Origin of the sequence: Mycobacterium simiae, from assembly GCF_010727605.1 — a bacterium.
GTDB classification, from domain to species: Bacteria; Actinomycetota; Actinomycetes; order Mycobacteriales; family Mycobacteriaceae; genus Mycobacterium; species Mycobacterium simiae.
Genome location: NZ_AP022568.1, coordinates 2,296,182 through 2,408,842, shown reverse-complemented (window position 1 = coordinate 2,408,842; position 112,661 = coordinate 2,296,182). Strand labels below are relative to the sequence as shown.

Here is a 112,661-nt window from a genome sequence, read left to right as displayed (position 1 = left end):
TGATCCCGCGGGGGTACGGCTCGCCGCCGCCGGTTCCGCAGATATTCGAGTCCGGCGGTACCACCGGCGCACCCAAACGCACTGTGCAGCTTCCCGATTGGGTCGCCCAGATCGTCGAATGGCAAACGGAGGATTTCGTTGCCGGCGGCTTTCGGCGCGGCCAGGGCTTCCTGTGTCTGATGCCGAGCGGTCCACACGGCGTCGGCTACTTCTCGCGCCTGGTCGCCGAACGCCTGGGCTCGGCGTTTCATGCGATCGACATCGATCCGCGGTGGGTGAAGAAGATGGCGGCGCGAAATGTCGCGGGTGACGTCGCCCGCTACGTCGATCACCTGCTCGAGCAGGCGACACACGTGCTCCACACGCAGAGCGTTGCCAACTTGCATGCCACGCCACCGCTGCTGGAAGCCATTGCCCGCGATGACGGTTTGGTGGACCTGGTGAATGCCAAGATTCGCTACCTGTTGCTCAGCGGCGCGCATGTCGACGCCGACACGCTGGACCTGCTGCGGGGGATCTTCCCGGACACGACGATCACGATGGCCTTTGGCAGCACGATGATTCTCTCGCAGGCGGTCACCCGAATCGACGGGGAGGACTTCGTTTTCGACCCGCGGACACCGTACGTGGTGTTCTGGGTCATCGACCCCGACACCGGCGAGCGGGTGCCCTACGGCCAACTCGGTCAGGTCGTGATGAACCACATCAGCAAAGGGATGTTCCTGCCGAACAACTTGGAGCGCGACATGGCAATCCGGATGCCCGGTCCGGCAGGCCGGCTCAGCGATTCGGTCAGCGCGGTGCGGCCCGTCCACACCTTCGAGGGTGCGGCCGTGATCGAGGGCGTGTACTGACGTGAGCGGCGAAACCCGAAGCGTTACCGCCGAATTGGCGGCTATTGACGCGCTCGGAGCCGACGGCGAGTATCGGACCCGCACCCGGGAGGTCATCGCCACCACGGCGGGCACGCCGGTTGCCGAATTGAGCGTGGTGCCGCCGCTGTATGTGGCACGCACCATCAACGCCCAGCGCAAGGCGGTCCCATTGCCCGTTGGGCGGCGCGAAAGCGCACTGGCCAAGGCGGCCCAGATCTTCCTTACCGGCGTCATCGGGGGCATGGACTTCGCCGGGTATGTCGCACTGACCAGCCGGATTTCGGGTGCGCCGATCGCGGTCACCCGTGCCGCCGCACACGGTGTTGCTGATGCGGTGGCTCATGCCGTCGATGCGGTGCGGCCCGCACAACCGGTCGGCGCGGCCGGTGACTGGCGCGAGGAACGCACCCGCGCCGGCGCCGCGGTGTGGACACGCCGCGGCGAGGTCTTTGCCGTGCACGCTGCCGGAAACGGCGCGGGGGTGCACGGCACCTGGCCGCAAGCGCTCGCCCTGGGTTACCGCGTCGCGGTGCGCCCCTCCCGACGCGAACCACTGACCGGGTACCGACTGGTTAATGCGTTCCGACAGGCGGGCTTTCGGAACGAAGATGTGACCTTTCTGCCGACCGACCACCGCGGGGCCGACGAGGTCATCCGGGCCGCCGACCTCGCCCTGGTGTACGGCGGTCAAGACGTCGTGGACAAATACGCCGGTGATTCGACGGTGTTGGTCAACGGGCCCGGCCGCGCGAAGATACTGATCACGGCGAGCCAGGATTGGCGCGACCACCTCGACATGGTTGTCGAGTCGATCGGGAGCCTGGGCGGGATGGCCTGCGTCAACACCACCGCGGTGTTGTACGAGGGCGACCCCGCCCCACTCGCCGCGGCCGTCGCTGAACGGCTGTCGGCGATCGAGCCGATGCCGACCGACGATGAGCGCGCCGTCCTGCCCACTCAGCCCGTCGCAAAGGCGCAGGCGACCGCGGACTACCTGGCGGTCAAGGCCGCCGGCGCGACTGCGTTGCGCGGCGCCGATCAGGTGGTCGCCGTCCTGGGCGACGGCTGCGCCGCCCTGCGTCCGGCCGTGCATCTGCTGACCGAACCAGATGTCGACAAGCTCAACGTCGAACTACCGTTCCCCTGCGTGTGGATCTCGCCGTGGTCACGGGGCGATGGCCTGGAGCCGCTACGAAAATCGTTGGTGATCACCGTGATTACCGATGACGACAGCCTGATCGACGGTTTACTGGGTGAACCGACGGTGCGCAACGTCTATCGGGGAAACCACCCGACGCACTACAGCGCACCCAGCATTCCGCACGACGGATTTCTGGCGGACTTCTTGATGTGCAACAAGGGATTCGTTCGGGACTAACCTCGGGTGGTCGCGGGATAGGGCAACAGCGCCACCTCGCGCGCGTTCTTGATGGCGGTCGCGACCTGTCGTTGCTGCCGGACTGTCAGACCGGTGACGCGCCGCGACCGAATCTTGCCCCGGTCGGAGATGAACACCCGTAATGTGTTGGTGTCCTTGTAATCGATGGTCGCCAGACCGAGGCTGGCAAGTAGGTTCTTCCGGTTCTCCGCCGACACCGGCTTATTTGGGCGCCTCGATTTGCCCGCCATTCACCAACTCGCTTTCCGGATGCCGGGCAGTTCCCCGCGATGGGCCAGTTCGCGCACCCGCACGCGAGACAACCCGAACTTGCGCAGGTGCCCCCGCGGCCGGCCATCGATCGAGTCCCGGTTGCGGATCCGCACCCCGCTGGCGTCGCGTGGCTGGCGGGCCAGTGCTTGCTGCGCGGCCAGCCGTTCTGCTGGTGTGCTGCGCGGCGATCGAATGATCTCCTTGAGGCTCGCGCGCCGCTGCGCGTAGCGCGCGACCAGTGCGCGGCGCTGGTCGTTCTTGACTATCTTGGATTTCTTGGCCATCAGCGCTCTTCCCGGAACTCGACGTGGCGGCGCACGACTGGGTCATACTTGCGCAGCGTGAGCCGGTCGGGATCGTTGCGCCGGTTCTTGCGGGTGATGTAGGTGTAGCCAGTGCCGGCGGTGGAACGCAGCTTGACCAGGGGACGAATTTCGTTGCGCGCCATCAGATGCGCTGTCCTTCTCGGCGCAATCGGGCGACGACGGCCTCGATGCCGTCGCGATCGACGACCTTGATGCCCTTAGCGCTCACACGCAACGTGATGCGCCGGCCCTCCGAGGGCAGAAAGTAGGTCTTGGTCTGGATATTGGGGGACCACCGCCGTCGGGTTCGTCGATGCGAATGCGACACCGAATTACCGAACCCGACCGTGCGACCGGTCACCTGACACCGCATGGGCATGACGACGGCTCCTTTCCAGGACCACCCCAGTTATTGAAAATCATTTTCGACAAGGCCCCGCCCCGCACTGTACCGTGGCAACGGCGTTAATGAAAATCGTTTGCAATAAGGAGTCGGGATGCGGGCGCCGGTGGTTTTGGTAGCGGGGCAGGGCGACACGGACGCGGTGACAGGCGGGCTGCTGTGCCGGTCCGGAACCGTGGTCGTCGAGCACCAATTCGACGGCCACGTCGTGCGACGGACGACGAGCATGCTGCGGCGCGGCGAACTGAGCACCGCCGAGGACGCCTTGGAATTGGCGCACGGGTGCGTGTCGTGCACCGTACGCAACGACCTCTTGGTGCTGCTGCGCAAGCTAGCTCATCGCGACGGGGTCGAGCGCATTGTCGTGCATCTGGCCCCGTGGCTCGAGCCGGAACCCATCTGCGTCGCGATCAACCACGTCCGGGTGAACGTCGGCCTCGGCTACCCGGAGGGCCCGGCCGCCCTGGACGTGGCGATCGCGGGCGTGGTGACATGCATCGATACCCGCACCTGGCTTCATCGTGCGCTCGGGGACGCGGTGCTGTCGGACGGCCGCACAATGGCCCAGGTCGTCGTCGGCCAGGCGGAGTTCGCCGATCTGCTGGTGCTGACCCGGCCCGATCCGGTGACGCTGGCCGTGCTGCGTCGGCTCGCCCCGCGGTCACGGATCACCGTGGGGCAGGAGCGGGTCGACGTGGCCCTGGCCAACCTCGACGACAACTCCCGGCGCGGTCGCAGCGACCACCCGCATGGCTGGCTGCTGGCCGGACTGCCGCCGCTTGCCGCGGATGGGCCGGTACGCATCGTCGAGTTCAATGCTCGCCGCCCGTTCCACCCGGAACGCTTGCATGCCGCGGTCGATCTGCTGCTGAGCGGTGTGGTGCGCAGCCGTGGGCGGCTCTGGCTGGCCAGCCGGCCCGACCAGGTCATGTGGCTGGAATCGGCCGGCGGCGGTCTGCGGGTTTCCAGCGCGGGAAAGTGGCTGGCCGCCATGACCGCTCGGGAAGTGGCCAATGTCGACCCGGAACGCAGCCTGTTCGCCGAGTTGCAGTGGGAATACCAGTTCGGCGACCGGCACACGGCGATGACGGTGCTGGTCTGCGGCGCCGAGTCGCCGGACATCCTCGACGCCCTACATGGGGCACTGCTCACCGACGCGGAAATGGCGGCACCGCAGGACTGGCGCGGATATCGCGATCCCTTCGGTGACTGGCACCAGGATCCGTGCGACGAAATCAGCAGCGCCCCAGAAGAAGCCGCACCCGACGCGGAGCGCCGCGAATCCTGACCGAGCGCCGCTACACCGGGTGGCCCCGACCGGTGGTTCCGGCGGTGCGTGCCGTCTGGTAGCTGTAGGTTACGAGTCACGGGCGTTAAGACAACAGCGTTACACCACGACTCGACCCGCCAGCTCGGTGAAGCGGTGTGAAGGTGAACTTGATAGGTCAGGCGTTGACAAGGGCGACCGACCGATTGGCCAATCCGCCACGGCTGTCGGACCCCGATCAGCTGCGTGCGGTCGTCTCCGGCAAGACGGTGCTGGTCACCGGCGCGTCCTACGGAATCGGCGAGGCGACGGCCCGCCGATTCGCCGCGGCCGGGGCCACGGTCCTGGTGGTCGCCCGGTCGGCGGAACGGCTCGACGACCTCGCCGCGGCCATCAATGCCGGCGGCGGCCAGGCCAGCGCATACCCGACCGACCTCAGCGACGAGGCCGCCGTCCACGTGCTGACCAAGCAGATCACCGAGACCCACGGACCGCTCGACATCGTGGTCAGCAACGCCGGTAAATCGCTGCGCCGCTCACTGCATCAGCAGTACGACCGCCCGCACGACTTCCAGCGCACCATCGACATCAACTATCTGGGCCCGATCTGGCTGCTGCTGGGATTGCTACCGGCCATGCGGGAAAACGGCGGCGGCCAGATCGTGAACGTGTCCAGCGTCGGCGTGCGGGTGGTGCCCGGTCCGCAGTGGGGCGCCTATCAGGCGTCCAAGGGCGCGTTCGACCGCTGGCTGCGCAGCGTGGCCCCCGAACTGCACGCCGACGCCGTGCAGGTCACCTCGATCTACTTCGCACTGGTTCGGACCCGGATGATCACCCCGACGCCGGTGTTGGGCCGGCTGCCCGGGCTGTCCGCCGAGGAGGCCGCCGACGTCATCGGCAAGGCGGTCATCGAACGCCCGCGGACGCTGGAACCGCCGTGGGTGTTTCCGGCCGAGGTGGTCTCCGTGCTATTGGCCGGACCGGCCGAACGGGCCGCCCGGCTGTGGTACCGCCGGTTCCTGGCGGACTCGGCCACGCGCCAGGAAGACCGATGAGCGGCACTGTGGCCGGCACCGCCGCCCGCGCGCTGGTGTCGTCGAGGCTGCTGAGGATTCCCGCACCGCTGCAGGCGCTACGGCTGGTGCGCGAGGTGTATCGCGCTGGCACAAACCTTTACACGCTGCTGGCGGTCGCGGCGGCGCGCTGGCCGCAACGCACGGCAATCATCGACGACGACGGGGCGCTGAACTATCGCGAGCTGCAGGCCGAAACCGAATCGCTGGCCCGCCAGCTCGTCGACACCGGCGCCGGACCGGGCAAGGCGGTCGGCGTCATGTGCCGAAACGGTCGTGATTTCGTGTCGGCCGTGTTCGCCACCGCGCTGGTCGGAGCGGATGTGGTGCTAGTGAACACCGAGTTTCGCAGCGATGCTCTGGCCGGTGCGCTCGGCACACACCAGGTGGCAACGATGTTGTGCGACAACGAGTTTGCCGGTCACATTCGTGACGCCCTGCCGTCGATTCAGGTGCTCGACCCGGCCGAGGCTCCGCCGGCTGCGGGCAGGTCACGTCCCAAGGTCGCACCGTCGGGTCGCATTGTGTTACTCACGTCGGGCACCACCGGTATTCCCAAAGGCGCGCCGCGCACTCCCCGGATCAGCACCGGGCTGGGAGCCGGAGTGACGATTCTGGAACGCACCCACCTACGCGCAGGTGCACGGATTGCCCTGGCAACGCCAATGTTTCACGGCCTCGGGTTCGGCATCATGACACTCGCGGTCAGCCTGGGCGCCACCATGCTGACCCGTCGCCGCTTCGACGCCGAACAAACGCTCGCTCAGGCGTCCCTGCACCGCGCCGACGCGATGAGCGTCGTGCCGATCATGCTGGCACGCATCCTGGATCTGCCCCAGCGCGTGCGGATGCGAAACCCGCTGGCATCGCTGAAAGTCGTGATCTGCAGCGGAGACCGACTCGACCCGACCCTGGCGCGCCGCTTCATGGACGAGTACGGCGACGTCCTTTACAACCTGTATGGCTCGACGGAAGTCGGAATCGGTTCGCTGGCGACTCCGGCTGAGCTGCGGGCCGCGCCGGAGACGGTGGGCAGGCCGGTCGCGGGCTGCCCGGTGCGCATCTACGACCGCAGCGGCCGGCCCGTCGGACCCCGGGTGACCGGCCGCATCTTCGTCGGAGGTGAACTGAGCTCAGACGGCTACACCGGCGGTGGTGGCAAGCACGTCATCGACGGCCACACCAGCACCGGCGACATGGGCTACCTCGACAATGCGGGCCGGCTCTACATCGTCGGCCGCGAGGACGACATGATTGTGTCCGGCGGTGAGAACGTTTATCCGCGGGCGCTGGAGAACGCGCTCGCCGAACATCCCGACGTTGCCGAGACGGCGGTCGTCGGAGTGGACGACGAGCAGTTCGGGCGACGACTGGCCGCGTTCGTGGTACCGCGCGACGGGCGTGAAGTCGATGTGACGGCGCTACGAGAGTTCCTCAAGGGCAAGGTTTCTCGTTTCGAACAACCACGCGACATCCACCTGGTCGACAGCATTCCGCGCAATCCCGCCGGCAAGGTCATCCGCAGGGCACTGACGTCCTAGGCGTCCGGCTCGTCCTCGGACTCGTCGATCGGCTGCAATACCCCGATCGTCTTGTTCAGCCAGTTCGGTGCCAGCCAGGAGATCGCGGTGGCGCCGGCCGTCGCTCCGACCACGCCGGACCAGGCGACCGGGCCCAACGGTGTGCAGCCGAAGAACTGGCTGACCACCGGTGTTTGAATAATGCCGACCAGCACGCCCGCACTGCCCAGCGCGGTCGCCACCACCAGCGGGCTGTGCTGGCGTGTCAGCAGCGTCTGCGCCAGCTGCGTTGTCACCAGCGCGGCCAATCCCATTGTCGCCGTGCGACGTTCGCTGCCCGGCGTGTAACGCCCGATGCCCCAAGCTGCTGTCGCGCCCGCGGCGGTGACGACACCCCGGGTGATGATTTGGCGCATCAAGGGTGCGTCGAGTGACGGCCGCGGTCCGGTCAGCACGGCGAGACGGTGTGCAGCCCGCGCATTTTCGGCCGCCTCCTGCGTGTCGTACTCCGCTTCCTCGGGCTCGGCGTATTGCGATGTGACGGCGACCGCCAGCGCCGGGAACATGTCGGTGAGTAAGTTCACCAGCAGCAGCTGCCGGGTCCCTACCGGCGCGCGGCCCTGACCGAACGCGGTCCCGATGATGGTGAACAGCACCTCGCCCACGTTGCCGCCGACCAGGATCGTCACGGCATCGCGAACCCCTGCCCACATGCTCCGGCCCTCGACCAGCGCGTCGAGCAGGACACTCAAATCCCGGTCGGTCAAGACGATATCGGCCGCGCCGCGGGCGGCCGACGACCCGCGGCCACTGACGCCGATACCCACGTCGGCCATCCGGATCGCGGCGGCGTCGTTGGCGCCGTCGCCGACCATCGCCGTCACCCGGCCACAGCGCTGCAGCGCCGCGACGATCTGTACCTTCTGCTCCGGGCTGACGCGGGCGAACACCTGGACATCGGCGACCATCTTGGCGCAGGCGTCCTCATCGAGGCCGGCCAGCTCCGCCCCGGTGACCACCCGTGCATCCGCCGGCAGTCCCAGCTGACGTGCGATCGCCCGCGCGGTGATCGGGTGGTCACCGGTGATCAGTACGACGTCACGACCGGCCGCCTCCAACGCTTCGATCAGCGGACGCGACGAGGCTCGCGCGGTATCCGCCAGGCCGACATAGCCCAGCAGCTCCAGATCGTGGGCGGTGGCATCGACGGCGTCGACGTCGGTGTCCTCGTCGTGGGTGGTTCCGTTCGGCCAAGGGCGGCGCGCCACCGCCAGTACCCGCAAGCCCCGTTCGGCGAGCCCGCGTACCACGGATTCGGCGTGCGCGCGGTCGGCCGCCGGGTCGGTGAACCGGCAGCGGGGCAGCACGATCTCCGGGGCGCCCTTGAGCATCAGCACCGGCGCGTCCGGGTCCGAGCCGAGGGTGCCGATCGAGGCGGCATACCCACGGCTGGATTCGAAGGGCACTTCAGCGAGCAGCTGCCAGCCCGAATTGTTCTTGGTCAGCAGGAAACTCGCGGCGGTGATGATGGCCTCGTCGGTGGCATGGGCGTGGCCTTGCCCGTTTTGGGGCTGGGAGGAGGCCCACGCGGCTGCCCGCAGCACGGCCGCCGACCGCGGATCCTCGGCCTCCGGGAAGGCATCGCCCGGGCGGGCGTCGTGCGGCACCGCACAAAGCACCCGCAACCGGTTCTCGGTGAGCGTGCCGGTCTTGTCGAAACACACAGTGTCGACGCGCCCCAGCGCCTCGATAGTGCGCGGCGAGCGGACCAGCACACCGCGCGCCGTCAAGCGCTGCGCGGCGGCCAACTGGGACAACGTGGCCACCAGCGGCAGGCCCTCCGGCACCGCGGCGACCGCGATCGCGACGCCGTCGGCGACCGCTTGACGCAGCGACGCGCGGCGCAGCAACGCCAACGCGGTCACCGCCGCGCCCCCGGTCAGGGTCAGCGGCAACACCTTGCTGGTGAGCTCGCGCAACCGCGCTTGGACACCGGCCGACGTCTCGACGTCGGCGACGGCCGAAATTGCCCGGTGCGCAGCGGTATTCACCCCGGTGGCCACGACGATCGCCCGCGCGTGCCCCGCGACAATGGTGCTGCCTTCGAACAGCATGCTGGCCCGTTCCGGGTCGTTGACCGCGACCGGCTCCACCTGCTTGTCCACCGGAAGCGACTCGCCGGTCAACAGCGACTCGTCGACCTCGAGATCTTCGGCTATCAGCAGACGCGCGTCGGCTGGTACCACTTCCGGGGCGGCCAGATCGATGACGTCGCCCGGCCGTAGCGACTTGGCGGACACCGTGGCCGTGCGGGTCGCGTGCCGGGCCGCCTCCAGGCGGCGCCGGGTGGTGGCCACCGCAGGCACCACGACGCGACGGACCAGTTGGTCTTGTTCGGCGAACAACTCGGCGGCCGCTGCCTCGGCCCGCAGCCGTTGCGCCCCACCGGTTATCGCGTTAACCGTCATCACGCCAGCGACCAGCAGTGCATCGATGTTGCTGCCGACGATCGCCGAGGCGGCCGCCCCGACGGCCAGAATCGGGGTCAGCGGGTCGGCGAGTTCGACCCGGGTGGCCGCGGCCAACCGCGCCACGCTGTGCAGCGGTCCACGCAGGCCCGCGAACGGGGGGCTGTAGGAGAGGTCGTCGAGGCGGCGACGCCACGACGGGGTCAGGCTCTGCACCGCCATTGGCCGCGCACCGCCGGCGAGTCGCGAATAGACGATTTCCGGATCCAGCGCGTGCCAGGCGGTCAGTGGTTGTGGGGTCGGGTCCGGCAGCCGCAACACCCTGCTCGCCGAGAAGGTGCCGGCCACCAGCGCCGTGGCCGCGGCGGCGTTGACCGGGTTGAGCCAGCGCCGAAAGCTCACCGGGTTTTTGTTCTGGTTCTGATCGGTCCCGGTGACCAATAGCAACCCGGCCAGCGTCGTGCCGCCCTGAGCCAGGTGCACCGCCGATTCGCTGGTCGAACGTGCGACCGGAATCGCGGACAGCATACGAACCGCGGCGGCCAGGTCGGTGCCAGTGATGATGTCAGCCGTCCATGGCGTGGCCGCACGCGGATCATCAAGTGCCACACCAACATCAGCGATCGCCAGCGCAGCCAGGGTGTCCGTCGATGCGAAATCGCGGTGCACCGCGGTGATCAGCAGCACCGGTCCGCGGTCGGCCCGCAGCTCCCGGACCACACTGAGCAACGGCGTACCCGGCGGGTGCGTCGCCGCGACGCTCGCCGTCAGATCCTCGGTGCCGGCGACGTGTCGCAGTACCACGCGGGCCCCGGTCCGGTTGGCGGTCTGCAGCAACGGGATCGCATAGGGATCCACTTCCCAGCCGACCTCGACCTTGCCCACCCGTTCGCCGTCCACCACCAGGTCGGCGGTCTCCAGGCCCTGGGCAGGCATCGCCGAAGGACCTTGTGCCGGAACCCATCTCAGCTGTGCTCCGGTGGCAGGTAGTTCGTCCTGGTCGGGTTCGGGGGCCTCCTCGCCGTGCAGCAGCGCGTCGGCGACCTCGTAGACCCGGTCATCGTCCCAGCCCGGCGCCTCCCCGATCGATCGCAGCACGGCGCGGTGATCACCGCGCAGCGCGGCTCCGTCGATCACGACCACCTTCACCCGGTCCAGCCGGCGCAACGCGCCCGGATCGAGGACCAGCTGGCCGTCGTTGGCGAGGCCGCGACCCAGGGTCGCCGCGAACGCCTGTCGGCCGACGTGCGCGGCGCGCGGCACGCCGGCCTCGATCGCCGCGGCGGCATCTTCGGTACCGCCGCCGGCCACCAGGGCACTGGCCGCGGCGATCAGCGAGCCGTTGGCCGCCGAATCGACGTAACTTTCCACCGGCCCGGCCATCGAGCCCTTTTCTTTGTCCATCGCCGCGTCGATGGTGCCGCCGACCACGACGTGTGATGCCTCGCCCGCCGCCGCGGCCCCCCAGCTGTGCCGGGGCATTTGCGACTTCACGCCGGCCGAGGAGATGACCGGGACCACCGGCGCCTGCGGACGATCCGGCGAGGCCAGATGCGGCTCCCGGTCCCGCCACACCCGGCGGTGCGCCGCCGCCTCGGCGATCTGCAAGGTCCGCTGCGTCATGTCGAGTAGCGGTGTGCCGAATGAATGGGTCAGCCCGTGTGCCGCCGCGGTCGCGGCCGCCAGCATGACATCGGTACCCACCCGGCCCAGCCTCGACTCCAAAATCGAGACCATGCGCGGTTGATGGTTGATCAGCGCCGCCGCGGCCCGAGTGGTCTGCGGTGCCGCGGGCAGGCGGGCCACCCAGCCGGTCAGGGCCGCCGTCACTGCGACCATATCCAGGGCAGCCGCGGTGAACGGCACCAGAATCGCCAACGGATTGCCGGGGTCGGCGAAGGGCGCCGAGGCCGGCAGGTCGGACTTGCTGGACGCCAGATCGGCGGCGATGTCGGCCACCGTCGATCGCACTTCCTCCACGACAGCATCGTTGTCGGCGCCGCGAGCAAGCTCGACCACCAACCGGCCCAGCGCGCCCTCGACATGGGCGTGGGCCACCCCCGGAATCCGGCGAACCGGCTCCTCGACGACCGCCGAATACTCATACCAGCGGGCAAACGGCAACAGCGGGTCCAAATCGAGGTGCACCCGCTGACCGCTACGCCACCGCACCGGAGGCCTGATGCGTTCCGGGGAACCGTCGGCCGACATGTTCATCCCGAGCGCCCGGCCGGTGGAGGTGGCCACCGACTGCACCACCGGACCCGCCAGTTCGACGACCGGGCTGGCCAGTAGCTGCACCGCACCGGCAGCGCCCGCCGCCGTGGAAACGCCGGCCTTGACTAGCTGAGCCGCTCCGCCGGTGACACCAGCAACCACGCCGGATACACCCGGAATCTTCATTCAGTCATCCTTCGCAGACGTCTACCGCGCTAATAATCCTGGGGTGCCCGTGACCTGTCTACATGTGCGCCTGAAGGCAGGCCGGGCGATGACACCACGGCTCTGGTGGCTGGGTATTCGCTGTGTGACCGGCGGGTGTAATCGCGTCCCTTCGGCAGTTTACCGATCGGGCGGCAAATCAAACCTTGCGAACAACGCCGGATCGAGGAAAACGATGACCCGGGCGATGCCCGTGGCACCCGGGGTGAGCACGTGAATCGAATGCGCCCGCAGGACGCCGTCCGCGGCGCGACGGTACTCGGCAACGGCGGGTTGACCATTCGCCGCAGTCGCCACCATCGAGACGTCACCGGGTCTGCTAAACGCCCGTGCGGCAAGGAATTCCATCACGGTGGCGCGGCCGGTGAACCACACGCGCAGCGGTGGCATTTCGAGTCTCACGTCGGTCTGCAACAACGCGGTGAGTGCGGCCATGTCGGCGTTTTCGAATGCCGTGCAGTAACGGTCGAGCAACTGGCGGCGCGCCGCGCTGTCCGGTTCGACGGCGTCGTCTTCGGTGGGCGAGATCTCGGCCAGCCGGGCCCGCGCCCGCTGTAGCGAACTGTTGACCGCGGCGGGCGTGGTTTCGAGAAGTTCGGCTACCTCGGCGGCGCTGAACTGTGCGACGTCACGCAGAATCAGCGCGGCGCGCTGGCGGGCGGGCAGCTCCTGCAGCGCGGTCATCACGGCCAGCCGCACACTGAGCCGCGCGGTGACGGTCTCTTCCGGAGTCGCGAACAGGTGGGTGTCCGGGATGGGTTCGAGCCATTGATGGGCGCCCAAGGTGGTGTCGAGGTCGGCGTGCGGGTCGAGCGAACTGTCGCCCAGTCCGGCCGGCAACACCCGCCGGGCGCGCTGTTCCAGCGCACGCAGGCATGCCGTGGTGGCGATCCGGTACAGCCAGGTGCGCAGCGTCGCGCGCTCTTCGAACGCCTGATATCCCCGCCAGCCGCGCAGATACGTCTCCTGCACCAGGTCTTCGGCGTCGTGCACCGAGCCGAGCATCCGGTAACAGTGCGCGATCAGCTCGGCGCGGAACGGGGCCGCCTGCTCGATGAACTCTTCCTGAGCCGGCACGGTCGTCCTCCCATCTCGGACGTGGGACCGGTTGGCCCGGAACCCTACTGCAGGTACTGAGTCGGCGAGACGGCCAAATTCATCGGTCGCAAGCGATGAATCGCGTCGATTCGCCGTATCTGAATTGGCGGAGGAGTTCACTGAGAAAGCGAGTACGACATGACCCAGCCCCAGACCCAGACCCACGTCGACGGCCTCGTCGGCACCACCGCGATCGTGACCGGGGCGAGCCGCGGATTCGGCCGCGCCATTGCGACCGCGTTGACGGCGGCCGGCGCCGAGGTAGTCGGCGTTGCACGCAGCGCCGCCCGGCTCGACGAGTCCCGAGCCGAGCTGGGCGACGCGTTCATCCCCGTGGTGGCCGACGCCGCCGACCCGGCCACCGCCGCCGAGCTCATCGACAAGTACGCACCGCGCACGCTGGTGCTGTGCGCGGGTGCGGCCCCGCAGCTGAGCGCGGTGCAGGAGCACAGCTGGGAGAGCTTTAGCGCCAACTGGAACGTCGATGTCGCCCAGGCGTTGCACTGGACCCGCAGCGCGTTGCGGCGTCCGCTGCCACCGGGTAGCGCGGTGATCCTGATGTCCAGCGGCGCCGCCGTCAACGGGTCACCACTGTCCGGTGGTTACGCCGGCGCCAAGGCGACCATCAGGTTCATCGGCAGCTACGCCGCCGACGAGTCGAATCGCGCCGGACTCGGCATCGCGTTCACCTCGCTGCTGCCGGTGCTGACGCCGGTCACCGACCTGGGCGCGAAGGCGGTTGCGGCCTACGCGGCGCGGCAACGCCTCGACGTCGACACCTTCGTCGAATCGACCGGCCCCGTGCTCACCGCCGAACACGTCGGCGTTTCGGTGGTCGCGATCGCAACCGGCGGCGTGCGGGGACACGGTGCGTACCTGCTCGCCGCGTCGGGTTTGACGCCGTTGGCCTGAAGCGAGCCGCGAAAGTCGAGAAGGGAAGGCAGACAACACCATGAACACACCCCCGATCGTGTCGGCACCGGAATGGGAGGCCGAACATCGGCGAATGCTGGTGAAAGAGAAGGAGTTGACCCGGGCCCGCGATGCCCTGGCCGCGCTGCGACGGCGGATGCCGTGGCAGGCCGTGGACCAGCGTTACGAATTCGACGGTCCCGATGGCAGGGTGGACCTACTCGATCTGTTCGAGGGGCGCCGGCAGTTGATCGTCTACCGCGCGTTTTTCGGGCCCGACATTCACGGCTGGCCAGACCACGCCTGTCGCGGCTGTTCGATGATCGCCGACCACATCGGCCATCTCGCGCATCTCAATGCCCGTGACACCACGCTGGTGTTCGCCTCGCGGGCGCCGCAGGCCGACATCGAGCGGCTGAAGGCGCGGATGGGTTGGCGCATGCCCTGGTACACCATCACCGACAGCCTCGGTGCTCGTTTTGACGTTGACTTCGGTGTGCACGAATGGCACGGCACCAACGCGTTCATCCACCACGGCGATCGCATCTTTCGGACCTACTTCATCAACAACCGGGGCGACGAGGCGCTGGGCACCACCTGGAGCTTCCTGGACATGACGGCATTGGGCCGACAGGAGTCCTGGGAGGATTCGCCGCCGGAGTACCCGCAGACCGCGCCGTACGAATGGTGGGACTGGCATGACTCATACGGTGAGCACGAGCCGTCGCGATGGTTCGGCGAACCTGACCCGAACGACCCCGACGACATTCGGCCACCGCGCGTCGATTGAGCACCGGTCGGCGAGAACATTCGGCCTCAAACACGAAAGCGCGGTAGCCGTCGGACGGCTACTCGCGCACTATTGGGACCGGGCAGAATTCGCTACAGAATTCGGTGGTTCGCCCGATCGACCTGATATCCGGCCGGAAATGACTTCTCGATGACCTGCAGCTGGTGGTCCACCCGGGACTCCAACTCCAGCACTACACAGCTATCGCCGAGAGATTTCGACTCGAGAACTATGTATCGCTGACCACAATCGGTGATCGGGTCGCCCGAGTGCAATTTCTCGACCGGCACCGATTCCGGAGTTGCCTCTGCCTCCATCCATGACACGTTAGGTCAGATCCGCTGGTGAGGGAATAGACCACTATGCGGTGGCGGGTTCGTTGCTGCATTCCGGCCCCACACGCCGCCTCCGTCGCGATCGAGCTAGCTTCGGACTATCACGAGTTAGCTTCTTCCTATGGGATGGTGGACCGTGCACGCCGACCGGGCACTAAGCGAGCTGGTGCCCGCACCGCCGGAGGCGGTACGCGACTACTACGTGGACCTCGACAACATCAAGCACGTACACCCGCTGATCGTGTCGGTGGAGACGCTGTCCCGCGTCGAGACTCCAGGCGGATACCAGCAGACCTACCGGGTGGTCGACCGAATCCGACTGGGCCCGTTGACGTTACGGACCACTTATCGGGCTCGGCTGAGCGTGCCCGCCAGCGGCGACGTGCTGACCGAGGCCGATCAGTCACCCGGGGTACGGTTGCGGGGCCGAGTGAGTTTCGACGCGGTGGGCGGTGGCACGCGGGTCACCGAGCGGATCGGAATCACTGCCCCGCGGCTGCTGGCTGGGGTGACCATTCGCGAGGGGGTCAAGGCCCACGTCGAGATGCTGGCCGGCATCCGCAGTCACTTCGAGGCCGGCGGGTCGCGATGATCAACGAGGCATTCGGAGCTCTGCGAAAGCGTCGCAACATTGCCGGCGTCATTGATTTCGCCGGCGGGTGACCCGCCGGGCTCACGGCGCCAGGCGGGCGCGCAGCTCGCGCTTGAGTACCTTGCCGTAGCTGTTTTTCGGTAGCTCGTCGACGAATTCATAACGCTTCGGCCGTTTGAACCGCGCGATGCGCCGCAACAGGTGCGCATCTAACACCGCGGGCTCGACCGCGCCGACGATGAACGCCACCACCACCTCGCCCCACTGGGTGTCGGGGGTGCCGACCACGCAGGCCTCCGCGACGGCCGGGTGCTCGAGCAGCGCCTCCTCCACCTCCCGGGGATAAATGTTGCTCCCGCCGCTGATGACCACATCCTTTGACCGGTCCCGCAGGGTGAGAAAACCGCGGGCGTCGATCGAACCCAGATCGCCGGTATAGAGCCAGCCGTCTTTGAGAGTGGCGGCGGTCGCGTCCGGATGCTGCCAATACCCCGACATAACCGCGTCTCCGCGGCACACGATTTCGCCGATTTCACCGACGGGCGCCATGTCGCCATCGGCGCGCAGCACCGCAACCTCCATTCCCGACCGGGCATAGCCGACCGAACCCAAAATCGCGTCGTCGTCGGTTTCGTGGTCGACGCGGCGCAGTCCGGTGATGGTCATCGGCGACTCGCCCTGGCCATAGATCTGGGCGAAGATCGGCCCGAATGCCGCGACCGCCTTGCGCAGGCTCTCGACGTACATCGGGCCGCCGCCGTAGACGATCGTCCGGAGATTGGCGGGGCGGCTCCGGCCCGTGGCCACCAGCCGTTGCACCATCGTCGGGGCTAAAAATGCGCCGGCACCCGGGTGATGCTCGCACAGATCCAGGAATTCGTCGGGATCGAAGCCGCCCGATTCGGGTACCACCTGGCGTGCGCCGCGCAGCACGTACGGCAGCACGTACAGGCCGGAGCCGTGCGACATCGGCGCGGTGTGCACCAGGCTGCAGTGCTCGTCCGCAGCGTCGATGTCGGCCAGGTGCGCCACGGTCATCGCCGTGAGGTTGCGGTGCGACAACATCGCGCCCTTCGACTTGCCGGTGGTTCCGCTGGTGTAGAAAAGCCAGGCCAGCGTGTTCGGATCGGTGTGCGTCGGCGCCGCCGGCGCGGTACCAAGTCGACGCGAATAACCTTCGGAATCAATGGTTTCCACCGGCGCCGCGGTCATCGAGGCGAGCTGGGCGCCGAGGGACGCCGAGGCGAACACCTCCGCTGCGCCCGCGTCGTCGAGGATTTGCACCATCTCGCGCGGATGCAGCTTGTAATTGATTGGGACGACCACGCACTCGGCGGCCCAGATCGCGAACATCAACTCGACAATCTCGGGGCGGTTATGCGTGGCGATCGCGATGCGGGCACCCGCACCGTGCTGCTGCCGGATCGCCGCGGCCAGCCGTAAGGCACGATCGCGCAACTGAACCCAGGTGCATACCCGGTGCGGCCCGCGATACAACGCGCCGCGGTCGGGAAATCGGCTCGCGGCTTGATCGAGCATCGCGAACAGGTTCATCGCTCGATCCACTGTGCCGCCAAGGCGGATTCCGACAGATACTTGGTCGAACTCCAGCCGCCGTCGACGACGATCGTTTGGCCGTTGATGAAACTTCCACCGGGGGAGCACAGGAAGGCGATCGTGCTGGCGATGTCGTCGATCCGGCCCAGCCGCTGGTGTGGCGTCATCTCGGTGTTGATCTTGCGGAATCGCTCGTCCTGCAGCCGCCGCTCGACCATCGGCGTCACCGTCACACCGGGAGCCACTGCGTTGCAGCGGATTCCGGATGCACCGTACTGGCAGGCGATGTGCGTGGTGAGCGCGGTGAGCCCGCCCTTAGCCGCGGAGTAGGCGCCGCCGCGCAGGCCGCCCACGACGGCGAAGGTCGACGTGACGTTGATGATGGCCGATCCCGGCGCCATGTGCGGTAGCACCTCACGCGCCAGCCGAAACGGAGCCCGCAACATCAAACCCAGGAAGTAGTCCAGGGTTTCGTCGTCTGTTTCATGCAGCGGTTTGGGATTGCCCACCCCGGCGTTGTTGATCAGGAAGTCGATGTGGCCCCACCGGTCGACCGCGAGGTCCACGATGCGGCCCGGCGCGTCGTCGTCGGTCAGATCGACGGCCAGGGTCGCGATCCGATCCGGCTCGCCGACCGCCTGCTCCAGACCGGCCAGCCGGTCTCGGTCGCGACCCGCGCCCACAATGGCCATGCCCATCTCGGCGAGCTTGGCGGCGCATCCCCAGCCGATGCCGCTGCTTGCTCCGGTGACGATTGCGACTTGCCTCTTAGCCATCCTTTGCCTCCGCCTGAGTCAACGACGCTCGGATCCGATGCTTGAGCACCTTGCCCGCATCGTTTTTCGGTAGGGCATCCCAGACCACGACCTGTTCCGGCGCCTTGAACTTGGCGACGCCCTTGCGCACCAGCAATTCCAGCAGGCTCGCGACGTCCGGTCGGGCGGTACCCGAGGGCACGATCACGGCGCAAGCCCGCTCCCCGGTCCGGTCATCAGGCAGCCCAACGACGGCGATCTCGGCGATGCCGGGATGGTCGGCCAGCAGGTCCTCGACTTCCTTGGCCGAGATGTTTTCACCGCTGCGGATGATCACGTCCTTGGCCCGGCCGGTCACGATCAGGTACTGTCCGTCCACCCAGCGCCCAAGGTCGCCGGTGCGGAAAAAGCCTGCGGCGTCGAAAGACTCGGCGGTGTCCTCGGGATGGTGGTAGCCCGCGAACAGCTGCGGGCCGCGGACACAGATCTCCGCGTCACCCGCGGGTGCGGCGTCGTGAGTGACGAGCTTGATCTCGGCGATGCCGGGCCGCCCATCGGTGTCGGCGGCGCGGTCGGCTTCGTCGGGCCGTGGTGCGCCGACGGTGGTGACGGGCACTTCGGTGCAGCCGTACACCCGGGTGACGACCGCCCGATCGAAATAACATGCGGCCCGGCGAATCAGGGACGGTGGTACGGATGCGCCGCCGCAGATGAACATTTTCAGGTGAGGCAGCCGGGTGCCGGCGCGTTCGGCGGCGGCCAACAGTTGCTGCAGAAAAACAGTGGCGCCGGCCATGTGGGTGCAGCGTTCGGTGTCCATCAGGGCGACCGCCTCGGCCGCATCCCATCGGTCCATCAGCACCGCGGTGGAGCCCAGCAGTAGCGGACATTCGAACGCGTAGATCGAGCCGCCGATATGGGCGATGGGCGACGGCACCAGGAAGGTATCACCGCGGGTCACCATCCAGTGGTCGCGGATCTGACAGATCAGCGCATGGATCGAATTATGGGTGTGCAACACCCCTTTGGGCCGGCTAGTGGTGCCGGAGGTGTACAGGATCATCCGCACCGTGTCGGGATCCAGCACCGGCAGGGCCGCGACGTCCGGTGGCTGTTCGAGCAGCTGCCGGTATGGCAGGTGCCGACCGGCGTCGCCGCGTAGCACCACCACGGGAGGTGCCGGATTCATGGTGGCCGTCACGCGGTCGAGCATTGCCGCATAGGCATGCCCGCCGTAACTGTGCGGGACGAAGATGAGGGCAGTCGCGGCATCTTCGAGGATGAAACGCAGGTCGTGGTCGCGCAGCGACGGCAGGATGGGGTTGACCACCATGCCGGCCAGGGTGGCCGCCAGGTAGATCACGGCGGCTTCGTGCCAGTTCGGCAGCATGAACGACACCACGCTGGCTGGCGGCAGCCGCGACAGCAAGGCGGTGGCCAGTGCGGTGGCCTGGGTGTGCAGGGTCGCGCAGTCGAGCCGAATATCCCCGTCCACCAAGGCGATTCGGCTGGGCAACAGTTCCGCGGCGGTGCGCAGCGAATCGGCCAGCGTGGTGTGCACCCACCATCCGCGGCGGTACGCTTCCGCCGCGCGCACTTGGTCCCGCGGGGGCTGAGCGCTCACGTCGACCTCATCTTGGGTGGCCTTACCCGGTCACGCGACGCATCGTCATGGCGTAGCGGAACCTCGACGACAGGTGGGTGTTGATCGTCACCTGGGCCACCTCCCCATCGGAGGTGGTGTAGGTGCGACGCATCTGCAGGGCCGCGGTTCCGGCCGCCGCGCCGAGCCTGTCGGCCAGTTCGGGGGAGAGCACGACGGCGGCGATTTCCTGGTGCAGCGCAGCGATGCTCACGCCGAACAGATCCTCGATCAACGGAAAAATGGGCCCGGCGTGGCGTTGCAGCAGCCGGCCGACCGCGGCGAAGCTGCGGCTGATGTAGTACTCGGTTCGGCAGATCGGCACCGTCGCCCCGTCGGCCTGCCGGTAGCCGCGCACCGAGAGCCATTGGCTGCCGGCCTCGAGCCCGATCCGGGCGGCCAGCTCGTCGTCGATAGTCACCATCGCGTTCGATTCGATAGTCAGCTGTGCGCCGGCCGCGAACGCGAGCAGATCGTCGATCGACATCGCGTCCTGGGCATAGGAACTCGACGCAGGCCGAGGCACCACCCGGGTGCCCGCACGCGGCCGAGACGCGATCAGGTTGTCCTCGCGCAGCCGCCGCAGCGCTTCGCGAATGGTGTAGCGGCTCACCGCGAATCGCTCGCACAGCTGGTGTTCGGTCGGTAGCTGCGAGCCGACCGGATACACGCCGTCCACGATCTCTTTACGCAGCGTGCGCGCGATCTGAAGGTAGCGGTGGTCGCCCGCGATGGCCTGGGCCATCAGTCGGACCGGGTCCGGCGCAGTGCCAGCACGCTGCCGTCGCCGTCGGCCGACACATAGAGCGTCCCGTCGGACGCGGCCGCGATGCCGGCGAACGGGCCCTGTGGTCCGGAGAACGGAGGCATGCCGCGCAGCGGTTTGGGCGTCACACCGGGTGGGGCACCGACTGGTAGTCCCGACGCGATCGATTGGCGCGTGCGACCAGCCAGATCGACGGCGACCACCTCCTTGGCGCCCGCGTCGACGACGTAGAGGACACCATCGCGAACTAGAACGCCCTGTGGCCGTTGCAGGTCGTCGACCACGGTATCGACGGTGCCGCCATTCACCCGGACCACTCGGCCGGCTCCGGACTCCGCGACCAGGCACGACCCGTCGGTGTCGATCGCGACGCCGACCGGCTCCCGCAGCTCGGCGGCCAGCACCGTGACGGCCCCCGACCGCAGCGCCAGCACCCGGCCGGTGCCCAGCTCCGCAACGACCACACCGGCGGGGCTGAGCGCAACACCGTAGAGCTGATCGAAACCGTCTGCCAGGAACTCGGTTTCGTTCGCCGCCGGCCGGTAGCGACCGACCTGGCCCCCGGAGGTGGTGACGATAAACTCACCGGGACCGCTGGCCGCGACGCCGCGCAAAAACCCGGGATAGCCGGGGCTGAACAGCATTCCCGCGGTGTGCACGGACCCGTCGGGCAGTGCCGCATAGAAATAGGTGCCGTCGGCGATGTAGAGCAGTCCGTCGTCGCCGACGGCCAGATCCAGCGGCCAGTTGAGTCCACCCGCCAATACCGGCTGTGCGGTGCCGTCCGGTGATATCTCGGTGATCTCACCGGTGAAATTGGAGACAAACAGCCGATCTCCGACGAAGGTGCAGTTGTCCAGTCCCGGATTCAGCTGGGCGAGCAGACGTTGTTCGCCGGTGCGTGGATCGATGCGCAGCACCTGCCCGCTGGCCACCTGTGTCGAGACAATGTACCCGTCAGCGTCGAATTTGACCGCATCCGGGACGCCGAGATCTCTTGCTACACAGTGCGGTTCACCCCCGTCGGGGTCGATGCGCCAGATCTCGTTGGCGGTCATCACCGGGAAGTACAGCAAGCCGTCCGGGCCCACCTCCATCGCATTGGGCGAGGGCACGTTCTCCAACAGCACCCGGGGTGGCCCGCCGGTCAGGTCGAATTCCAGCAGTCGTCCGCCGTCTCGGCATTCACCGATGAACAGCCGGTCCTGGTGGAAGGTGATGCCGTTGGCGCACGGCACGTCGTCGCGCAATACCCGCGTGTTCCCGTTGCTGTCGCGGGCACTGACCCGGCCGTCCATCACCTCGGTGGCGTACAGGTTGCCGTGCGCGTCGAAGGCGACGTCGTCGGGCGCGACGATGTCGCCACCCTGGGGGCTGGTGGTTACCAGTTCGCCGGTGCGGTGATCCAGCGCGCTGATCTGGCTGCCGGTCACCTGCGCGATGTAGATGCGACCGTCCGGGCCGGTGCGCAGACCATTGGCACCGAACAATCGGCTCGGCGCGGTGACCCGATGCAACTCCCACCCCGCGGCGACGTCGAGGGGCGCTGCCGCGGAGTCGGCGGGCGCATAGCGCGAAGGCGGCCGCGAAGACTGGATTGAGAGCGCCATTACTCGCCGGGATCCTTCCGTCAGCCGTTGGGCTGGACGTTATCAAGTCCTCCTAGTCCAGACAATAGCCGCGAAAGCGTCCCTGCCCGACCTTGACAGGCGAGTCCGGCGATCGGAATAGTGTTCTCCATAGCGCAGAACGTTATATTTTGTCCGGACAATATCGCGGGCTTAGATAGGTGAACGGGAGGGCATGGACGGTCACCAGGATCTCGGCGATCTGCTCGGGCTGCGCGGCCGGGTGGTCGTGGTTTCCGGCGCCGGCGGCGGCGGCATCGGTACGACCATCACCGCGATGACCGCCCGGGCGGGCGCCACGGTGATCGCGGTGAGCCGGTCGAAGGAAAACCTCGACCAACACATCGCCCCACTGGCCCAACAGGGTCTGGCCGTGGTGCCCGTGGCTGCCGACGTAGCCAGCGACGAGGGCATCGCCGCGGTCATCGATCGGGCGTGCCGCGCCGATGGCAATCTGTACGGGTTGGTCAATGTCGCCGGCGGCGCCGAGCCGTCGACGTGGATGCCGTGCACCCGGGTGACGCGCCCCGACTGGCGCAAGATTTTCGCCGACAACCTCGAAACGGCGTTCTTCATGAGCCAAGCCGTGGCGAGCGAGCTCGTCGCGCAGCGGCACCCTGGTTCGATCGTGTCGATCTCGTCGATCAGCGGCATGAATACCGCGCCGTTTCACATCGCCTACGGGACAGCCAAAGCCGCCATCACGGCGATGACCCGCACCATGGCGCTCGAGTTGGCGGTGGCGGAAATTCGGGTCAACGCCGTGGCACCCGGCGTCACCGAGACGGCGGCGTCACGCACCTACGTCGACGAGGACCCCGCGCGCGACCGGCAGGCGATCGCGATGGGTCGACGTGGGCGTCCCGAAGAGCAGGCCGGCGCGATCCTGTTTTTGCTCTCGGACATGTCCAGCTACATCACCGGCCAGACGCTGCTCGTCGACGGCGGCCTGGACCTGAAGTGGAGCCATCTCGGCGGCGACAACACGTCACTGTTCCTCAAGGACGAGTCCTTCCGCGCGGCGATCAGGAGGATGTGATGACCGACCTAGCCAAAGGCGTGAATTCTCAAGCAGCCGAGGAACTGTCACGACCGATGACGATCGGGGCCGAGGCATACCTTTCCGAGGAGTACGCCCGTGCCGAACGGGACAAGCTGTGGCGCAAGGTCTGGCAGCAGGTCGGCCGCGTCGAGGAGGTGCCCGAGGTGGGCAGCTACCTGACCTACGACATTCTGGACGACTCGATCATCGTGGTCCGCACGGGCCGGAACGAATTTCACGCCCACCACAACGTGTGCATGCACCGCGGCCGCCGGCTCATCGACACCCCTCAGGGCGCCAAGAATGCGTGCGGGCGCGCCCGAAAATCGTTCGTCTGCGGTTTTCACGGCTGGACCTACGGACTCGACGGCTCCTGCACCCACATCCGCGAACAGCAGGATTGGCAGGGCGCGATCACGCCGGACAACACCCACCTTCGACCAGTCCGGGTCGACACCTGGGGCGGTTGGTTGTGGATCAACATGGACCCCGACTGCGAGCCGCTGGCCGACTACCTGTTTCCCGCCGCGAAGATCTTGGACCCGTTCGGCCTGGAAAACATGCGCTACAAGTGGCGCAAATGGCTGTTCTTCGACTGCAATTGGAAGGTCGCGCTAGAGGCCTTCAACGAGACCTACCACGTCTACACCACCCATCCCGAGTTCAACAAGTTCGGCGAATTCAAGGGCTGGGCCAAAGCCCAAGGCCGACACAGCAATATCGGCTACGACGCACCCGAGGACCTGGAGGCGACCAAGTCCAAGATCCGCCTGGGCACCGGCGCCGACCCGCGGGTGTCGACCGCCCAGATGCAGGTGTACACGATGGAGGAAACCAACGCCACCACCACCCAGACGCTGGTCAATGCCGCCAAGCGCCTGGTGGACGAATTACCCGAGGGCACTCCGGCCGACCAGGTTCTCGAACACTGGCTGGCGTCGGCACGCCGCGACGACGAAGCCCGCGGCGTGATCTGGCCGACGATTCCCGCCGACATTCTGGGACAGGCCGGCACCGCGTGGCAGATCTTCCCCAACTTCCAGATCGGGCAAGGCCTGACCAGCGCCCTATGCTACGGCGCGCGGCCGCATCCCAGCTACAACCCGGACAAGTGCATCTTCGAAGTATCGGTCTTCGAGCTTTACCCCAAAGGCGAAGAGCCGCAAACGGAATGGGAATACACACCGGTCGGCGACCCCAGGTGGCGATCGGTGCTTCCCCAGGACTTCTCGAACATGGCCGCCGTGCAGCAGGGCATGAAGTCCCTAGGCTTCGGCGGCACCAAGCCCAACCCGTACCGCGAGCGCAGCACCGTCAACCTGCACTACCAGTTATCCCGGTACATGGGCGCCGGTGAACCCCACGAACTGTCAGACAAGGAGTCTGGGCCGGCATGAGTTCCGAGAGCAACGGAAACCAGAACGGTTGCGGGCCGACCCAGACGCCCGAGGACTTCGACATCGACGCGCTGCGCGCAAAATATCGGCAGGAGCGCGAAAAGCGGCTCCGCAGCGAAGGATCCAAGCAGTACGTCGAACTCGAGGACGACTTCGCCGGCTACTACGAGGTCGATCCCTACACCCCGGTCACACCCCGGGAACCGATCAACGAGGACATCGACGTCGCCGTCCTCGGTGGCGGATTCGCCGGCCTGCTCTCGGCCGCCCACCTGAAAAAGGCGGGTGTCGACGATGTCCGGATCATCGAGCTCGGCGGCGACTTCGGCGGCGTCTGGTATTGGAACCGCTACCCCGGGATTCAATGCGATAACGAATCGTATTGCTATATACCGCTGCTTGAAGAACTCGACTTCATGCCGTCGAAGAAGTTCGCCGACGGCGCCGAGATCTATCAGCACTGCCGCAACATCGGCAAGCATTTCGGTCTGTACGACTCGGCGATCTTCTCCACCCAGGTGCGCGAACTGCATTGGGATGAACAGATCAAGCGCTGGAGAATCAGCACCAACCGCGACGACGATATCCGCGCCCGGTTCGTCGTGCTGGCGTCGGGCCCGTTCCACCGACCGAAACTCCCCGGCATCCCCGACATCAAAGCCTTTCGCGGACACAGCTTTCACTCGTCACGGTGGGACTACGACTACACCGGAGGCGATGTCACCGGGGGCCTGCACAAGTTGGCCGATAAGCGCGTCGCGGTGGTCGGTACCGGCGCTACCGGAATCCAGATCGTTCCCTTCCTGGCCCGCGACGCCAAACATCTGTACGTGTTTCAGCGCACGCCGTCGACCGTCGATCAGCGCAACAACACCGCGACCGATCCGGAATGGGTCAAGACGCTGCGCCCGGGCTGGCAACGGGAACGTCAGCGCAACTTTCACTCCTGGACGTTCGAGGGGATGGCGCCGGGCCAACCGGATTTGGTGTGTGACTTCTGGACGGAGTTGGGGCGCAACACCGCCGCCCGGGTGCTCGCCCTAGACGATCCCGCGTCGATGACACCTGAGCAGTTCATCGCGATCCGGGAGGAAGAGGACTACAAGCTCATGGAGCGGCTGCGCCGCCGCATCGACACCCTGATCGACGACCCGCAGACCGCCGAGGCTCTCAAGCCCTACTACCGATTCCTGTGCAAGCGGCCTTGTTCCAACGACGACTACCTGCCCAGCTTCAACCGTCCGAACGTCACGCTGGTCGACGTGTCGGCGACCAAGGGCGTCGAGCGGGCCACCGAAAAGGGCTTGCTGGCCAACGGGGTGGAATACCAGGTGGACTGCATCATCTACGCCAGCGGGTTCGAGATCACTACCGAGATCAGCCGGCGCTATTCCATCGAGACGATCCGTGGACGCGACGGGCTGTCGCTATTCGACTACTGGCGCGACGGCTACCAGACACTACACGGGATGACCAGCCGCGGCTTCCCGAATCAGTTCTACACCGGCTTCACCCAGGTCGGCATCTCGGCCAACATCGCCGCGAATTACGAACTGCAGGGCGAACACATCGCCTACGTCATCGCCGCAGCGTTGCAGCGCGGCGCCACCACGGTGGAGCCCAGCCTCGCGGCACAGGAGCAGTGGTGCGCAACGATCCGTGAGACCGCCGTGGACAATTCGGCGTTCGACGCCGAGTGCACGCCGGGCTATTACAACAACGAAGGCGGCGGCATGGGCGCCGCGGCCGGAGAGGGCATCCGCTCGCACCTGGGCGAGCCCTACGGCCCGGGCTTCTATGCCTTCGAGGACCTGCTGCGGGTGTGGCGCGACAAGGGCGACCTGGAAGGGCTGGTGCTCGGCAGTTGAGCGAAATCGTGGCACGGCAACTGCGATTCGACAATCGCGTTGCCGTGGTGACTGGAGCCGGTCGCGGATTGGGTCGTGCGTATGCCCAACTGCTCGCCGCCCGCGGGGCCAATGTGGTCGTCAACGACGTCGGCGGCGGACTCGACGGCACCGGCGTCGACACCGCCCCGGCCCAGCAGGTGGTCGGCGAGATCACCGCGGCCGGGGGCACCGCCGTCGCGTGCACCGCGACGGTGACGACCCGCGACGGCGCACACGCCATCGTGCAGACCGCGCTCGAGCACTTCGGCGGAATCGACATTCTGATCCACAACGCCGGCAATGTACGCCGCGCCTCGCTGAAGGAGATGAGCGACGAGGACTTCGACGCCGTGCTGGACGTGCATCTGCGGGGCGCCTTCAACGTGGTGCGGCAGGCATTCCCGTCGATGTGCGCGGCGGGTTACGGCCGCATTGTGCTGACGTCGTCGATCGGCGGCCTCTACGGGAACCACAACGTGGCCAACTATGCGGCGGCCAAGGCCGGTGTGATCGGACTGGCCAATGTCGCGGCCCTGGAAGGCGCGGCCGAGGGGGTGCGGTGCAACGTGATCGTGCCCGCGGCCGTGACCCGCATGGCCGAGGGCATCGACACCTCGTCTTATCCGCCGATGGGCCCGGAACTCGTGGCGCCTGTGGTGGGGTGGCTCGCTCATGAATCCTGCTCGGTCACCGGCGAATTGTTCGTCGCCCTGGCGGGCCGGGTGGCCCGGGCCGTCATCGCCGAGAGTCCCGGCGTGTGCCGGCCAGCATGGACCATCGAGGACGTCGGCAGCCATCTCGACGCCATCCGGTACGTCGAAGCGCCACTGATCTTTCCGGCCGTCCCGAACGGACACAACGAGCACATCCGATACAGCTTCGAACTGGCGCACCGCTCGACCGATCAAGGAGCGCTCAATGGCTAGCGTCCTGACTCAGCCGCGCCGAGCGTGGGGCGTATGTACACGATGGGCCCACATTTCGTACATATCCCGCACGTTCGGCGCGAGAAGGCCGCAAGGAGCGCTGGATGCCTAACCCGACGGGGCCGCTGGCCGGCGTGCGCGTGATCGACCTCACCGCAATGGTGATGGGCCCCTACTGCACCCAGATCATGGCCGACATGGGCGCGGATGTGATCAAAGTCGAACCGCCCCAAGGTGATAACACCCGCTACATCTCGGTGGGCCCAGCGCCGGGTATGAGTGGAGTATTCGTCAACGTCAACCGGGGCAAGCGCAGCATCGTGCTGGACCTGCAAACCGAGGCGGGCGCCCGGGCGTTACGCGCGCTGCTGGAAACCGCGGACGTGTTCATCCACTCGATGCGCGCCAAAGCGATCGCCAAGCTCGGCTTTGGCTACGACGCGGTCGCCGCGATCAACCCCACGATTGTGTACACGAACTGCTACGGGTACGGGCGCCGCGGCCCCGATCGTGACCGGCCCGCCTACGACGACACCATCCAGGCGGAGTGCGGCCTGCCGGCCGTGCAACAGCAACTGACTGGCGAGGCCGGCTACGTCGGCACCATCATGGCCGACAAGATCGCCGGCCTGACGGCGTTGTACGCCACGACGATGGCGTTGTTCCATCGCGAGCGCAGTCGCGAGGGACAAGAGGTCGAGGTCGCCATGTTCGAAACCATGGCCTCCTTCATGCTCGTCGAACACGCCAACGGTGCACTGTTTCAACCGCCTCTGGGCCCGGCGGTGTATCCGCGCACCGTGGCACCGAACCGCCGGCCGTACCGCACCAGCGATGGCTATATCGCGGCGTTGATCTACAACGACAAGCATTGGCAGGCTTTCATGCAGGCCGTGCGGCCACCGTGGGCGAGCGAACTGTATTCGACGCTGGCACAACGTGCCCGCCACATCGATACCGTGTACGGATTGGTGGCCGAGACGATGAAGGAGCGCACCACCGCGCAGTGGTTGACCCTGCTACGCGAACTCGAGATACCGGCCGCCCCGCTGAACACGCCGGACGCGCTGTTCGACGACCCGCATCTGCGCGCCGTCGGCATGTTCGAGACGGTGGACACCCCGCACGGACCGGTGCGCTTCCCCGGTGTACCAACCTGGTTTTCCCGGACACCGGGCCGCGTCGCCGGACCCGCGCCCGAACTCGGCGCGCACACCGAGCAGATACTCGACACGCTTGAGTTGCAGGTCGAATCATGAATTACCACAGCCTGTTTCGCCGTAATCCCGGCGAGGACATCGCGGCCTTCCGGCCACTCACGGCGATCTATCCCGAAGGAGTCTCCCACCATGGCCGTGCCCGTGTACAAGCGCATTCTCGACCTGTTCGAGGCCGAGGGGGTCAATACCCTGTTCGGCATCCCGGACCCGAACTTCGTGCACATGTTCGCCGAGGCCGACGCCCGCGGGTGGTCGGTGGTCGCACCGCACCACGAACTGAGCGCCGGATTCATGGCCGAGGCGGCATCGCGCATGACGGGTAAGCCCGGCCTATGCATCGGCACGCTCGGCCCGGGCATGGCCAACATGGCGGGCGCGATCCAGTGCGCCAAGGTGGAGAACTCGCCGGTGATCTTCCTCGGCGGCCAGCGCGCCCGCATCACCGAGCGCCGGGTCCGGCGTGGCCGCATCCAATTTGTCCGGCAGGAACCGTTATTCGCGGCGTCGGTAAAGTACAGCGCCTCCATCGAGTACGCCGAGCAGACCGACGAGATCATCCACGAGGCGTTCCGCCGGGCGATGTCCGGCACCCCCGGCCCGGCCTACATCGAGTACCCGTCGCACGTAATTCTCGAGGAGCTCGACGTACCGGATCCGCTGCCGCCCCACCGGTATCGGCTCGTCAACCAGACTGCGGGCGAACGCGAGGTGAGAGAAGCGGCGGAGTTGATCCGTGCGGCCGAAAGCCCGATCCTGTTGGTCGGGCACGGAGTCCACACCTCGCGCACCGGTGCGGCGGTCAAGCAGCTCGCCGAGCTGATGCAATGCCCGGTAATCCAGACCTCCGGTGGCACCTCGTTCATCGAAGGGCTCGAGGATCGCACCTTCGCCTACGGGTTCTCCCCGGCCGCCGTCGAGGCGGTGGTGACATCCGACCTGTGCGTCGCCCTCGGCACGGAGCTCGGCGAACCGAGCCACTACGGCAGAACCCGGCACTGGGCTCCGAACGACGCCAAGCGTAAATGGGTTCTGGTCGAACAGGATCCGCTCGCCATCGGCGTCAACCGTCCCATCGACCTGCCGCTGGTCGGTGACCTTCGCGGCGTGGTGCCCCAGTTGGTGGACGCGCTGCGCGACACTCCGCGAACGCCGTCCGTAGACCTGCAGCGCTGGATTGCCCAGGACGCCGCGGAGCTGGCGCAACTGGCCGAGACCGCACCGACCGGGCGGACGCCGATCCATCCGGCACGGTTCATCGTCGAGGCCACCCGGGCGTTTCCAGCAAATGGCATCATGGTGCGCGACGGCGGTGCCACCGTCATCTTCGGCTGGACCTACGCGCAGGCCAAACCGCACGACGTCATCTGGAACCAGAACTTCGGCCATCTCGGCACCGGTTTGCCGTATGCGATCGGGGCGTCGGTCGCCGAGGGTGGCAACCGCCCGGTGCTGCTGCTGACCAGCGACTCGGCGTTCCTCTTCCACATTGCCGAGTTGGAAACAGCTGCGCGGCAAGACCTTCCGCTGGTCTGCGTGGTGGGCGTCGACCACCAGTGGGGCCTGGAAGTGGGCGTCTACAAGCGCACCTTCCCGCAGCCGTCGCCGCAGCCGGGTGTGCACTGGAGCAAAGACGTCCGTCTGGACAAGGTTGCCGAGGGCTTCGGCTGCCACGGCGAGTACGTCGAGAAGGAGGACGAGATCGGTCCGGCGATCGCGCGGTCCTACGCGAGCGGCAAGACCGCCGTCGTCCACGTCTGCATCGATCCGAAGGCCAACTCCGAGGAGATGCCCAAATACGACGAATTCCGCACCTGGTACGCCGAGGGCACTCAGTAGATCACCCAGCGAGAAAGGGACCGTCCGATGCGCGACTACCTCAAGTTCTATATCGACGGACAATGGGTCGACCCGGTGCGTCCCAACACTTTCGACGTCGACAATCCCGCAACCGAACAGGTGTCCGGCAGGATTTCGCTGGGTTCGGCGGCCGATGTGGACAGGGCGGTCAACGCCGCCCGGCGGGCCTTCGCCGACTGGTCGCACAGTACCCGTCAGCAGCGCCTGGACCTTCTGCAGACAATCCTGGCCGAGTACCAAAAGCGGGCGGACGACCTGGCCGAGGCCGTCACCGAAGAGATCGGTGCACCGCCATCGCTGGCGGCCGGACCACAGGTCTTCCTCGGAATCGGCCATCTGACCACGGCTATCGACGCGCTGAAAAACTTCCCGTTCGAGGAGCAACACGGCGCGACACTGATCGCCCGGGAGCCCATCGGTGTCTGTGGCCTGATCACGCCGTGGAACTGGCCGATCAATCAGGTCGCGGTCAAGGTGTACCCGGCCTTGGCGTGCGGGTGCACCGTCATCCTGAAACCCTCTGAGGTGGCGCCCTATTCGCCCTACATCTTCACCGAGATTCTCGACGCCGCAGGCGTACCGCCCGGGGTGTTCAACCTGGTCAACGGCGACGGCGCCGGCGTCGGTGTGGCTTTGGCGAGCCACCCCGACATCGACATGGTGTCGTTCACCGGCTCGACCCGCGCTGGCGTCGAGGTGGCCCAAAAGGCCGCCCCGACGGTCAAGCGAGTGACCCAAGAACTCGGCGGGAAAAGCCCCAACATCGTCCTCGACGACAGCGGTTTCGCCGCGAGCGTCAGCGCCGGTGTGGCCAACATGATGCCCAATTCGGGGCAGAGTTGTAACGCACCGTCACGCATGCTGGTCCCGAATTCGCGGATGGGCGACGCCATCACCATCGCCCGAGCGGTTGCCGAGAAAGTCGTGGTGGGCGACCCCGACGACGGGCGAGCGATCGGGCCGGTGGCCTCCAAGACGCAGTTCGAGAAGGTGCAGCGGCTGATACAGCAGGGCATCGACGAGGGCGCGACCCTGGTCGCGGGAGGTCCGGGCCGGCCGGCGGGGCTGGACAAGGGGTACTACGTCAAGCCGACCGTCTTCGCGGATGTCACCAACGACATGACGATCGCGCGCGAAGAGATCTTCGGGCCGGTACTGTGCATCCTCGGCTACGACGACATCGATCACGCCATCGAGATCGCCAACGACACCGACTACGGTCTGGCCGGATTCGTCTCGGGGACCGACCTCGACAAGGCACGCGAGGTCGCCCGCCGGATCCGCGCCGGATGGGTGACGATCAACCACGCCTTCGATCTGAACGCGCCGTTCGGCGGGTACAAGCGCAGCGGCAACGGACGAGAGTGGAGCGACTTCGGCTTCCACGAGTATCTGGAGGTCAAAAGCACACTGGGTTACGCCCCCGACGAGGGCTGAATCGCGAACCTCAAATCCGAAGACACCACAGCTGAAACCGCTGCGTGTCCTCCACCTGATCGTGCGCGGCCGCCTCTAAGCTTGCTGACGTCACGAGGAGGGGCGACGACGTATCGGCAGCAACTACCGCGCTGGGCGGCAGAGTGGTCCGACCGCGCTGAAAGCGAGAACTGAGCCGGACGGGCAGCATCCCGCTCCGGAGCGCCCTGCTGGGCCGCGTCGTTGGGTGGCCCCGGTGCGCCGCTCCGGGCGGCTCGCGATTTGGGACAAACCCGAGCGGCGCAGCGGCATCCCCGCGCTGGACGGGCTGCGCGCCGTCGCCGTTGCCTTGGTCTTGGCCGACCACGGCGGCATCCCAGGCGTCACCGGCGGATTCCTGGGCGTCGACGTCTTCTTCGTCCTCAGCGGCTTCCTGATCACCTCGCTGCTGCTGGACGAGCTCGGTCGCACCGGCCGTATCGACTTGACCGGCTTCTGGATTCGGCGAGCCCGCCGACTGCTGCCGGCGCTGGTGCTGATGGTGCTCGCCGTGGGCGCCGGACGGGCGCTGCTGCCCGCCCAGGCGCTCAGCGGCTTGCGCGACGACGCGATCGCCGCGTTTCTGTGGGTGGCCAATTGGCGGTTCGTCGCGCAAAAGACCGACTACTTCACCCAAGGCACGTCGTCACCGCTGCAGCATGCCTGGTCGCTCGGAGTCGAGGAGCAGTACTACTTCCTCTGGCCGGTGCTGCTGATCGTGGTGACGTTGCTGTTGGCGGCGCGAGCCAGGCGTTACTTCATGCGGGCAACCGTCGGCGGGGTGCGGTTTGCCACGTTCGTGATCGCCACCCTGGGGGCGCTGGCTTCCGCGGCGGCGGCCATCGTCTTCGTCTCCGACACCACCCGGGATCGCATCTACTTCGGCACCGATACCCGCGTACAGGCGCTGCTGGTCGGCTCGGCGGCAGCCGCTCTGCTAGTACGGGATTGGCCGTCGCTGAACCGCGGCTGGTGCATGATCCGGACTCGCTGGGGCCGGCGGGTCGCCCGCGTGCTCCCAGTGGTCGGCCTGGCCGGCCTGGCAGCGGCGGTCCACTTCGCCACCGGCAACGTCGGCGATTTCCGGCACGGCCTGCTGATTGGGGTGGCCGTCGCGGCCGTCTTCGTGGTGGCCCCGGTGGCCATGGAGCAGCGCGGGTTGATCGCCCGCCTGCTGGCGATGCCGCCGCTGGTGTGGTTGGGAACCATCTCCTACGGCGTCTACCTATGGCATTGGCCAATCTTCATGGCGCTCAACGGTGAACGCACGGGCTGGACGGGCTGGCCGCTGTTCGCGGCTCGGTGCGGTGCGACGCTGGCGGTCGCCGCCGCTTCCTACTGGCTGATTGAGCAGCCCGTCCGCCGCTGGCGACCGGCCCGGGTGGCGTTGCTGCCCCTGGCGGCCGCCACCGTGGCCAGCGCCGCGGCGATCACGCTGCTGGTGATTCCCGTTGGAACCGGGCCCGGCTTGCGCGAGGGCCTGCCGCCCGGCGTCGCCGCGGTCGCCGCGGTGTCACCGGCGCAGCCCGGGGGAAGTCGCCCGGTGGGACCGCGAAACCCCAATCGGCCGTTCACCGTTTCGGTCTTCGGTGATTCCATCGGCTGGACGTGGATGCACTTCCTGCCGCCGACGCCCGGGTTCGCCTTCCTGGACCACACGGTCATCGGTTGCAGCCTGGTTCGCGGCACACCGTATCGGTACCTCGGCCAGACGCTAGAGCAACGACCGGAATGCGACACGTGGCCGAGCAGGTGGGCGGCGCAGGTCAGCCAGGACCAGCCCGATGTTGCGCTGCTGATCATCGGCCGCTGGGAGACGGTGGATCGGGTCAACGAAGGACAGTGGACCCACATCGGCGATCCGACCTTCGACGCCTACCTCAACGGTGAGCTGGAGCGCGCCCTGAACATCGTCAGCGCCAGCGGAGTTCGAGTGGTGGTAGCCACCGTTCCCTACAGCCGGGGCGGGGAGAAGCCGGATGGCCGCCTGTACCCTGAAGATCAGCCGAATCGGGTCAATCAATGGAACACCATGCTGCGCAAGACGGTTGCCCAGCACCCGAATGTGCAAATCCTGGACCTGAACAAAAAGCTCTGCCCGGACGGCGTTTACACCGCCAAGGTGGACGGCATCAAGGTGCGCAGCGACGGCGTTCACCTCACCCCGGAAGGGGTGCAGTGGTTGACGCCGTGGCTCGAAGAGTCGCTGCGATAGCTAATCGCCGGTGCGGCAGCTGATTTCCATGCTGTCATTTTCCCGGACGAGCAAGTTGAAGCTGGTGTACCCGTTGGCAGGGGTGCGCACCCGCTCCAGGTAGGGTGCCATGTCGGCGGCGCTGGCATTGTCGGCGATGACCAAAGCGCCTGTGCTGAGCCTTGGTTCGAGCAACTTGATCAGCGGAAGATAGAGATCCTTCCAACCGTCGAGTAAGACGAATTCGACCGGCCCGTCCAGGCCCTGCAGGGTGGTCAGGGCATCGCCCTCCAGGATGGTGATCAGGTCGTCCAACCCGGTCTGGGCGAACGTCTGCGTCGCGGCGGCGACCTTGCTCGCGCTGAGCTCGGTGGTGATCACCCGGCCGACGCCGTTGTCGCGGACGGCGGCCGCGAGATGAATGGCCGAGATGCCGAACGACATTCCGAATTCGACGATCGTGCTCGGTCGGGTCGCCCGCACCAGCGCGTACAACAGCTGGCCGGCGTCCGGGCTCACCGGAATATAGAACTCGCGCATCGCCTCGCTGCGTTGCGCCGCGGTCATCGGTCGATTGAACTCGTGCATACGTTCGCGCAGCAGCGACATCTGGTTCTTAGTCTCGGTGTACATCCGGTCGAGGACCGCCTCGACGCGAGGGTCTAGCAAACTGTTGCCCATGCCGTCGAGGGTAGGCCTGGGTGGCCTCGGCGCGGCTGGCGTCTGCGCACCTTCGGCTGTGAGCCAGGACACCACCGGCCCGGGCTGTTTGACGAGCGGCGCTCTCGGTGCCAGCATGGACGGGCAAGCACCTCGGTAGGTGAGGCGTCTGCACGGATACAGGCCACTGACCCCGAACGTCGAGAGACGCCCCGGGTCAGGACAGCTCTTCCCGGACCCAAGGGTTGAGCCCAAGTGGCTTCTGACTAGTTCGGATACGCCGTGCAGTGCCGAAGCTCCGACGAGAGGGGTGCGGCACGGTGATCTTTGCGGACCCGCATGGTTGGCCGTTCCTGCCCCTCCGCGTGTGAAGTAACGACACCCTCGTGTGTCATGGCCGTGAGGAGGTGAGGGCGAGATGAGTCCCGGCGATAGTTGCCATCCACAATCCATCTTGTTCCGATCCGGTTCCGGCATTTCCTACTGCTGACCCAGCTCTGAATCCGCCTGTCCCGCAACCGCAGTAGCGGTCTGCGGGTCGTGCGCCCTGCTGTGCTGGACCCAGCGCGCTGATGAGCCGACCGGACTTACGGCTAGGGGAAGATCATGACTTTTGTTGTTGCACAACGGGTTCCCGGCGTCGGGGGCCGAAGTGGCCGCTCCATGCTGCGTGCCGGCCGACTGCTGGCCAACAAGTGGCGTGCCTTGCGCATCCCGAGCCACGACGAGCGGCCGTACCTGTATGCATCGCGGACGCCGGTCGCCGTGATTTCGTGCAGCCCGGTTGGACTGACACCGCCCGACCCCGGACGGCCACCGGTGACCCGTTCCGCCTCGTCCACTCGAGTTCAGACAGCGAGGACCCGATGACTTCGGTGACCGATCGGCAGACCACGCTGGATTCCGCACACCTGGGCGACATTGTCGGAGCGTTCGGCCGCATTGGCCACGATGATTCGGGCGCCTTCACCGGCTGGTGGCGCCGCCTGCGGACCTTGATGGTCATCACCGGACCCGGCTTGATCGTGATGGTCGGTGACAACGACGCCGGCGGGGTGGCGACTTATGCCCAGGCGGGCCAGAACTACGGCATGGGCCTGTTGTGGACGCTGGCCCTGCTGATCCCGGTGCTCTACGTCAACCAGGAGATGGTGTTGCGGTTGGGCGCGGTCACCCGGGTGGGGCATGCTCGGTTGATCTTCGAGCGTTTCGGAAAGTTCTGGGGCGCTTTCAGTGTCGGTGATCTGCTCGTCCTGAATGCGTTGACCATTGTCACCGAATTCATCGGCGTGGCGTTGGCACTGGGTTTCCTTGGCTGCCCGAAGGTTGTCGCGATCCCAGCCGCCGCGGTGCTGTTGTTCGTCGTGGTCGCGGGAGGTTCGTTTCGGCGCTGGGAAGCGCTGATGTTCCTGCTGATCGCGGTGAACGTGGTGATCGTCCCGCTGGTCTGGCTGGTACATCCGGACGTCAAAGTTGCCGCCGCGGGGCTGATACCGCGCTTCCCGGGGGGCCTGGACGCCACCGTTCTGTTATTGATCATCGCGATCGTGGGCACCACGGTAGCGCCCTGGCAGCTGTTTTTCCAGCAGTCCAATGTGGTGGACAAGCGCATCACTTCGCGTTGGATACCTTACGCGCGAGCCGATTTGGTCATCGGAATCGTCGTGGTCATCGTCGGCGCCACGGCGCTGATGGCGGTGACGGCGTTTGGGTTGGCCGGCTCCCGTGCCGGTGCGTTTACCGATGCGGGCGCGGTCGCCACCGGGCTAGGGGAGCACCTGGGTAAGACGGTGGGGACCTTGTTCGCCATCGTGTTGCTGGACGGCTCCCTGATCGGGGCCAACGCGATAGGGCTGGCCACCACCTACGCGATCGGCGATTCGATGGGCAAGCGGCACTCGTTGCACTGGAAAATCACTGAGGCGCCATGGTTTTACGGCGGTTACGCGGTGCTGCTCGCCGTGTCGGCCGCGGTCGCATTCAGCCCTGACCACATCCTCGGCCTGGTCACCCAGGGTGTGCAGGCGCTGGCCGGCATTCTGTTGCCCTCCGCCACTGTGTTCCTGGTCTTGTTGTGCAATGACCGGGACCTGCTGGGACCGTGGGTGAACACGTTGCGGCAGAACATCGTTGCCTGGTCCATCGTGTGGGCGCTGGTGTTGCTGTCGCTGGCGTTGACGGCTGCAACCTTCTTTCCGAGCCTGTCGACCGCCACGCTCGAGGACGGGCTGCTGGCCGGCGTCGCGATCGGAGTGATCGGCGGCATCGTCGCGGCGGTCGGTGGCGCTCGCGCTCGTGGCCGCCTCGAGCCGGAACTGGTCGCACCGCTCACCCGCGCGCAGCGCCGAGCTTTCCGGCACCAGGACCGCCTGGACTGGCAAACCCAGGATTTGAGCTCGCTGCGCCGGCCGTGCATGTCGCCGGCTCGGCGGGCCGGTCTGCTGATCCTGCGCGGCTACCTTGTCCTGGCCGTCGTCTTCGTGGTCATCAAGGTCGTTCAGGCCGGAATAGGCTGACCGCTGCGGCGAACCGTTCGGCAACACCCGCCGTCGTGGGGCGGGCGCGTATGTTCATATGCGCTGGCCTTGTTCCCGCTGGAAGGACGTGCCGATGGGACGTGCCCGAAGGACGGTCACCGGTTGCGCGGTGGCCACTGCCGTCGTCGGTGTCGTGCTCACCGGCTGCGGCGACGAGCACAAGACCGCGTCGTCGCACCCCTCGGGCGCCGCGAGTTCGGCCTCGACGCCGTCGCCGGCACCGCCCCAGGATTACAGCGCCTTGCTGATCGCCCCCGCCGACATCGGCGGGGGCTTCACCGCACCGCAACCGCCGGTGCTGAACTTCAACAACACCTCCGGCGCCGCACAACTGTTCGTCAACTCGGACAACGGCCGCCGGATCGGCGATACCGTCCTGGTGGTCGACAATCCCGCCGTCGCGGCGACCAGTCTGGACAACACCAAGACGAACTATGTGCAAAAGGTGACCGGCGGAACCTGGCAGCCGGTCGACGTCGGTACCAACGGTGCGATGATCTCTGGTGTGTCACAGGACAATTCGCAGGCCATCACCGTGCTGCTGTTCACCGAGGGCAGGGCGCTGGTCAACCTAGAATTCGACAGTGCGCCCGGCGACCCCACCGACCCGGGGTTCGCCACCGAGGTCGGCCGTAAGCAAGCCACCGCGGTCAAGAATGGTCTGCCCGACTAGCGGGCCAGGTCAGAGCAGCCCGAGCAGCCGCAGGTCCGAGACGTACTTTGCGATCAGGGCTGCCGATAGGTGCGGAATGTCTTTGCCGGCGCCTAGTTCGGCGGCCCGCACCGCACCACGGAACACATCGGTCGGGGCGGGCGCACCCCGCAGCGGCATCTCGGGTTTGCGGTAGGCGTCGAGCAACGGGAGCACCGAATGCGCACGCTGCTTGTCGGGCAGGGCCCGTAGTGCCGTCTCGAAGCGTCCGAACCACTCGTCGTGGTCGTCGATGCGCCGGATATCGTGGCCGGCCGCGATCAACCAGTCGACGAACACGTCCAACGAGATGCCGTCGTCGTGCGGATTCATGACGTCGAAGGATTGGTACTCGCCACCCGTCGCGGCGATCTGGGTGCCCAGGGTGGTGACCGCCTCAGCTACGAAATCCGCGGGCAGACCGTCGTAGTGCGCGACGGCTCGGTGGCCGTGCGCGTCGGTCTGATAGAAGGAGCCCGGCGCAATGCCGGTCACCAACAGGCTGAAAATCAAGCGGGTGAACGCATCCGGCACGTTCAGCTGTCCGGCGTACCGGCTGTGGGCGAGGATCATGTCGGACCGGAACACCGCGACCGGCAATTCGCACAGGTCGTGCGCTTCGCGCAGCAACACCTCGCCACCCCACTTGCTGTTCGCGTAACCGTTGGCGTAGCTGTCGTCGACCGGGCGTACCGGGCTGATGGTGCGGATGTCGCCGTCCTCGGCGAATTCGGCCGGATTGACCTGCATGGCCACCGCGACAGTCGACAGATAGGTCACCGGTTTGATCCGAGTCGTGATCGCCAGACGGATGAGCTCGGCCGTGCCCACCACGTTGGGGCCGAACAACTGATCGTAGGGCAACAGGTGGTTGACCAGCGCTGCCGGGTGGACGATCAGATCCACCCGTTGCGCGAGGTCACCCCAAGTCTGCTGATCCAGGCCAAGATTCGGCTCACCGATATCTCCGACGACGACCTCCAGGTGTTGCGCGGCCAAGGCGCGGAAGCGCTCCGACAACTGCGCATCGCCGCTGTCGAAGGCCTCCTCAAGCCGCTGCGCGGCGGCTTCGGCATCGGTACCGCGGATGATCGCGATGAGTTTTCCACCGGTTACGGCCAGCCGTTCGAGCCACTCCAACGTCAAAAACCGGCCGAGGTAGCCGTTGGCGCCGGTGAGGAGCACCGTGTGCGGCGTGCCGGTGGCGCGGGGCAGCGACGGGGCTTGGGCCAGCGTCGCAGTGTCGATGAACTTGTCCAGGGTGAGATCGGCCGCGCGGACCACTGTGGCGCCACGACCGTGCACGGTCGAGAATGTCGGCCGGGTGGACCCCGATTCACGTTCCGACTCAACATATTCCGCGAGCTGACCGAGATCCAACGCCGGGTTGATGATCTGTCCCACCGGAACCTCGACACCGAAAATGTCTTGTAGCAGGTTGGAAAAGGACAAGGCGGACAGCGAGTCGCCGCCGAGGTCCAGGAAGCGGTTGTCCGGCGCCGGTGGCCCGTCGGGCAAGCCGAGCAACGCCTCGGCCGCGCCCACCACCGTATCGATCACCGCGCGTTCCGCGGCCCCCTCGCGCAGTGCGCGCAGCTCGGCGGTACGAGTGGCGGCCAGCTCGGCGTAGAGCCCCTCGAGCTGCTCTCCGTAGCGCTCCTTCAGCTTGGGCCGCAACAACTTGCCGACACCCGAGAGCAGGCCGTTGTCTTCGCTGAACGGCTCGGATTCGACCACGAAGTCGGCGGGTACTTCGTAGGATTGCAGCTCGGCGAGTTTCGCGGTGCGGCGCAGGGATTCAGCCAACGCGGTCTTGAGCCCGTCGGGATCGCCGGCGAACCGTTGCTGCGCGTCGACCGTCGGGACCACGACGGCCAATAGGTAAGGCCGTTCACTGTTGCCGTAAACGAAGATCTGCCGGACCAGCGCGGCGCTGCTGAAGACCGCTTCCAAACGGGCGACCGCGACGAATTCGCCCTGCGCCAGCTTCAACACGTTGTTGCGCCGGTCGACGTAGACAAGACGATCGGGGGCGATCTCGGCCATCACGTCGCCGGTGCGGTAGTAGCCGTCCTGGTCGAACGCGTTCGCGGTGACGTCGGGCCGCTTGAAGTATCCGCGAAATGCGGTGAGGGATTTGACGAGCAGCTCGCCGCGCGGATAGGGCTTGTCGGTGTGGAAGTACCCCAGCTCGGGGACGTCGATGAGTTTGTAATCCAGCACCGGCGGCCGGGTCACCACACCGTCCTTGAACACCATGCCGACTTCGGTGAGTCCGTATCCGTCGAGCACATGTACGTCCAGGCACGACTCGATGAAGCTCTTCATCTCGGCCGCCAAGGGCGCCGTGGTGGAGAAGCTCGTGATCACACGTCCGCCCAAAAGCTCTTCGCGCAATTCGGCTTTCGCTTGGATGTCGGCGGCCTCGAGTTCGGCGCCCGCGCCGACGAGACGCTCCACCGCGCTCTGATAGCGCTGGTAGAGCATCTCGACCACCCGGGGCACCATGCCCATCTCGGTGGGCCGCACCAGGTTCCAGTCGTCGAACAGCGTCGACAGATCGCTTTCCGGGACGAAGTAACTGGTGCCGCCTGCCTGGAAGGAGGAGGACAACGGTATCCGGCCACCGACGTGATTGAGCGGCATGAAGTTGACGTTGAAAATCGGTACGTCCGCGAATTCGGGGTAAAGCTCGTTCGTCCACAGTTTGGCGACCATACGCTCGGTGTACATGGCGCCCTTGGGTAATCCGGTGCTGCCCGAGGTGTACATGATCATTGCCAGTCGTTCGTCGGTCTCGCCGGTGTAGATGGGCTCCGGCGGCAACGCACGACCACGCTCAACCAAGCCGTCGAACGTCTCGATGCGCACCGTCATGCCGGCCTCGGTCAACTTCGTCCGTGCGCGCTCCAGGTTCTCCCGCTGATCGTCGATCTCCGGCTGGTAATCGAAGACCACAAGCCGGCGCAGGGAGGTGGCCGAGGTGGCCCCCAGCACCGCGTCGACGGCGAGGTCGAGAAATCCGGCCCCGGTGGCCAGTACCTGCGGCTCGACCTCGGCGATGATCGGCTGCAGTCGCGAGGCCGTCGCGTTGTGTTGGAGCGGGACGGCGACCAGGCCCAGGTACCCGGTGACCAGGTCCAACGTCAGATACTCCGGGCTCGCGAAACCCAGCGTGGCGACAACGTCACCGGGGGCCACCGGAATGCTCTCGTCGCGTCGCCAGGCCGCGGCGACGGCACGGACGTTGTCCCACAGCTGCCGATAGCTGAGAGTGTCGAAGCGGTACAGCAGACGGGAACTCGTGCGGCCCGTCGCGGCGTCGGTGACCAGCTCGCGCGCCCGCCAGCCCAGCGCCGGCCGGTCCGCGTAGCCATCGGCGAACATCTGCAGGATCTGTGGGAGGCGAAGGCCGGGTTCGCGCGCCGCGGCCTGCAGCGCGGAGTCGGGCTTGGCGTCGCGGTATTGGTCGTCGGTGGCTTCCAGGCGATGGATTCGATCGGCGACTCGCGTTCGTGGGCCGACCGCGGCCGCAGCAAAAGTGTCGTTCGCGGATTTCGCTGCTGCAGTCACGCCCACACCTCTCGTTCGGATGACTCTTAAGCGCAAACTCTCCGCCGGTTGCGAGTCTTCCACCGATCGGTGTGACCATGGCCACTGGCTTGCCACTGGACCAAGCTGTGCGGCCGCTCAGTTCTGCGGAGTAGCGGCGCGACCGGAAGCGCTAGGCGACGACCTGGATGGGGTCGCCCACATTGACGTTGTTGAAGTACCACGCGGCGTTATCCGGGCTCAGGTTGATGCAACCGTGACTGACGTTGGAATGTCCCTGCGAATCGACCGACCAGGGGGCGGAGTGGACGTAAACACCGCTCCAGGTCACCCGGACCGCATACTGAGCGGTGATTTTGTACCCCTCGGGCGAACTCAACGGGATTCCGATCGTCCGCGAATCCATCACCACGCTGCGCTGCTTCTCCAGTGCGGTGAAGTTTCCCACCGGCGTCGGACGGCTGGGCTTGCCCATCGAGGCCGGCATGGTGCGCAGGATCTCCCCGTTGCGGCTGACCGTGAAGGTGTGCCCGGAGATGCTGGCGACACCGAGGAATGCGTCACCGGTGTCGAAACCGGTCGTCAGCTCCTGCACACCCACCGAGACATGGCTGTGTGAAGGCCAGTACTGGTCCGGAACCCATTGCACCACATTGTTCTCGGGCCACTCGAAGTGCCCGGAGATGTTGCCGGGAGAACTCACGTGGATGGACCGCTCGACGGCGGTGCGATCGAACACCGGAGCGGTGAATTTCACGACTACCGGGTGCGCAATTCCCACCGTCGCACCGTCGGCTGGCAAAATCGACGCAATCGCGGGCGCCGGCTGGGGGACCGGGACCGCGGCGGCTGCGCGTGCCCCCGATGCCACGGTGCCTAGTGCCGTGATCGCGACCATAACAAATAGATAACGAACCCCACGGCCCATGGCGTCCACCCTCCGAGACGGTGCGATCAACACGACCATATTCTACTGGTTGTTTGGCTGGTGCCGCTTTTAGCAAACTCTCGATCGATCCCCGACGCTTCGTGGTGTGACACGGTGATGAGCCGGTCTGGGTTCAATTCCGTGCGGTGGTACCGCGCCCGTGCCGATCGTGGGGTCGGGCGCGGCTTCCGGGCGCGCCTGGCCGAGTCGGCAGCCAAAGTCGTTGGGCCGGGCCAGGAGTTGATATCGGCGGCGGTGACCGGAAGAGCCGGGAAGAACCGGGGACGAACGAGTTATGGCCCCCAACGACCCTGGAGCGGGTAGGTAGTTGTGTCAAGGGTTGCGTCAATGGTGGTGTGAACGGTTCCGTGAAAGCGGCAGCGGGAGTGCGGTCTTCGCCGCCGGCCGGCGGGCTGCCGCTGGGGCGCACGCGCAGGACTGGCTGGTGGGCCAGGCACGGGTTAACCTCAGCAAAAATCAGTGCCCGGCGGCCGAGGAGGTCCGGTTGCTTTTTCGTCAGCTGGAGTATTTCGTCGCGGTCGCTCAGGAACGCCACTTCGCCCGGGCCGCCGAGAAGTGCTACGTGTCCCAGCCGGCGCTGTCCGCGTCGATCGCCAAACTGGAGCGCGAGCTGAACGTCACGTTGATCAACCGGGGACATAGCTTCGAAGGCCTGACGCCCGAGGGCGAACGACTGGTCGTGTGGGCCAAGCGGATTCTGGCCGAGCATGACGCGTTCAAGGCCGAGGTGGATGCGGTGCGGTCCGGGATCACCGGAACGCTTCGGCTCGGGACCGTGCCCACCGCCTCTACGACCGCGTCGCTGGTGCTTTCCGCCTTCTGTTCGGCACATCCGTTAGCGAAGGTGCAGATCCATTCACGACTGGCCGCCACCGAACTGTACCGGCGTTTGCGTGAATTCGAACTCGACGCCGCGATCGTGCACGCCGCACACGACGACGCCAACGACGTGGACCTGGTCCCGCTGTATGCCGAACATTACGTGCTGCTGTCGTCGGCGGACATGGTTCCCTCCGGGGTGTCGGCCCTGTCGTGGCGGGATGCCGCACAGTTACCGTTGGCATTGCTCACCGCCGATATGCACGACCGCCAGATCATCGACGAGACGTTCGCCGGCCACGGCATCACCGTCGCACCGCAAGTCGAGACCGACTCCGTGGCTTCGTTGCTGGCTCAGGTGGCCAGCGGTAACTGGGCGTGCATCGTGCCGCACACCTGGCTGTGGACGTCACCGCTGGGCGGTGAGATACGCGCTGTCGAAATGATCGACCCGGTGGTGACCGCCGAGATTGCGCTGGCCACCAATGCCAGCGGTCCGGGATCACCGGTCGCGCGGGCACTCATCGCCGCGGCACATCAGCTTTCGCTGAACGAGTTCTTCGACACCCAGCTGCTGGGCGTCACCCGGCGGCGCTGACCCGGCTGGCGGCGCTGGTCGGATTGAGGCTGCCCAGGTGGCCGCTCTCCACCCCCGCGGCCGGGTCGAGTGCACAGTCGATGACCGACGGTCCGTTCGAGGCCAGCGACTCCGTCAGCGCGGCCCGCAACTCCTCCGGCGTGGTGACGTGATATCCCTTGCCTCCGAACGCTTCTGCGATCAGCTCGTGACGTGCAGCGGCGTTGAGCACGGTCGGCGCTGGACGATCCCCGGTGGGCTTCTCGTCGCCGCGGTAGACGCCGCCGTTGTTGAGGATCACCACGGTTACCGGCAGCCGATAGCGGCAGATTGTCTCGACTTCCATGCCGCTGAAGCCGAAGGCGCTGTCGCCCTCGATCGCGACGACCGGCTGGCCCGTTTCGACCGCCGCGGCAATCGCATACCCCATGCCGATGCCCATCACGCCCCACGTCCCCGTGTCGAGGCGGTGTCGGGGCAACTCCATGTCTATCACGTTGCGCGCCAAGTCAAGTGCGTTGGCCCCCTCGTTGACCAGGTAGACGTTCGGATTCGCTTGCAACACCGAACGGATCGCACCCAAGGCGTTGTAAAAGCGCATCGGATAAGGGTTTTCGGCAAGGCGGTCCCGCATCTTGGCGTCGTTGGACGCTCGGCGGCTGGCCAGCTCGTCGATCCATTCCCGCGGCACGTCGACGGGACGGGCGGCCAAGCCGTCGCGCAGCGCCGAAACCACCGACGCGATATCACCGGCCAATGGTGCCGCGATGGGTTGGTTGCTGTCGAACTCCGATGCGGCGATGTCGACCTGCAGGAACTTGGCATCGGCAGACCACTGCGGCGATTCCCCGTGCCCGAGGAGCCAATTCAGTCGCGCACCGACCAGCAGCACCGCGTCCGCGCGGGCGATGGCCAGCGAGCGGGCGGCCGCGACGGACTGCGGGTGCGAATCCGGCAGCAGCCCCTTGGCCATCGACATCGGCAGAAACGGAATTCCACTGGCCTGCACGAACTCCCGAATGTCGTGGTCGGCGCGGGCGTATGCGGCACCCTTACCGAGCACGATAAGCGGCCGGCGCGCCTGTCCAAGCATCTGGAGCGCACGATCGATCGCCTCGGGCGCCGGCAGCTGCCGGGGCGCGGGGTCGACGACCCGCCATACGCTGTGGGCCGCTGCCGCCACATCCATCGCCTGGCCCAGTACCGCGCCCGGAATGTCGAGATACACCCCGCCCGGTCGGCCGGAGACCGCGGTGCGGATCGCGCGGGCCACGGCGCGCCCAATGTCCTCGACCCGGTCGACCCGCAAGGCCGCCTTCGCGAACGGCCGGGCGGCATTGAGCTGGTCGAGTTCTTGGTAATCGCCGCGCTGCAAATCGACCAACGCTCGATTGCTCGAACCCGAGATCTGGATCATCGGGAAGCAGTTCGTGGTCGCGTTCGCCAGCGCGGGCAGACCGTTGAGGAAGCCGGGGCCGGAGGTCGTCAAGCAGACTCCGGGCCGGCCGGTGAGAAATCCGGCCGCGGCGGCGGCATTACCGGCGGACGTCTCCTGCCGGAAGCCGATATAGCGCATCCCGGCCGCCTGCGCGACGCGCGCGAGGTCGGTGATCGGGATGCCGACGATGCCGTAGATGGTGTGAATGTCGTTGGTTTGTAGGGCGTCGACGACGATGTGAAAGCCGTCGGTCAGGCCGGCGCTGGTGGTCATGTCCCGCTCCTCCTCGGCGATGCCCGCTGGTCACCACGCGCCGCTCGGTGGCATGGCGTAGGTTCGATAGCTGGTTCAATAGCTGCCGATTATCAATCGTCAGATGAACAGTATTGGACGCAGCGGATGGTTTGCCGGCATCGTTGCAGTCAGGTTGCAATCGGGTGTTGTCACCGGGATGAGGAGGCGGAAGGATCACGGCGATGTTTGACTCGATGACCCAGCTCTCAGCAGCGGAATTGGCCGGCGAGGCGCCAAGCGTGGCCGACTTGGTCGCCGCCGTGGCCGGTCGCTCCACAGAACTGACCGCACTCGTTGTCACTTCCGAGCGCATCTCGGTGAGCTACGGCGCGCTGACCAGGCTGGTCGACGACCTGGCGAAACAGCTGACAGCCGCCGGTCTGCAGCCCGGGGACCGGGTGGCGCTGCGGTGCGCAAGCAACGCCGAATTCGTCGTCGGCCTGCTGGCCGCCTCGCGCGCGGAACTGATCGCGGTTCCGTTGGACCCGGCCTTGCCGGTCGCTGATCAACGGGCCCGGACCGAGGTTGCGGGGGCGAGCGTGGTGCTCGTTGACGGCGGGCGCCCGAGCGAGGACGAAGAGGCCGGGGTGGTTTGGTGGCCCTGCACCGTGACGGTGGACCGCGACGGCGCCGCGTCGGTGCAGCTGGACGCCGCAACGCCGCCGAGCCGCGCGGTGTCCAGGCCCGAGGGGCTCCGCCACGACGACGCGATGATCATGTTCACCGGGGGCACCACCGGCACCCCGAAAATGGTGCCCTGGACGCACACGAACATCGCCAGCTCGGTCCGGGCCATCGTCGCCGCCTATCAGCTGGGCCCGCAGGACGCGACGGTTGCGGTGATGCCCCTTTACCACGGCCACGGCCTGGTGGCCGCGCTGCTGTCGACGCTGGCATCCGGCGGCAGGCTGGCGTTGCCCGCGCGCGGAAAGTTCTCGGCGCACACCTTCTGGGACGACATCGACGCCGTCAAGGCCACCTGGTACACCGCCGTCCCCACCATTCACCAGATCCTGTTGGAGCGGGCCAAGAGCGAACACAGCGGCCCCGAACACGCGTCGTTGCGCTTCATCCGCAGCTGCAGCGCGCCGCTGACCCCGGAAACGGCCCGCGCGTTGCAGGACACGTTCGGCGCGACGGTGGTGTGCGCGTTCGGAATGACCGAGGGCACCCACCAGGTTACCACCACCGGACTCGATCAAATCGAAAACCCTGCCGAGACAACAGGTCTCGTCGGAAAGTCGACCAGCCCTGAGATTCGCATTGTCAATCCGGACGGGCAGCCACTGGCTGCCGAAACCACCGGTGAAGTGTGGCTGCGCGGCCCGACCGTGGTGCGCGGCTACCTGGGTGACCCGGCGATCACCGCCGCCAACTTCACCGACGGCTGGCTGCGCACCGGCGATCTCGGCTCCCTGTCGGCCGCGGGAGACCTGCGGATCCGCGGGCGCATCAAGGAACTCATCAACCGCGGCGGGGAGAAGATTTCACCGGAGCGCGTGGAGGGCGTGTTGGCGAGCCATCCCGATGTGCTGGAAGTCGCCGTGTTCGGGCGGCCGGACAAGATGTACGGCGAAGCGGTGGCCGCGGCGATCGTCGCTCGGGATTCGACGTCGCTGGACCCCGAGCAACTGACCGAGTTCTGCCGCGAACGACTAGCGCCCTACGAGGTGCCCGCAACGTTCGTGCAGACCAGCGCGCTGCCCCACACCGCGAAGGGATCGCTGGACCGGCGCGCGGTGAGCGAGCAGTTCGCCCGCTAATACCGCTCGCGAGACATGCTGCACGGCAAGCGATTACGGCGCCGACGAGGTCACATTGCCCCACGCGGCCCGGGCGCCGGAATCGCCGATGCGGTAGGTCTGCACCAGGGTAGCCACCGCCGCCGCCACCACCAGCACGCCGACCAGGATGTGCAGCGGCACTTTCACGGTGTCGCCGCGCTCCTGGCGAACATGGATCACCGCCAATACCGCCACGGTGGCGGCCAACGCGGCGACGATGTAGACCAGCGTTTCGCCAAGCTGCTCATGCCGGGTCAGGATCGGGGCGGTGCCCACCCGCGCGGCCAACCAAGCGCCTGAGTTCTCGGTCAGCGGGGTCAGGACCAGGGTGCCGATTGCCAGCGCCACCACCACCCAGATCAGCCGGCGGCGTACCGTCGGCCACAACGCGCACAGGATCGCCAGGACCGCTGTCAGCGGACCCAACACTACGACGAAATGATTCAGCAGGATATGTGCAGGCAGTCCGTTGAACGTCGACATGATCGAATTCGCCGATCCCAATCTAGCTGGTTCGCAGGTGCTTTCAAACAACCTCAAACACTAGCCTTCATCTTGGCCGCCGCGGACTCGGGCATCGGCTCGTAACGGACGAACGATCGGGTAAACGATGCGGCCCCATGCGCGAGTGAGCGCAGATCGACCGCGTACCGCGTCAGCTCGACCTGAGGCACCTCCGCCCGCACCACCGTGCGGTCCTGGCCCGCCGTGTCGGTGCCCAGCACGCGGCCGCGACGGCCGGACAGATCACCCATCACCGCGCCCACGAAATCGTCGGGCACCAGCACCGAAATCTCGTCGATCGGCTCGAGCAGGGTGACCTTGGTTGCGGCCGCGGCCTCACGCAACGCCAGGGCACCGGCCATCTGAAACGCGAAGTCCGACGAGTCCACACTGTGAGCCTTGCCGTCCAGCAGGGTGACCCGGATATCGACCACGGGATAGCCGGCGTGCACGCCCTTCTCCATCTGCGCTCGGACGCCCTTCTCCACGCTCGGAATGAATTGACGCGGTACCGCGCCGCCGACCACCTTGTCGACGAACTCGAACCCGGTGCCCTCGGGTAGCGGCTCGACCTCGATGTCACACACCGCGTACTGGCCGTGCCCGCCCGACTGCTTGACGTGGCGGCCGTGGCCTTTGGCCTTGCCGCCGAACGTCTCCCGCAGCGGGACGCGTAATTCGACGGTGTCCACGGTCACGCCGTACCGGTTGGCCAGTGCATCCAGGACCACGCCGGCGTGGGCCTCACCCATGCACCACAGCACGATCTGGTGTGTTTCCTGATTCTGCTCGATTCGCAGCGTCGGGTCCTCGGCGGCCAGCCGGGCCAACCCGACCGAGAGCTTGTCTTCATCGGTCTTGGCATGCGCCGCAATGGCAATCGGCAACAACGGCTCCGGCATGGCCCACGGCTTGAGCACCAGCGGTTCGGCCTTGTCCGAGAGTGTGTCGCCGGTCTCGGCGCGGCTCAGCTTGCCGATGGCGCAGATGTCGCCGGCGACGACTTCCGGTGCGGGCCGTTGCTGTTTGCCCAGCGGGAACGACAACACCCCGATCCGCTCGTCCTCGTCGTGATCGGGATGAGTGTTGGCGCTCCCCGGGGTCCGGTCGCCGAAGAAGGACGAAAAATGGCCCGACACATGCACCGTCGTGTCGGGCCTGATGGTCCCGGAGAACACCCGGACCAGGCTCACCCTGCCGACGTAGGGGTCCGACGTCGTCTTCACCACCTCCGCCAGCAGGGGTGCTTCGGCATCGCAGGCCAGCTCCGCGTGCGGGGCGCCGTGCGGGGTGAACACCTCCGGGAGTGGGTGTTCCATCGGCGACGGGAAACCGCGGGTGGCGACCTCGAGCAATTCCAGGGTGCCGACACCGGTGCCACTGCACACCGGGATCACCGGGAAGAACGATCCGCGGGCCACGGCCCGCTCCAGATCTTCGATCAGCACCGATTCGTCGATCGACTCGCCGCCGAGATACCGCTCCATCAGCGATTCGTCCTCGGATTCTTCGATGATCCCCTCGATCAGCGCGCCGCGGGCCTGCGCGATCCGGTCGGCATCGGCGGCATCGGGCGGCTCGACGGTGCGCTGGCCGTCGGAATACCGGTAGCGCTGCTGCGATAGCAGGCCGATCAGCCCGGTGCAGTTGTTTTCAGAGCTCGGCAGGTAGAGCGGTAAAACCTTGTCGCCGAACGCGTCCTGCGCGGCTTCCAGAGCTTGCAGATAGTCCGCCCGGGCGTGGTCGAGCTTGGTGATCACCACAGCGCGGGGCATCCCGACCTGGCTGCATTCCTGCCACAGCGACTTGGTCGGTTCGTCAATACCGTCGCAGCCCTCGTTGGCCGCGATCACGAATAGCGCGCAGTCCGCCGCGCGCAGACCGGCCCGCAGCTCGCCGACGAAGTCGGCATACCCGGGCGTGTCGATCAGATTGACCTTGATGCCACCGTGCGCCAGCGAGGCGATTGCGACACCCACCGACCGCTGCTGGCGGATTTCGGCGTCGTCGTAGTCGCAGATGGTGCTGCCGTCGGTGACCGAGCCCGGTCTGGTCAGCACCCCGGCGGCCACCAGCAGGGTTTCCACCAGCGTTGTCTTGCCGCCGCCGGAGGGGCCCACCAGGACGATGTTGCGGACATCGCCGGGGCGGTTCGCGGTGGGGGCGACTCCGACGCCCTGGGAAGTGTTTGCCTTGTCCGCCATGACCTTCCTCCACGTTCATTTGGCCGACCGATGTGTCTTGGCTCACAGCATGTACAGGCAACCTTTCTCCCACCGGCCGCCCAACACAAGGCCGCAACCGCGGCGCCGGTGGTTGCCGGTCAGGCGTGCCAGCTGGACCAACGGTGCACGGTGATCGCGACGACCGGCCCGTTCAGCGAAACCTCTTGGTACTGAGGGTATTTCGCGCGAAGCAGTCGATACCCGGTCTGCATCGGGTCGCCCGAGTGATGAATGGCCGCCACACCGTCGACCCGCACCCACCACAGCTGTGTCCAGTCGTCGGCGTAGTGGTCGACCAGCAGGCTGACCCGAGCGTTGCTCGCGATGTTCGCCAGTCGACGTAGCTGCAGCGTGCTTTTCGGCTTTGCGTCGATGGCGGTGTACACCACCTCGCGCCCCGCGCCGGCGTCGTCGGCCAGCGCGAACACGATCGGCACCAGGTGCGGTCTGCCGTCCGGCGTGCTGCTGGCCAGCCGGGCCACCGGGGCCCGGGTGAAGCTGGCTTTGGGGTGGAATTCGCCCACCGTGCCAGCTTAGGGGCGCAATAGTGGGCCGCCATTTTGTAGGGCCGGAACCGGCTAGCTGCATTACGGTGAGGTACACAACGCTGTGCGGCCCAGATATCAAGGCTGGGCCGCTTATGATTCGGACCCCGATTCAGGGAGGTACGGGATGGGCAAATGGCACCACCGCTCGGTCTGGTGGTCACGGTTGGCCGGTTTGCTGGCTGTGCTCGGACTGGGCCTGGGCCTGTCCCTGAGCCTGACCGGGGTTCCGGCCGCCGCCGCGCCGCCGCACCTGGCACTGGACCGCTACGCGGACAGGCCGATGTTCCCGCTCGACCCCGCCGCGATCGCCGCCCAGGTAGGACCGCAGCTCGTCAACATCAACACCAGATTCGGCTACAACAGTGCGGTCGGGGCCGGAACCGGCATCGTCATCGATCCGGGCGGTGTCGTGTTGACCAACAATCACGTGATCTCGGCCGCCACCGACATCAGCGCGTTCGACGTCGGCAACGGCCAGACCTACGCCGTTGACGTGATCGGCTACTCACGCAGCGCCGACATAGCGGTGCTGCAGCTACGCGGGGCCGGTGGTCTGCCCGCCGCCACGATCGGGGGCGGGGTGGCCATCGGCGAGCCGGTCGTCGCCCTCGGCAACACACACGGCCAGGGCGGCGCGCCCAGCGTCATACCCGGCCGCGTCGTCGCCCTCAACCAGACCGTATCGGCCAACGACACCCTCACCGGCGCCGACGAGACGCTGGGCGGATTGATTCAAGCCGACACCGCGATCAAGCCCGGCGACTCCGGAGGGCCACTGGTCAACATGGCCGGACAGGTGGTCGGGGTGGACACGGCCGCGACCGACAGCTACAAGATGTCCGGTGGTCAGGGCTTCGCCATTCCCATCGGCCGCGCGATGGGCGTCGCCAACCAGATCCGCTCCGGCGCCGCCTCCAACACCGTGCACATCGGCCCCACCGCGTTCCTCGGCCTCGGCGTGGCCGAGAACGGCGGCAACGGGGCGCGGGTGCAGCGCGTGGTCGACGGTGGTCCCGCCGCGGGCAGCGGAATCGGGCCGGGGGACGTCGTCACCGGGGTCGACAATGTAGCGATCAATGGCCCCACCGCAATGACCGACGTGATGGTCCCGCATCACCCCGGTGACGTCATCACGCTGCGCTGGCAATCGGCGCAAGGCGGCGAGCGCAGTGCCCCCGTGACACTGGGCGACGGGCCGCCGGCCTGATCGGCGCCGACGCGGTCTGCCTGGCCGGCGGTCAATTCGGTTGCCGCCGGGGCGGATTAGCGGCGTGATTCCCTGCTGCCCGGCTCGGGTACACGTGGCATCGTGGAATTGATGAACGACGCAACCCCTGACCACGGAGCCGTTGAACACGATCCCGCGGAGGGCAGTCACGTCGAAGGCGGTGTGGTCGAGCACCCCAACGCGGAGGATTTCGAGAACGCCGCCGCGCTGCCCGCGGACCCGACCTGGTTCAAACACGCCGTCTTCTATGAGGTGCTGGTGCGGGCGTTCCTGGACGGCAACGCCGACGGATCCGGTGACCTGCGCGGGCTGCTGCAACGACTCGACTACCTGCAGTGGCTCGGCATCGACTGCATCTGGCTGCCACCCTTCTACGACTCGCCGCTGCGCGACGGCGGATACGACATCCGGGATTTCTACAAGGTGCTGCCCGAGTTCGGCACCGTGGAAGATTTCGTCGCGCTCCTCGACGCCGCCCACGAACGAGGAATCCGCGTCATCACCGACCTGGTGATGAATCACACCTCGGAGTCGCATCCGTGGTTTCAGGAGTCCCGCCACGACCCCGATGGGCCCTACGGCGACTTTTACGTGTGGAGCGACACCAGCGAGAAATACAGCGACGCCCGCATCATCTTCATCGACACCGAGGAGTCGAACTGGACCTTCGACTCGGTGCGCAAGCAGTTCTACTGGCACCGCTTCTTCTCGCATCAGCCGGACCTGAACTACGACAATCCCGCCGTGCAGGAGGCGATGATCGACGTCCTGCGGTTCTGGCTGGACCTCGGGATCGACGGGTTCCGACTGGACGCGGTGCCCTACCTGTTCGAGCGTGAGGGCACCAACTGCGAGAACCTGCCCGAGACGCACGCCTTCCTCAAGCGGGTCCGCAAGGTGGTCGACGACGAGTACCCGGGCCGGGTGCTGCTGGCCGAGGCCAACCAGTGGCCCGCCGACGTCGTCGAGTATTTCGGCGAGCCCAGCACTGGCGGCGACGAATGCCACATGGCGTTTCACTTCCCGCTGATGCCGCGCATCTTCATGGCCGTCCGGCGCGAGTCGCGCTTTCCGATCTCGGAGATCCTGGCGCAGACCCCGGAAATCCCGGAGATGGCGCAGTGGGGCATCTTCCTGCGTAACCACGACGAGCTGACGCTGGAAATGGTCACCGACGAAGAGCGCGACTACATGTACGCCGAGTACGCCAAGGACCCGCGGATGAAGGCCAACGTCGGCATCCGCCGTCGGCTGGCCCCGCTGCTCGACAACGACCGCAACCAGATCGAGCTGTTCACCGCGTTGCTCCTGTCGCTACCCGGCTCGCCGGTGCTGTACTACGGCGACGAGATCGGGATGGGCGACGTCATCTGGCTCGGTGACCGCGACGGAGTACGCACCCCGATGCAATGGACACCGGACCGCAACGCGGGCTTCTCCAAGGCCAATCCCGGTCGGCTGTATCTGCCGCCGAGCCAGGACTCGGTGTACGGATACCAAGCCGTCAACGTCGAAGCGCAGCGGGACACCTCGACGTCGCTGCTCAATTTCACCCGGGTAATGCTGTCGGTGCGCCGCCGACACGAGGCGTTCGCCATCGGTTCGTTCGAGGAACTCGGCGGGTCGAATCCGTCGGTGTTGGCGTTCCTGCGGGAAGCGCCGGGCGGCGGCGACATCGTGCTGTGCGTCAACAATCTGTCCCGATTCCCGCAGCCGATCGAGTTGAGCCTGCAGCATTGGAGCGGCTACACACCGATCGAGCTCACCGGGCAAGTGGAGTTTCCGCGGATCGGACACCTGCCCTATCTGCTGACACTGCCGGGACATGGCTTCTATTGGTTCCAGCTGTGCGCGTCGGAGGAGAATGCATGACGACCCGCGCCCACGACGATGCAAAGCGAAGCGATGAGGAGGGGTGGCGCAGATGACCCAGTCAGCCAAGCTGCCGTGGATCGATTGGCTGCCGCAGCAGCGTTGGTACGCCGGGCGTAACCGCGAGCTGGTCGGCGCCGAACCCGCGCTCGTTGTTCCGCTGCACGACAACCTGGAGCTCGTCCTGGTCGAGGCCGATTACGTCAGCGGTCCATCCGAGCGCTATCAGGTCCTGGTCGGATGGGACGCGGAGCCGGTCACCGAGTACAACACGGTCGCCACCATCGGCGCCGCCGACGATCGGACCGGCTACGACGCGCTCTACGGCATCGATGGCCCGCGATTCTTGCTGTCGCTGATCGACGAGTCGGCCGACCGCGCGGCCGCCGACACGCGCGTGATGTTCCGCAAGGAGCCGGACGTCGCGCTGCCGCTGGACGCGGAGCCGCGCGTCGCCGACGCTGAGCAGTCGAACACCAGCGTGATCTTCGATCGATCGGCCATCTTCAAGGTGTTCCGTCGGGTCAGCAGCGGGATCAACCCCGACATCGAGTTGAACCGGGTCCTCGGGCGCGCCGGCAACCCGAACGTGGCCCGACTGCTGGGCACCTACGAGATCGCCGGGGCCGACGGCTCCGAAGAGACTGCGTGGCCGTTGGGCATGGTCACCGAATTCGCGGCCACCGCCGCCGAAGGGTGGGCCATGGCCACGGCCAGCGTGCGCGACCTGTTCGCCGAGGGCGACCTGTACGCCCATGAGGTCGGCGGCGATTTCGCCGGCGAGTCCTATCGGCTCGGTGAGGCGGTCGCGTCGGTGCACGCGACTCTCGCCGAGGTCCTGGGCACGGCGAGAGTCGCGTTTCCGGTGGACACCATGCTGGCGCGGGTGGCCTCCGCCGTGTCGCAGGTTCCCGAGCTGGCCGAGCATGCCGCGACGATCGAGGAGCGTTTCCAGAAGTTGTCGGGCGAGACGATCACGGTCCAGCGGGTGCACGGAGACCTGCATTTGGGGCAGGTGCTGCGCACCCCGGAGAGCTGGTTGCTCATCGACTTCGAAGGCGAGCCCGGCCAGCCGCTGCAGGAGCGACGGGCACCCGATTCACCGCTGCGTGACGTGGCCGGTGTGTTGCGGTCGTTCGAGTACGCCGCGTACGGGCCGTTGGTCGACCACGAGGGGGACAAGCAGCTGGCGGCCCGCGCACGGGAATGGGTCGAGCGCAATCGAACCTCCTTCTGCGACGGCTACGCGGCCGCGGCGGAAACCGATCCCCGCGATTCGGCATTGCTGTTGGCCGCCTATGAGCTCGACAAGGCCGTCTACGAAGCCGGATACGAGGCGCGGCACCGGCCGAGTTGGCTGCCGATTCCGCTGCGGTCGATCACCCGGCTCATCGCGGTCGACTGAGTCGCTGCGTCCGCGGCGGGCAGGCCCCAACGTATGCGTCTGCTATGCGATCCCAGCACGGCTCAACGAGTTCTGCTTGCATGGTTGCCGTGGCGAATGAAATCTTCAACAGCGAAACTCGGCTGTCGTGGGTGTTGGGCGCGCTGGCGGGTGTGCTGGGTGCGATCTCCTTTCTTCATTCCGCCGGGTATTTGGTGACCTTCATGACGGGCAACGCCCAACGGGCTCCGCTCGGGTTCTTCCGCGGCGAGGTGTGGCCGTCCGTGGCTGCGATGCTGCTGATCCTGTGCTTCGTTGCCGGGGTGGTGGTCGCGTCGGCATGCCGGCGGCATTTCTGGGTGGCGCACCCGCACGGACCGACCGTGCTGACCACTTTCAGTCTGATCGCGGCCACCGTGCTCGACGTAGTCGATGAGGGATGGAGCGAAAGTGATGTCGATTTCCCGCCGATCGCGCTGATGGCCTTCGGCATCGGCGCATTGAACACATCCTTCGTCAAGAACGGCGAGGTGTCGGTGCCCTTGAGCTACGTGACCGGCACGCTAGTCAAGATGGGCCAGGGCATCGAACGTCACATCGCCGGTGGGCGGGCTGCCGACTGGCTGGGTTACCTACTGCTGTTCTCCAGCATCGTCCTGGGCGCCACGCTGGGCGGCTTCATCGGCTCGGTCGTCAACGGCACCGCGATGCTGGTGGCCGCCACCTCCGTGTGCGCTCTGACGACCGTCTACACCTACTTCCACCAGGACCGCCAAGACCAGCTGAGGAAAAAGGACGCCAACGAATAAAGAAGCATCGGCAGCAGCGCTTGACCGGTGCGCTGCTGCCGATGCTCGTTCTGCGTGTCAGGCCGCGGGCGCGGCGCCTGTATTCAGCACCTGCAGCATGTCCGGCTTCATCGCCATCAGCTGCTGGTTCCAGTACGGCCACGAGTGCGTCCCATTGGTCGGGAAGTTGAACACGCCGTTGCGTCCACCCGAGGCGATGTAGGTGTTCTGGAACTGTTGGTTGGTGCGCAACGTCAGGCCTTCGAGGAACTTCGCCGGCATGTTGTCGCCGCCGAGGTCGCTCGGGGTGCCGTTCCCGCAGTAGACCCAGACGCGGGTGTTGTTGGCGACCAGTCGCGGAATCTGCAGCATCGGGTCGTTGCGCTTCCAGGCGGGGTCGGTCGACGGACCCCACATGCTGTTGGCGCTGTAGCCACCGGAGTCGCTCATCGCCAGGCCGATCAGCGTCGGCCACCAGCCCTCGGACGGGTTGAGGAAACCGGACAGCGACGCGGCGTAGGGGAACTGCTGCGGGTAGTAGGCCGCCAGGATCAGCGCAGAGCCACCCGACATCGACAGGCCGACCGCGGCGTTGCCCAGCGGCGAAACCTGCTTGTTGGCCTGCAACCACAGCGGCATCTCCTGGGTCAGGAAGGTCTCCCATTTGTAGGTGTAGGTCTGGCCGTTGCTCGCCGAGGGTTGGTACCAGTTGCTGTAGAAGCTGGACTGGCCGCCCACGGGCATCACCACCGACAGCCCCGACTGGTAGAACTCCTCGAAGGCCGGGGTGTTGATGTCCCAGCCGTTGAAGTCATCCTGCGCCCGCAGACCGTCGAGCAAGTAGACGGCGTGCGGGCCGCCACCCTGGAATTGCACCTTGATGTTGCGACCCATCGACGGTGATGGAATCTGCAGGGTCTCCACTGGAAGACCCGGCTTGGAGAACGCCCCCGCAGTCGCCGAGCCGCCCACAACAGCGACCAGACCGGACAACAGGGCAGCGCCTACAACCGCGATAGCCAGCCGGCGCGGCATGGTTGACGCAGCGCCACGCAACTTCTCAACGAATGTCATAGCTCTTACCCATCCCAACTTTCATCTGCCGCGAGATGCGGTGGAATCTGTTCTCCCGGAGTCAAACACGGCGGGCGGGTTGGATTGGGTCGTCGTGGCCGGGGCGGTAGGTCGCGGTTGGCTAACGATTGAGAGTCAGCCAGCAATCGTCACAATCGGGTCACGATCGGCGCTCAAACCGTGCGGGGGATCTTGCGCCGCGACCGGGTATCCGCTACTGCCGGGTGCAGATGTCACGCGACCAGGCGACGCAAAAGCGTTGAAGCCGTGGCGATTCCGATCACCGCGGCCACCAGCAACACGACGATGTCGAGCGGATTCATCGGGGTGCCGATCAACAGCGCGCGCAGCGCATTGACCTCGTAGCTCAGCGGGTTGACGGTGTTCAGCGCGCGCAGCCAGGCGGGCATCACGTCGACCGGATACAGCGCGTTCGACGCGAAGAACAACGGCATCGTGATCGCCTGCCCGATACCCATCAGCCGGTCGCGATTGCGAACCAGCCCGGCCAGCGTCATCGACAGGCACGCAAAGAACGCCGCGCCGAGCATCACGATGACCATCGCCGCCAGGATGCGAAGCGGATTGACGGTGAGGCCGACACGCATCAGGTATGCCAGCGCCATGACGCCGACGACCTGGGCGACCGAGCGCACCCCGGCGGCGAACGCCTTCCCGGCGATCAGCGCCGACGCCGGCGCCGGCGTCACCATCAGTTTGGCCAGCACCCCGGCGTCGCGATCCCAGATGATCTGGATGCCATAGAAGATCGAGATGAACAATGCCGACTGGGCGATGATGCCCGGTGCCAGGAAGGCGAGGTACGACACCGGTCCGGTGTCGATGACGTGCAGCTTGCTGAAGGTGGTCCCGAAGATCGCCAGCCACAGCGCGGGTTGCACCATGCGGGTGATCAGCTCGGTTCGGTCGTGCTGCAGCTTCTGTAGCTCGACGATCGCGAACGCGCCGATGCGGCCGAACATGGCGATGACGCGTTGCCGTCCGCGCGGCGCACGCACCAGGGTGGCGGCCGGGATCGCGTAGCTTTGATCAACCGGCATGGCTGGCAGCCTTTCTGCTGGAACGGATTTGGCGAAATTCGGCCTGCTCCGGCGGTGCCGACGGGTCGCCGTGCAGGTCCGAGGATGCGTAGTGGCGGAACACGTCCTCGAGCGAGGCGGCCGGCGACACCTTCGACTTCAGGTCGGCCGGGGTGCCAACGGCGCGCAACACGCCGCGATGCATCAGCGCGACCCGATCGCACAAGGCGTCGGCTTCCTCCATGTAGTGCGTGGTCAGCAGCACGGTCATGCCGAACTGCGCCTGCATGCTCCGCACCTGATTCCAGACGCCGTCGCGCGCGATCGGATCTAATCCGACGGTCGGTTCGTCGAGCACCAGCAGCGACGGCCGATTGACCAGCGCCTGGGCCACTTCCAGCCGGCGCACCATGCCGCCGGAGTAGGTCCCCGCCGTCCGGTCGGCCACGTCGAGGAGCTCCATGGCCGCCAGCGCCCGCTCAACCCGGTCGGATCGCTCGATGCGCGCAACCCCGTATAGCCGGGCGAACCACGTCACATTCTGTCGGCCGGTCAACGCCGGCTCCACCGAAAGTTGTTGTGGGACATAGCCAATATTGCTTCGGATGTCGGTGGTCTGGCGCCGCGAGTCCAGGCCGAAGATGTGCAACTGGCCCTTCTGGATCGGCGTCAACGTGGTGAGCATCCGCACCAGGGTGGTCTTGCCGGCGCCGTTGGGACCGAGGAGGCCCATCGTCTCACCCGGTCGTACCTGCAGCGTCACGTCGTCCACGGCAGTGAACTGGCCGTAGCGAAAACCCAGGTGTCGGGCGTCGACCGCCATCGGTAATTTCGTCATCATCTCTCCTGCAGTCGGCGGGCCACCGTGTCGAGGACAGCCAACCCTGTTGTCAAAGCTTCGATTTGGTCATCGTCGAGCTCATCGAGCACCTGCGACAGCAACGCGCGCCGAGCGGCGCGCGATGCGTCGACGGCCTGCTGGGCGGGCCCGGCGAGTCGTAGTTGGCACGCACGACGGTCGGTCCCGTCGACGGTCCGGATCAGCGATCCGCCGGCCACCAGCATGGACACCATGGTCGACGTGGTGTTGGGAGCGAGTCCGAATTCGCTGGCCGCCGCGCGCACCGAGACGCCCGGTCGCCGCCCCACCAGCCAGAGTAGCTCCGATTGGGCTTCGGTAAACCGTGCCGAGCCGTTCGCCCAGGCGCCGCCGGTGCCCGCAGATCCGCGCAGTTGGCGGCCGAACCGGCCGACGACACCAAACAGGTCGGCACCCGGATTGGTGCGTGACGTCAGGGCGCACATAGATAACTCTGTTTACGAGCTCTCTATGTGCGCAGGCTGTGTAGAGCCTTTAGCTAGGCCCGGAATGCCGCTATGCCTGCAGCCGATGCAGCATGACGTTGGTCACGGCGCCGCGCTCGACGGCGGCCATCATGTAGGTGCAGGTCGGTTGGCGCCGCCGGTCCGTCGGCGATCCGGGATTGAGCAACCGCAGCCCCGTCTCGGTGGTGGTGTCCCACGGGATGTGGCTGTGCCCGAAGACCAGCACGTCGCTGTCCGGGTAGAGCCGCGACATCCGGGCTTCGCGCCCGCTGGCCGCGCCGGTTTCGTGGACGACGGTGAATCGGACCCCCGCGAGTGTGGCGTCCGCGCGCTCCGGTAGCCGCGCGCGCAGCTCAGGACCGTCGTTGTTGCCCCAGCAGGCGACCAGCCGCGCGGCCCGTGCCTCCAGTTCGTCGAGCAGCTCGAGGGCTATCCAGTCACCGGCATGAATGACGACGTCCGCCGCGGCGACTTCTTCCCAGACCCGGGCGGGCAAATCACGGGCCCGCTTGGGAACGTGGGTATCGGCAATCAACAGCAGCCTCACGAGTTCTATGCTTACCCGCGAACAGAGGAGAAAGCATGCGCACCTTCGAGTCAGTCACCGATCTTGCCGCCGCCGCGGGTGAAACCATCGGCACCAGCGACTGGGTGACGATCACGCAGGAAGACGTCAACCTGTTCGCCGACGCGACCGGGGATCACCAGTGGATCCACGTTGACCCCGAGCGCGCGGCCGCCGGCCCGTTCGGCAAGACCATCGCGCACGGCTTCATGACGCTGGCGCTGCTGCCCCGGCTGCAACACGAGATGTACACCGTCAAGGGCATTAAGCTGGCAATCAACTACGGGCTCAACAAGGTTCGGTTTCCCGCACCGGTGCCGGTGGGTTCCCGGGTGCGCGCCCAGAGCTCGCTGGTTGGCGTCGAGGACCTGGGCAACGGCACCGTGCAGGCAACGGTGTCGACCACGGTCGAGGTCGAAGGATCGCCGAAGCCGGCCTGCGTGGCCGAAAGCATCGTCCGCTACGTCTCCTGACCCTAGGAAAGCGCCCTTTCGCGCCGTTTCGCGCTCCCGAGAGCCGCGCCGTCAGAACTCGGCGATGGCGTGCTCGAGTCGTTCGGCCAGCCGGGCCTGCGCTTCGGCGCGCCGCGTCGGCAGGTGCGCCGAGGGGAAAGGCGTTGTCACGGGCTGATATTCGCGCAGCGTGCGGCGGGCGACCGTCATTTTGTGCAGCTCGGTGGCGCCGTCGGCGATACCCAGCGATTCGGCGGCCACCAACATTTTCACGAAGGGCATCTCGTCGGAGACCCCGAGCGCTCCGTGCAGGTGCAGCGCCCGCTGCGCGACGTCGTGTAATACCTGGGGCATCGCGACTTTCACGGCGGCGATATCGCGGCGCACCTTCTGGTAGTCGTGATGCTTGTCGATCAGCCATGCGGTGCGCAGCACCAGCAGCCGGAACTGCTCGATCTGGATCCAGCTGTCGGCGATCTTCTCCTGGGTCATCTGGAAGTCGGACAGCCGACCATGTCGGGTCTTGCGGGACACCGCCCGTTCACACATCATGTCAAAGGCGCTGCGCGCCAACGCGATTGTGCGCATGGCGTGATGGATGCGACCGCCGCCCAGTCGGGTTTGAGCGATCAGGAAGGCTTGGCCTTCACCGCCCAGCACATGATCGGCCGGCACCCGGACGTCGGTGTAGCGCACGTAGCCGTGGCTGGCGCGCTTGGAAGATTCCGCGCCGACGCCGACGTTGCGGATAATTTCGATGCCGGGCGTCTCGGCCGGGACGATGAACAGCGACATCTTTTCGTAGGTGCGGGCTTCGGGGTTGGTGACGGCCATGACGATGAAGAACGACGCGTGCTTGGCGTTGGTGGAGAACCACTTCTCCCCGTTGATGACCCAGTCCCCGGATGCTGAGCCGTCGCGGGTGGCTGCCGTGACGAAGGCCCCCGGGTCCGAACCGCCCTGCGGCTCGGTCATCGAATAGCACGAGGTGATCTCGCCGTCGAGCAGCGGCTGCAGGTAGCGGGCCTTCTGCTGCTCGGTGCCGAACATCGCCAAAATCTCGGCGTTGCCGGAGTCGGGCGCCTGGCAACCGAATACTGACGGGGCCCAGCGGGAACGTCCGAGGATCTCGTTCAGCAGCGCCAGCTTGACCTGCCCGAACCCTTGCCCACCGAGCTCGGGCCGCAGGTGCGCGGCCCACAACCCCTGGTCCTTCACCTGCTGCTGCAACGGGCGCAGGATGCCCATCATCTCGGCGTTCTGCTTGTCGTATGGATCAAGAGGGACCAGGTCGAGTGGTTCTAGCTCGTCGACCATGAACTTTTCGACCCAGTCCAGCTTCGCCTGGTATTCCGGGTCCGTTTCGAAATCCCACACCGTGGCCGACCAATCCCCAGTGCATCGTCGCACCGGCATCGTTGATGGAGTTCCCTCATCGTAATCGCGGGGCCACGCAACGCGGTCCGTCGGCAACTTTTTAGTGCAGCTTGGGCAGCACGTAGTCGCGGTAGAAGTTGATGGCGGCGATCGGGTCGCCCTGCGGGAAGTGCAGGAAGGGCACCGCGCCGCCGTCGAGCACCCATTGCACGGCCGTGACGTGCGTGCCCGGATCGGTGCCGACGGTCCAGTTGGCGAGCACCTTGTCGATGGGGTTGGCTTGGGCGGCGCGCTGAATCTCCACGGGATTGGGTTGGTCGACCGCGCCGGCGGTGAAGCGCCACAATTCCGCCGCGCGAGCGGCTTCGTCGGGCTCGCCGACGAAGGCGAATAGTTCGGCGCGCTTGCCCAGGGTCGACGGGTCGCGTCCGGCGGCGTGCGCGCCGTCGTTGAGTGCGCCCAGCAGCTTGAGGTTGGTGAGGTTGCGGGCCTGGGTGATCCATCCGTCGCCGTACTGTCCGGCCAGCCGCGCGCTTTTGGCGCCGGCCGCGGCCACGAAGATCGGCGGCGGCGTCGACGGCAGGTCATACAGTTTCACCGAATTGGTCTGAAAATACCGTCCCGCGAACGAGATTCGATCTCCGCTCCATAGCTGACGGATCAGGGAGATCGCCTCGACGAGTCGATCGTGGCGTTCGGCGTACTTGCCGTACATATTGGTGGCGGCCTGTTCGTTGAGTCGTTCGCCGGTGCCGAGCCCCAAAAACACCCGCCCTGGGTTCAGGATCGCCAATGACGCGAAAGCTTGCGCCACCGTTGTCGGGTGATAGCGGTAGGTCGGACAGGTGACGCCGGTGCCGAAGGAGATGTGGCTGGTGCTATTGCCCACCAGGGCGAGGGTCAGCCACGGGAACATGGAGTGGCCTTCGTTGTCCTGCCACGGTTGCAGGTGATCGGATGCCCAAACGTATTGGAACCCGGCCCGTTCGGCCGCTTGGGCTTGTTCCACTAGCTGATCGGTCCGAAATTGCTCGTGGGACAAGACAATTCCCACGCCTTTGGTGATCGGCGGCGGACTGGCCGGCGCACCGCGACGCTCGTCCACCCGGTCGCACCCGGCCGCCCCGCCGACACCCAGCAGGCCCGCGCCGGCCGCCAGTTGACCGAATGTCCGACGTGAGAGACGCGCCACGCAACCAAGGTACCCGCCGCCACCTGCGGCACGCCCGACGCGTTTTCGTGTTCATTCCAGGCGACAGCCGTTAGCCTGACGTCATGGCTGTCCGGGCACGTCCGGCGCGCAAAGCCGACCTGCGCGAGCTGTCGGCCACGCTGAGCCGGGCCTTCTTCGACGATCCGGTGATGATGTGGATCTTTCCCGACAGTAAAACGCGCGCCGGGCACCTGACCCGAATGTTCGCGGCGATGACGCGCCACCATCATCTGCCCCGCGGTGGCGTCGAGGTGGCCGGTCCCGGAACCGACACGAGTACCGGCCCCGGTCCTGGCGTGGGCGCGGCCGCCCTATGGGACCCGCCGAATCAGTGGCAGGAATCGCGCTGGGCGGAGTTCGCGATGATGCCGGCTTTTTTGCGGGTGTTCGGCCTGCGCTCCGGGACGGCGCGGACCATCCAGGAAACGATGAAGCGCAAACATCCCGAAGAGCCGCACTGGTATCTGGCCGCGATCGGCAGCGATCCGGCGGTGCGCGGCCAAGGCTACGGGCAGGCGTTGATGCGATCACGGCTGGACCGCTGCGACGCCGAGTACTGCCCGGCCTATCTGGAGTCGAGCAAGCCCGAGAATGTGCCTTATTACCAGCGTTTTGGCTTCAGGGTGATGGAGGAGATCCCGCTGCCGGGCGGTGGGCCCCCGCTGTGGGCGATGTGGCGGGACCCGCGCTAGCCGGTCAGGGCATGCTCTGCCACCCGGCGATCCCGACGGCGATCATGCGCAGCTGTTTGACGGCCAGCCGCCGGATATCCTCGATCGCCTCGGCGGTCTGGGTGTCCTCGATGGCTTCGGCGATGACGATCATCGCGTTGACGAACAGCGTCGCCAGCACGTTGAGGTCTTCGGTGCTCCACTCGTGCAGCCGCGGGAAGCGGGCCAGGTCGGTGGCCAGCTCGGAGGTGATCAGTCGGATCTCGGTGCGGATCGCGTAACGCAGCACGCTCAGCCCGCTGTTGCGTTCGCGGCCGATCAGCCGCCAGTGTTCTCGCCGGTCCGCGACGCTGGCGATCAGGATTTCGACGGACGATTCGATGACCCGGTTGGGGTCCAGTTTGCCGGCCCGCGCGTCGCGCAGTGTGTCGCGCAGGCTGCGAAACGACTCGTCGATCAGGACCAGGCCCAGGGCCTCCATCGACTCGAAGTGCCGGTAGAACGCCGCGGGCACGATCCCGACCTCGCGCGTGACTTCCCGCAGGCTCAGCGCCGAAAAGCTGCGGTCCTGCAGCAGCTTGAGCGCGGCGGCGATGATGGCCCGCCGGGTGGCTTCCTTGCGCTCTTCGCGTGACGGGCTTTCCCGGGTGCGTTCCCGACCAGACCGGTGTGACCGTGAGCTAGGAGTACGACCGTTCACTATGTGAAGCCTACCACAGAGCTGCAGAAACTCTTGACTAGCTGCACCATCTGGCCGCACGGTGTACATATGTTCACTCAAAGAAGTCAGACTTCGCGTCGGAGCTTCGCCAAGACTTTCCGGGACCGCATACTCGGTTCCGACCTGGTTGACTTGCTCACCGGCCCCCATGGTGTGGACCGCTACACCGAGCTGGTGGACCGAACCTGGACCCAGGGCGACGCCCGCGCCAAGGTCGTCGACGTGCGCCGCAGCACACCCCGCAGCGTCACACTCATCCTCACCCCCAACAAGAGCTTCACCGCGAAGCATGCCGTCAAGGCCGGCCAGTTTGTCAACGTCGCCGTCGAAATCGACGGCCGCTGGCACACCCGGTGCTACTCCCCGGCCAATGTCGAAGGCAGTGCGGACCTCGAGCTGACCATCGGCCGCCACGGGACGGGTTCGGAAGCCGGGCTGGTCTCCAACTACCTCTACGAGCAGGCCCGCCCCGGCATGGTGGTCGGTCTGGCCGGGGTGGGCGGCGACTTCGTGCTGCCCGATCTCGAGGACTCGGCAAGCCCGCGACGCATCCTCTTCGTCTCCGGCGGCAGCGGGATCACACCCGTCCTGGCGATGCTGCGCACCCTGGTCGCCCAGGGACACACCCGCAACGGCGGTGAGATCGCGTTCATCCACTACGCTCGCACGCCCGCGGAGGCCTGCTATCGCGACGAGTTGCACGCGATGCCCGGCGTACGGGTGCTGCACGGCTACACCCGCTCAGGCCGCGGCGACCTCAAGGGCCGCTTCGGGCCCCGACACCTGGCCGCCGCGATGGAATCGCCGGACGCCGTATTCGTCTGCGGTCCGAACACACTGATCGAGGCGGTGCGCGAACACTGCCAGAACGTGTACGCCGAGAGTTTCGTGCCACCGACCGTTTCCGCGCCATCGAATCCATCCGGCGGTCGAATTACCTTCGCGGACAGCGGAGTCGACGTCACCGACGACGGAAGATCGTTGCTGGAGCAGGCCGAATCGGCGGGCCTGACCCCGGAGAACGGATGCCGGATGGGCATCTGTCACACCTGCACACGCCGGAAGGTCTCCGGCACGGTGCGCAGCCTGACCACCGGCGCGGTCTCGACCGCACCCGACGAGGACATCCAGATCTGCGTGTCGGTACCCGTCGGCGACGTCGACCTATCCCTTTGAGACTCCAACCGACATGGGAGGAATTGCCATGCAAGACAACAAGATCACCTTGACCCCCGAGCAGGCCGACGCGTTGGGCCGGGAACTCGATGCCATCCGAGACCGGGTGATGGCCGACCTCGGCGAGGTTGATGCCGAATACATTCGCCGCGTCATCAAAACCCAGCGGGCCCTCGAAGTGGGAGGCCGCGCACTGCTATTCCTGCCGCCCGCCTGGCTGCTGGGCACGGCGATGCTGGGCGTGTCGAAAATTCTGGACAACATGGAAATCGGTCACAACATCATGCACGGCCAGTACGACTGGATGCGCGACCCCACCATCTGCGGCCGCGAATTCGAGTGGGACACGGCCTGCCCGGCCGACCAGTGGCGGCACTCGCACAACTACATGCACCACACCCACACCAATATCGTGGGCATGGACCGCGACATCGGTTACGGCATCCTGCGGATGAGCACGGACCAAAAATGGCACCCCTACTATCTGGGCAACCCGGTGTACGCCTTCCTATTGATGGTGCTGTTCCAATACGGCGTCGCGCTGCACGAACTGGAGAGTGAAAAGATTCGCTCCGGTGAGATCAGACTGCGGGACAAGCGTGACGTGCTGCGCGCAATCTGGAAGAAGACCCGGCGCCAGACCCTCAAGGACTACCTGGCGTTCCCGCTGTTGGCCGGACCGTTTGCGCCATTCGTGTTCACCGGCAACCTCACTGCCAACCTGATGCGCAACGTGTGGTCGTACATGATCATCTTCTGCGGGCACTTTCCCGACGGCACCCAGGAATTCACGGTCGAACAGACCCGGGATGAGACGCGGGGTCAGTGGTACTTCCGGCAGGTGCTGGGTTCGGCAAACCTGACCGGAGGCAAGATCTTTCACCTGCTCTCCGGCAACCTGTCACACCAGATCGAGCACCACCTGTTCCCGGACATGCCGGCGCGCCGCTACGCGGAGATCGCACCCGAGGTGCAGGAGATCTGCGAGCGCTACGGCATCCCGTACAACAGCGGCCCGCTGCTGCAGCAGTTCGGCACCGTGGTGCGCAAGATCGTGAAGCTGACCTTCCCCGACCGCGGGGCGTTGGTGTCGCTGCTGCCGAAGATCAAGACCGGCGCGTCTCCTGATCGGCAGCCCGTCGCGGCCTGAACCCACTCCCGGGTAGGGAACAATGGAGCCCGTGGAATGGACCGGTGCACGTTACGCGGACAAGCCGACGGTAGAAGCCTCGACGTGGATTGACGCCGATCCGGCCAGGGTCTGGAATCTGATCTCCGACATCAAACTCATGCCGACCTTCAGTAACGAGTTGCAGGCCGTGGAGTGGGCCGGCGGCGTCGACCGCCCGAAGCTCGGGGCGCGCTTCGTCGGACACAACCAGCACGACGCATTCGGCGAATGGAGCACCACCTCGCACATCGTGGCCTGCGAGCAGCGGAAGGAATTTGCTTGGGCGGTCGGCGATGTCGAGCACCCGTCGTCGATCTGGCGGTTCCGGCTGACGCCCCGGGACGGGGGCACCAGCCTGAACTATTGGATGCAGATGGGTCCGGGCCGTTCGGGCCTGTCCGTGGCGATCGACTCGATGCCGGACAAAGAGGAAAAGATCGTCTTCGTCCGCATGCGCGAGTTCGAAACCGCGATCGGCAAGACGTTAGCGGCGATTAAGAGGCTGGCCGAGCAAGGGGTGCGCTGATGCGTACCGCGACGACGGTCGAGTTCTCCGGTGGCAGCGAGAAAGTCGCCGAGGTTGTGACCCTGGCCGTCGAGGCCGAGAAGCTCGGCCTCGATGTGTGCTGGGTCGCCGAGGCGTGGGGTGCCGACGCACCCTCGGCGTTGGGCTACCTCGCCGCGCGCACCTCGACGATGCTGCTCGGCTCGGGCATCCTGCAGGTCGGCACGCGATCACCGGTGCTCGTCGCACAGACCGCGATGACGCTGTCCAATCTGTCGAACGGGCGTTTCTTGTTGGGCCTGGGTGCCTCGGGACCGCAGGTGATCGAGGGCCTACACGGGGTGTCGTTTCGGCGGCCGCTGGCCCGCACCGCCGAGACCGTCGACATCGTGCGGCAAGTGTTCGCGGGCGGCAAGATCTCGTATTCCGGCAAAGAGTTTCAGATTCCCCGCCCCGGCCAGGCCGTGCCGATGCGCGTGTCCAACGTTGCCCAGCACGCCATTCCGATCTATCTGGCGACATTGTCCCCGGCGATGCTGCGGCTGACCGGCGAGATCGCCGACGGATGGCTGGGCACCAGCTTCGTCCCGGAGGGCGCCGACGAAGCGTACTTCGCGCACCTCGATGCGGGACTGGCCGCGGCCGGACGCCCCCGCGCGGACCTCGACATCTGCCAGGGCGCCGAGGTCGCGTTCGCCGCCGACGAGGACGCGTTGCGTGGCATGGTCGCCGCCCGCAAGAAGGAGCTCGCGTTCAGTCTGGGGGGCATGGGCTCCTCCAGCACCAACTTCTACAACCAGGCCTACAGCCGGCAGGGCTGGGCCGATGTGGCGGCCGCGGTGCGCGAGCGGTGGCAGGGCGGTGACCGCGACGGCGCCGCCCAACTGGTAACCGACGACATGGTGCTCGGCACCACCCTGATCGGGACTGAAGAGATGGTCCGCGCCCGCCTCGCGGTGTGGCGCGAGGCGGGGGTCACCACCGTGCGGCTCTATCCCGCCGGCGACACGCTAGCGGCCAAGTTGGAGACGCTGGGCCGAGCCATCGAGATGGTCCGCGACAGCTAGCTCGGCCCGGTGGGCGCGTCGACGACCTTGACCAGCTTCACCTCCGGCCGCTGCGGTACTTCTTCGGACAAGAACCAGCGGAACGCCAGGTTGCCGCGCGGATAGCCCAGCGTCGTCAACGAATTCGGATGAGCAGTGATCTCGCCGGACAGCACAACGGTGACCGACCCGTCGCTGTTGGGCACCGCGCTGTGGTTGTTCAGCGACGACCGGGTGGCGGGGCTTTCCGGATCGCCGTAGGTGGCCATGAACTGGTTCCAGACCACCAGGTTCCAGAACCGGCACGGCGGCGGCCGATGCGTGATCACCAGCGCTTCGTCGTCGTCCAGCACGAAACTGCCGTAGGCGTAGCAGGCGTCGCGAGCCGACCAACCGAAGTTCGCGTCGGGCACTTGATAAGGATCGGCGAATTCGTTTGCGGCGCGCACGGTTTCGTGCCCCAGGCCGTGTTCGTCGTCGACCCGCGCGCCCACCGCCAACGGCACGATGGCGGACATCGTCCGCAACCAGGCCGCTACGGCACGCAGGCGCGCCGCGGTCTCCGCGTCGCCGTGCCGGATCGGTTCCGGCTCGTCGAGCGCCTCGATGTGCCACTCGACCGGGCGGCCGGTCAGCGGGTGTGCCTGATAGTCGCGGGTCATCAGTGTCGCCGCATCGGGCGTCGCGGGAAACTCGAAGGAGAAGTTGCCGTCGGCATCGATGTCCAGATCGGTGTCCCGCACAATGGCGACGACGCGGTCCGACCAGGCCCCTGGTGCTGGCTGGTTGTAGGCGGTCACCGAGAAGTAGACGCTGTCGCCCTTGTTGCCGCTGATGCGGTAGCGGCGTTTCGGATCGATCGGACAGACGAAGTAATACGCGTCGGTGTTGTCGCCGCCCCACCGGCGGTCGCGCCGGAACGGGGTGTTCACCGCCGCGAAGCGCGGTCGGCCCGGTTCGGGGAAGAGCTGGGTGTCGAAGGCCACGCCCAGCGTGGTGGCCAGCATGCGGTAACCGTCGGCGACGTGGCGGTCGTCGGTGACCGCACGCTCACCGTCGAGGAAGACGCGATCGAGATCCCCCAGGGTGGCCAGTAATTCCCGCCACGCGGCGGTTGATTCGTGCGTCATGTGCTGATTCCTTTCAGGAGTAACGTCGTGGTGCGGTCTATCCAGGTGGTCCCGTGTGCGGCGCCGAGTTGATCGGGTCGGGTGAGCAGGCTGACCAGCGTGATACCGGCGAGCGCCTCCGCCAATTCGTCGGCCGTCACCTCGGGGCGCACCGTACCGCGGGCCGCGGCGGCGTCGAGCCACGCGGCGAGCCCGCCGCCGATGATGCCGGTGAACCGCTCCAACAGCGCCGCGTGCAGGGTGGGGTCGGCTGCCATCTCGCCGATCAGCCCGGGCAATGCCGCACGGGCCGCCGGCGTCGTCAGGGATTTCGCTGTGCGACAGACCATCTCGCGCACATCGCCGGCCAGCGACCCGGTGTCGGGGACCTCGGTCGCAGCGCCGATCGGGAACACCGCCTCGTGGACCAGATGCGCCTTGCTGGGCCAGCGCCGATAGATGGCGGGCTTGCTGGTGCCGGCCCGCTCGGCGATGGCGGAAACCAGCAGCCCGGGATAGCCGGTCTCGGCGAGCAGCTCGACGGTGGCGCGCAGCACGGCGGCGTCGATACGTGGGTCACGGGGGCGGCCAAAATCCACAACCATTACGAAACTCACAGTAACATAAGTCGCCGTGACCAATGCCGCTCACTCAGTTCGTCTCGACGACCTCGCCCAGCCGCAGTTCAGCGCGCAGGGCCAACAAATTCTCAACATGATGGCCATGATGGCCGCCCAGTGCCCGCTGCGGGCCGACGCGCTGCACGCACAGGCCAGCGCTGACACCGGGTTGCACGACTTTGGGCCGGACGATTACCGGGAACGTCTCGAGGTATACCTGGCCGCGCTGCGCGAGATCGACGGCCTGCACGACGCGGGTCGGGTGAACTTCTACAACCAACTGCTACAGGTGCTCAAGAACCGGCTGCTGTTGGTCGACCTGCTCAAGCGGCACCCCGAGATCAACGGCATCGCACTGCACGCACCCGTGGTGATCGCCGGCCTGCCCCGCACCGGCACGACACATCTGCACAACCTGCTGGCGGCGCCGCCGACGTTTCGGACCATGCCGTACTGGGAGAGCGTCGAGCCGTTTCCGACGCCGAATGAGGTTGGTATCGAACCCGATCCGCGACGCACCCGAATGGATGTCGCGGTCAGCGTGCTGGACGCGGTGATGCCGCATTTCGCGCTGATGCATGAGATCACCACCGATCACGTGCACGAGGAGATCCAGCTGCTGGCCAACGACGTGTCGACGATGCTGCTGGAAACCCTGGCCGACGTGCCGCGCTGGCGTGACTACTACCAGTCCCACGACCAGACGCCGCACTACGAATATCTCGCCACGCAACTCAGGGCGATGCAGTACCTGCGTGGCGGACGGCGCTGGTTGCTCAAGTCGCCTCAACATCTCGAGCAGGTGCGGGTGCTGAACCGGGTGTTCCCGGACAGCATCGTCGTGTTCACTCACCGTGATCCGGTGCCCGTGGCCCTGTCGATGATCGCGATGATCACCTACTCCGCCCGCATGCACCGCACGCCGGTGCCGGTGCGGCAGATCGCCGCTTCCTGGATCGACCGGCTCGATCAGATGCTGACCGCGCTGGTCCGCGATCGCGACGCCATCGGCCCGGACCGCTCCATCGACATCCGTTTCGACGACTTCATGGCCGACGAAATCGGCGTCGCCCGGCGGGTTTACGCGCTGGCCGGCGAACCGTTCACCGACGAGACGGAAAAGGCGGCCACCGACTACCTGGCCAGCCACCGGCGTGGCCGGCTGGGCAGTGTGGAAACGTCGTTCGACATGTTCGGGCTGGACGAGGCGACGATCCGCGAGCGCTTCGCGCCGTACGCCCAGCGATTTCTGGCCTAGCGCAAATCGTTCGATTCGTGCGGCGGTAAGTGGGAACCCTACAACTCGCCACGGCTCAGACGCCGCCTCCTCGGGGTGGTCGAGGTCACCAACGGATAACCCGCTGAGGTCGTGGAAAAGCTGGATTTGTACCCACGGAACCCGGATGTCCGGGCGAAGGAGATCTCATGGCTGACCAAGGTAAGTCCGGCCAGGCGCGCAAAGGACTGCTCGATTCGCTGAAGGGCAAGGTGAAAGAAGTCGTCGGCGCCGTGAGCGGCAACGATTCGCTGACCGCCGAAGGGCAACTCGAACAAACTCAAGCACAGCAACGCCGCGAAGCCAACGCGATCGATGCGGTCGCCGAGCAGCAGGCCCAACGGGCGCGGACACAAGAAGCCGAAACCAAAGTCGAAGCCGCCCAACAACGGCTGGCCGCCAATGCACAGGCAGCGGCGGTCGAGGGTTCGATCGAAGCCCAACAGGCGGCCCAAAAGCGTGCCGCCGACCAGGCCGCCGCGCAGAGCGCCGCGGTGCAACAGACTCAGGCCAAGGTCGACGCCGAGCGCCAGGTAGAGCAGGCCAAAGCCGAAGAGCGCGCGGAAAAGCATGCTGCAGCAGTCGAAGCCACCGACGCCGCCGCGGAGCACCACAGCGAGGTGCAGGTGGCTGCGAACGAGAAGCTCGCGGCCGAACGCCTGCGCCGCGAAGCCGAATCCGACAGCTGAAACCGAAGCCAGACAGAGGAGCACTCGATGAAATTGACCGACGTCCCGTTCGCAGTTCTGCGCTGCCAATATCAGCTCGCCCGGTTCCCGCTGCAGTTGATCGAGGATCGGGTTTTCGCGCGGATCAGCACCGAAGCCCCGGCCCGGCTGGTCTACGAACGGTCCCTCGGCACGTTGGATGCGGCCGTGGGCAATGTGCTGCGGGATTCCGATCTTGCCGATCGTGGTGCGGCGCTGGCCCGGCGTTCCGAGACGCTGGGCAAGGCCGCCGCGCTCGATGCGAAGGCGTCCAGCCGGATCGAGAAGGCCGACACGAAGCTCAAGGCGGCTCACGACACCGCGGTGGAAGAGCGCCAGGAGGCCGAGGCGGCCGCCGAGCAGGAGATCGAGCAGGCACGCGCAGCGGAGCAGGACCGCAAGCGCGCGGCGGTCGATGGTGCCCAGAAGCAAAGTGCCGCCGCCAAGCGCCAGGTCGATCAGGTTGCCGCGGACCGCAAGAAGGCGGCCGAATCGGCCCGGCGCCAAGTGGAAACGAGGACTCGGGCCACCGAGAAGGCTGCGTCGAAGGTGGCCGACGCACAGCTCGGGGAGGCCCGGGAGAGGCGCAGCGAGGCTGCGGAGAAGCGGTCCGAGGCGAATCAGCTCGAAGAGTTGGCGAACGCCGAGAAGGAAAAGCGCCAAGCCGAGCGCGCCAACGACTGACCGTCGGGAACGGCTCTTGTTGCGCGAGTGGATTGGCGGCTACCTTCTCGAGGCATGGTCACTATGCCCACGCTGCCTGGCTCGGTCACCGTCGAGCACCGTTTCGTAGCACTCGGTGACGGCGTCACCATCCACGTCGCCGACGCCGGCCCGGCCGACGGTCCGGCCGTCATGTTGGTGCACGGCTTCCCTGAGAACTGGTGGGAGTGGCACGAGCTGATCGGTCCGTTGGCCGATGACGGCTACCGCGTGTTGTGTCCGGACCTGCGGGGTGCCGGTTGGAGCTCGGCGCCCCGTTCGCGGTATCTCAAATCGGAGATGGCCGAAGATCTCGCCGGTGTGCTCGATCACCTGGGTGTCGGCTCGGTGAAGCTGGTCGCGCATGACTGGGGTGGGCCCGCCGCGTTCATCATGATGCTGCGGCACCCCGAGAAGGTCTCCGGCTTTTTCGGACTCAACACCGTGGCGCCGTGGGCGAAGTTGGATCTGGCGGCGGTGCGCGACCTGTGGCGGTTCTGGTACCAGGTTCCGATGCTGCTGCCGGTGATCGGACCACGGGTGATCAGCCGTCCGAACTCGCGGTTTCTGCGAGTGCTGGGGTCGTGGGTCGGTGGTGGTTTCGCGTTGCCCGAGGACAGCATCCGGCTGTACAGCGAGTGCATGCGCGAGCCCGGACACGCGGAAGCCGGCTCGCGCTGGTATCGCAGCTTTCAGACCACGGAGATGCGCAGTTGGCTGCGTGGCGAGTACAACGACTACCGCGTCGACGTGCCGGTCCGTTGGCTCAGTGGCACCGAGGATCCGGTGATCACACCACGGCTGCTGGACGGATACGCCGACCGCATCAGCGATTTCCAGGTGGAACTCGTCGACGGGGTCGGGCATTGGATCGTGGCGCAACGGCCCGAGTTGGTGCTGGATCGGCTGCGGGCGTTTCTCAGGGCTTGACCAGGATCCGGATCGGGTTGCCGTCCGCGTGCTCGAGCATCTCGATCCCGGCCTCGACGTCTTCCAGCGAGACGACGTTGCTGATTGAGCGGGAAAGGTCAAGGCGGCCAAGCGAAACCAATTTGGCCAGGGTCTCGATGTCGGCGTTCTGGTACCCGAGGTGGCCGAGCACTTGCTTGCGCGCCAGTCCGAACATGGCCGTGGGCCCGATGGTGGGAGATTCCGCGCTCATTCCCACGCTCACCAGCCGGCCGCCGGGCCGCAAGCAATCCAGGGCCTGCTCGAAGGTAGCCTTCAATCCGACGGCGTCGAAGGCCACATCCAGCTTGTGTCCGCCATTGACCTCGCGGATTTGGTCGCGTAGGTCGCCGTCGCGGGAGTCGAGGGCGTAATCCGCGCCGAGTTCGACGGCACGCTCGCGCACGGCCGGATTGATGTCGAGCGCGATCACCGGTGCCGCACCGATCAATCGCGCGAGCTGCACGATGTGGGTGCCGACGCCGCCGACGCCCCAGACGCCGACCGATTCCCCGACCGCTACCTTGCCGGTCCGCACCACCGCCCCGTATGGGGTGGACACCGCGTCGGCCAGGATGGCGGCCTGCTCGAGCGAGACGTTGCCGGGGACGCGGGTCAGTCCGGCGGCCTGGGCCACGGTGTATTCGGCCCAGGCGCCGTCATAGGCGAACGCCATCAACTGAATCCGCAGGCAGTTGACGGCGTCGCCGCGGCGGCAGTTCGCGCATCTCTGGCAGGGCCGGCCGGCGGCGACGACCACCCGGTCGCCCTCGGCCCAGCCGGTCACGTCCGGACCCAATGTCGCGATCGTGCCGGAGGCTTCGTGGCCCTGCGTGACCACCGGCACCTGGGCGGGGAAGGTCCCGTTGATCAGGCTCAAATCCGAGTGGCAGATCCCGCAGAACGCCACCTTGACCAGAACTTCGCCCGGGCCCGGCACGGGGATCGGAATGTCTTCCAGGGCAATGGCTTTGGTGTCAGCGTAAAAGCGCTCGGCGCGCATGGTCGGCGGCATGCCGTGGTGCTACTCGACCCCGATGGTGACTTCGGTGGACTTGATGAACACCGTCGCGGGCTGCCCGACTTCCAGACCGAGATCCTGGGCCGCATCCTTGGTGATCGAGGAAGTGATGACCTGGTCGCCACCGTCGAGCCGGATCTTGACGACCGCCATCACGGTGCCGAGGTCGACCTCGGTGATGATCCCTTTGAGCTGGTTTCGGGTGGATAGCCGCATTGCAGTCCTTCCGGGTGGGGCTTTGCGATGAGCCTAGACGCCGCCTCGATGAGCCTCTAGCGGCGTGGCCCCAGCAGCGCGACGCAGGCATCCACTGCCGGCTCGACGATCTCGCGGGCCGGCCGGCCGTCCTCGACGGTGATCGCCGTCAGCTCGCGCAGGCCGCCGATCACGATCACGGCCAGCGGTGCGGTCAACGGGGGAAGGTTGGCGCGCTGGAATCCGGCATCCGAGCTCAACGCGATCAGCAGGTCCGACAGCAACTGAAAGCCGCGGCGCTGGACCGGCCGGGCAACGGCTCCCAGTCCGGGCAACTCTCGGATCCAGCTCAAGGTGATGGCCGGGCGGCCTTCGATATGGGCGACGTAGGCTTCAACCGCTTGACGGATTTGGTGATGCCAGTCCGCCTCGGGATCGACGACGGCGGCAATGCGGGCCCCGAGTGTCTCGAGGTCGTTTTCCAGCAACTCGAGGAAGCAGGCCTCTTTGCTGGCGAAGTGGCCGTAAAACGTGCGCTTGGATGTGCGGGCATGACGCACGATGTCGGCGACCGTGCTGGCGCGGTAGCCGCGTTCGTTGATCGCGGTGGCCAGGCCGTCCAGCAGCCGCATCCGGAAGGGGTCCTGGCGGTCCCCGTTGCCGTCCGGGACAGCATCCACGACAACCGCTGTGGCCGTAGGAGCGGATGGCATGATCGGCGGCCCCTTCGCGCATATGCTGCCCTTGTCAGGCTCGGTACTACAGAGTACCGTACGGTACAGATCCGTGGTACATCGCAGTACCGACCCTCATTTCGGGGCGGACGTTGGGAGCAATGACGCCATGAGCGAACTAGTCACCACCGAGGCACCGGTCCCCGCGGTCAAGTTGCCGCCCGCCGTCCCGGCACCGCGGCTGGTGCAGGGCCTCGGCTTTGCGCTGGCGCGGCGAATGATGATTCGACGGCTGTCGCGGCGGTACGGCAGTGTTTTCGCGCTGCGGCTGCCGATGTTCGGGCGCGTCATCGCGGTCAGCGACCCGCAGCTGGCCAAGCAGATCTTCACCACCAGCCCGGATGAACTCGGCAACATCCAGCCCAATCTGAGCAGGTTGTTCGGCTACGGCTCGGTATTTGCGCTGGAGGGCGACGAGCACCGCAGCCGGCGCCGGCTGCTGGCCCCGCCCTTCCACGGCAAGAGCATCAAGAATTACGAGACCATCTTCGAAGAGGAGACGCTGCGCGAAACTGCCGACTGGCCCGAAGGGCAGTCGTTCGCCACCCTCACGCCGATGATGCGGATAACGCTCAACGCGATCCTGCGGGCCGTATTCGGGGCCGACGGCGCCGAACTCGACGAATTGCGCCGGCTGATCCCGCCCTGGGTCACCCTGGGATCGCGGCTGGCAGCGCTGCCCAAGCCGAAGCGAAACTACGGGCGATTCAGTCCGTGGCATCGGCTGGACGAGTGGCGCGACCAGTACGACAACGTCATCGAAAAACTGATCGCGGCCGAGCAGGCGGATCCCCACTTCGCCGACCGCAACGACGTGCTGGGGCTGCTGCTGCGCAGCAACTACGACGACGGGTCGGCGATGTCGCACAAAGACATTGGCGACGAGCTGCTGGCCCTCCTGGCCGCGGGGCACGAGACCACCGCGTCGACACTGGCGTGGGCGTTCGAGCGGATCAGCCGGCATCCGGAGCTGCTGGCCGCGCTGGTCGAGGAGGCCGACGGCGACAACAACGAACTCCGCCAGGCGACCATCCTGGAAGTGCAACGAGCCAGAACCGTCATCGATTTCGCCGGCCGGCACGTCTACCCGCAGACCTACCGACTCGGCGAGTGGGTGATTCCGCGCGGCTGCTCGATCATTGTCGGCATCGCGGAACTGCACAACAACCCCGACCTGTTTCCCGATCCGGAACGCTTCGACCCGTGGCGGTTCATCGACACGAAGCCAGCGGCCCTGTCCTGGGTTCCATTCGGTGGTGGCACCCGACGCTGTGTGGGAGCCGCGTTCGCCAATCTGGAAATGGACGTGGTACTCCGAACGGTGTTACGCCACTTTGCCATTCAAGCCACCGGCGCGTCCGACGAGCCTTGGCACTGTCGCGGTGTCGCGTTTGTGCCGAAGCGCGGCGGTCGAATTACCGTGCGGCGTCGCTAAATTCGGCTACTGGCTGGCCGACGCGCGGCGCGGCAGCTTCCAGCCGGGGCGGATGAAGTGGCAGGTGTATCCGTTGGGGTAGCGCTCCAAGTAGTCCTGGTGCTCGGGCTCGGCTTCCCAGAAGTCGCCGGCGGGACTGACCTCGGTGACGACCTGGCCGGGCCACAGCCCGGACGCGTCGACGTCGGCGATGGTGTCCAGCGCGATGCGCTTCTGCTCATCGTCGACGTAGAAGATCGCTGACCGGTAGCTGGTGCCGCGGTCGTTGCCCTGCCGGTTTTTCGTTGTCGGATCATGGATCTGGAAGAAGAACTCCAGCAGGGCGCGATAATCGGTGACCGACGGGTCATAGATGATCTCGATGGCTTCGGCGTGCGTGCCGTGGTTGCGGTAGGTCGCGTTGGGCACATCGCCGCCGGTATAGCCGACGCGGGTCGCGATGACGCCGGGTTGTTTGCGAATCAAGTCCTGCATGCCCCAGAAACAGCCGCCGGCAAGAATCGCCTTGTGGGTCTCCGCCATCTCGTGTCCTCCGAATCCGGGCAGGGCTCGGGCATCACCCGGGCACAAACCGGGCATGCACCGGGCACAGTCAAGGCCAGGTTACACTCCGCCGATGAGCTGCAACGGCGCCGCAAAAGTGAAACCGCAGGCCGCGCTATGAGCGCCGGGCCGTTCTCGCGCAGCGAACTCGCTGACGCTTTCCAGAAATTCGAACAGACCGTTGCCCGGGCCGCCGAATCCAAGGACTGGGACGCCTGGGTCGAGCACTACACCCCCGACGTCTTGTACATCGAACACGCCGCCGGCACCATGCACGGCCGCGACGAGGTCCGCGAATGGATCCGGCGGACGATGAGCACCTATCCGGGCAGCCACATGGTCGCGTTTCCCTCGCTGTGGTCGGTCATCGACGAGCCCACCGGGCGCGTCATCATGGAACTCGACAACCCGATGCGCGATCCCGGCGACGGCAGCGTCGTCGCCGCGACCAACATCTCGATCATCACCTACGCCGGCGACGGTCTGTGGCGTCGGCAAGAAGACATCTACAACCCGCTGCGCTTCGTGCAGGCCTCGTTGAAGTGGTGCCGTAAGGCCGAGCAACTGGGCACCCTCGATGAGGACGCCGCGCGCTTCCTGCAGCAGTACGGACAGGCTCAGTGAGCACCAACCCCGAACTCCGCCCCAAGCTTGTCATCGGCGCCAACGGCTTTCTGGGTTCGCACGTCACCCGACAGCTCGTCGCCGACGGTGCGCAGGTACGGGCGATGGTGCGCCGAAACGCCAACACCCGCTCCATCGATGACCTCGACGCGACGCGCTGCTCGCGTTTTTATGGCGACGTCTTCGACACCGCCACGGTGCGCGCCGCGATGGACGGTGTCGACGATGTGTACTACTGCGTCGTCGATACCCGCGCCTGGCTGCGCGACCCCTCGCCGCTGTTTCACACCAACGTGGCGGGACTGCGCAACGTCCTCGATGTCGCCGTCAACCAGCCGGACCTGCGCAAGTTCATCTTCACCAGCACCTACGCGACCGTGGGCCGGCGGCACGGGCACGTCGCAACCGAAGACGACGTGATCGATTCCCGCGGGCAGACCCCGTACGTCAAATCGCGCGTCCAGGCCGAGAACTTGGTGATGCGCTACGTCGCGGAGGCGAGCCTGCCCGCCGTCGCGCTGTGTGTGTCGACCACCTACGGCGACGGCGACTGGGGCGGCACGCCGCATGGCGCGTTCATCGCGGGCGCGGTGTTCGGCAAGTTGCCCTTTCTGATGAACGGCATCCAGCTCGAAGTCGTCGGAGTCGACGACGCGGCGCGGGCGATGATCCTGGCCGCCGAACGCGGCCGCGTCGGGGAGCGCTACCTGATCTCGGAGAAGATGATGGCGCTCAACGATGCGATCCGGATCGCCGCCGACGAGGCCGGCGTGCCGCCGCCGCAACGGGCGATCTCGGTCCCCATGCTCTACGCGCTGGCCGCGGCCGGCACGCTCAAGGCGAAGCTCACCGGCACCGACGCCCAACTCAGCCTGGCGTCGGTGCGGATGATGCGCGCCGAGGCTCCCGTCGACTGCGGCAAGGCGCGACGCGAGCTCGGTTGGCAGCCGCGGCCGGTCGAGGAGTCGATCCGCGAAGCCGCCCGGTTCTGGGCCGCCATGCGCACTCCCCGAACGGCGGCCTGAGCGGCCTAGGCTCGGCAATATGCACCGCAAGCGCGTCGACCTCGACGGGCCCCCGCAGACGATGCTGGCGACGCTGTACGCCAAGGCCCTGGACGCCGACGCCCCACGCTCGATCCTGCACGACCGGTATGCCAAGGCTGCCGTCGAACGTATCGAATATGATTGGGCCGCAACGACTATCGATGCGCGGCGGGCTCCATCGGTCGCCGTTCGCTCCGCGCACTTCGACAACTGGACCGGCCAGTTTCTGGCCGTGCACGACGACGCCGTCGTATTGCATGCGGGGTGCGGGCTGGACGCTCGGGTGTACCGCCTGGATCCGGGCGCGGGGGTGCGTTGGTTCGACGTCGACTACCCCGAGGTGATCAGACTGCGCGAACGCGTCTATCCGGCGCGGGACAACTACCGAATGCTGCCCGCCTCGGTGACCGACCCGTCCTGGTTGGCCGACATCCCCGACGACCGACCGGTGCTGTTCCTGGCGGAAGGCCTGACGATGTACTTGACCAAAGACGACGGGCTGGCGCTGCTGCGCCGCGTCGTCGACCGGTTCAGCTCGGGTGAGTTGCAATTCGATGCCTTCAACACCTTTGGCATCCGCTCGCAGTGGATCAACAGCGTCGTGCGCCGCTCCGGTTCGAAGCTGCACTGGGGCATCGACGAGCCGAGCGACATCGTCGATGCCGTCCCCGGCGTGCGGGTGCTGGTCTGGGAATCCGTCTTCGACAGCGATACGTTCGAAATGGTTTCGCCGGCGGTGCGCTGGCTGGGCCGGGCGATGGCGAAGGTGCAGGCGTTGCGCAACATGTCCCAATACCACCGCTACGCGTTCGGGCCCCCGCAAGTCGGGAAGCCATGAGCGCGTAGCGGCGTTGCAACCAAACGTCTGAGCCCAGACGCCGAAGGAGGTCGCCGCATGAGCCACAAGGAAGTCCTGGAACCCAATGCCGGGCACCCGATCACCATCACCCCCGCCCAGGAACGCGTTCAGGTTCGTGTCAACGGCGATCTCATCGCGGACACCGCCGCCGCACTGGAATTGCGGGAAGCCACCATCCCCGTCGTGTACTACATCCCGCTGGCCGACGTGGCACAGGACCGGCTCACCCGCACCGAGACGGTCAGCTACTGCCCATTCAAGGGTGACGCCAGCTACTACGCCGTGACTACTTCCGCCGGTGACACCGTCGAGGATGCGGTGTGGACCTACGAGCAGCCGTACCCCGCGGTCGCCGAGATCGCCGGGCACGTCGCGTTCTACCCGAACAAGGCCGATATCAGCGTCGGCGCCTAAGCGCTGTGAGTGAGCCGGGCGCGATCACTCGGCGAAAAGCTTGGCCTGCGCCCGGGTGTCGCCGTACTCGCGCATCGACACGATGACCCCGTCGCGGGTTTCGAAGATGCACACGAACGGGGTGTCGTAACGCACGCCGTCGGCGGTGGTGGCATGGGCTTCGATGACGACCGTGTCGCCTTCGTTGATGCAGCGCAACAGGTCGATCGTGAGGTCGAGCCCCTGCTTGCGGCGCTCGACGGCACGCCGCAGCGCTTGTTTGTCATACGTGGTGCGGGTGAACAGGCTCCAGCAGGTGAAGTCGTCGCTCAGTAGCGCGAAACCCTCGTCGAGATCGCCGCCTGCGGTCAGACTCTGGATGAACATCCAGACCAGCTCGGCATTGGGAGCGTCGAAGGGTGTCATCACATCGCAATAGTGTCGTGGCAGACAGTGGCCGGTCAATCGCGGTCATTCGGGGTCAAGCGGGTCAGGCGAGGCAGGGAACCAGAGTTTGGTGGTGTACGGGACACGCACGGTGACCTTCCCCGGGGCCGTCAGCTTCGGGCATACCTTGGCGCCGCTGCGTCGCGGCGTCGGTGACCCGTGTTTTCGCGCCTGGTCTGACGGCACCATCTGGCGGACCAGCCTGCTACCCAGCGGTCCCGTCACGGCGCAGCTGCGCCGCGCGGCCCCTGACGCGGTGCATTGCCAGGCGTGGGGTGATGGGGCCGAGGAATTCCTGGCGGGCCTGCCCGCGCTCCTCGGCGCGTACGACGACGCCACGGACTTCACGCCGACCCATCCGACGGTGGCGGCCGCGTACCGGCGGGTTCCCCATCTGCGGCTAGGCCGCACGGGGCAGGTTATGGAGGCCCTGATTCCAGCGATCATCGAGCAGCGGGTGCCCGGCGCCGACGCGTTCAAGTCGTGGCGGGTACTGGTGTCCAAGTACGGCAGCCCGGCGCCCGGGCCGGCCCCGGCCGGCATGCGGGTGCCGCCGCCGCCCGACGTATGGCGCCACATCCCGTCGTGGGAATTTCATCGCGCCAACGTCGATCCGCGGCGAGCCCAGACGGTGGTGGCCTGCGCGCGGCGCGCGGGGGCGCTGCAGCGGTTGCTGTCGCGGCCCGCGGAGCAGGCCCGCGCGGCGTTGACGTCGCTACCGGGGGTGGGGGAGTGGACGGCCGCCGAGACGGCGCAGCGGGCCTTCGGCGATGCCGACGCGCTGTCGGTCGGCGACTACCACATCCCGAAGATGATCGGGTGGACGTTGGCGGGACGTGCAGGCGATGACGACTTGATGCTCGAGTTGCTCGAACCGATGCGCCCGCACCGTCATCGGGTGGTGCGTTTGTTGGAAGCCAGCGGCCTGGCCTACGAGCCGCGCCGGGGTGCGCGGCTGCCGGTTCAGCAAATCCACGCGCTGTGACCAGTGGGTGTTTTCCAGTTCGGCCATCGGGTATTCGTCGAGAACTGACGCCTACTCACACGCATACGAAACGCAGGAGCGATCGATGACGCAGTTCACCATTCCGGGGTTGAGTGACAAGCAGGCCGCGCGACTCACCGAGTTGCTACAAAAGCAGCTGAGCACCTACAACGATCTCCATCTGACGCTCAAGCACATTCACTGGAATGTCGTGGGCCCCAATTTCATCGGCGTGCACGAAATGATCGATCCGCAGGTCGAAGCGGTGCGCGGCTTTGCCGACGATGTGGCCGAACGCATTGCGGCCCTTGGTGCTTCGCCCGAAGGGACGCCGGGGGCCATCATTCGGGACCGCTCCTGGGATGACTACTCGGTGGGGCGCGACACCGTCCAGGCCCACCTGGCCGCGCTGGACCTGGTGTACACCGGGGTAATCGAGGACATCCGGCAAGCCATCGACGAGACCGACGAACTTGACCAGGTTACCCAGGATCTGTTGATCGGACAGGCCGGTCCGCTGGAGAAGTTCCAGTGGTTCGTCCGCGCGCACTTGGAGAGTGCCGGCGGGCAGCTGCAGCACCAGGGCAAGAAGACCGAGAAGGGCGCCGCTGATACCGCGCGCAAGGGGTAGTGCTCAGTCCGCCGAAGCCGACTGTGCGCGTTCGGCTTCGGCGGTTTCGCGGTTGAGTCGCTGCGCCTCGTAGATCGTGACGTTGGTGCGCGACAGCAGCAGGGCGGCGATGCCGACCGCGATGATCGCGCCGGGCACCACGGAGAACGAGCCGGTCATTTCCGCAACCATGATCATGATGGCCAGGGGGGCGCGGGCGACGCAGCCGAAGCACGCCATCATGCCCACCACGACGAAGATGCCCGGGCCATCCGGCACGCCGGGCAGCCCGGTCGCCTCGCTGAGCCGCCAGATGGCCGCCCCGCAGAACGCACCGATGACGATGCCGGGACCGAACAGGCCGCCGGAGCCGCCGGTGCCGATCGACAGCGACGTCGCGATGATCTTGGCGAACGGCAGCACGACGACGATCCAGAGCGGGATGTCCAGCAGCGCCGCTCGGTCCGCGGCCAGTTGCGCCCAGCCGTAGCCGGTGCCGAGGATCTGGGGTATCAGCAGGGCCAGCAGTCCGACGAGTAACCCGCCGGCCGCGGGCTTGAGCAGCGGACCGCCGGGCAGCCGCCGGGTCAGCCGGATCGCGACGTGGAAGGTCCGGGCATACAGGTAACCGACCGCCGCGGCGGCCAGACCGAGCACCACGAACCACAGCAACGGCCACGGCTTTTCGAAGCGGTACTCGGCGTCGATGTAGCCGAACAGCGGAGCGAAGCCCAGAAACGCGCCGAGCACCGCGTAGGCGGTCCCGGAGGTGATGAATCCCGGCAACAGGCAGCGATAGTCGAAATCGTCTCGATAGGTGATCGACGCCCCCAGCACCGCGCCGCCGAGGGGCGCGGCGAAGATCGCGCCGATACCCGCCCCGATACCGAGCGCCACCGCAAGCCGGCCGTCCTCGTCGGATAGGCCCAGCCGCCGCGTCAACAGCGAGCAGAACCCAGCCGATATCTGCGCCGTCGGGCCCTCGCGGCCCCCGGAGCCGCCCGAGCCGATGGTCAGCGCGCTGGCCACCATCTTCACTCCGACGGCCCGGAACCGGATGGCGCGCGGATCGGTGTGCACCGCCTCGATGGCCGCGTCGGTGCCGTGCCCGGTGGCCTCCGGTGCCAGCTTGGCCACCAGCAGCGCCGAGACCAGCGCGCCGGCGGTCGTCACCAGCGGGATCGCCCAGGGCCGGGTGAAACCGGCGGACCCGTGACTGCCGCCCTCGGCCGCCGGGGTGGGGATGTGGTAGGCCGCCAGATACCCGAGCAGGAAATCTCCGGTGTATTTCAGGGCGAGGTAGAACACGACCGCGCCGAGGCCCGAGATGACGCCGATCGTGATGCCCAGGAGTAACCACTTGCGTAGATAACCCGAGTTTCGGATGGACGCCCCGAACCGTCCGCCCGCGGCGGCCGGCGAGGCGAAATTGGCCGAAAGTGCGGGTTCAGGCTGGTCCTCGGTCGGGTCCACCGGCCCATCCTAAGGCAGCCTGGAATAAACGGACTACAGTCCGGTTACACCCGGTAGCTCTCAACAAAGGAGGTCGATATGCCTGCCATCACCGCAGACACCTTGACGTTGGCCCGGGTGCGTGCAGCCGGTCCGGAAGAAACCGAGCGCCCCGTTCGCGCGATCACCACCGGCCCGCGCGGGTACGAGGGCGAGGGATTCCCGGTCGTCCGGGCATTCGCCGGGGTCAGCGCCGCGGCGCTGGATCCGTTTGTGCACATGGATCAGATGGGCGCGGTCAACTACGAGCCGGGCGAGCCGCGGGGCACCGATTGGCATCCGCACCGCGGCTTCGAGACGGTGACGTACATGATTGACGGCAAGTTCGCGCACCAGGATTCCCACGGTGGGGGCGGACTGATCACCGACGGCGCAACGCAGTGGATGACGGCCGGCTCGGGCATTTTGCATATCGAGACCCCGCCGGCCGAATTGGTCGAAAGCGGTGGTGTCTTCCATGGCATCCAGCTGTGGGTGAATTTGCCCAAGAAAGACAAGTTCGCCGCGCCGCGGTACCAGGCCATCGAGGGCGAAGACTCGGCGCTGTTGGCATCCCAGGACGGTGGGGCGTTGCTGCGCATCATCGCCGGAGAGGTCGACGGACACCGTGGCCCGGGCCGGACACACTCGCCAATCACGTTGGTGCACAGCACTATTCACGGGGGTGCGCGGCTGAACATACCATGGCGGCGGGACTTCAATGCGTTGGTGTACGTGCTGTCCGGGAGTGGAAACGTGGGCCCGATAGCTCACCCAATTCACCAGGGACAGTTGGCAGTGCTGGGGCCGGGCGACCGAATCACGGTGTCCGCCGAGCAGACTCAGCGATCCTCGGACCTGGACGTACTGCTGCTGGGTGGACAACCGATCCGCGAGCCCGTTTTCCATTACGGGCCGTTTGTGATGAACTCGCGCGCGGAATTGATCCAAGCGTTGGAGGATTACCAAGCGGGGAAGTTTGGCCACATTCCACCAAACGCTTTAATGCCGCATCGTGCGGGTGGCACACTCTAACGGTGCCAGCAACGGCGAGGCGCCGGCCGGGCCGTCCGCCCGCCGCGAAGGCCGACGAGACGCGCAAGAGGATCTTGCGTGCTAGTCGGTTGGTGTTCAGCGAACGCGGTTACGAGGGAGCAACCTTCCAAGCCATCGCGGTGCGCGCCGATCTCACCCGCCCGGCCATCAACCACTACTTCTCCAGCAAACGGGTGCTGTATCGGGAAGTGTTGAGTCAGACCGCCGACCAGTTGTTTGCCGCCGGCATCGCCCAGGCCGACCGGGAGACGACGTTGCTGGCGCGGCTCACCGGGTTTATCTCGGGGGCCGTGGCGGTGAACTCCGAACAACCCGCGGCGTCGGCGTTTCTGATCAGTTCAGTTCTGGAGTCACAGCGCCATCCGGAATTGAGCCAAGCCGAGAACGACGCGATCCGGATCTGCCGTGAGTTCCTGACCCGGGTGGTCAACGACGCCATCGAGCAGGGCGAGTTCGCCACCGCCGTCGATGCGCACGCACTGATCGAGACGCTGTTGGTGGTGCTCTGCGGCGCCGGCTTCTACGCCGGCTACGTCCAGAGCTATCAGGAGATGCAAGCCGTTACGGGCATGCTGGGCCAGCTGCTGGAAGGTGCGCTGTTCAAGGGTGGCGGCGCGGGCGGCTGATCCGTCGCGAGGCGCAGTGAGATCGCCCACAAAGCGTATAGGCTAACTAACTTATCCGGGTAGCATGGCCCGAAATGACCGATCTCGACGATTCCTCGTTGCAGCCACCGCCTCCAGCCTCGCGACGCACAGCGGGTGACTCGTGGGCCATCACCGAACTCGTCGGCGCCACCGCGCTCGGCGTGGCGGCCGCCCGTGCCGCGGAGACCGGCGGACCGGACCCGCTGATCCGCGACGACTTCGCCGTCAAGTTGGTGTCAGCGGCCGGCGCGGCCTGGGCGCGACTGGCCGACCCCGACCTGAACTGGCTGGACGGCGATGAGCAGGGACAGCGAGCGCATCGTCTCGGCATCGACTACCAGGCCGTCCGGACCCACTTCTTCGACAGGTACTTCGGCGAGGCCGTCGGGGCCGGCCTGCGGCAGGTGGTGATCCTGGCCGCCGGCCTGGACTCCCGCGCTTACCGGCTGAACTGGCCGGCCGGGACCACGGTCTATGAGGTCGACCAGCCCAAGGTGCTGGAATACAAGACCGGCATTCTCGAGTCGCACGGCGCCGTACCGTCCGCCACCCGCCGCACGGTCGCGGTGGACCTACGCGACGACTGGCCGGCGGCGCTCACCGCGGCCGGCTTCGACCGCAGCCAACCGACGGCATGGCTGGCTGAGGGCCTGCTGCCGTATCTGCCCAGCGACGCCCAGGACCGGCTCTTCGAGAAGTTCACCGCGCTCAGCGCGCCGGGCAGCCGGGTCGCCATCGAGGTGTTCGGGGCGAACTCCAGCAGCAACACCAACCGCTGGCAACGGATGCGGGACCGGCTCGGCCTCGACGTCAACGTGCAGGCGCTGACTTTCCACGAGCCCGACCGATCGGATGCCGCCGAGTGGCTGGCCGACCACGGCTGGCAGGTGACGCTGGTCGACAACCGCGAGGAGATGGCCCGGCTCGGCCGCCCCGTTCCCGACGACCTGACCGACGACGCGGTGCGCACCATCCTGCTGCGCGCCCGCCTCGGCGATTGACCGAACACACCCCCCAACACCGGAGACCCGATGAGTTCACTGCGCACCCATGACGACACCTGGGACATCAAGACGAGCGTCGGCAGCACCGCGGTCATGGTCGCCGCCGCCCGCGCCGTCGAAACCGAGCAGCCCGACCCGCTGATCCGCGACCCCTACGCCCGGCTGCTGGTCCACAACGCCGGCGCCGAGGTGTTGTGGGAGGCCATGCTCGAACCCGAGATGGTGGCCAAGATCGAGGCCATCGACAAGGAGTCCGCCGCTCGCATCCAGCACATCCGCGGCTACCAGGCGGTGCGCACCCACTTCTTCGACGCCTACTTCGCGGACGCCGTCGCCGCCGGTATCCGGCAGGTGGTGATCCTCGCCTCGGGCCTGGACTCGCGGGCCTACCGGCTGGACTGGCCGGCCGGCACCGTGGTCTACGAAATCGACCAGCCGCAGGTGCTGGAGTACAAATCCTCGACCCTGGCTGCCAGCGGTGCGACGCCGTCCGCCGATCGGCGTGAGGTGGCGATCGACCTGCGGGACGACTGGCCGACCGCCCTGCGCGCCGCCGGCTTCGACGCCACGCAGCGCACCGCCTGGCTGGCCGAGGGCCTCCTGATGTACCTGCCCGCCGAGGCGCAGGACAAGTTGTTCACCCTGATCGGCGAGCTGAGCCCGGTCGGCAGCCGCGTTTCAGCGGAGACCGCACCCACGCACTCCGACGAGCGTCGCGAGCAGATGCGGGAACGATTCAAGAAGGTAGCCGAGGAGATCGGCTTCGAACAGCATGTCGACGTCGGCGAGCTGATGTACCGCGACGAGCACCGGGCGGAACTCGTCGACTGGCTCAACGACCACGGTTGGCGTGCCACGTCGCAGAACTCGATCGACGAAATGGAACGCATGGGCCGCCGGGTGGGCAGCGTCGAACTGGACGACGACAAGGATGCCTTCTCCGACTTCGTCATCGGCGAGCGGCTATAAATGGCCCGCACCGCGAACGACTCCTGGGACATCGCCACCAGCGTCGGGGCGACCGCGGTGATGGTCGCGCTGGCCCGCGCGGTCGAAACCGCCAGTGACACCCCGCTGATCCGTGACGAGTTCGCCGAGCTGCTGGTGTCCACGCCCGAGCTCGCGGGCGTGCGCGAGCAAGTGTCGGCGTGGTGGGCGGGCGACCCGGACGACGACCCCGCCGACGGGTCGCCGGACGCCAACCACATGGTCGACTACCAGGCGGTACGCACCCACTTCTTCGACGCGTACTTCACCGAGGCCGCCGCCTCCGGGATCCGGCAGGTCGTCCTGCTGGCGGCGGGGCTGGATTCGCGCGCCTACCGGCTGGACTGGCCGGCCGGCGTGACCGTCTACGAGATCGATCTGCCCAAGGTGCTCGAATACAAGACCGAGACCCTGGCCAGTCACGGGGCAACGCCGACCGCCGACCGGCGTCCGGTGCCCGTCGATCTGCGCGATGACTGGCCACAAGCGTTGCGCGACAATGGTTTTGACGCAGGTGAGCCGACCGCGTGGCTGGCCGAGGGCCTGTTGCCGTTTCTGCCGGCGGCGGCCCAGGAGGCCATGTTCGCCTCGATCGACGCGTTGAGCGGGCCGGGCAGCCGGGTGGCCGTCGAGAATTTCGGCGTCGACGGGGACAAGCGGCGCGAAGCCGAGCAGCGATGGCAGGAGCTGCGGGCCAAGCGCGCGGCGCGCGGCCTGGACACCTCGTTCAGCCCGTTCGACCTCTGGTTCGACGACGACGGCCGGCCCGACTGCGCGGACTGGTTCGCCGCGCACGGCTGGACCGTCCGCACGGTGAACGCCCGCGACGAGGCGGCCCGGCTGGGTCGCGAGGCGCACGCCGAGGATCGGCCGTTCGCCAACAGCTTCGTGACGGCAATCAAGGGCTGACCAGGTCGCCTGCCGACCTCGGCGACCGCCTGAAGCCGCGTCCTTGCCGCGATTGGCCTCGCCTGCCGGATCTTGCTTGGCTGCCCAACCGACTGGATGGTTAGGATCGCGGTTATCGCCTGTGACTGTCCACACAGAGTCGTGGGCACTCCAGAAGGTGCGAGAGGGGAAGACAACGATGACTACCGAATCGGTTGCACCAAAGACGTCCGAGTCCACTAACGGGGCCGCGGCGGCGGCCGCCGAACGATCCGCGGACATCCCCGCGACGGTGGCCCGGCTTCGCCAGACCTTCGCCACCGGGCGCACCCGCGACATCGAATGGCGCCGACGGCAGCTGCTGCAGCTGGTCAAGCTGATGGAGGAAAACGAGGACGCAATCGTTGCGGCCCTGGCCAAGGATCTCGACCGCGGCCCGTTCGAGGCCTTCATTGCCGACATCGCCACCACCGCCGGCGAAGCGAAGTACGCGGCCAAGAAGATCCGCAAATGGACCAAACGCAGGTATCAGCTCCTCGAGGTGCCGCAGCTGCCCGGCCGCGGCTGGATCGAGTACGAGCCCTACGGCACCGTGCTGATCATCGGCGCCTGGAACTACCCCTTCTACCTGACGCTGGGTCCTGCGGTCGGGGCGATCGCGGCCGGCAATACCGTGGTGCTCAAGCCCTCCGAGATCGCCGAGGCGTCCGCGCACGTGATGGCCGACCTGGTGCCGCGTTACCTCGACAGCGACGCGATCGCCGTGGTCGAGGGCGACGGTGCGGTGAGCCAGGAGCTGATCGCGCAGGGCTTCGACCGGCTGCTGTTCACCGGCGGCACCGAGATCGGCCGCAAGGTGTATGAAGGCGCGGCGCCATACCTGACCCCGTGCACGCTGGAGCTCGGCGGTAAGAGCCCGGTGATCGTCGCGGCCGACGCCGACGTGGACGTGGCGGCCAAGCGGATCGCCTGGATGAAACTGCTGAACGCCGGGCAGACCTGCGTTGCCCCCGATTACGTTCTCGCCGATGCCAGCATTCGCGACGAGCTGGTGAGCAAGATCGGCGCCGCCGTCACGAAGTTCACCTCCGACCGGCCGGAGGGATTGCGGATTGTCAACCAGCGTCAGTTCGACCGGATCAGCGGCTACCTCGCCGACACCGACGGCAAGGTTGTCGTCGGCGGTAAATGCGATCCGTCCAGCCTGCGCATCCAACCCGCCGTCGTGCTCGACCCCGATCCGAACGGGCCGCTGATGCAGAACGAAATCTTTGGCCCCGTGCTGCCCATCATCACCGTCCAAAACCTCGATGAGGCAATACGATTCGTCAACTCGCGGCCCAAGCCGCTGTCGGCGTACCTGTTCACCAAGACGCGCGAAACCCGCGAACGGGTGATCAAGGAGGTGCCCGCCGGCGGCATGCTGGTCAACCACCTCGCCTTCCAGGTGTCCACCGCCAAGCTGCCGTTCGGCGGTGTGGGCGCATCGGGTATGGGTGCCTATCACGGCAAATTCGGGTTCGAGGAGTTCAGCCACCGCAAGTCGGTGCTGACCAAGCCCACCCGGCCCGACCTGTCCAGCTTCATCTACCCGCCGTACACGGCTCGGGCCTTCAAGATGGCCCGCCGGATGTTCTGACACACTGACGCGGCGAACTTTTCGATTCTCAACGCAGAGAGGAACCCGATGCCCGGAGTGCAGGATCGCGTCATCGTTGTCACAGGAGCCGGTGGGGGACTGGGGCGCGAATACGCGCTGAGCCTCGCCAGGGAAGGCGCCAGCGTCGTCGTCAACGACCTCGGTGGAGCCCGCGACGGCACCGGTGCCGGCCACAACATGGCCGACCAGGTGGTCCAGGAGATCAAGGACGGCGGCGGCCGGGCGGCCGCCAACTATGACAGCGTCGCCGAGCCCGAGGGCGCCGAGAACATCATCAAGACCGCGCTCGACGAGTTCGGTGCGATCCACGGCGTGGTGAGCAACGCCGGGATCCTGCGTGACGGCACCTTTCACAAGATGTCGTACGAGAACTGGGACGCCGTCCTCAAGGTGCACCTTTACGGCGGCTACAACGTAATCCGCGCGGCATGGCCGCACTTCCGGGAGCAGACCTACGGCCGGGTGGTGGTTGCCACCTCGACGAGCGGGCTGTTCGGCAACTTCGGCCAGACCAATTACGGCGCTGCCAAGCTCGGCCTGGTCGGCCTGATCAACAGCCTCGCCCTCGAGGGCGCCAAGTACAACATCCACGCCAACGCGGTGGCCCCAATCGCGGCCACCCGAATGACCGAGGACATCCTGCCCAAGGAAGTGCTGGACAAGCTCACCCCCGAGTACGTCGCGCCGGTGGTCACCTACCTGTGCACCGAGGAAAATCCCAACAGCGCTTCCGTTTTCGTGGTCGGCGGCGGCAAGGTGCAGCGCGTGGCACTGTTCCAGACCGACGGCGTCACCTTCGACACGCCACCAACCGTGGACGACGTGGCCGCGCACTGGGACGAGATCACGGATCTATCCGCGGCGAAGAAAGCCGATTTCAAGCTGGGGTGATACCTCAGCGCGTCAGCCGAGCAGCTCGTCGCGCAGGCGGTCCACATCCGCCTGCGCGATACCTGCGCTGCGCAGGTAGGCCTGCAGTGAGCCGAACTCTTCGTCGATGGTGCGACGCGCGGCGTCCAGGTACTCGGGGCGCACGCCGAGAACACCGTCGGACAACCGCGCCGCGGTGAACGTCTCCACCTCGGGGGTGAGCTCGACGTCGGGCCGGTGCTGGATCATGTCGTAGATGTGCTCGCGCAGCTGCGGTACGGCGGCATTGCTGCGCAGATAGTCGGCGATGATGGTGTCACGGTCGATGCCGATGGTCTCCAGCACGGTGGCGATGACGAAGCCGGTGCGATCCTTGCCCGCAAAGCAGTGCGTGAGCACCGGGCGTCCGGCCGCCAGCAGGGTGATGACCCGGTGCACCGCTTGCCGGGCTCCGTTGCGGATGGGGAATTCCGCGTACTCGTCGATCATGTAGCGAACAGCCGTCGCGTTGATGGCGTCGTCGGATTCGCCGGGCTCGCCCTCGAACAACCGTCGGAACGCGGTTTCGTGTGGCGCCGATTCGTTGGGGTCATCGCTCGGCACGTCATCGCCCAGGTCGGGGAAGGGCAGCAAGTGGATCTCGACACCCTCGGGAACCAGTCCCGGCCCGCGGCGGGCAACCTCGCGGCTGGCCCGCAGGTCGGCGATGTCGGTGATGCCCAACTCGCGCAGCGTCGCGCGCCCATGGTCGTCGAGCCGGCTCAGCTCACCGGACCGGAACAGCCGGCCGGGCCGAATCGCGGGCGTGCCGTCGGCGACGTCGCGAAAGTTCCACGCGCCGGACAGTTCCCGCACCGCCTCGGTCATCTTCCGGTGACCGCCGCGGCGAGGGCTGAGGGCTCGCGACCGATCTCGGTGCGCGCGATGGTGCGCATGTGCACCTCGTCCGGGCCGTCGAAGATCCGCATGGCGCGGTGCCAGCTGTACATGCGGGCCAGCACCGTGTCGTCGCTGACGCCGGCGGCGCCGTGCACCTGGATAGCGCGGTCGATGACGTCGCAGGCGACCTGCGGCGCCACCGCCTTGATCTGCGAGACCAACAGGTGCGCGGCCTTGTTGCCGTGCTGGTCGATGGTCCACGCCGCCTTTTCACAAAGCAGTCTGGCCTGATCGATTTCATTGCGGGACTTCGCAATCGACTGCTGGACCAGACCCTGGTCGGCCAGCGGGCGGCCGAAGGCGATCCGGTTGTTCGCCCGGTGCACCATCAGCGCCAGGGCGCGTTCGGCCGCGCCGAGCGCGCGCATGCAATGGTGGATGCGGCCGGGACCAAGCCGGGCCTGGGCGATGGCGAAGCCGCCGCCCTCTTCGCCGAGCAGGTTGGTGACCGGTACCCGGACGTTGTCGTAGTTGATCTCGCAATGCCCGGGCTGGTCCTGGTAGCCGAACACCGTGGTGGAGCGCAGCACCGTCACGCCCGGGGTGTCGATCGGCACCAGCACCATCGACTGCTGTTGGTGGCTGGCCGCTTCCGGGTTGGTGCGGCCCATCACGATCAGGATCTTGCAGCGCGGGTCCGACGCACCGGATGTCCACCACTTACGGCCGTTGATCACGTAGTCGGAGCCGTCGCGCACGATGGACGTTTGGATGTTGCGGGCATCGCTACTGGCCACCGCCGGCTCGGTCATCGAGAACGCGCTACGAATCTCGCCGGCCAGCAACGGCTCCAGCCACTGCTTGCGCTGCTCCTCCGTGGCGAATAGGTGCAGAGTCTCCATGTTGCCGGTGTCGGGTGCCGCACAGTTGACCGCTTCCGGCGCGAGCTCCAGGCTCCAGCCGGTCAGCTCCGCAAGCGGCGCGTAGTCCAGGTTGGTCAGCCCCGACTCGGACGGCAGGAATAGGTTCCACAGGCCGCGTTCTTTGGCCTTGGTCTTGAGCTCCTCGATGACGGGAGGAACGGTGTGGTCGTTGGGGCCGGCCTCGTCGCGATAGTTGTCGTAGGCGGCCTCAGCCGGAAAGACAAACTCGGTCATGAAGTCGGACAACCGCTTGTGGTAGTCGGTGGCCTTGGCCGACATCGCGAAGTCCATCCCGTCACGATAGGACACCCGCCGCGGTGCCCGGTTTCAGGCCGTCGCTGCGGCTGCTGAACCATGGGTGAACACCCGCCCGCCCGACGTGTGCGCGGCAGCAGTGATCGAGCAGGATGAACGCATGACCGACGATGTCGAAGCCCGTCCCCCCTTCCCGCCGTTCACCTACGAAACGGCGCTGCAGAAGGTCCAAGCCGCCGAAGATGCGTGGAACACTTGCGATCCGGAGAAGGTCAGCCTGGCGTATACGCCGGACTCGCAGTGGCGTAATCGCCACGAACACGTGGTCGGTCGGGCCGAGATCGTCGCATTTTTGACCCGCAAGTGGCAGCGCGAGCTCGATTACTCGCTGCGCAAGTCGCTGTGGGATTTCCACGACAACCGGATCGCCGTGCGGTTCCAGTACGAATGCCACGACGCGGCCGGGCAGTGGTATCGCAGCTACGGAAACGAACTGTGGGAGTTCGCGCCCAACGGGTTGATGGCTCGCCGCGAGGCCAGCATCAACGACGTGCCGATCGACGAATCCGAACGGCGCTACTTCGGCCCCCGCCCGGCCGCCGAACACGGGCAGGAGATCCCGCTTTGGTGACGGCCGCTATGGTGTTCAACTCAATGTGGTTCCGCCACGGCAGCTGAGCAAGGAAAGTGGATGTACGCGCCATGACAGATGCGCAGACAGAGCTCGTCAAGATCGGCGTGGTCGCCGAGTCCGGCACCGATGAGCGGCGTGTCGCGCTGGTACCGAAGGCGGTTGCGTCGCTGGTCAACAGTGGGCTGGCCGTGGTAGTCGAGTCCGGGGCCGGCGAGCGGGCGCTGCTGCCCGACCACCTCTACACCGAAGCCGGCGCCACCATCGGGGACGCCTGGTCCGCCGACGTCGTCGTCAAGGTTGCGCCGCCCACCGCCGACGAGGTCGGCAAGCTGCGCAGCGGCCAGACGCTGATCGGTTTCCTGGCCCCCCGCAATGCCGACAACGTGATCGGCGCGCTGCGGGCGGCTGGTGTGCAGGCGTTCGCGCTGGAGGCCATTCCGCGCATCTCGCGCGCCCAGGCGATGGACGCATTGTCCTCGCAGGGCAACGTGGCCGGCTACAAAGCCGTGCTGGTGGCGGCCTCGGAGGCGACCCGGTTCTTTCCGATGCTGACGACGGCGGCCGGGACGGTGAAGCCGGCCACGGTGCTGGTTCTCGGCGTGGGTGTGGCCGGGCTGCAGGCGCTGGCGACGGCGAAACGCTTGGGTGCGCGCACCACCGGGTATGACGTCCGGCCCGAGGTGGCCGACCAGGTGCGCTCGGTCGGTGCGCAATGGCTTGATCTGGGCATCACGGCGTCGGGTGAGGGCGGCTACGCCCGCGAGCTCACCGACGCCGAACGCGCGCAGCAGCAGGAGGCGCTGGAAAAGGCCATCGGTGGTTTCGATGTGGTGATCACCACCGCCCTCGTCCCCGGCCGGCCGGCGCCGCGCCTGGTGACCGCCGCGGCGGTGGAGGCGATGAAGCCGGGCAGCGTGGTGGTCGATCTGGCCGGCGAGACCGGCGGCAACTGCGAGCTCACCGAGCCCGGGCGCACGGTCGTCAAACACGACGTCACGATCGCCTCGCCGCTGAACCTGCCGGCGACGATGCCCGAGCACGCCAGCGAGCTCTACAGCAAGAACATCACCGCACTGTTGGACCTGTTGATCACCGACGGAAAGCTGGCCCCGGACTTCGACGACGAAGTCATCGCGGAGTCATGCGTGACCCGCGGCGGCGACGATGCAGAGCGCGGCGATGCGGAGGAGCGTCGCAAATGATCCCTCGGAAGGACTCTTAGGTGTACGACGAACTTTTTGCGAACCTCGCGATTCTGGTGCTGTCCGGATTCGTGGGCTTCGCGGTGATCTCGAAGGTGCCCAACACGCTGCACACGCCGCTGATGTCGGGCACCAACGCGATTCACGGCATCGTGGTGCTGGGTGCCCTGGTGGTGTTCGGTGAGGTCGAGCACCCATCGCTGGCGGTGCAGATCATTCTGTTCGTCGCGGTGGTGTTCGGCACCCTGAACGTCATCGGCGGATTCATCGTCACCGACCGGATGCTGGGCATGTTCAAGGGCAAGAAGGCCGCCCCGCAGGCGAAGGCCGAAAAAGAAGAAGCGCCGGTCGCCAAATGAACTATCTGGTTATCGGCCTCTACATCATCTCTTTCGCGCTCTTCATCTACGGACTGATGGGGCTGACCGGCCCGAAGACCGCGGTGCGCGGAAACCTGATCGCCGCGGTGGGTATGGCCCTGGCGGTGACGGCGACGCTGATCAAGATCCGGCATAACGAGTCCTGGGTGTTGATCGTCGCCGGCCTGGTGGTCGGCGTCGTTCTGGGTGTTCCGCCCGCCCGGCTGACCAAGATGACCGCCATGCCGCAGCTGGTGGCGTTCTTCAACGGTGTGGGCGGTGGCACGGTCGCGCTGATCGCCCTGGCGGAATTCCTTGAGACCAAAGGCTTTTCGGCCTTCCAGCACGGCGAATCCCCAACCGTGCACATCGTGGTGGCGTCGTTGTTCGCCGCGATCATCGGTTCGATCTCGTTCTGGGGATCGATCATCGCGTTCGGCAAGCTGCAGGAGATCATCTCCGGGCGGCCAATCGGTTTCGGCAGGGCCCAACAACCGATCAACCTGCTCCTGCTGGCCGGGGCGGTCGGGTCCGCGGTCGTGGTGGGGGTGCACGCCCATCCCGGTACCGGCGGGGCCTCGCTGTGGTGGATGATCGGTCTGCTCGCCGCGGCCGGCGTGCTGGGCCTGATGGTCGTGCTGCCCATCGGCGGGGCCGACATGCCGGTGGTCATCTCGCTGCTCAACGCGATGACCGGGTTGTCAGCGGCCGCGGCGGGGCTGGCGCTGAACAACACCGCGATGATCGTGGCCGGCATGATCGTCGGCGCGTCCGGGTCGATCCTGACCAACCTGATGGCCAAGGCGATGAACCGGTCCATCCCGGCGATCGTCGCGGGCGGGTTCGGCGGCGGCGGCGTAGCGCCCAGCGGCGGTGACACCGGCGACAAGACCGTCAAGGCCACCTCAGCCGCCGACGCGGCGATCCAGATGGCCTACGCCAACCAGGTGATCGTGGTGCCCGGCTACGGGCTGGCCGTCGCGCAGGCGCAGCATGCGGTCAAGGACATGGCGTCGCTGCTGGAGGACAAGGGCGTGACGGTGAAGTACGCGATTCACCCGGTGGCGGGCCGGATGCCCGGGCACATGAACGTGCTGCTGGCCGAGGCCGAGGTGGACTACGACGCGATGAAGGACATGGACGACATCAACGACGAGTTCGCCCGCACCGACGTCGCCATCGTCATCGGGGCTAACGACGTCACCAACCCGGCCGCCCGCAACGACGCGTCCAGTCCGATCTACGGCATGCCGATCCTCAACGTGGACAAGGCCAAGTCGGTGATCGTGCTCAAGCGATCGATGAATTCCGGGTTCGCCGGCATCGACAACCCGTTGTTCTACGGCGAGGGCACCAGCATGCTGTTCGGCGACGCGAAGAAGTCGGTGACCGAGGTCGCCGAGGAGCTCAAGGCGCTCTAGCTGCGGCGGGGTAGCGCCGCGACGACCGGGCCGATCCAGACGGCGAGCAGCCGGCGCAACTCCGTCCCATCGCCCGTCGGCGGGGACAGAATGAACGACTGCAGGGTGCGCAGGACGATCTGCAGGATGTCGTCGACCGCGGCGGGAGTGTAGGCCGACCAGTCGACGTCGAGGCGATCCAAGATCCACCGTCCCAGCACGCGCGCGGTCTCGTTGGTGACGGTGACCTGTTCGGCGAACGCGCCGGTGCGCGACACCCGGAGCAGCAAGCCGATGTAGGGGTCCTTGGGCAAGCGTTCCAAGGTCAGGCCGATGCCCTCGATGAGGGCTGCCGCCGGGTCGGTCATGCCGTGCAGCGACGTCGCCAGCTGATCCATGAAACCGGCGGTCGCCTCCAGTGCGGTTGCCTGCAGCAGCTCGTCAGTCGAGGCGAAGTAGTGGTAGATGGTCTGCCGCGTCACGTTCAGCGTGCGCGCGACATCGGCCAGCGTGATTTGGTCGCCACGCTCGTCGATGGCCTGGCGGGTGGCCGCCAGGATGCGGGCTACCGCGTCCTCGTCGCTGGCGGGAACACTGCCGCCCCATCCACGGGTCCGCACACCGCGACGATAGTCGACGCGTCCCGCGACACAGGTCATACGTCTTGCGATCATCTGTATGATCTTTGTGATGAGCACAACGACGTGTCCGTTCGGCGAGAACTTCGATTTCACCGACCCTGACGTACTGCTGGCCGGGCTCCCGGTGACCCAATTCGCCGAGCTGCGCCGCACCGCGCCGGTCTGGTGGAACGCGCAGCCCGACTCCATCTTCGACGACGGCGGCTACTGGGTGATCAGCCGCCACGAGGACGTCAAGGCCGTCTCACGAGACAGCCATCTGTGGTCGACGAACCGTAAGGGCGCGGTCATGCGCCTGCCCGAAGGGGTCACCGCCGAGCAGCTCGAGCTGACCAAGGCGCTGCTGATCAACCACGACGCGCCCGAGCACACCCGGCTGCGCAAGCTGGTGTCGCGGCTGTTCACCCCGCGCGCGATTGGCCAGCTCGAAGACAAGCTCGCCGGGGCGGCGCGCGACATCGTGCGCGACGCCGCGCGCAACGAGGACGGCAACTTCGTCGACGACATCGCGATGAAACTGCCGCTGCTGGCGATCGCCGACCTGATCGGTGTCCCGGAAGCCGACCGCGCGAAGTTGTTCGACTGGACCAACGCCATCATGAACACCGACGATCCGGACTTCTCCAGCGACCCGACCGTGGCCAACGCCGAGCTGATGGCCTACGCGTACAACATGGCCGACCAGCGACGCCGATGCCCGGCCGACGACATCGTCACCCGACTGATCGAGGCCGATATCGACGGCGACGCGCTGGGTGACGTGGAATTCGCGTTCTTCGTCATCCTGCTGGCCGTGGCCGGAAACGAAACCACCCGCAACGCGATGTCGCACGGCATGAACGCGTTCTTGGACAACCCGGATCAGTGGGAACTGTACAAACGGGACCGACCCGACACCGCGGTCGACGAGATCATCCGGTGGGCCAGTCCGGTGCATTGTTTTCAGCGCACCGCGCTGGCCGATGTCGAAGTGGGTGGCGTCACCGTCCGGGAAGGCCAGCGCGTCGGCCTGTTCTACAGCTCGGCAAACTTCGACGAGGAAGTCTTCGACGATCCTTTTCGGTTCGACATCTCCCGCAATCCCAACCCGCACCTGAGCTTCGGCGGCAATGGGGCGCACTACTGCATCGGCGCCAATTTGGCCCGCCTGGAGGTCAAGTTGATCTTCGATGAGCTCGCCGCACAACTACCCGACATCGCCAAGCTCGCCGAGCCGCAGCGGTTGCGCTCCGGCTGGATTAACGGCGTCAAACGCCTCGACGTGGCATACCGCGGCTAGGTGGGCGGATAGGCCGGCGGGGGATACCCCTGGCCGTTCTCCACCCCGCGCAGGCCCCAGCTCAGGTACCGCATGAAAAACTCGATCTCGTCGCTGGCGTCGTAGTCCGGACTGGGGTCCATGCCGTCGACGCTAGGGTCGGCGACGCGACTGCGCACTACGAACGGGGCGTGGCTCAACCGGCAGGTAGGGCCAAGAAGGCGCTTTGGCCGCGCGCCCGGCTCGGGGCGAATATTTCTGCGGCGCAAAGAGATACGTGAAATGTAGGCGGGCGCCGAATCGCCGGGCGATCGGCGCCGGCGTAATTTGCGCGGGACGCGAAAAAGTCGGCCCGGGCAGCGTTTAGACCGGCGGGTAGGCGGGCGGCGGGTAGCCGTTGCCGTCCTGGACGCCGCGCAGACCCCAGGTGAGGTAGCGCATGAAAAATTCGATCTCGTCGCTGCCGTCGTAATCCGGACTCGGATCCATCGCCCCACCTCTGCACTTGCGTGTACTTGCGACCGGTCAGTCATCAGGGTCAATTATCGAAGTCTAGTCCCATCCGTGCCGGCGCGACAGACACCCGAAACCGGCCGAGCCCTTACACTGTCCAACCAGTTGATTGGTATTTTGCCTACACCGGGGACGGTTGTCAGCCCACCGGGCCCGCTGGCAGCGACGATAGTGAGTACACGATGTCATCCGACAGCATCACCCGCAACGGGTTAACGCGCCGCGAGGAGCTGCTAGCCGTGGCCACCAAGCTGTTCGCCGCCCGTGGCTACCACGGCACCCGGATGGACGACGTCGCCGACGTCATCGGCCTGAACAAGGCAACGGTCTACCACTACTACGCCAGCAAGTCGCTCATCCTCTTCGACATCTACCGTCAGGCCGCCGAGGGCACGCTGGCCGCTGTCCACGACGACCCGTCCTGGACGGCCCGCGAGGCGCTCTACCAGTACACCATCCGGCTGCTAACCGGCATCGCCAGCGACCCCGAGCGGGCCGCCGTCTATTTCCAGGAGCAGCCCTACATCACCGAATGGTTCACCAGCGAGCAGGTCGCCGAGGTCCGTGAGAAGGAAGCCCAGGTCTACCAGCACGTGCACGGGCTGATCGACCGTGGCATCGCCAGCGGCGAGTTCTACGAGTGCGACTCACACGTGGTGGCGCTGGGCTACATCGGAATGACGCTGGGCAGCTACCGCTGGCTGCGACCGAGCGGCCGTCGCACGGCCAAGGAAATCGCCGCCGAGTTCAGCACCGCGCTGCTGCGCGGGCTGATCCGGGACGAAAAGGTGCGCACCGAATCACCGCTGGGGCCCTAGCCCGCCCGCGATTTGAGTAGTACTACTCACTCCTGACGCGTAGTTCTGCGCGGGTGCTCCCGCCGCTGGTCAGCGAGGCTTTCGCCATGACCACTGCACTGGGAATTCCGAGCCCCGCCGAGCTGGCGGCACGCACGCCGGCCGACCGCGACCGCGCCCTGGACGTCATCCGCATCGTCTCGCTGGTCGGCGTGGTGGCCGGCCACACGATGATGGCGATCAGCATCATCGCCAACCATGTCCTCATCTGGGACAACCTGCTCACCACCTCGCCTGTGTTTCAAGCCCTGACGTGGATCTTCCAGATCATGCCGCTGTTCTTCTTCGCGGGTGCCGCGGCGTGCCTGTCCTCGTGGCGTCCAGGCACCAACTGGGGCGGCTGGCTGATGACGCGCTGCACCCGGCTGTTCCGGCCGGTGTTCTACTACCTCGGGTTCTGGGCAGTCGCGCTGACCGTGCTGTATCCCGTTCTGCCCCAACACGTTTACCAGCCGGTAGCCGGCGTGAGTATTCAACTGCTGTGGTTTTTGGGCGCCTATGTGCTGGTGCTGGCCGCGATGCCGGCGTTCAACCAGATCACCACGCGGGGGCGCCTGGCCGCTGGTGTGACATTGGTGTACGCGGGCATCGCCGGCGTCGACGTGATCCGGCTGCACTGGCCGGCCGCGTCGGCCCTGGGCTACCTGAACCTGGCGGTCTGGCTCATCCCCGCGATGTTCGGCGTCGCTTACCGGCGCGGACTGCTCACCCGTCCCGTCGCGCTGGCCACGGCCGCCACCGCGATGGCCGTCGACTTGGCCCTGGTGTGGTGGGGCCCGTATCAGATCAGCATGGTCGGCACCGGGGACCACCAATTGTCCAACACCAGCCCGCCCTCGCTGCTGCTCGCCGGTCACGCCATCGTCTTGAGCGCGCTGGCGATCGTGGCGGCACCGGCGATCGCCCGCTGGGCGCAGCGGCCGCGCGTGTGGTGGTGGACCGCGCTCGGAAACTCCGGGGCGATGACCCTGTACCTGTGGCACATGCCGGCACTGCTTGGCATGCACCTGCTCTTCGACTACGTCGGCCATCCGCGCTACCCGGGCCAGCCGGATTTCCTCGTCGTCAGCGTCATGCAGGTGCTCCTGATGGTTGCCGCGGTGGCGGTGCTGTTCCTGCTGTTGCGACCGCTGGAGAACAACCCGCTACCCGGTTGGGACGGCGCACCGAACATCACCTCGGTCGGACGGGGGGTGGCGGTCGGACTGTCACTGTGTGGGGCCGGGGTGGCGACGCTGGCCGCGATCAAGTGGGGCCTCAAGGGTGACGGGCTGGTCTGCGTCGCGACGATGCTGGTCGGGCTGGTGACCGCGCGGGTGCTCGCCGCGTCCAAGCGGGAGGCGGCGTGAAAGCCCGACTGCGACCCCTGCCCGCCGCGGGGGCCGGGCTACTGAGCGTCCTGGGTTCCGCGGTGCACGGCTGGGGCTTTTTGGCCACTGACCTCCAGTTCGCGCGACTGGCGAACGGCCTGGGATTTCTCACGCCGCTGCTGATGGTGGGACCGTTGGGTCTCGGCCTGCTCGCGGTGGGTTTGCTCGAGGCCGCCGCGGCGGCGGGAATGTTCGCTGGCGCGATCATGCTGCTAGCGCGCCGCCGCACCGGCATCTGGGTGACGATGGTCGCGTGCGCGCCGGCGCTATTGGCCGGCCTGCTGCTGGTGAGCGGGATCGTTCCCGCCCCGCTGGTATTCGGCAAAACGATGGCCGGGCTGCCCACCGTGGCGTTCGCGTGGACCATCTTCGCGTCCGCCCTCATCACCGCGACAGGCACTGTGGCGCTGGCGGTTTCACGTCCAGCCCGGGTGCGCTAGGGCTCGCCGTCCAGGCCGTGCTCGATGGCGTAGCGGGTCAACTCCACGCGATTGGCGACCTGCAACTTACGAAAGGTCGCCTGGATGTGATTTTCGACAGTGCGATGGCTCAACGAGAGCCGTTCGGCGATCTGCTTGGCGGACAACCCTTTTGCCACATGGCGCAGTACCTCGGTCTCCCGTTCGGTCAGGCTGGGGCCGGCCGGTTCGGAATCCTGGTTCTGCGCGATGCGGCGATATTCGCCAAGCACCAGCCCGGCCAGACTCGGGGTGAACACGGCGCGCCCGGCGGCGGTGGCCGCCACCGCCTCGGCGAGTTCGGCTCGTGAGGCGCTTTTCACCAGGTATCCCGTCGCCCCGGCCTTGACCGCGTCCAGCACGTCGTCGCGCTCGTCGGAGGCCGACAGCACCAGGATCCGTGAGGCCGGTGACACCTCCAGCACCTCCGACGTCGCCTGTGCGCCGTTGCCGTCGGCCAGCCGCATGTCCATCACCACCACGTCCGGTTGGACCGCGGCGGCCCGACGCCGCGCGGTCGCCACCCCGTCGGCCGTGGCGACCACATCGAAGCCGTCCGCGGCGAGGTCGCGGGCGACGGCGTCGCGCCAGATCGGGTGATCGTCGACGACCATCACCGTGGTGGCGGTGTCCTCAGCCATCGCGCCCCTCGCGCGGCACGCACAACTCCCATTCCACACCCTCGCCCGGCGCGCTGTGCAAGGTCGCGCGGCCACCCAACGAATCAAGGCGGCCCACAATCGATTTCGAGATGCCCAGCCGGCCCTCCCGGGTGGCCTCCTCGAGCCGGCCGGCGGGGATGCCGAGTCCGTCGTCGCGCACACTGACCACCACCGAATCGCCTAGATCCTCTAGCAGCACGAAAGCCTGCGCGCCCGCGCCCGCGTGCGCCTGCACGTTGTCCAAGGCGTTGCCCACCGCGGCGTCGAGCTCGGCGGCCACCCAGCGCGGCAAGAGCACGGCGGTCGGTGGCAGGCTCAACGAGACGCGATCGGACTCCCGCCGGCGCAGCAGCGTGCGCAGGTCGATCGTCGTCCGGTCGCCCTGCTCGTCGACGCCCGCGGCGCTGACCCAGCGCCGCAGCACGCGTTCCTGCTCGCTGGCCAGATCGGCTAATTCTGCTGTGGCGCCGCCGATTTCATGACCACGCTTGGCCACCAGTGCCAGCACCTGAATCGCGCCGTCATGCACCTGTCGGGACAGCCGCTCGCGCTCTTGCACCGCGGCAGACAGCTGAGCGGCCCGCTGCAGCTCCTCGTGGGCCCGTCGCGCGGTCTGCGCGGCCATTCCGATCGCCATGCCGATCGCCAACTCGACGATGATCGTGGCGTTGTGCCCCAGGTTCAGATCGAAGTAGTTTTTGACGGCGAAATTCGTCGCCATCACCGCCAACCCGGTCAGCATGCCGCGGACCGGACCGAATTGAATGGCCGCCGAGATGGTGGGGTTGCTGGCCCACAGGGTCGTCGGCCAAGTCTGGTTTTCCGCCGCCCACTGCCCAAAGGTGATCAACCGGTTGGACCACATGAGCAGCAGGACGATCACGATCTCGGCGATCACCCATCCCGATTTGCGGCCGAACCCGCGCAGGTAGGCGCACGCGCACACCCCGCTCCACCCCAGCAGCACGGCGAACAGTGCCCAGCCCAACGCTGGCCGGCGCAGATCCGGGTTGATCGCGATCTGGAAGCCCAGCGCGTAAAGGCAACTCAGCAGCCGGAACACCTGCGCCGCGCGCCACAGCGGCGCAGTCGCATCGGGATCGGCGCGGGTCATCGCGCCCAGCATAGGTGGGCCGGTGGGGTTCTTCGACGACTAGATCGGCGATTTCACGTGCTTGTCCAGGAACGCGAGCTGGTCGGCGACCACTTGTTCGAACGCGTCGTCGACATAAATCGCGAAATGCCCTTCGGGATAGGTCCGCACCTCGGCGCGCGGAGCGTTGGCGGCGTGGCGCAGGGTGGCGTCCGCGGGGGCCACCGAGTCGTGCTCGCACACGCAGAACAAGATGGGGCAGTCGATTTTCGGGGTAAGCAGGCCGGGCCGGTAGGTGAACACGTGCAAGGCGATGCGCGCGGCGACCTCATTGCGGAGTTCGACCCCGTCGGGCACCAGGCGCAGATAACCCGGGTAGGCGTCGGGCGTGGCCATCAGCGCCACCTCGCCGGGCCTGCCCGCGGCGGCCACCATCACCGGGGCACGTCCCAGGCGGGCGCCGAGCTCGTCGCGGATGGCGCGTGCGGCGATTCGGGCGGTGGTCAACGGGTTGATGGTCGCGCGCCCCGAAGCGATGCCGTCGGTGAACGGGCACTGTGCGATGACGGCGGCGATGCCCGGCAGCCGGGCCGCCGTGGTGATCACGTGGCCGCCGGCAAAAGACGTACCCCACAACGCAATTCGATCCGTGTCGACACCATCGAGGGTGCGGGCGTAAGCCACCGCGGCGGCCCAGTCGGCGAGCTGCATCTCGATGTCGAGAACCTGACGCGGTTGACCTTCGCTGTCGCCGAAGTTGCGGTAATCGAAAACCAGGCAAGCGTAGCCGGCCGCGCTGAACCGCTCGGCATAGGCGTCGAGCCGCATGGTGCGCACCGCGCCCAGTCCGTGCGCCATCACCAGGACCGGCGCGGCGCTGCCGGGCGGGCGGTACAACCAGGCGCTGACTCGGTCGTTGCCCGACATGAACTGAACATCTTCGCGCTGTGTCATCGATCGTCGATTGTGCCCTGAACTCGGTGCAGCCGGGTAGGCCACGCGGAAGTTATGGACTACTGTCTAGAAAAGTTTTCGCGGGCTTCGAGGGACGGAGGCGGTCATGGCGATTCGCGTCGCGCACGTCGGTACCGGGAACGTCGGCGGCCTGGCGCTGGCCGAGTTGATCGCCAATCCGCAGTTCGACCTGACCGGCGTGTGCGTGTCTACCCCGGAGAAGGTGGGCAAGGACGCCGGGCAACTATGCGGCGTCGGCCTGGACGAGGGCACCACCACGGGTGTGGCGGCCGTCAACGACCTGGACGCGATTATCGCCGCCCAGCCCGAGTGCGTGGTGTACTGCGCGATGGGTGACACCCGGCTGCCGGACGCGATGGCCGATGTGATGCGCATCCTGGCGGCCGGCATCAACGTGGTCGGATCCTCGCCCGGGCTGTTGCAGTATCCGTGGGGTGTGATGCCCGACAAGTACATCCACCGGGTGGAAGATGCTGCCAAGCAAGGAAATTCAAGCATTTTCATCAGCGGGGTAGACCCGGGGTTCGCCAACGACCTGATTCCGTTCACGCTCGCCGGAACCTGTCAGCGCATTGAGCAGGTGCGCTGCATGGAAATTCACGACTACGCCAGTTACGACGGCGCAGAGGTGATGCACTACATGGGTTTCGCCCGGCCGATGGATGAGATCCCGATGCTGCTACAACCGGGCGTCCTGAGTATCGCCTGGGGCACCGCGATTCGTCAGCTGGCGGCCGGCCTGGGCATCGAGGTCGACGAGATCACCGAGTCTTATCAGCGCGAACCAGCGCCGGAGGACTTCGACATCGCCGTCGGTCACGTGGCCAAGGGCACCGTGGCCGTGCTGCAGTTCGAGATCCGCGGCATGGTCAAGGGCCACCCCGCCATCGTCATCGAGCACGTCACCCGGCTGCGCCCCGACTTGCGGCCCGACCTGCCCCAGCCCGCGTCCGGCGACGGCTCCTACCGCGTCGAGATCACCGGCGAACCCTCCTATGCCGTCGACATCATTCCCAGCAGCCGCAAGGGCGACCACAACCATGCCGCGATTGCCGGGGCGGCGGGGCGCATCGTCAACGCGATCCCCGCGGTGATCGCGGCGCCGCCGGGCGTCCGGACCACGCTCGACCTGCCGCTGGTCACCGGCAAAGGCCTTTACGCACCAAGCACTTTGGTGTCCACTTAATCGAAAGGAGACCCTGCGTGGGACGGGTAGACGGCAAAGTTGCACTGATCAGTGGCGGCGCCCGCGGCATGGGCGCCGAGCACGCACGGCTGCTGGTGGCCGAGGGCGCCAAGGTGGTGATCGGCGACATCCTCGACGACGAGGGCAAGGCGGTGGCCGACGAGATCGGCGACTCGGTTCGCTACGTGCATCTCGACGTCACCCAGCCCGACCAGTGGGATGCCGCCGTGGCGACCGCAGTCGGCGAGTTCGGCAAGCTCAACGTTCTGGTCAACAACGCCGGTACCGTCGCGCTCGGACCGCTCAAGAGCTTCGATCTCGCTAAGTGGCAGAAGGTGATTGACGTCAACCTGACCGGGACATTCCTGGGCATGCGGGTGGCCGTCGACCCGATGATCGCGGCCGGTGGCGGCTCGATCATCAATGTGTCCTCGATCGAGGGCCTGCGCGGTGCGCCCATGGTGCACCCGTACGTCGCCTCCAAGTGGGGGGTGCGCGGCCTGGCGAAATCCGCCGCCCTGGAGCTGGCCCGGCACAACATCCGGGTCAACTCGGTGCACCCCGGCTTCATTCGCACCCCGATGACCAAGCACCTGCCCGACGACATGGTGACCATCCCGCTGGGCCGGCCAGCCGAGTCGCGGGAGGTGTCGACGTTCATCTTGTTTCTGGCCAGTGACGAGTCGTCCTACGCCACCGGCACCGAGTTCGTAATGGACGGCGGCCTGGTCACCGACGTACCGCATAAGGACTTGTTTTAGGCGACCTGTTCTAGTCCTCGACGAAGACGACCTTTTGCTCGACCGGGTCGCGGCCAAGCCGAATGTGGTTGGCCGCGAACTCCGGATCGGGGTAGCCCACCGACAACCCGCACAGGATCGTGAATTCGTCGGGGATGTCCAGCATTTCACGGAGGACCTCGGGATAGCCGGCGATGGCCACCTGCACGCAGCTGCCCAACCCGCGCGCGGTTAGCGCCAGCACCAGCGTCTGCAGGAACATGCCGACACCCATGCTGTCGACCAGGCCGAGCTCATGGTGCATGCACACCACCCCGGCCAGCGGCGCGCGGAAGAATTCCCAGTTCCGTAGCACCGCGGCCCGCCGAGCTTCCCGATCGTCGCGGGCGATACCCATCGAGCCGTAGACGACCTTGCCGGTGTCGCTGCGGTAGTGGCTGAACGCCTCCGGGAGCGGCGGGACCTTCGGCGGGCCGGCTTGGGCGGCGTCGAGCAGCGCCGCCACCAGGCGCTGCCGTGCCGCGCCCGAGGCGAAGAACAGCTGCCAGGGCTGAATGTTGGAATTCGACGGCGCATGAATCGCGAGGTCGAGCGCCTCGTGGACCAGCTCGCGGGGCACCGGTCGGTCGGGCAGGAACATCCGGATGGAACGGCGTTGCCGGATCGCGTCCTCGAGGTCGTACATTGCTGCAGTCTCGCAAGCCGCTGTGCTGGGCGAGCGGTGGCGGTGCTATAACCGCGAGCATGCCAGCCAGCCTCGGAGACCTGAAGGGGATCGTCGGATCCAACCACGTCGTCACCGATCCCGACGTGCTGGCAGGGCGCAGCGTCGACCACACCGGCCGCTACCGCGGCCGAGCCAGCATGCTGGTTCGGCCCGGGTCGGCCGAGGAAGTCGCGCAGGTACTGCGATTATGCCGTGACGCCGGAGCCCACGTCACCGTGCAGGGCGGTCGCACCTCGCTGGTGGCCGGCACCGTGCCCGAGCATGACGACGTGCTGTTATCCACCGAACGCCTATGTGCGCTAAGCGAAGTCGACAGCGTCGAGCGCCGGATCGCGGTCGGCGCCGGAGCGACGCTGGCCGCGGTGCAGGATGCCGCCACGGCGGCAGGTCTGGTGTTCGGTGTGGACCTGGCCGCCCGTGACACCGCGACCGTCGGCGGCATGGCCTCGACCAACGCGGGCGGGCTGCGCACCGTCCGTTACGGCAACATGGGCGAGCAAGTCGTCGGCCTGGACGTGGCGCTGCCCGACGGATCGCTGCTGCGCCGACACAGCCTGGTGCGCAGCGACAACACCGGATACGACCTGCCGGCCCTGTTCGTCGGGGCCGAGGGCACGCTCGGTGTGATCACCGCGCTGGACCTGCGGCTGCACCCCACGCCGTCGCATCGGGTGACGGCGGTCTGCGGCTTCGCCGATCTCGAGGCGCTGATCGACACCGGCCGCCGCTTCCGCGACGTCGACGGGATAGCCGCGCTCGAGCTGATCGACGGCCGTGCCGGCGCGCTGACCGCCGAGCATCTCGGGGTAAGCCCACCGGTCGAAGCGGATTGGCTGCTGCTGGTGGAGTTGGCCGCCGATCACGACCAGACCGAACGGCTGGCCGACCTGCTGGCCGACGTGCCGATGTCCTCCGAGCCCGCGGTGGGCGTGGATGTCGCTGCCCAGCAACGACTCTGGCGGGTCCGAGAATCGCTTGCCGAGGTGCTCGGCGTGTACGGTCCGCCGCTGAAGTTCGACGTGTCGTTACCGCTGGCGACGATCCCCGAGTTCGCTTCGGCGGCGGTCGCCCTGATTCACGAGCGAGTGGCCGACGCTGCGCCGCTGCTGTTCGGTCACGTCGGTGAGGGCAATCTGCATCTCAACGTGCTGCGCGTCGGTCTTGATCGCGAACAAGCGCTCTACGGGGGAATGATGGACCTCATCGCGCGCTGCGGCGGCAACGTCAGCTCCGAGCATGGCGTGGGCAGTCGCAAGCGTGGCTATCTTGGAATGTCAAGGGAGTCAACGGATATCGCGGCAATGCGGTCGGTCAAGGCGGCGCTGGACCCGACCGGCTACCTCAACGCGGCGGTGTTGTTCGACTAGACTTCCCGTCGCGAAACTGTATTCCGCGACGGGTCTTCTCGGGAAATGCGTCGCGGAATACAGTTTCGCGGCACGGAGTGTGTTCAGCTCTGCTTGATCCCGACGGCGTGGCGCAGCTGCGCCAGGAACTGTTCGGCGTCGTCACTGCGGACGATGTAGTGCGAGATGGCGATCCGGATGACCGTCGCCGCCTTCACCGCGGCGTTGGGCCCCGGCAGGTGCCGTTGCAACCCATCCCGCATTTGCGGGATGACATGGGAGAACTGGGCGATGGTGTGCTCAGGTTCGACGTCGACCATCCGCACCCCCGAGTAGGAGTGCTGGTACTCGACGATGAACCGCAGCACGGCGTCGAGCTTGTCGTAGCCCTTGAGCCCCGCCGTGGCCTTGACCAGACCGCTTTCGAAAAGCTGCCGTTCGTACTGGGAGAACGCCGACAGCAACTCCTCCTTGGACGCGAACCAGCGGTACAGCGTGGGGCGGGAGACCCCGGCCTGCGCGGCGACCTCGGACAGGCTCAGCTTGGTCTTGCCGTTTCGGCCGAGCACTTCGGCCGTGGCCACCAGGATCCGCTGACGCGTCGAGGTGTCAGTGTCCGATACGGCCAGGGCCTGCGCCGGATGCGTCATATCAGAAACTTTACGAAGTATTGCCGAACTAGCCACGTCGCTTGCCACCTCACGTCAGGCGGACCCGGGCCGGCGGCGCACCAATACCGATTGCTGAATGGCGCCGACGGCGCCGCGCTCGTCGTACAACGTGCCGATGGTCGTCCCAATGCCGTCCGGCCCGTAGCTGGTCTCCGCGCGAATACCGATCCAATCCCCGTCCGGGACGCGGAATACGTGCACCGCCAGATCGGTGTTGAGAAACGTCCACTTGGTGATGTCGAGCTTGCTGCCGATGCCGTTGGCGCAATCGGCCACCGCGAACAGCCGTTCCAGCTGTGTCATGGTCTCTCCCTTGACCAGGTCGACCGTCGGGTTGATCCACGAATCGCCCGGACCGGGGGTCAGCGGTTCGGTCAGCCACAGCCATTCCAGGCTGTGCACGTAATTGCGGTCCCACTCCCGGGCCTTGAGGTTGCGGCTGTGGGCGTCGGTCCGCGGCCGCGGCGACTCGGCCGCGCCGTGCGCGATGGCCGCGGTGTCCTGCTGCTGCAGTCGCCAGCCGCTGGCGCGCGCCACCGGGCGCGGCTGGCCGTCGGGGCCGGGGGCGAGCATCTCGGCGGTGAGGAGCTCGATCTGTTTGCCCGGCCGCTGCAGCTGTGAGCGCACCCAGAGGTCACCTTCGGCCGGCACCCCACCCAGCAGGTCAATGACGACTCGCGACAAGCGGGTGTCGTCGCGCGGCTCGCATCGTTCCAGCGCACGTGCCAGCAGCGCCGACACTGGCCCGCCGTGCTGGATCGCGGCCGACCAGGTGCCGCGCGCCAGGTCGGTCGCCCGGAATTTCTCGCCCCCGGCGTCGGCGTCGATCCGCTCGTAGTAGGAGTCGGTCACGTGTCTCCTCGGTGATTCAGGGCAGCCCGGCGCCGGGCGCGGCGACCGGGACGGCGTCCAGCCGCGACAACCGGGTGCCCACCAGCCGCTGAGGATAGGCGTCGGTGCTCGTCAACAGAAACAAAACGCGGCGGTCGGGCCCGCCCAGCGCACACGCGACGGCGACGCGATCGCCCATGTCGATGCGGTCGGTGACGGCTCCCCCCGCGACGATCCGCTCGAACTGGTGCGCCAGCGTCATCGATGTCCAGACGCCGCCCTCGGCGTCCAGGGCGATGCCGTCGGGCGGGCCGTCGAGGCCGTCGGCGAAAACCCGCCGGTCGTGCAGAGCACCGGCAGCGTCGATCGTGAACGCGGTGAGGCGCCGGCCGGTCGACTCGGCGAGGATCAGGGTCCGGTGGTCGGGCGTGATGACCATGCCGTTGGGAAAGTCGAGGTCCTCGGCGACGACGGTGACGTTGGCAGTGCCGTCGTCGCCGAGGTCGAGGCGCACGATGACGCCCCCGGTGAACGCCTGCGAGCCGATGTACGCGCGCCCGACGCTGTCGACGACCATGTCGCCGAGGTTGGCCGGGACCAGGTCGGACAGATCGGCGATCTCAACGATCGTCTCGCCGTCGTAACGCAACACCTTGCGGTCGTCGGCGGAGGCGATCAGCAGCGAGCCGTCGGGCCGGAAACCCAGCCCCGACGGGGAGTGGCCCGGCAGCGGCAGCGTGGTCAGCGCGCCGCTCAGGGTCGAGGTGTGAACCGCCTCGCCCAGCAGGTCGGAGAACCACAGCAGCCCCTCGAACCAGCGGGGTCCTTCACCAAAGCAGAACCCATTGGCCAGCTGCTCGGGGATCATCGGCTCACTTTACAAAGCACCGCAGAAGTGTCATGCACCCGCGTTGTCGATGTCAATCCGGTGCTCGGGCCCCCTGCAGCGCGACGGCCTCCGGCATCGTTAGCCAACCTTTACAAATCTTGGTCAGAGTGTCACGCTTTGCGATGACCTGCCGACCACGAATGGAGCCGAGTTGACTAGAGCGTCCGAGGAATCACAGCAGACTGAGTGGACGGTCCAGGGCCTGTTGGATCTCTTCGACGTGCAGGGCGCCGGAGACGACCGGTTCACCGGGGTCACCGGTATCGCGGTCGGCGACGAACGTCAGGTGGCGGAGGGCACTCAGGTGCTGGCCCAGGCGATCGTCGCGGTGGCCAAGAGATTCCCGGACAAGTCGGTGCGCTCGGCGCACGCCGTGTTTTCCCGGGCCGTGATCGTCGGTCCGCCGATCGAACTCGTTCTCGACGTGGTGTCCGAAGGCCGGTCCACCGCGACCGCCGTGGTCGCCGTGCACCAGAACGGGCGGCGCTGCCTGAGCATCACCGTGCTGGCCGACGTCCCGACCGACGACGTCATCCGCCACCACCTGCCCCGTCCGGATGTGGCAGCCCCTGCCGAGGCCAACCCCTCGCCCATGCCGATGGTCGGGCGGGAGCTGCGGCTGGTCGACGTGGTCGACGTCAACAGTCCCGACGAGGTCGGTCCGCCTGAGCTCTACGCCTGGCTGCATTACGACCCGATCCCGACGCGCGACGACCTCGCCAAGGCGCTGCTGGCCTACTTCACCGGGCATTTGGGCATTTCCACCACGATGCGGGCGCATCCAGGTATCGGCACCGCCCAGGCCCATCTGACCGTGTCCACCGCCCCGATGAGCATCTCGGTGGCCTTCCACGAACCGGTGCGCTGGGACGGTTGGCTGCTCTACAGCCACGAGAGCACCCAGGTCGGCGCCGGAATGTCGTACGTGCGCGGCACCGTACATGCCGAACAGGGCGAACTGCTCTGCTCCTTCGCGCAGGAGGCGCTGATCCGCCCGTTGCGCACCAGCGACACCGCGATCGACGCGCGCGCCCGCTTCTGAATTCGGCTCGCCATGCACTTCACCGTCACCCACCCGATGCACAGCCACCCGTACAACCGGGAGCTGGTGAGCGCGGACGGCATCGCCAAGATGGCCGCGGCGGTCGAGGCGGCCGGCATTCACGGCTTCGGTTTCACCGACCACCCGGCTCCCTCGCAACGCTGGTTGGCGGCCGGCGGCCATGACGCGTTAGATCCTTTCGTCGCTTTGGGTTTCGCGGCGGCAGCCACCTCGACGCTGCGGCTGATCCCCAACATCGTCGTGCTGCCCTACCGCAACCCGTTCGTGGTCGCCAAATCCGCTGCCACCCTCGACCTGCTCTCCGGCGGTCGATTCACCCTCGCGGTGGGCGTGGGCTATCTCAAACGCGAGTTCGCGGCGCTGGGGGTGAGCTACGACGAGCGTGCCGAGCTCTTCGAGGAAGCCCTGCAAGTGATCCGGGCCATCTGGACCGGCGACGACATCTCTTATCAGGGAAAGCATTTCAGCGCCCGAGGCATCACCGCGCACCCCAGGCCGCTCAGCACCCCCCATCCGCCGATCTGGATCGGCGGCAACACCAGCGCCGCACGCCAGCGGGTGGCGCAGTACGGCGACGGCTGGTGTCCGTTCCCCGCCGCACCGCAACTGGCCCAGACCGCCGGCAC

The 112,661-nt window shown here is 66.9% G+C and carries 107 protein-coding genes, 1 pseudogene and 1 riboswitch (2 of these 109 cut by a window edge); of the genes and pseudogenes, 61 read left to right on the top strand and 47 right to left on the bottom strand.

Going from position 1 to position 112,661, the window contains the following annotated elements; genetic code table 11:
* Both G6N33_RS11185 and G6N33_RS11180 read left to right on the top strand, forming a co-directional pair.
* Positions 1-854, top strand: partial view of an acyl-CoA synthetase family protein gene (locus G6N33_RS11185; RefSeq protein ID WP_044509274.1) — the 3' portion only. It extends 238 nt beyond the left edge of the window; the window shows 854 of its 1,092 coding nt (coding positions 239-1,092); its start codon lies off the left edge, out of view; its stop codon occupies positions 852-854.
* Positions 855-888: 34 nt separating this feature from the next.
* A complete protein-coding gene (locus tag G6N33_RS11180) occupies positions 889-2,253 on the top strand; it encodes an aldehyde dehydrogenase family protein (protein ID WP_044512665.1) in 1,365 nt (454 codons plus the stop codon).
* Here the strand turns inward: G6N33_RS11180 and rpsR are convergent.
* The 4 genes from rpsR to rpmB are packed head-to-tail and all read right to left on the bottom strand — an operon-like array spanning position 2,250 to position 3,210.
* Positions 2,250-2,504, bottom strand: coding sequence for a 30S ribosomal protein S18 (rpsR, locus tag G6N33_RS11175; RefSeq protein ID WP_044509275.1), 255 nt, complete (start codon positions 2,502-2,504; stop codon positions 2,250-2,252). The genes G6N33_RS11180 and rpsR overlap by 4 nt on opposite strands.
* The gene (gene rpsN / locus G6N33_RS11170) at positions 2,505-2,810 is read right to left on the bottom strand and encodes a 30S ribosomal protein S14 (RefSeq protein WP_044509276.1); all 306 of its coding nucleotides are present in this window, start codon (positions 2,808-2,810) and stop codon (positions 2,505-2,507) included.
* On the bottom strand, positions 2,810-2,974 hold the full coding sequence (gene rpmG / locus G6N33_RS11165; protein ID WP_044509277.1) for a 50S ribosomal protein L33: 165 nt from the start codon (positions 2,972-2,974) through the stop codon (positions 2,810-2,812). Before rpmG ends, rpsN begins: the two co-directional genes overlap by 1 nt.
* Complete coding sequence (gene rpmB / locus G6N33_RS11160; protein WP_044509278.1) at positions 2,974-3,210, bottom strand: 50S ribosomal protein L28; 237 nt, start codon at positions 3,208-3,210, stop codon at positions 2,974-2,976. Before rpmB ends, rpmG begins: the two co-directional genes overlap by 1 nt.
* 118 nt (positions 3,211-3,328) lie before the next feature.
* On the opposite strand from rpmB, the gene mrf reads away from it, so the two are divergent.
* From mrf to G6N33_RS11145, 3 genes are all read left to right on the top strand, one after another.
* On the top strand, positions 3,329-4,522 hold the full coding sequence (gene mrf, locus G6N33_RS11155) for a ribosome hibernation factor-recruiting GTPase MRF (RefSeq protein ID WP_044509279.1): 1,194 nt from the start codon (positions 3,329-3,331) through the stop codon (positions 4,520-4,522).
* A gap of 143 nt (positions 4,523-4,665) precedes the next feature.
* On the top strand, positions 4,666-5,556 hold the full coding sequence (locus G6N33_RS11150) for an SDR family NAD(P)-dependent oxidoreductase (protein WP_044512666.1): 891 nt from the start codon (positions 4,666-4,668) through the stop codon (positions 5,554-5,556).
* A complete protein-coding gene (locus G6N33_RS11145; protein ID WP_044509280.1) occupies positions 5,553-7,115 on the top strand; it encodes an AMP-binding protein in 1,563 nt (520 codons plus the stop codon). Before G6N33_RS11150 ends, G6N33_RS11145 begins: the two co-directional genes overlap by 4 nt.
* Here G6N33_RS11145 and G6N33_RS11140 read toward each other — a convergent pair.
* Both G6N33_RS11140 and G6N33_RS11135 read right to left on the bottom strand, forming a co-directional pair.
* On the bottom strand, positions 7,112-11,965 hold the full coding sequence (locus G6N33_RS11140; protein ID WP_044509281.1) for a cation-translocating P-type ATPase: 4,854 nt from the start codon (positions 11,963-11,965) through the stop codon (positions 7,112-7,114). The two genes, G6N33_RS11145 and G6N33_RS11140, sit on opposite strands and share 4 nt — an antisense overlap.
* Before the next feature lie 159 nt (positions 11,966-12,124).
* The gene (locus G6N33_RS11135; RefSeq protein WP_044509282.1) at positions 12,125-13,081 is read right to left on the bottom strand and encodes a sigma-70 family RNA polymerase sigma factor; all 957 of its coding nucleotides are present in this window, start codon (positions 13,079-13,081) and stop codon (positions 12,125-12,127) included.
* A gap of 159 nt (positions 13,082-13,240) precedes the next feature.
* Between G6N33_RS11135 and G6N33_RS11130 the strand changes: the two genes are divergently transcribed.
* Both G6N33_RS11130 and G6N33_RS11125 read left to right on the top strand, forming a co-directional pair.
* Entirely contained in the window at positions 13,241-14,014 is a 774-nt protein-coding gene (locus G6N33_RS11130) for an SDR family oxidoreductase (protein WP_044509283.1), read from the top strand.
* 40 nt (positions 14,015-14,054) lie between these two features.
* Positions 14,055-14,804, top strand: a complete 750-nt coding sequence (locus G6N33_RS11125; protein WP_044509284.1) for a DUF899 domain-containing protein — start codon at positions 14,055-14,057, stop codon at positions 14,802-14,804.
* 92 nt (positions 14,805-14,896) lie between these two features.
* On the opposite strand, the gene G6N33_RS11120 is transcribed toward G6N33_RS11125, so the two are convergent.
* Positions 14,897-15,121 carry a hypothetical protein gene (locus tag G6N33_RS11120; protein WP_044509285.1) on the bottom strand — a complete coding sequence of 75 codons (225 nt, stop codon included), beginning with the start codon at positions 15,119-15,121 and terminating at the stop codon, positions 14,897-14,899.
* Between the two features lie 139 nt (positions 15,122-15,260).
* On the opposite strand from G6N33_RS11120, the gene G6N33_RS11115 reads away from it, so the two are divergent.
* Entirely contained in the window at positions 15,261-15,731 is a 471-nt protein-coding gene (locus G6N33_RS11115) for an SRPBCC family protein (protein ID WP_044509286.1), read from the top strand.
* A gap of 81 nt (positions 15,732-15,812) precedes the next feature.
* Here G6N33_RS11115 and G6N33_RS11110 read toward each other — a convergent pair whose 3' ends face one another.
* Genes G6N33_RS11110 through G6N33_RS11090 form a run of 5 tightly spaced genes read right to left on the bottom strand, consistent with a single transcriptional unit; the run spans position 15,813 to position 22,061 of the window.
* Positions 15,813-17,285, bottom strand: coding sequence for an AMP-binding protein (locus tag G6N33_RS11110; protein ID WP_179962683.1), 1,473 nt, complete (start codon positions 17,283-17,285; stop codon positions 15,813-15,815).
* The gene (locus G6N33_RS11105; protein WP_044509289.1) at positions 17,282-18,064 is read right to left on the bottom strand and encodes an SDR family NAD(P)-dependent oxidoreductase; all 783 of its coding nucleotides are present in this window, start codon (positions 18,062-18,064) and stop codon (positions 17,282-17,284) included. The genes G6N33_RS11110 and G6N33_RS11105 overlap by 4 nt, the downstream gene beginning before the upstream one ends.
* Positions 18,057-19,667, bottom strand: a complete 1,611-nt coding sequence (locus G6N33_RS11100; RefSeq protein WP_044509290.1) for an AMP-binding protein — start codon at positions 19,665-19,667, stop codon at positions 18,057-18,059. Before G6N33_RS11100 ends, G6N33_RS11105 begins: the two co-directional genes overlap by 8 nt.
* 22 nt (positions 19,668-19,689) lie before the next feature.
* Positions 19,690-20,430, bottom strand: a complete 741-nt coding sequence (locus G6N33_RS11095) for a GntR family transcriptional regulator (protein WP_044509291.1) — start codon at positions 20,428-20,430, stop codon at positions 19,690-19,692.
* Positions 20,430-22,061 carry an SMP-30/gluconolactonase/LRE family protein gene (locus G6N33_RS11090; protein WP_044509292.1) on the bottom strand — a complete coding sequence of 544 codons (1,632 nt, stop codon included), beginning with the start codon at positions 22,059-22,061 and terminating at the stop codon, positions 20,430-20,432. Before G6N33_RS11090 ends, G6N33_RS11095 begins: the two co-directional genes overlap by 1 nt.
* A 193-nt stretch (positions 22,062-22,254) precedes the next feature.
* Between G6N33_RS11090 and G6N33_RS11085 the strand changes: the two genes are divergently transcribed.
* The 8 genes from G6N33_RS11085 to G6N33_RS11050 all read left to right on the top strand — a co-directional run bounded on the left by G6N33_RS11085 (position 22,255) and on the right by G6N33_RS11050 (position 34,080).
* The gene (locus tag G6N33_RS11085; RefSeq protein ID WP_044509293.1) at positions 22,255-23,118 is read left to right on the top strand and encodes an SDR family NAD(P)-dependent oxidoreductase; all 864 of its coding nucleotides are present in this window, start codon (positions 22,255-22,257) and stop codon (positions 23,116-23,118) included.
* A complete protein-coding gene (locus tag G6N33_RS11080) occupies positions 23,118-24,518 on the top strand; it encodes an aromatic ring-hydroxylating oxygenase subunit alpha (RefSeq protein ID WP_044509294.1) in 1,401 nt (466 codons plus the stop codon). The genes G6N33_RS11085 and G6N33_RS11080 overlap by 1 nt, the downstream gene beginning before the upstream one ends.
* A complete protein-coding gene (locus G6N33_RS11075; protein WP_044509295.1) occupies positions 24,515-26,386 on the top strand; it encodes a flavin-containing monooxygenase in 1,872 nt (623 codons plus the stop codon). The genes G6N33_RS11080 and G6N33_RS11075 overlap by 4 nt, the downstream gene beginning before the upstream one ends.
* Positions 26,383-27,333 carry an SDR family NAD(P)-dependent oxidoreductase gene (locus G6N33_RS11070; protein ID WP_044509296.1) on the top strand — a complete coding sequence of 317 codons (951 nt, stop codon included), beginning with the start codon at positions 26,383-26,385 and terminating at the stop codon, positions 27,331-27,333. The genes G6N33_RS11075 and G6N33_RS11070 overlap by 4 nt, the downstream gene beginning before the upstream one ends.
* A gap of 104 nt (positions 27,334-27,437) precedes the next feature.
* Positions 27,438-28,592: a CaiB/BaiF CoA transferase family protein gene (locus tag G6N33_RS11065; protein ID WP_044509297.1), complete on the top strand. Its 1,155-nt coding sequence runs from the start codon at positions 27,438-27,440 to the stop codon at positions 28,590-28,592.
* Between the two features lie 90 nt (positions 28,593-28,682).
* Positions 28,683-30,389, top strand: coding sequence for a thiamine pyrophosphate-binding protein (locus tag G6N33_RS11060; protein ID WP_044509298.1), 1,707 nt, complete (start codon positions 28,683-28,685; stop codon positions 30,387-30,389).
* A 27-nt stretch (positions 30,390-30,416) separates the two neighbouring features.
* On the top strand, positions 30,417-31,847 hold the full coding sequence (locus G6N33_RS11055; protein ID WP_044509299.1) for an aldehyde dehydrogenase family protein: 1,431 nt from the start codon (positions 30,417-30,419) through the stop codon (positions 31,845-31,847).
* A gap of 235 nt (positions 31,848-32,082) precedes the next feature.
* The gene (locus G6N33_RS11050) at positions 32,083-34,080 is read left to right on the top strand and encodes an acyltransferase family protein (protein ID WP_044512668.1); all 1,998 of its coding nucleotides are present in this window, start codon (positions 32,083-32,085) and stop codon (positions 34,078-34,080) included.
* Here the strand turns inward: G6N33_RS11050 and G6N33_RS11045 are convergent, their stop codons facing one another.
* Complete coding sequence (locus G6N33_RS11045; protein WP_044509300.1) at positions 34,081-34,740, bottom strand: O-methyltransferase; 660 nt, start codon at positions 34,738-34,740, stop codon at positions 34,081-34,083. It lies immediately after the preceding gene.
* A 124-nt stretch (positions 34,741-34,864) separates the two neighbouring features.
* A riboswitch (M-box (ykoK) riboswitch) is annotated at positions 34,865-35,036 on the top strand.
* Positions 35,037-35,585: 549 nt separating this feature from the next.
* Here G6N33_RS11045 and G6N33_RS11040 point away from each other — a divergent pair.
* Both G6N33_RS11040 and G6N33_RS11035 read left to right on the top strand, forming a co-directional pair.
* Entirely contained in the window at positions 35,586-37,235 is a 1,650-nt protein-coding gene (locus G6N33_RS11040) for an NRAMP family divalent metal transporter (RefSeq protein ID WP_044509301.1), read from the top strand.
* Positions 37,236-37,329: 94 nt separating this feature from the next.
* Positions 37,330-37,929 carry a hypothetical protein gene (locus G6N33_RS11035; RefSeq protein WP_044509302.1) on the top strand — a complete coding sequence of 200 codons (600 nt, stop codon included), beginning with the start codon at positions 37,330-37,332 and terminating at the stop codon, positions 37,927-37,929.
* A gap of 9 nt (positions 37,930-37,938) precedes the next feature.
* Here G6N33_RS11035 and car read toward each other — a convergent pair whose 3' ends face one another.
* Positions 37,939-41,433: a carboxylic acid reductase gene (gene car, locus G6N33_RS11030; protein ID WP_044512670.1), complete on the bottom strand. Its 3,495-nt coding sequence runs from the start codon at positions 41,431-41,433 to the stop codon at positions 37,939-37,941.
* Positions 41,434-41,671: 238 nt separating this feature from the next.
* Entirely contained in the window at positions 41,672-42,427 is a 756-nt protein-coding gene (locus G6N33_RS11025; protein WP_044512671.1) for a L,D-transpeptidase, read from the bottom strand.
* A 505-nt stretch (positions 42,428-42,932) separates the two neighbouring features.
* Here G6N33_RS11025 and G6N33_RS11020 point away from each other — a divergent pair.
* Complete coding sequence (locus tag G6N33_RS11020) at positions 42,933-43,865, top strand: LysR family transcriptional regulator (RefSeq protein WP_044512673.1); 933 nt, start codon at positions 42,933-42,935, stop codon at positions 43,863-43,865.
* Here the strand turns inward: G6N33_RS11020 and oxc are convergent.
* On the bottom strand, positions 43,849-45,555 hold the full coding sequence (gene oxc, locus G6N33_RS11015) for an oxalyl-CoA decarboxylase (protein WP_044509303.1): 1,707 nt from the start codon (positions 45,553-45,555) through the stop codon (positions 43,849-43,851). The genes G6N33_RS11020 and oxc overlap by 17 nt on opposite strands.
* Positions 45,556-45,758: 203 nt before the next feature.
* Between oxc and G6N33_RS11010 the strand changes: the two genes are divergently transcribed.
* Complete coding sequence (locus G6N33_RS11010) at positions 45,759-47,339, top strand: FadD7 family fatty acid--CoA ligase (protein ID WP_044509304.1); 1,581 nt, start codon at positions 45,759-45,761, stop codon at positions 47,337-47,339.
* A 33-nt stretch (positions 47,340-47,372) separates the two neighbouring features.
* Here the strand turns inward: G6N33_RS11010 and G6N33_RS11005 are convergent, their stop codons facing one another.
* The 3 genes from G6N33_RS11005 to G6N33_RS10995 all read right to left on the bottom strand — a co-directional run bounded on the left by G6N33_RS11005 (position 47,373) and on the right by G6N33_RS10995 (position 50,613).
* Positions 47,373-47,843: a DUF2231 domain-containing protein gene (locus G6N33_RS11005; RefSeq protein ID WP_044509305.1), complete on the bottom strand. Its 471-nt coding sequence runs from the start codon at positions 47,841-47,843 to the stop codon at positions 47,373-47,375.
* Positions 47,844-47,896: 53 nt separating this feature from the next.
* Positions 47,897-50,068 (bottom strand): elongation factor G-like protein EF-G2, encoded by a 2,172-nt coding sequence (locus tag G6N33_RS11000; protein WP_044509306.1) that lies wholly within the window; start codon positions 50,066-50,068, stop codon positions 47,897-47,899.
* Between the two features lie 119 nt (positions 50,069-50,187).
* Complete coding sequence (locus tag G6N33_RS10995; RefSeq protein WP_044509307.1) at positions 50,188-50,613, bottom strand: TIGR03668 family PPOX class F420-dependent oxidoreductase; 426 nt, start codon at positions 50,611-50,613, stop codon at positions 50,188-50,190.
* 148 nt (positions 50,614-50,761) lie between these two features.
* Here G6N33_RS10995 and G6N33_RS10990 point away from each other — a divergent pair, with 148 nt between their 5' ends.
* The 4 genes from G6N33_RS10990 to G6N33_RS10975 all read left to right on the top strand — a co-directional run bounded on the left by G6N33_RS10990 (position 50,762) and on the right by G6N33_RS10975 (position 55,930).
* Entirely contained in the window at positions 50,762-51,844 is a 1,083-nt protein-coding gene (locus tag G6N33_RS10990; protein ID WP_044509308.1) for a S1C family serine protease, read from the top strand.
* A 111-nt stretch (positions 51,845-51,955) separates the two neighbouring features.
* Entirely contained in the window at positions 51,956-53,737 is a 1,782-nt protein-coding gene (gene treS, locus G6N33_RS10985; protein ID WP_044512674.1) for a maltose alpha-D-glucosyltransferase, read from the top strand.
* A 52-nt stretch (positions 53,738-53,789) separates the two neighbouring features.
* Entirely contained in the window at positions 53,790-55,142 is a 1,353-nt protein-coding gene (locus G6N33_RS10980; RefSeq protein ID WP_044509309.1) for a maltokinase N-terminal cap-like domain-containing protein, read from the top strand.
* A gap of 89 nt (positions 55,143-55,231) precedes the next feature.
* Entirely contained in the window at positions 55,232-55,930 is a 699-nt protein-coding gene (locus G6N33_RS10975) for a YoaK family protein (RefSeq protein ID WP_044512675.1), read from the top strand.
* Between the two features lie 57 nt (positions 55,931-55,987).
* Here the strand turns inward: G6N33_RS10975 and ag85C are convergent, their stop codons facing one another.
* From ag85C to G6N33_RS10950, 5 genes and pseudogenes are all read right to left on the bottom strand, one after another.
* Entirely contained in the window at positions 55,988-56,983 is a 996-nt protein-coding gene (ag85C, locus tag G6N33_RS10970) for a diacylglycerol acyltransferase/mycolyltransferase Ag85C (protein WP_044509310.1), read from the bottom strand.
* 233 nt (positions 56,984-57,216) lie between these two features.
* Positions 57,217-58,044: an ABC transporter permease gene (locus tag G6N33_RS10965; protein ID WP_044509311.1), complete on the bottom strand. Its 828-nt coding sequence runs from the start codon at positions 58,042-58,044 to the stop codon at positions 57,217-57,219.
* Positions 58,034-58,798: pseudogene (locus tag G6N33_RS10960) on the bottom strand (ATP-binding cassette domain-containing protein); the annotation flags it as partial. The pseudogene G6N33_RS10960 and the gene G6N33_RS10965, both read right to left, overlap by 11 nt.
* Positions 58,799-58,860: 62 nt before the next feature.
* A complete protein-coding gene (locus G6N33_RS10955; RefSeq protein ID WP_044509313.1) occupies positions 58,861-59,328 on the bottom strand; it encodes a MarR family winged helix-turn-helix transcriptional regulator in 468 nt (155 codons plus the stop codon).
* Positions 59,329-59,398: 70 nt separating this feature from the next.
* Entirely contained in the window at positions 59,399-59,896 is a 498-nt protein-coding gene (locus tag G6N33_RS10950; protein ID WP_044509314.1) for a metallophosphoesterase family protein, read from the bottom strand.
* A gap of 35 nt (positions 59,897-59,931) precedes the next feature.
* Here G6N33_RS10950 and G6N33_RS10945 point away from each other — a divergent pair, with 35 nt between their 5' ends.
* The gene (locus tag G6N33_RS10945; RefSeq protein ID WP_044509315.1) at positions 59,932-60,387 is read left to right on the top strand and encodes a MaoC family dehydratase; all 456 of its coding nucleotides are present in this window, start codon (positions 59,932-59,934) and stop codon (positions 60,385-60,387) included.
* 51 nt (positions 60,388-60,438) lie between these two features.
* Here the strand turns inward: G6N33_RS10945 and G6N33_RS10940 are convergent, their stop codons facing one another.
* A complete protein-coding gene (locus G6N33_RS10940; protein ID WP_044509316.1) occupies positions 60,439-61,782 on the bottom strand; it encodes an acyl-CoA dehydrogenase family protein in 1,344 nt (447 codons plus the stop codon).
* Positions 61,783-61,843: 61 nt separating this feature from the next.
* Positions 61,844-62,935 (bottom strand): F420-dependent hydroxymycolic acid dehydrogenase, encoded by a 1,092-nt coding sequence (locus G6N33_RS10935; RefSeq protein ID WP_044509317.1) that lies wholly within the window; start codon positions 62,933-62,935, stop codon positions 61,844-61,846.
* 83 nt (positions 62,936-63,018) lie between these two features.
* Between G6N33_RS10935 and G6N33_RS10930 the strand changes: the two genes are divergently transcribed.
* On the top strand, positions 63,019-63,648 hold the full coding sequence (locus G6N33_RS10930; RefSeq protein WP_101528387.1) for a GNAT family N-acetyltransferase: 630 nt from the start codon (positions 63,019-63,021) through the stop codon (positions 63,646-63,648).
* Positions 63,649-63,652: 4 nt separating this feature from the next.
* Here the strand turns inward: G6N33_RS10930 and G6N33_RS10925 are convergent, their stop codons facing one another.
* Entirely contained in the window at positions 63,653-64,327 is a 675-nt protein-coding gene (locus G6N33_RS10925; RefSeq protein WP_044509319.1) for a TetR family transcriptional regulator, read from the bottom strand.
* Between the two features lie 69 nt (positions 64,328-64,396).
* Between G6N33_RS10925 and G6N33_RS10920 the strand changes: the two genes are divergently transcribed.
* The 4 genes from G6N33_RS10920 to G6N33_RS10905 are packed head-to-tail and all read left to right on the top strand — an operon-like array spanning position 64,397 to position 68,267.
* Positions 64,397-65,524 carry a flavin reductase family protein gene (locus G6N33_RS10920; protein WP_044509320.1) on the top strand — a complete coding sequence of 376 codons (1,128 nt, stop codon included), beginning with the start codon at positions 64,397-64,399 and terminating at the stop codon, positions 65,522-65,524.
* Between the two features lie 28 nt (positions 65,525-65,552).
* Positions 65,553-66,674 carry a fatty acid desaturase family protein gene (locus tag G6N33_RS10915; protein ID WP_044512678.1) on the top strand — a complete coding sequence of 374 codons (1,122 nt, stop codon included), beginning with the start codon at positions 65,553-65,555 and terminating at the stop codon, positions 66,672-66,674.
* 22 nt (positions 66,675-66,696) lie between these two features.
* Entirely contained in the window at positions 66,697-67,221 is a 525-nt protein-coding gene (locus G6N33_RS10910) for an SRPBCC family protein (protein ID WP_179962682.1), read from the top strand.
* Positions 67,221-68,267, top strand: a complete 1,047-nt coding sequence (locus tag G6N33_RS10905) for an LLM class flavin-dependent oxidoreductase (protein ID WP_044509321.1) — start codon at positions 67,221-67,223, stop codon at positions 68,265-68,267. Before G6N33_RS10910 ends, G6N33_RS10905 begins: the two co-directional genes overlap by 1 nt.
* Here G6N33_RS10905 and G6N33_RS10900 read toward each other — a convergent pair.
* Together G6N33_RS10900 and G6N33_RS10895 are read right to left on the bottom strand one after the other, a co-directional pair.
* On the bottom strand, positions 68,264-69,376 hold the full coding sequence (locus G6N33_RS10900) for a DUF1214 domain-containing protein (RefSeq protein WP_044509322.1): 1,113 nt from the start codon (positions 69,374-69,376) through the stop codon (positions 68,264-68,266). The two genes, G6N33_RS10905 and G6N33_RS10900, sit on opposite strands and share 4 nt — an antisense overlap.
* On the bottom strand, positions 69,373-69,960 hold the full coding sequence (locus G6N33_RS10895; protein ID WP_044509323.1) for a TetR/AcrR family transcriptional regulator: 588 nt from the start codon (positions 69,958-69,960) through the stop codon (positions 69,373-69,375). The genes G6N33_RS10900 and G6N33_RS10895 overlap by 4 nt, the downstream gene beginning before the upstream one ends.
* Positions 69,961-69,988: 28 nt before the next feature.
* Here G6N33_RS10895 and G6N33_RS10890 point away from each other — a divergent pair, with 28 nt between their 5' ends.
* The 4 genes from G6N33_RS10890 to G6N33_RS10875 all read left to right on the top strand — a co-directional run bounded on the left by G6N33_RS10890 (position 69,989) and on the right by G6N33_RS10875 (position 73,590).
* Positions 69,989-71,233 (top strand): sulfotransferase family protein, encoded by a 1,245-nt coding sequence (locus G6N33_RS10890; protein WP_044509324.1) that lies wholly within the window; start codon positions 69,989-69,991, stop codon positions 71,231-71,233.
* 167 nt (positions 71,234-71,400) lie between these two features.
* Positions 71,401-71,940: a CsbD family protein gene (locus tag G6N33_RS10885; protein WP_044509325.1), complete on the top strand. Its 540-nt coding sequence runs from the start codon at positions 71,401-71,403 to the stop codon at positions 71,938-71,940.
* Positions 71,941-71,967: 27 nt separating this feature from the next.
* Entirely contained in the window at positions 71,968-72,642 is a 675-nt protein-coding gene (locus G6N33_RS10880; RefSeq protein ID WP_044509326.1) for a hypothetical protein, read from the top strand.
* Between the two features lie 63 nt (positions 72,643-72,705).
* On the top strand, positions 72,706-73,590 hold the full coding sequence (locus G6N33_RS10875) for an alpha/beta fold hydrolase (protein ID WP_408632792.1): 885 nt from the start codon (positions 72,706-72,708) through the stop codon (positions 73,588-73,590).
* On the opposite strand, the gene G6N33_RS10870 is transcribed toward G6N33_RS10875, so the two are convergent.
* Genes G6N33_RS10870 through G6N33_RS10860 form a run of 3 tightly spaced genes read right to left on the bottom strand, consistent with a single transcriptional unit; the run spans position 73,580 to position 75,456 of the window.
* Entirely contained in the window at positions 73,580-74,623 is a 1,044-nt protein-coding gene (locus G6N33_RS10870) for a zinc-binding dehydrogenase (protein ID WP_044509328.1), read from the bottom strand. The genes G6N33_RS10875 and G6N33_RS10870 overlap by 11 nt on opposite strands.
* Positions 74,624-74,632: 9 nt before the next feature.
* Positions 74,633-74,845, bottom strand: coding sequence for a TOBE domain-containing protein (locus G6N33_RS10865; RefSeq protein ID WP_044509329.1), 213 nt, complete (start codon positions 74,843-74,845; stop codon positions 74,633-74,635).
* Positions 74,846-74,901: 56 nt separating this feature from the next.
* Positions 74,902-75,456, bottom strand: coding sequence for a TetR/AcrR family transcriptional regulator (locus tag G6N33_RS10860; RefSeq protein ID WP_044512682.1), 555 nt, complete (start codon positions 75,454-75,456; stop codon positions 74,902-74,904).
* Between the two features lie 211 nt (positions 75,457-75,667).
* Between G6N33_RS10860 and G6N33_RS10855 the strand changes: the two genes are divergently transcribed.
* Positions 75,668-76,993 carry a cytochrome P450 gene (locus G6N33_RS10855; RefSeq protein ID WP_044509330.1) on the top strand — a complete coding sequence of 442 codons (1,326 nt, stop codon included), beginning with the start codon at positions 75,668-75,670 and terminating at the stop codon, positions 76,991-76,993.
* A gap of 6 nt (positions 76,994-76,999) precedes the next feature.
* On the opposite strand, the gene msrA is transcribed toward G6N33_RS10855, so the two are convergent.
* Positions 77,000-77,515 carry a peptide-methionine (S)-S-oxide reductase MsrA gene (gene msrA / locus G6N33_RS10850; RefSeq protein WP_044512684.1) on the bottom strand — a complete coding sequence of 172 codons (516 nt, stop codon included), beginning with the start codon at positions 77,513-77,515 and terminating at the stop codon, positions 77,000-77,002.
* Positions 77,516-77,653: 138 nt separating this feature from the next.
* Here msrA and G6N33_RS10845 point away from each other — a divergent pair, with 138 nt between their 5' ends.
* From G6N33_RS10845 to G6N33_RS10830, 4 genes are read left to right on the top strand one after another with little or no spacing between them, the layout of a single operon-like run.
* A complete protein-coding gene (locus G6N33_RS10845; RefSeq protein ID WP_044509331.1) occupies positions 77,654-78,160 on the top strand; it encodes a nuclear transport factor 2 family protein in 507 nt (168 codons plus the stop codon).
* On the top strand, positions 78,157-79,185 hold the full coding sequence (locus G6N33_RS10840; RefSeq protein ID WP_101528388.1) for an NAD-dependent epimerase/dehydratase family protein: 1,029 nt from the start codon (positions 78,157-78,159) through the stop codon (positions 79,183-79,185). The genes G6N33_RS10845 and G6N33_RS10840 overlap by 4 nt, the downstream gene beginning before the upstream one ends.
* A gap of 19 nt (positions 79,186-79,204) precedes the next feature.
* Positions 79,205-80,044: a class I SAM-dependent methyltransferase gene (locus G6N33_RS10835; protein ID WP_044509333.1), complete on the top strand. Its 840-nt coding sequence runs from the start codon at positions 79,205-79,207 to the stop codon at positions 80,042-80,044.
* Positions 80,045-80,101: 57 nt separating this feature from the next.
* Positions 80,102-80,479: a DUF427 domain-containing protein gene (locus tag G6N33_RS10830; protein WP_044509334.1), complete on the top strand. Its 378-nt coding sequence runs from the start codon at positions 80,102-80,104 to the stop codon at positions 80,477-80,479.
* A 24-nt stretch (positions 80,480-80,503) separates the two neighbouring features.
* Here the strand turns inward: G6N33_RS10830 and G6N33_RS10825 are convergent, their stop codons facing one another.
* Positions 80,504-80,887: a nuclear transport factor 2 family protein gene (locus G6N33_RS10825; protein ID WP_044509335.1), complete on the bottom strand. Its 384-nt coding sequence runs from the start codon at positions 80,885-80,887 to the stop codon at positions 80,504-80,506.
* 91 nt (positions 80,888-80,978) lie between these two features.
* On the opposite strand from G6N33_RS10825, the gene G6N33_RS10820 reads away from it, so the two are divergent.
* On the top strand, positions 80,979-81,890 hold the full coding sequence (locus tag G6N33_RS10820; RefSeq protein ID WP_044509336.1) for a DNA-3-methyladenine glycosylase family protein: 912 nt from the start codon (positions 80,979-80,981) through the stop codon (positions 81,888-81,890).
* A gap of 85 nt (positions 81,891-81,975) precedes the next feature.
* Positions 81,976-82,521: a Dps family protein gene (locus G6N33_RS10815; protein ID WP_044509337.1), complete on the top strand. Its 546-nt coding sequence runs from the start codon at positions 81,976-81,978 to the stop codon at positions 82,519-82,521.
* A 3-nt stretch (positions 82,522-82,524) separates the two neighbouring features.
* On the opposite strand, the gene G6N33_RS10810 is transcribed toward G6N33_RS10815, so the two are convergent.
* Positions 82,525-83,973, bottom strand: a complete 1,449-nt coding sequence (locus G6N33_RS10810; RefSeq protein WP_044509338.1) for a chloride channel protein — start codon at positions 83,971-83,973, stop codon at positions 82,525-82,527.
* Positions 83,974-84,051: 78 nt separating this feature from the next.
* Between G6N33_RS10810 and G6N33_RS10805 the strand changes: the two genes are divergently transcribed.
* From G6N33_RS10805 to G6N33_RS10775, 7 genes are all read left to right on the top strand, one after another.
* Positions 84,052-85,026, top strand: a complete 975-nt coding sequence (locus G6N33_RS10805) for a pirin family protein (protein ID WP_044509339.1) — start codon at positions 84,052-84,054, stop codon at positions 85,024-85,026.
* 2 nt (positions 85,027-85,028) lie between these two features.
* The gene (locus G6N33_RS10800; RefSeq protein ID WP_081662144.1) at positions 85,029-85,673 is read left to right on the top strand and encodes a TetR/AcrR family transcriptional regulator; all 645 of its coding nucleotides are present in this window, start codon (positions 85,029-85,031) and stop codon (positions 85,671-85,673) included.
* A 74-nt stretch (positions 85,674-85,747) separates the two neighbouring features.
* Complete coding sequence (locus tag G6N33_RS10795; protein ID WP_044509340.1) at positions 85,748-86,695, top strand: class I SAM-dependent methyltransferase; 948 nt, start codon at positions 85,748-85,750, stop codon at positions 86,693-86,695.
* Between the two features lie 30 nt (positions 86,696-86,725).
* Positions 86,726-87,667 (top strand): class I SAM-dependent methyltransferase, encoded by a 942-nt coding sequence (locus tag G6N33_RS10790; RefSeq protein WP_044509341.1) that lies wholly within the window; start codon positions 86,726-86,728, stop codon positions 87,665-87,667.
* Complete coding sequence (locus G6N33_RS10785; RefSeq protein ID WP_044509342.1) at positions 87,668-88,594, top strand: SAM-dependent methyltransferase; 927 nt, start codon at positions 87,668-87,670, stop codon at positions 88,592-88,594.
* 178 nt (positions 88,595-88,772) lie between these two features.
* Complete coding sequence (locus G6N33_RS10780) at positions 88,773-90,212, top strand: aldehyde dehydrogenase family protein (protein WP_044509343.1); 1,440 nt, start codon at positions 88,773-88,775, stop codon at positions 90,210-90,212.
* Positions 90,213-90,260: 48 nt separating this feature from the next.
* Positions 90,261-91,124 (top strand): SDR family oxidoreductase, encoded by an 864-nt coding sequence (locus tag G6N33_RS10775; RefSeq protein ID WP_044509344.1) that lies wholly within the window; start codon positions 90,261-90,263, stop codon positions 91,122-91,124.
* A gap of 12 nt (positions 91,125-91,136) precedes the next feature.
* Here the strand turns inward: G6N33_RS10775 and G6N33_RS10770 are convergent, their stop codons facing one another.
* Together G6N33_RS10770 and G6N33_RS10765 are read right to left on the bottom strand one after the other, a co-directional pair.
* Positions 91,137-91,970: a tyrosine-protein phosphatase gene (locus G6N33_RS10770; protein WP_101528389.1), complete on the bottom strand. Its 834-nt coding sequence runs from the start codon at positions 91,968-91,970 to the stop codon at positions 91,137-91,139.
* On the bottom strand, positions 91,967-93,184 hold the full coding sequence (locus G6N33_RS10765; protein ID WP_044512690.1) for an acyl-CoA dehydrogenase family protein: 1,218 nt from the start codon (positions 93,182-93,184) through the stop codon (positions 91,967-91,969). The genes G6N33_RS10770 and G6N33_RS10765 overlap by 4 nt, the downstream gene beginning before the upstream one ends.
* Before the next feature lie 136 nt (positions 93,185-93,320).
* On the opposite strand from G6N33_RS10765, the gene G6N33_RS10760 reads away from it, so the two are divergent.
* The 4 genes from G6N33_RS10760 to G6N33_RS10745 all read left to right on the top strand — a co-directional run bounded on the left by G6N33_RS10760 (position 93,321) and on the right by G6N33_RS10745 (position 96,776).
* Positions 93,321-93,791, top strand: coding sequence for a nuclear transport factor 2 family protein (locus G6N33_RS10760; RefSeq protein WP_101528408.1), 471 nt, complete (start codon positions 93,321-93,323; stop codon positions 93,789-93,791).
* A 71-nt stretch (positions 93,792-93,862) separates the two neighbouring features.
* The gene (locus tag G6N33_RS10755) at positions 93,863-94,996 is read left to right on the top strand and encodes a Re/Si-specific NAD(P)(+) transhydrogenase subunit alpha (protein ID WP_044509345.1); all 1,134 of its coding nucleotides are present in this window, start codon (positions 93,863-93,865) and stop codon (positions 94,994-94,996) included.
* A 20-nt stretch (positions 94,997-95,016) separates the two neighbouring features.
* Positions 95,017-95,355 carry an NAD(P) transhydrogenase subunit alpha gene (locus G6N33_RS10750; RefSeq protein ID WP_044509346.1) on the top strand — a complete coding sequence of 113 codons (339 nt, stop codon included), beginning with the start codon at positions 95,017-95,019 and terminating at the stop codon, positions 95,353-95,355.
* Complete coding sequence (locus G6N33_RS10745; protein WP_044509347.1) at positions 95,352-96,776, top strand: NAD(P)(+) transhydrogenase (Re/Si-specific) subunit beta; 1,425 nt, start codon at positions 95,352-95,354, stop codon at positions 96,774-96,776. The genes G6N33_RS10750 and G6N33_RS10745 overlap by 4 nt, the downstream gene beginning before the upstream one ends.
* Here the strand turns inward: G6N33_RS10745 and G6N33_RS10740 are convergent.
* On the bottom strand, positions 96,773-97,375 hold the full coding sequence (locus G6N33_RS10740; protein ID WP_044512693.1) for a TetR/AcrR family transcriptional regulator: 603 nt from the start codon (positions 97,373-97,375) through the stop codon (positions 96,773-96,775). The two genes, G6N33_RS10745 and G6N33_RS10740, sit on opposite strands and share 4 nt — an antisense overlap.
* 70 nt (positions 97,376-97,445) lie before the next feature.
* Between G6N33_RS10740 and G6N33_RS10735 the strand changes: the two genes are divergently transcribed.
* On the top strand, positions 97,446-98,675 hold the full coding sequence (locus G6N33_RS10735) for a cytochrome P450 (protein ID WP_044512695.1): 1,230 nt from the start codon (positions 97,446-97,448) through the stop codon (positions 98,673-98,675).
* On the opposite strand, the gene G6N33_RS10730 is transcribed toward G6N33_RS10735, so the two are convergent.
* Positions 98,672-98,797: a hypothetical protein gene (locus G6N33_RS10730; RefSeq protein ID WP_101528390.1), complete on the bottom strand. Its 126-nt coding sequence runs from the start codon at positions 98,795-98,797 to the stop codon at positions 98,672-98,674. The genes G6N33_RS10735 and G6N33_RS10730 overlap by 4 nt on opposite strands.
* Before the next feature lie 220 nt (positions 98,798-99,017).
* Entirely contained in the window at positions 99,018-99,143 is a 126-nt protein-coding gene (locus tag G6N33_RS10725; RefSeq protein ID WP_101528391.1) for a hypothetical protein, read from the bottom strand.
* Positions 99,144-99,349: 206 nt separating this feature from the next.
* Between G6N33_RS10725 and G6N33_RS10720 the strand changes: the two genes are divergently transcribed.
* The 3 genes from G6N33_RS10720 to G6N33_RS10710 all read left to right on the top strand — a co-directional run bounded on the left by G6N33_RS10720 (position 99,350) and on the right by G6N33_RS10710 (position 101,834).
* Positions 99,350-99,985, top strand: coding sequence for a TetR/AcrR family transcriptional regulator (locus G6N33_RS10720; protein ID WP_044509348.1), 636 nt, complete (start codon positions 99,350-99,352; stop codon positions 99,983-99,985).
* 86 nt (positions 99,986-100,071) lie between these two features.
* Positions 100,072-101,373 (top strand): acyltransferase family protein, encoded by a 1,302-nt coding sequence (locus tag G6N33_RS10715; RefSeq protein WP_044512696.1) that lies wholly within the window; start codon positions 100,072-100,074, stop codon positions 101,371-101,373.
* Positions 101,370-101,834 (top strand): hypothetical protein, encoded by a 465-nt coding sequence (locus G6N33_RS10710; RefSeq protein ID WP_044509349.1) that lies wholly within the window; start codon positions 101,370-101,372, stop codon positions 101,832-101,834. The genes G6N33_RS10715 and G6N33_RS10710 overlap by 4 nt, the downstream gene beginning before the upstream one ends.
* Here the strand turns inward: G6N33_RS10710 and G6N33_RS10705 are convergent.
* The 3 genes from G6N33_RS10705 to G6N33_RS10695 are packed head-to-tail and all read right to left on the bottom strand — an operon-like array spanning position 101,831 to position 104,561.
* The gene (locus tag G6N33_RS10705) at positions 101,831-102,493 is read right to left on the bottom strand and encodes a response regulator (RefSeq protein ID WP_101528392.1); all 663 of its coding nucleotides are present in this window, start codon (positions 102,491-102,493) and stop codon (positions 101,831-101,833) included. The genes G6N33_RS10710 and G6N33_RS10705 overlap by 4 nt on opposite strands.
* A complete protein-coding gene (macS, locus tag G6N33_RS10700; protein ID WP_231382534.1) occupies positions 102,486-103,628 on the bottom strand; it encodes a MacS family sensor histidine kinase in 1,143 nt (380 codons plus the stop codon). The genes G6N33_RS10705 and macS overlap by 8 nt, the downstream gene beginning before the upstream one ends.
* Positions 103,629-103,667: 39 nt before the next feature.
* Complete coding sequence (locus G6N33_RS10695) at positions 103,668-104,561, bottom strand: alpha/beta hydrolase (RefSeq protein WP_044509351.1); 894 nt, start codon at positions 104,559-104,561, stop codon at positions 103,668-103,670.
* Positions 104,562-104,667: 106 nt separating this feature from the next.
* Between G6N33_RS10695 and G6N33_RS10690 the strand changes: the two genes are divergently transcribed.
* Together G6N33_RS10690 and G6N33_RS10685 are read left to right on the top strand one after the other, a co-directional pair.
* Positions 104,668-105,768 carry an NAD(P)H-dependent amine dehydrogenase family protein gene (locus G6N33_RS10690; RefSeq protein WP_044509352.1) on the top strand — a complete coding sequence of 367 codons (1,101 nt, stop codon included), beginning with the start codon at positions 104,668-104,670 and terminating at the stop codon, positions 105,766-105,768.
* A 17-nt stretch (positions 105,769-105,785) separates the two neighbouring features.
* Complete coding sequence (locus G6N33_RS10685) at positions 105,786-106,529, top strand: glucose 1-dehydrogenase (protein ID WP_044509353.1); 744 nt, start codon at positions 105,786-105,788, stop codon at positions 106,527-106,529.
* A 10-nt stretch (positions 106,530-106,539) separates the two neighbouring features.
* Here the strand turns inward: G6N33_RS10685 and G6N33_RS10680 are convergent, their stop codons facing one another.
* Entirely contained in the window at positions 106,540-107,193 is a 654-nt protein-coding gene (locus G6N33_RS10680) for a nitroreductase (protein ID WP_044509354.1), read from the bottom strand.
* A gap of 59 nt (positions 107,194-107,252) precedes the next feature.
* Between G6N33_RS10680 and G6N33_RS10675 the strand changes: the two genes are divergently transcribed.
* Positions 107,253-108,602, top strand: a complete 1,350-nt coding sequence (locus G6N33_RS10675) for an FAD-binding oxidoreductase (RefSeq protein ID WP_101528393.1) — start codon at positions 107,253-107,255, stop codon at positions 108,600-108,602.
* A gap of 83 nt (positions 108,603-108,685) precedes the next feature.
* Here G6N33_RS10675 and G6N33_RS10670 read toward each other — a convergent pair whose 3' ends face one another.
* Genes G6N33_RS10670 through G6N33_RS10660 form a run of 3 tightly spaced genes read right to left on the bottom strand, consistent with a single transcriptional unit; the run spans position 108,686 to position 110,951 of the window.
* A complete protein-coding gene (locus G6N33_RS10670; protein ID WP_044509357.1) occupies positions 108,686-109,231 on the bottom strand; it encodes a TetR/AcrR family transcriptional regulator in 546 nt (181 codons plus the stop codon).
* Positions 109,232-109,285: 54 nt separating this feature from the next.
* Positions 109,286-110,104, bottom strand: coding sequence for a thioesterase family protein (locus tag G6N33_RS10665; RefSeq protein ID WP_101528394.1), 819 nt, complete (start codon positions 110,102-110,104; stop codon positions 109,286-109,288).
* Between the two features lie 16 nt (positions 110,105-110,120).
* The gene (locus G6N33_RS10660; protein WP_044509361.1) at positions 110,121-110,951 is read right to left on the bottom strand and encodes an SMP-30/gluconolactonase/LRE family protein; all 831 of its coding nucleotides are present in this window, start codon (positions 110,949-110,951) and stop codon (positions 110,121-110,123) included.
* 172 nt (positions 110,952-111,123) lie between these two features.
* On the opposite strand from G6N33_RS10660, the gene G6N33_RS10655 reads away from it, so the two are divergent.
* Together G6N33_RS10655 and G6N33_RS10650 are read left to right on the top strand one after the other, a co-directional pair.
* On the top strand, positions 111,124-112,014 hold the full coding sequence (locus G6N33_RS10655) for an acyl-CoA thioesterase (protein WP_044509362.1): 891 nt from the start codon (positions 111,124-111,126) through the stop codon (positions 112,012-112,014).
* 12 nt (positions 112,015-112,026) lie between these two features.
* A protein-coding gene (locus tag G6N33_RS10650; RefSeq protein ID WP_044509363.1) for an LLM class F420-dependent oxidoreductase crosses the window boundary here: on the top strand, positions 112,027-112,661 show its 5' portion. The gene runs 286 nt beyond the window's last position; the window shows 635 of its 921 coding nt (coding positions 1-635); it begins with the start codon at positions 112,027-112,029; its stop codon lies off the right edge, out of view.

What these genes read in the sequence shown, in the direction of transcription:
- G6N33_RS10920 (WP_044509320.1), top strand. Translation starts at nt 64,397, where the DNA reads ATGTTCACTCAAAGAAGTCAGACTTCGCGTCGGAGCTTCGCCAAGACT.
- G6N33_RS10760 (WP_101528408.1), top strand. Translation starts at nt 93,321, where the DNA reads ATGACCGACGATGTCGAAGCCCGTCCCCCCTTCCCGCCGTTCACCTAC.
- G6N33_RS11145 (WP_044509280.1), top strand. Translation starts at nt 5,553, where the DNA reads ATGAGCGGCACTGTGGCCGGCACCGCCGCCCGCGCGCTGGTGTCGTCG.
- rpmG (WP_044509277.1), bottom strand. Translation starts at nt 2,974, where the DNA reads ATGGCGCGCAACGAAATTCGTCCCCTGGTCAAGCTGCGTTCCACCGCC.
- G6N33_RS10705 (WP_101528392.1), bottom strand. Translation starts at nt 102,493, where the DNA reads ATGGCTGAGGACACCGCCACCACGGTGATGGTCGTCGACGATCACCCG.
- G6N33_RS10815 (WP_044509337.1), top strand. Translation starts at nt 81,976, where the DNA reads ATGACGCAGTTCACCATTCCGGGGTTGAGTGACAAGCAGGCCGCGCGA.
- G6N33_RS10775 (WP_044509344.1), top strand. Translation starts at nt 90,261, where the DNA reads ATGCCCGGAGTGCAGGATCGCGTCATCGTTGTCACAGGAGCCGGTGGG.
- G6N33_RS10830 (WP_044509334.1), top strand. Translation starts at nt 80,102, where the DNA reads ATGAGCCACAAGGAAGTCCTGGAACCCAATGCCGGGCACCCGATCACC.
- msrA (WP_044512684.1), bottom strand. Translation starts at nt 77,515, where the DNA reads ATGGCGGAGACCCACAAGGCGATTCTTGCCGGCGGCTGTTTCTGGGGC.
- G6N33_RS11130 (WP_044509283.1), top strand. Translation starts at nt 13,241, where the DNA reads ATGACCCAGCCCCAGACCCAGACCCACGTCGACGGCCTCGTCGGCACC.
- G6N33_RS10675 (WP_101528393.1), top strand. Translation starts at nt 107,253, where the DNA reads ATGCCAGCCAGCCTCGGAGACCTGAAGGGGATCGTCGGATCCAACCAC.
- G6N33_RS10720 (WP_044509348.1), top strand. Translation starts at nt 99,350, where the DNA reads ATGTCATCCGACAGCATCACCCGCAACGGGTTAACGCGCCGCGAGGAG.
- G6N33_RS10880 (WP_044509326.1), top strand. Translation starts at nt 71,968, where the DNA reads ATGAAATTGACCGACGTCCCGTTCGCAGTTCTGCGCTGCCAATATCAG.
- G6N33_RS10845 (WP_044509331.1), top strand. Translation starts at nt 77,654, where the DNA reads ATGAGCGCCGGGCCGTTCTCGCGCAGCGAACTCGCTGACGCTTTCCAG.
- G6N33_RS11025 (WP_044512671.1), bottom strand. Translation starts at nt 42,427, where the DNA reads ATGGGCCGTGGGGTTCGTTATCTATTTGTTATGGTCGCGATCACGGCA.
- G6N33_RS10835 (WP_044509333.1), top strand. Translation starts at nt 79,205, where the DNA reads ATGCACCGCAAGCGCGTCGACCTCGACGGGCCCCCGCAGACGATGCTG.
- G6N33_RS10915 (WP_044512678.1), top strand. Translation starts at nt 65,553, where the DNA reads ATGCAAGACAACAAGATCACCTTGACCCCCGAGCAGGCCGACGCGTTG.
- G6N33_RS11080 (WP_044509294.1), top strand. Translation starts at nt 23,118, where the DNA reads ATGACCGACCTAGCCAAAGGCGTGAATTCTCAAGCAGCCGAGGAACTG.
- G6N33_RS10765 (WP_044512690.1), bottom strand. Translation starts at nt 93,184, where the DNA reads ATGTCGGCCAAGGCCACCGACTACCACAAGCGGTTGTCCGACTTCATG.
- G6N33_RS10725 (WP_101528391.1), bottom strand. Translation starts at nt 99,143, where the DNA reads ATGGATCCGAGTCCGGATTACGACGGCAGCGACGAGATCGAATTTTTC.
- G6N33_RS11065 (WP_044509297.1), top strand. Translation starts at nt 27,438, where the DNA reads ATGCCTAACCCGACGGGGCCGCTGGCCGGCGTGCGCGTGATCGACCTC.
- G6N33_RS10855 (WP_044509330.1), top strand. Translation starts at nt 75,668, where the DNA reads ATGAGCGAACTAGTCACCACCGAGGCACCGGTCCCCGCGGTCAAGTTG.
- G6N33_RS11000 (WP_044509306.1), bottom strand. Translation starts at nt 50,068, where the DNA reads ATGGCGGACAAGGCAAACACTTCCCAGGGCGTCGGAGTCGCCCCCACC.
- G6N33_RS11055 (WP_044509299.1), top strand. Translation starts at nt 30,417, where the DNA reads ATGCGCGACTACCTCAAGTTCTATATCGACGGACAATGGGTCGACCCG.
- G6N33_RS10980 (WP_044509309.1), top strand. Translation starts at nt 53,790, where the DNA reads ATGACCCAGTCAGCCAAGCTGCCGTGGATCGATTGGCTGCCGCAGCAG.
- G6N33_RS10805 (WP_044509339.1), top strand. Translation starts at nt 84,052, where the DNA reads ATGCCTGCCATCACCGCAGACACCTTGACGTTGGCCCGGGTGCGTGCA.
- G6N33_RS10695 (WP_044509351.1), bottom strand. Translation starts at nt 104,561, where the DNA reads ATGACACAGCGCGAAGATGTTCAGTTCATGTCGGGCAACGACCGAGTC.
- G6N33_RS10905 (WP_044509321.1), top strand. Translation starts at nt 67,221, where the DNA reads ATGCGTACCGCGACGACGGTCGAGTTCTCCGGTGGCAGCGAGAAAGTC.
- G6N33_RS10910 (WP_179962682.1), top strand. Translation starts at nt 66,697, where the DNA reads ATGGAGCCCGTGGAATGGACCGGTGCACGTTACGCGGACAAGCCGACG.
- G6N33_RS10780 (WP_044509343.1), top strand. Translation starts at nt 88,773, where the DNA reads ATGACTACCGAATCGGTTGCACCAAAGACGTCCGAGTCCACTAACGGG.
- G6N33_RS10875 (WP_408632792.1), top strand. Translation starts at nt 72,706, where the DNA reads ATGCCCACGCTGCCTGGCTCGGTCACCGTCGAGCACCGTTTCGTAGCA.
- G6N33_RS10745 (WP_044509347.1), top strand. Translation starts at nt 95,352, where the DNA reads ATGAACTATCTGGTTATCGGCCTCTACATCATCTCTTTCGCGCTCTTC.
- G6N33_RS10690 (WP_044509352.1), top strand. Translation starts at nt 104,668, where the DNA reads ATGGCGATTCGCGTCGCGCACGTCGGTACCGGGAACGTCGGCGGCCTG.
- G6N33_RS10990 (WP_044509308.1), top strand. Translation starts at nt 50,762, where the DNA reads ATGGGCAAATGGCACCACCGCTCGGTCTGGTGGTCACGGTTGGCCGGT.
- G6N33_RS10860 (WP_044512682.1), bottom strand. Translation starts at nt 75,456, where the DNA reads ATGCGGCTGCTGGACGGCCTGGCCACCGCGATCAACGAACGCGGCTAC.
- G6N33_RS11125 (WP_044509284.1), top strand. Translation starts at nt 14,055, where the DNA reads ATGAACACACCCCCGATCGTGTCGGCACCGGAATGGGAGGCCGAACAT.
- mrf (WP_044509279.1), top strand. Translation starts at nt 3,329, where the DNA reads ATGCGGGCGCCGGTGGTTTTGGTAGCGGGGCAGGGCGACACGGACGCG.
- G6N33_RS11010 (WP_044509304.1), top strand. Translation starts at nt 45,759, where the DNA reads ATGTTTGACTCGATGACCCAGCTCTCAGCAGCGGAATTGGCCGGCGAG.
- G6N33_RS10900 (WP_044509322.1), bottom strand. Translation starts at nt 69,376, where the DNA reads ATGACGCACGAATCAACCGCCGCGTGGCGGGAATTACTGGCCACCCTG.
- G6N33_RS11105 (WP_044509289.1), bottom strand. Translation starts at nt 18,064, where the DNA reads ATGGCTAAGAGGCAAGTCGCAATCGTCACCGGAGCAAGCAGCGGCATC.
- G6N33_RS11085 (WP_044509293.1), top strand. Translation starts at nt 22,255, where the DNA reads ATGGACGGTCACCAGGATCTCGGCGATCTGCTCGGGCTGCGCGGCCGG.
- G6N33_RS11075 (WP_044509295.1), top strand. Translation starts at nt 24,515, where the DNA reads ATGAGTTCCGAGAGCAACGGAAACCAGAACGGTTGCGGGCCGACCCAG.
- G6N33_RS11035 (WP_044509302.1), top strand. Translation starts at nt 37,330, where the DNA reads ATGGGACGTGCCCGAAGGACGGTCACCGGTTGCGCGGTGGCCACTGCC.
- G6N33_RS11120 (WP_044509285.1), bottom strand. Translation starts at nt 15,121, where the DNA reads ATGGAGGCAGAGGCAACTCCGGAATCGGTGCCGGTCGAGAAATTGCAC.
- G6N33_RS10790 (WP_044509341.1), top strand. Translation starts at nt 86,726, where the DNA reads ATGAGTTCACTGCGCACCCATGACGACACCTGGGACATCAAGACGAGC.
- G6N33_RS10670 (WP_044509357.1), bottom strand. Translation starts at nt 109,231, where the DNA reads ATGACGCATCCGGCGCAGGCCCTGGCCGTATCGGACACTGACACCTCG.
- treS (WP_044512674.1), top strand. Translation starts at nt 51,956, where the DNA reads ATGAACGACGCAACCCCTGACCACGGAGCCGTTGAACACGATCCCGCG.
- G6N33_RS11060 (WP_044509298.1), top strand. Translation starts at nt 28,683, where the DNA reads ATGGCCGTGCCCGTGTACAAGCGCATTCTCGACCTGTTCGAGGCCGAG.
- G6N33_RS10735 (WP_044512695.1), top strand. Translation starts at nt 97,446, where the DNA reads ATGAGCACAACGACGTGTCCGTTCGGCGAGAACTTCGATTTCACCGAC.
- G6N33_RS10755 (WP_044509345.1), top strand. Translation starts at nt 93,863, where the DNA reads ATGACAGATGCGCAGACAGAGCTCGTCAAGATCGGCGTGGTCGCCGAG.
- rpmB (WP_044509278.1), bottom strand. Translation starts at nt 3,210, where the DNA reads ATGCCCATGCGGTGTCAGGTGACCGGTCGCACGGTCGGGTTCGGTAAT.
- G6N33_RS10895 (WP_044509323.1), bottom strand. Translation starts at nt 69,960, where the DNA reads ATGGTTGTGGATTTTGGCCGCCCCCGTGACCCACGTATCGACGCCGCC.
- G6N33_RS10965 (WP_044509311.1), bottom strand. Translation starts at nt 58,044, where the DNA reads ATGCCGGTTGATCAAAGCTACGCGATCCCGGCCGCCACCCTGGTGCGT.
- G6N33_RS10770 (WP_101528389.1), bottom strand. Translation starts at nt 91,970, where the DNA reads ATGACCGAGGCGGTGCGGGAACTGTCCGGCGCGTGGAACTTTCGCGAC.
- G6N33_RS10865 (WP_044509329.1), bottom strand. Translation starts at nt 74,845, where the DNA reads ATGCGGCTATCCACCCGAAACCAGCTCAAAGGGATCATCACCGAGGTC.
- G6N33_RS10785 (WP_044509342.1), top strand. Translation starts at nt 87,668, where the DNA reads ATGGCCCGCACCGCGAACGACTCCTGGGACATCGCCACCAGCGTCGGG.
- G6N33_RS10870 (WP_044509328.1), bottom strand. Translation starts at nt 74,623, where the DNA reads ATGCCGCCGACCATGCGCGCCGAGCGCTTTTACGCTGACACCAAAGCC.
- oxc (WP_044509303.1), bottom strand. Translation starts at nt 45,555, where the DNA reads ATGACCACCAGCGCCGGCCTGACCGACGGCTTTCACATCGTCGTCGAC.
- G6N33_RS10795 (WP_044509340.1), top strand. Translation starts at nt 85,748, where the DNA reads ATGACCGATCTCGACGATTCCTCGTTGCAGCCACCGCCTCCAGCCTCG.
- rpsN (WP_044509276.1), bottom strand. Translation starts at nt 2,810, where the DNA reads ATGGCCAAGAAATCCAAGATAGTCAAGAACGACCAGCGCCGCGCACTG.
- G6N33_RS11115 (WP_044509286.1), top strand. Translation starts at nt 15,261, where the DNA reads ATGGGATGGTGGACCGTGCACGCCGACCGGGCACTAAGCGAGCTGGTG.
- G6N33_RS11140 (WP_044509281.1), bottom strand. Translation starts at nt 11,965, where the DNA reads ATGAAGATTCCGGGTGTATCCGGCGTGGTTGCTGGTGTCACCGGCGGA.
- G6N33_RS10885 (WP_044509325.1), top strand. Translation starts at nt 71,401, where the DNA reads ATGGCTGACCAAGGTAAGTCCGGCCAGGCGCGCAAAGGACTGCTCGAT.
- G6N33_RS11045 (WP_044509300.1), bottom strand. Translation starts at nt 34,740, where the DNA reads ATGGGCAACAGTTTGCTAGACCCTCGCGTCGAGGCGGTCCTCGACCGG.
- rpsR (WP_044509275.1), bottom strand. Translation starts at nt 2,504, where the DNA reads ATGGCGGGCAAATCGAGGCGCCCAAATAAGCCGGTGTCGGCGGAGAAC.
- G6N33_RS10715 (WP_044512696.1), top strand. Translation starts at nt 100,072, where the DNA reads ATGACCACTGCACTGGGAATTCCGAGCCCCGCCGAGCTGGCGGCACGC.
- G6N33_RS10945 (WP_044509315.1), top strand. Translation starts at nt 59,932, where the DNA reads ATGCGCACCTTCGAGTCAGTCACCGATCTTGCCGCCGCCGCGGGTGAA.
- macS (WP_231382534.1), bottom strand. Translation starts at nt 103,628, where the DNA reads ATGACCCGCGCCGATCCCGATGCGACTGCGCCGCTGTGGCGCGCGGCG.
- G6N33_RS10940 (WP_044509316.1), bottom strand. Translation starts at nt 61,782, where the DNA reads ATGCCGGTGCGACGATGCACTGGGGATTGGTCGGCCACGGTGTGGGAT.
- G6N33_RS11110 (WP_179962683.1), bottom strand. Translation starts at nt 17,285, where the DNA reads ATGAACCTGTTCGCGATGCTCGATCAAGCCGCGAGCCGATTTCCCGAC.
- G6N33_RS10730 (WP_101528390.1), bottom strand. Translation starts at nt 98,797, where the DNA reads ATGGACCCCAGTCCGGACTACGACGCCAGCGACGAGATCGAGTTTTTC.
- G6N33_RS11040 (WP_044509301.1), top strand. Translation starts at nt 35,586, where the DNA reads ATGACTTCGGTGACCGATCGGCAGACCACGCTGGATTCCGCACACCTG.
- G6N33_RS11090 (WP_044509292.1), bottom strand. Translation starts at nt 22,061, where the DNA reads ATGGCGCTCTCAATCCAGTCTTCGCGGCCGCCTTCGCGCTATGCGCCC.
- G6N33_RS11005 (WP_044509305.1), bottom strand. Translation starts at nt 47,843, where the DNA reads ATGTCGACGTTCAACGGACTGCCTGCACATATCCTGCTGAATCATTTC.
- G6N33_RS10955 (WP_044509313.1), bottom strand. Translation starts at nt 59,328, where the DNA reads ATGTGCGCCCTGACGTCACGCACCAATCCGGGTGCCGACCTGTTTGGT.
- G6N33_RS10660 (WP_044509361.1), bottom strand. Translation starts at nt 110,951, where the DNA reads ATGATCCCCGAGCAGCTGGCCAATGGGTTCTGCTTTGGTGAAGGACCC.
- G6N33_RS11095 (WP_044509291.1), bottom strand. Translation starts at nt 20,430, where the DNA reads ATGGCCCAGGCCATCGCGGGCGACCACCGCTACCTTCAGATCGCGCGC.
- ag85C (WP_044509310.1), bottom strand. Translation starts at nt 56,983, where the DNA reads ATGACATTCGTTGAGAAGTTGCGTGGCGCTGCGTCAACCATGCCGCGC.
- G6N33_RS10930 (WP_101528387.1), top strand. Translation starts at nt 63,019, where the DNA reads ATGGCTGTCCGGGCACGTCCGGCGCGCAAAGCCGACCTGCGCGAGCTG.
- G6N33_RS10680 (WP_044509354.1), bottom strand. Translation starts at nt 107,193, where the DNA reads ATGTACGACCTCGAGGACGCGATCCGGCAACGCCGTTCCATCCGGATG.